The 111,809-nt window shown below is 64.7% G+C and carries 112 protein-coding genes, 1 tRNA gene, 2 pseudogenes and 1 riboswitch; of the genes and pseudogenes, 68 read left to right on the top strand and 47 right to left on the bottom strand.

Annotation, left to right across the window (positions count from 1 at the left end; translation table 11 throughout):
* The first annotated feature begins 231 nt into the window (after positions 1 to 231).
* Positions 232 to 1,098, top strand: a complete 867-nt coding sequence (locus NS365_RS04740; RefSeq protein WP_058599128.1) for an RNA polymerase factor sigma-32 — start codon at positions 232 to 234, stop codon at positions 1,096 to 1,098.
* Positions 1,099 to 1,202: 104 nt separating this feature from the next.
* Here the strand turns inward: NS365_RS04740 and NS365_RS04735 are convergent, their stop codons facing one another.
* From NS365_RS04735 to thiB, 4 genes are all read right to left on the bottom strand, one after another.
* Positions 1,203 to 2,675, bottom strand: coding sequence for a M48 family metalloprotease (locus tag NS365_RS04735; RefSeq protein ID WP_082684423.1), 1,473 nt, complete (start codon positions 2,673 to 2,675; stop codon positions 1,203 to 1,205).
* Positions 2,676 to 2,895: 220 nt separating this feature from the next.
* Positions 2,896 to 3,627 (bottom strand): ATP-binding cassette domain-containing protein, encoded by a 732-nt coding sequence (locus tag NS365_RS04730; protein WP_058599126.1) that lies wholly within the window; start codon positions 3,625 to 3,627, stop codon positions 2,896 to 2,898.
* Complete coding sequence (locus NS365_RS04725) at positions 3,624 to 5,258, bottom strand: ABC transporter permease subunit (protein WP_082684416.1); 1,635 nt, start codon at positions 5,256 to 5,258, stop codon at positions 3,624 to 3,626. Before NS365_RS04725 ends, NS365_RS04730 begins: the two co-directional genes overlap by 4 nt.
* A 67-nt stretch (positions 5,259 to 5,325) precedes the next feature.
* Positions 5,326 to 6,306, bottom strand: coding sequence for a thiamine ABC transporter substrate binding subunit (gene thiB / locus NS365_RS04720; RefSeq protein ID WP_058599141.1), 981 nt, complete (start codon positions 6,304 to 6,306; stop codon positions 5,326 to 5,328).
* Positions 6,307 to 6,548: 242 nt separating this feature from the next.
* Positions 6,549 to 6,649: riboswitch (TPP riboswitch) on the bottom strand.
* 89 nt (positions 6,650 to 6,738) lie between these two features.
* Here thiB and NS365_RS04715 point away from each other — a divergent pair.
* Positions 6,739 to 7,383 carry a thiamine diphosphokinase gene (locus tag NS365_RS04715; protein ID WP_058599140.1) on the top strand — a complete coding sequence of 215 codons (645 nt, stop codon included), beginning with the start codon at positions 6,739 to 6,741 and terminating at the stop codon, positions 7,381 to 7,383.
* Between the two features lie 53 nt (positions 7,384 to 7,436).
* A tRNA-Arg gene (locus NS365_RS04710) sits at positions 7,437 to 7,510 on the top strand.
* Between the two features lie 68 nt (positions 7,511 to 7,578).
* On the opposite strand, the gene NS365_RS04705 is transcribed toward NS365_RS04710, so the two are convergent.
* From NS365_RS04705 to NS365_RS04665, 9 genes are read right to left on the bottom strand one after another with little or no spacing between them, the layout of a single operon-like run.
* Positions 7,579 to 8,796, bottom strand: a complete 1,218-nt coding sequence (locus NS365_RS04705; protein ID WP_058599125.1) for a hypothetical protein — start codon at positions 8,794 to 8,796, stop codon at positions 7,579 to 7,581.
* Positions 8,793 to 9,047, bottom strand: coding sequence for a hypothetical protein (locus NS365_RS04700; protein WP_058599124.1), 255 nt, complete (start codon positions 9,045 to 9,047; stop codon positions 8,793 to 8,795). Before NS365_RS04700 ends, NS365_RS04705 begins: the two co-directional genes overlap by 4 nt.
* 2 nt (positions 9,048 to 9,049) lie before the next feature.
* Positions 9,050 to 10,156 carry a DNA polymerase III subunit beta gene (gene dnaN / locus NS365_RS04695; RefSeq protein ID WP_058599123.1) on the bottom strand — a complete coding sequence of 369 codons (1,107 nt, stop codon included), beginning with the start codon at positions 10,154 to 10,156 and terminating at the stop codon, positions 9,050 to 9,052.
* Entirely contained in the window at positions 10,153 to 10,311 is a 159-nt protein-coding gene (locus NS365_RS24400; RefSeq protein ID WP_193753388.1) for a hypothetical protein, read from the bottom strand. The genes dnaN and NS365_RS24400 overlap by 4 nt, the downstream gene beginning before the upstream one ends.
* Before the next feature lie 38 nt (positions 10,312 to 10,349).
* Entirely contained in the window at positions 10,350 to 10,622 is a 273-nt protein-coding gene (locus NS365_RS04685; RefSeq protein ID WP_058599121.1) for a hypothetical protein, read from the bottom strand.
* On the bottom strand, positions 10,619 to 11,224 hold the full coding sequence (locus NS365_RS04680) for a hypothetical protein (protein WP_058599120.1): 606 nt from the start codon (positions 11,222 to 11,224) through the stop codon (positions 10,619 to 10,621). The genes NS365_RS04685 and NS365_RS04680 overlap by 4 nt, the downstream gene beginning before the upstream one ends.
* A complete protein-coding gene (locus NS365_RS04675) occupies positions 11,221 to 11,418 on the bottom strand; it encodes a hypothetical protein (RefSeq protein WP_058599119.1) in 198 nt (65 codons plus the stop codon). Before NS365_RS04675 ends, NS365_RS04680 begins: the two co-directional genes overlap by 4 nt.
* Positions 11,418 to 11,630 carry a hypothetical protein gene (locus tag NS365_RS04670; protein ID WP_058599118.1) on the bottom strand — a complete coding sequence of 71 codons (213 nt, stop codon included), beginning with the start codon at positions 11,628 to 11,630 and terminating at the stop codon, positions 11,418 to 11,420. The genes NS365_RS04675 and NS365_RS04670 overlap by 1 nt, the downstream gene beginning before the upstream one ends.
* Positions 11,627 to 11,932, bottom strand: coding sequence for a hypothetical protein (locus tag NS365_RS04665; RefSeq protein WP_058599117.1), 306 nt, complete (start codon positions 11,930 to 11,932; stop codon positions 11,627 to 11,629). Before NS365_RS04665 ends, NS365_RS04670 begins: the two co-directional genes overlap by 4 nt.
* Positions 11,933 to 12,123: 191 nt before the next feature.
* On the opposite strand from NS365_RS04665, the gene NS365_RS04660 reads away from it, so the two are divergent.
* Positions 12,124 to 12,633 carry a YbjQ family protein gene (locus tag NS365_RS04660; protein ID WP_244498361.1) on the top strand — a complete coding sequence of 170 codons (510 nt, stop codon included), beginning with the start codon at positions 12,124 to 12,126 and terminating at the stop codon, positions 12,631 to 12,633.
* A 26-nt stretch (positions 12,634 to 12,659) separates the two neighbouring features.
* Here NS365_RS04660 and NS365_RS04655 read toward each other — a convergent pair whose 3' ends face one another.
* The gene (locus NS365_RS04655; RefSeq protein ID WP_058599116.1) at positions 12,660 to 13,577 is read right to left on the bottom strand and encodes a helix-turn-helix domain-containing protein; all 918 of its coding nucleotides are present in this window, start codon (positions 13,575 to 13,577) and stop codon (positions 12,660 to 12,662) included.
* Between the two features lie 107 nt (positions 13,578 to 13,684).
* Complete coding sequence (locus NS365_RS04650) at positions 13,685 to 13,945, bottom strand: hypothetical protein (RefSeq protein WP_058599115.1); 261 nt, start codon at positions 13,943 to 13,945, stop codon at positions 13,685 to 13,687.
* Between the two features lie 107 nt (positions 13,946 to 14,052).
* On the opposite strand from NS365_RS04650, the gene NS365_RS04645 reads away from it, so the two are divergent.
* The 8 genes from NS365_RS04645 to NS365_RS04610 all read left to right on the top strand — a co-directional run bounded on the left by NS365_RS04645 (position 14,053) and on the right by NS365_RS04610 (position 20,429).
* The gene (locus NS365_RS04645; RefSeq protein ID WP_082684421.1) at positions 14,053 to 14,499 is read left to right on the top strand and encodes a hypothetical protein; all 447 of its coding nucleotides are present in this window, start codon (positions 14,053 to 14,055) and stop codon (positions 14,497 to 14,499) included.
* Positions 14,496 to 14,786: a hypothetical protein gene (locus tag NS365_RS04640; protein ID WP_058599113.1), complete on the top strand. Its 291-nt coding sequence runs from the start codon at positions 14,496 to 14,498 to the stop codon at positions 14,784 to 14,786. Before NS365_RS04645 ends, NS365_RS04640 begins: the two co-directional genes overlap by 4 nt.
* A complete protein-coding gene (locus NS365_RS04635; RefSeq protein WP_058599112.1) occupies positions 14,783 to 15,121 on the top strand; it encodes a hypothetical protein in 339 nt (112 codons plus the stop codon). The genes NS365_RS04640 and NS365_RS04635 overlap by 4 nt, the downstream gene beginning before the upstream one ends.
* A 5-nt stretch (positions 15,122 to 15,126) precedes the next feature.
* Positions 15,127 to 15,540, top strand: a complete 414-nt coding sequence (locus NS365_RS04630) for a hypothetical protein (RefSeq protein WP_244498363.1) — start codon at positions 15,127 to 15,129, stop codon at positions 15,538 to 15,540.
* Positions 15,537 to 16,826, top strand: coding sequence for a DUF7146 domain-containing protein (locus tag NS365_RS04625; protein WP_244498360.1), 1,290 nt, complete (start codon positions 15,537 to 15,539; stop codon positions 16,824 to 16,826). Before NS365_RS04630 ends, NS365_RS04625 begins: the two co-directional genes overlap by 4 nt.
* A gap of 2 nt (positions 16,827 to 16,828) precedes the next feature.
* Positions 16,829 to 18,670 (top strand): DNA primase family protein, encoded by a 1,842-nt coding sequence (locus NS365_RS04620; RefSeq protein WP_058599109.1) that lies wholly within the window; start codon positions 16,829 to 16,831, stop codon positions 18,668 to 18,670.
* A 477-nt stretch (positions 18,671 to 19,147) separates the two neighbouring features.
* On the top strand, positions 19,148 to 19,996 hold the full coding sequence (locus tag NS365_RS04615; RefSeq protein WP_058599108.1) for a hypothetical protein: 849 nt from the start codon (positions 19,148 to 19,150) through the stop codon (positions 19,994 to 19,996).
* 130 nt (positions 19,997 to 20,126) lie between these two features.
* A complete protein-coding gene (locus NS365_RS04610; protein ID WP_058599107.1) occupies positions 20,127 to 20,429 on the top strand; it encodes a hypothetical protein in 303 nt (100 codons plus the stop codon).
* Positions 20,430 to 20,445: 16 nt separating this feature from the next.
* On the opposite strand, the gene NS365_RS24020 is transcribed toward NS365_RS04610, so the two are convergent.
* Positions 20,446 to 21,060: a hypothetical protein gene (locus NS365_RS24020; protein WP_153003655.1), complete on the bottom strand. Its 615-nt coding sequence runs from the start codon at positions 21,058 to 21,060 to the stop codon at positions 20,446 to 20,448.
* Positions 21,061 to 21,335: 275 nt separating this feature from the next.
* Between NS365_RS24020 and NS365_RS04605 the strand changes: the two genes are divergently transcribed.
* The 14 genes from NS365_RS04605 to NS365_RS24390 all read left to right on the top strand — a co-directional run bounded on the left by NS365_RS04605 (position 21,336) and on the right by NS365_RS24390 (position 30,561).
* Positions 21,336 to 21,950, top strand: coding sequence for a P27 family phage terminase small subunit (locus NS365_RS04605; protein ID WP_058599106.1), 615 nt, complete (start codon positions 21,336 to 21,338; stop codon positions 21,948 to 21,950).
* 4 nt (positions 21,951 to 21,954) lie between these two features.
* Positions 21,955 to 23,694, top strand: coding sequence for a terminase large subunit (locus NS365_RS04600; RefSeq protein ID WP_058599105.1), 1,740 nt, complete (start codon positions 21,955 to 21,957; stop codon positions 23,692 to 23,694).
* Positions 23,694 to 24,992, top strand: a complete 1,299-nt coding sequence (locus NS365_RS04595) for a phage portal protein (protein ID WP_058599104.1) — start codon at positions 23,694 to 23,696, stop codon at positions 24,990 to 24,992. The genes NS365_RS04600 and NS365_RS04595 overlap by 1 nt, the downstream gene beginning before the upstream one ends.
* A 5-nt stretch (positions 24,993 to 24,997) precedes the next feature.
* A complete protein-coding gene (locus NS365_RS04590) occupies positions 24,998 to 25,843 on the top strand; it encodes a head maturation protease, ClpP-related (RefSeq protein WP_058599138.1) in 846 nt (281 codons plus the stop codon).
* Between the two features lie 111 nt (positions 25,844 to 25,954).
* Positions 25,955 to 27,181, top strand: coding sequence for a phage major capsid protein (locus NS365_RS04585; RefSeq protein WP_244498359.1), 1,227 nt, complete (start codon positions 25,955 to 25,957; stop codon positions 27,179 to 27,181).
* Positions 27,182 to 27,247: 66 nt separating this feature from the next.
* Complete coding sequence (locus NS365_RS04580; RefSeq protein ID WP_058599102.1) at positions 27,248 to 27,541, top strand: Rho termination factor N-terminal domain-containing protein; 294 nt, start codon at positions 27,248 to 27,250, stop codon at positions 27,539 to 27,541.
* Between the two features lie 3 nt (positions 27,542 to 27,544).
* Positions 27,545 to 28,099, top strand: a complete 555-nt coding sequence (locus NS365_RS04575) for a head-tail connector protein (protein ID WP_058599101.1) — start codon at positions 27,545 to 27,547, stop codon at positions 28,097 to 28,099.
* Complete coding sequence (locus NS365_RS04570; protein WP_058599137.1) at positions 28,099 to 28,437, top strand: head-tail adaptor protein; 339 nt, start codon at positions 28,099 to 28,101, stop codon at positions 28,435 to 28,437. Before NS365_RS04575 ends, NS365_RS04570 begins: the two co-directional genes overlap by 1 nt.
* On the top strand, positions 28,437 to 28,604 hold the full coding sequence (locus NS365_RS24395) for a hypothetical protein (protein ID WP_193753387.1): 168 nt from the start codon (positions 28,437 to 28,439) through the stop codon (positions 28,602 to 28,604). Before NS365_RS04570 ends, NS365_RS24395 begins: the two co-directional genes overlap by 1 nt.
* Positions 28,597 to 29,118: an HK97 gp10 family phage protein gene (locus NS365_RS04565; RefSeq protein ID WP_058599100.1), complete on the top strand. Its 522-nt coding sequence runs from the start codon at positions 28,597 to 28,599 to the stop codon at positions 29,116 to 29,118. The genes NS365_RS24395 and NS365_RS04565 overlap by 8 nt, the downstream gene beginning before the upstream one ends.
* Positions 29,115 to 29,507 carry a DUF3168 domain-containing protein gene (locus NS365_RS04560; RefSeq protein WP_058599099.1) on the top strand — a complete coding sequence of 131 codons (393 nt, stop codon included), beginning with the start codon at positions 29,115 to 29,117 and terminating at the stop codon, positions 29,505 to 29,507. The genes NS365_RS04565 and NS365_RS04560 overlap by 4 nt, the downstream gene beginning before the upstream one ends.
* Before the next feature lie 60 nt (positions 29,508 to 29,567).
* Positions 29,568 to 30,005 (top strand): phage tail tube protein, encoded by a 438-nt coding sequence (locus NS365_RS04555; RefSeq protein WP_058599098.1) that lies wholly within the window; start codon positions 29,568 to 29,570, stop codon positions 30,003 to 30,005.
* Positions 30,002 to 30,406: a gene transfer agent family protein gene (locus tag NS365_RS04550; RefSeq protein ID WP_058599097.1), complete on the top strand. Its 405-nt coding sequence runs from the start codon at positions 30,002 to 30,004 to the stop codon at positions 30,404 to 30,406. The genes NS365_RS04555 and NS365_RS04550 overlap by 4 nt, the downstream gene beginning before the upstream one ends.
* A complete protein-coding gene (locus NS365_RS24390; RefSeq protein ID WP_193753386.1) occupies positions 30,406 to 30,561 on the top strand; it encodes a hypothetical protein in 156 nt (51 codons plus the stop codon). Before NS365_RS04550 ends, NS365_RS24390 begins: the two co-directional genes overlap by 1 nt.
* A 35-nt stretch (positions 30,562 to 30,596) precedes the next feature.
* On the opposite strand, the gene NS365_RS24910 is transcribed toward NS365_RS24390, so the two are convergent.
* Positions 30,597 to 30,848, bottom strand: a complete 252-nt coding sequence (locus tag NS365_RS24910; protein WP_244498358.1) for a hypothetical protein — start codon at positions 30,846 to 30,848, stop codon at positions 30,597 to 30,599.
* Between NS365_RS24910 and NS365_RS25315 the strand changes: the two are divergent.
* From NS365_RS25315 to NS365_RS04535, 4 genes and pseudogenes are all read left to right on the top strand, one after another.
* A pseudogene (locus NS365_RS25315) lies at positions 30,733 to 31,311 on the top strand (tape measure protein); the annotation flags it as partial. The gene NS365_RS24910 and the pseudogene NS365_RS25315 sit on opposite strands and share 116 nt — an antisense overlap.
* Before the next feature lie 912 nt (positions 31,312 to 32,223).
* Positions 32,224 to 33,942, top strand: a complete 1,719-nt coding sequence (locus NS365_RS24900; protein WP_244498356.1) for a hypothetical protein — start codon at positions 32,224 to 32,226, stop codon at positions 33,940 to 33,942.
* A gap of 3 nt (positions 33,943 to 33,945) precedes the next feature.
* Positions 33,946 to 34,302 (top strand): hypothetical protein, encoded by a 357-nt coding sequence (locus tag NS365_RS04540; RefSeq protein WP_058599095.1) that lies wholly within the window; start codon positions 33,946 to 33,948, stop codon positions 34,300 to 34,302.
* A 29-nt stretch (positions 34,303 to 34,331) separates the two neighbouring features.
* Positions 34,332 to 34,799 carry a DUF1833 family protein gene (locus NS365_RS04535; RefSeq protein WP_058599094.1) on the top strand — a complete coding sequence of 156 codons (468 nt, stop codon included), beginning with the start codon at positions 34,332 to 34,334 and terminating at the stop codon, positions 34,797 to 34,799.
* Between the two features lie 6 nt (positions 34,800 to 34,805).
* On the opposite strand, the gene NS365_RS04530 is transcribed toward NS365_RS04535, so the two are convergent.
* Entirely contained in the window at positions 34,806 to 35,039 is a 234-nt protein-coding gene (locus NS365_RS04530; protein WP_153003654.1) for a hypothetical protein, read from the bottom strand.
* Between the two features lie 109 nt (positions 35,040 to 35,148).
* Here NS365_RS04530 and NS365_RS04525 point away from each other — a divergent pair, with 109 nt between their 5' ends.
* The 10 genes from NS365_RS04525 (at position 35,149) to NS365_RS04480 (ending at position 44,879) form a co-directional block, all read left to right on the top strand.
* Complete coding sequence (locus NS365_RS04525; RefSeq protein WP_058599092.1) at positions 35,149 to 35,550, top strand: NlpC/P60 family protein; 402 nt, start codon at positions 35,149 to 35,151, stop codon at positions 35,548 to 35,550.
* Positions 35,547 to 39,242: a host specificity protein J gene (locus tag NS365_RS04520; protein WP_058599091.1), complete on the top strand. Its 3,696-nt coding sequence runs from the start codon at positions 35,547 to 35,549 to the stop codon at positions 39,240 to 39,242. Before NS365_RS04525 ends, NS365_RS04520 begins: the two co-directional genes overlap by 4 nt.
* Positions 39,239 to 40,021: a gp53-like domain-containing protein gene (locus NS365_RS04515; protein ID WP_058599090.1), complete on the top strand. Its 783-nt coding sequence runs from the start codon at positions 39,239 to 39,241 to the stop codon at positions 40,019 to 40,021. Before NS365_RS04520 ends, NS365_RS04515 begins: the two co-directional genes overlap by 4 nt.
* Before the next feature lie 2 nt (positions 40,022 to 40,023).
* Positions 40,024 to 40,539, top strand: coding sequence for a hypothetical protein (locus NS365_RS04510; RefSeq protein ID WP_058599089.1), 516 nt, complete (start codon positions 40,024 to 40,026; stop codon positions 40,537 to 40,539).
* 280 nt (positions 40,540 to 40,819) lie between these two features.
* A complete protein-coding gene (locus tag NS365_RS04505) occupies positions 40,820 to 42,439 on the top strand; it encodes an SGNH/GDSL hydrolase family protein (RefSeq protein ID WP_153003653.1) in 1,620 nt (539 codons plus the stop codon).
* Between the two features lie 50 nt (positions 42,440 to 42,489).
* Positions 42,490 to 43,266, top strand: coding sequence for an N-acetylmuramoyl-L-alanine amidase (locus NS365_RS04500; protein WP_082684413.1), 777 nt, complete (start codon positions 42,490 to 42,492; stop codon positions 43,264 to 43,266).
* Between the two features lie 11 nt (positions 43,267 to 43,277).
* Positions 43,278 to 43,667 carry a hypothetical protein gene (locus NS365_RS04495; RefSeq protein ID WP_058599087.1) on the top strand — a complete coding sequence of 130 codons (390 nt, stop codon included), beginning with the start codon at positions 43,278 to 43,280 and terminating at the stop codon, positions 43,665 to 43,667.
* 74 nt (positions 43,668 to 43,741) lie between these two features.
* Complete coding sequence (locus tag NS365_RS04490; protein WP_058599086.1) at positions 43,742 to 44,179, top strand: hypothetical protein; 438 nt, start codon at positions 43,742 to 43,744, stop codon at positions 44,177 to 44,179.
* Positions 44,180 to 44,279: 100 nt separating this feature from the next.
* Positions 44,280 to 44,531, top strand: coding sequence for a hypothetical protein (locus NS365_RS04485; protein ID WP_058599085.1), 252 nt, complete (start codon positions 44,280 to 44,282; stop codon positions 44,529 to 44,531).
* Between the two features lie 99 nt (positions 44,532 to 44,630).
* Positions 44,631 to 44,879 carry a hypothetical protein gene (locus NS365_RS04480; protein WP_153003652.1) on the top strand — a complete coding sequence of 83 codons (249 nt, stop codon included), beginning with the start codon at positions 44,631 to 44,633 and terminating at the stop codon, positions 44,877 to 44,879.
* 303 nt (positions 44,880 to 45,182) lie between these two features.
* Here the strand turns inward: NS365_RS04480 and NS365_RS04475 are convergent, their stop codons facing one another.
* Both NS365_RS04475 and NS365_RS25310 read right to left on the bottom strand, forming a co-directional pair.
* Positions 45,183 to 46,640 (bottom strand): hypothetical protein, encoded by a 1,458-nt coding sequence (locus NS365_RS04475; RefSeq protein ID WP_153003651.1) that lies wholly within the window; start codon positions 46,638 to 46,640, stop codon positions 45,183 to 45,185.
* 422 nt (positions 46,641 to 47,062) lie between these two features.
* Positions 47,063 to 47,356, bottom strand: coding sequence for a Pycsar system effector family protein (locus tag NS365_RS25310; protein WP_430515412.1), 294 nt, complete (start codon positions 47,354 to 47,356; stop codon positions 47,063 to 47,065).
* Positions 47,357 to 47,740: 384 nt separating this feature from the next.
* Between NS365_RS25310 and NS365_RS23455 the strand changes: the two genes are divergently transcribed.
* Both NS365_RS23455 and NS365_RS24015 read left to right on the top strand, forming a co-directional pair.
* The gene (locus tag NS365_RS23455) at positions 47,741 to 48,307 is read left to right on the top strand and encodes an ImmA/IrrE family metallo-endopeptidase (protein WP_082684412.1); all 567 of its coding nucleotides are present in this window, start codon (positions 47,741 to 47,743) and stop codon (positions 48,305 to 48,307) included.
* Between the two features lie 35 nt (positions 48,308 to 48,342).
* On the top strand, positions 48,343 to 49,449 hold the full coding sequence (locus NS365_RS24015) for a hypothetical protein (RefSeq protein WP_153003650.1): 1,107 nt from the start codon (positions 48,343 to 48,345) through the stop codon (positions 49,447 to 49,449).
* 207 nt (positions 49,450 to 49,656) lie between these two features.
* Here NS365_RS24015 and NS365_RS04465 read toward each other — a convergent pair whose 3' ends face one another.
* Positions 49,657 to 50,781: an acyltransferase family protein gene (locus NS365_RS04465; RefSeq protein WP_082684411.1), complete on the bottom strand. Its 1,125-nt coding sequence runs from the start codon at positions 50,779 to 50,781 to the stop codon at positions 49,657 to 49,659.
* A gap of 226 nt (positions 50,782 to 51,007) precedes the next feature.
* Positions 51,008 to 52,753 (bottom strand): family 16 glycosylhydrolase, encoded by a 1,746-nt coding sequence (locus NS365_RS04460; RefSeq protein WP_058599081.1) that lies wholly within the window; start codon positions 52,751 to 52,753, stop codon positions 51,008 to 51,010.
* A 221-nt stretch (positions 52,754 to 52,974) separates the two neighbouring features.
* On the opposite strand from NS365_RS04460, the gene NS365_RS04455 reads away from it, so the two are divergent.
* Positions 52,975 to 53,412 (top strand): c-type cytochrome, encoded by a 438-nt coding sequence (locus NS365_RS04455; RefSeq protein WP_058599080.1) that lies wholly within the window; start codon positions 52,975 to 52,977, stop codon positions 53,410 to 53,412.
* Positions 53,413 to 53,515: 103 nt separating this feature from the next.
* On the opposite strand, the gene NS365_RS04450 is transcribed toward NS365_RS04455, so the two are convergent.
* From NS365_RS04450 to NS365_RS04430, 5 genes are all read right to left on the bottom strand, one after another.
* Positions 53,516 to 54,079 carry a GNAT family N-acetyltransferase gene (locus tag NS365_RS04450; protein WP_058599079.1) on the bottom strand — a complete coding sequence of 188 codons (564 nt, stop codon included), beginning with the start codon at positions 54,077 to 54,079 and terminating at the stop codon, positions 53,516 to 53,518.
* 23 nt (positions 54,080 to 54,102) lie between these two features.
* On the bottom strand, positions 54,103 to 56,460 hold the full coding sequence (locus tag NS365_RS04445) for an Orn/Lys/Arg decarboxylase N-terminal domain-containing protein (RefSeq protein WP_058599078.1): 2,358 nt from the start codon (positions 56,458 to 56,460) through the stop codon (positions 54,103 to 54,105).
* A 178-nt stretch (positions 56,461 to 56,638) separates the two neighbouring features.
* The gene (locus NS365_RS04440; protein ID WP_058599077.1) at positions 56,639 to 57,469 is read right to left on the bottom strand and encodes an aspartyl/asparaginyl beta-hydroxylase domain-containing protein; all 831 of its coding nucleotides are present in this window, start codon (positions 57,467 to 57,469) and stop codon (positions 56,639 to 56,641) included.
* Between the two features lie 146 nt (positions 57,470 to 57,615).
* Positions 57,616 to 58,230: a hypothetical protein gene (locus NS365_RS04435; RefSeq protein WP_058599076.1), complete on the bottom strand. Its 615-nt coding sequence runs from the start codon at positions 58,228 to 58,230 to the stop codon at positions 57,616 to 57,618.
* Between the two features lie 240 nt (positions 58,231 to 58,470).
* Positions 58,471 to 59,370 carry a proline iminopeptidase-family hydrolase gene (locus tag NS365_RS04430; protein ID WP_058599075.1) on the bottom strand — a complete coding sequence of 300 codons (900 nt, stop codon included), beginning with the start codon at positions 59,368 to 59,370 and terminating at the stop codon, positions 58,471 to 58,473.
* A 160-nt stretch (positions 59,371 to 59,530) separates the two neighbouring features.
* Here NS365_RS04430 and NS365_RS04425 point away from each other — a divergent pair, with 160 nt between their 5' ends.
* The 7 genes from NS365_RS04425 (at position 59,531) to NS365_RS04395 (ending at position 67,792) form a co-directional block, all read left to right on the top strand.
* Positions 59,531 to 60,310: a helix-turn-helix transcriptional regulator gene (locus NS365_RS04425; protein WP_058599074.1), complete on the top strand. Its 780-nt coding sequence runs from the start codon at positions 59,531 to 59,533 to the stop codon at positions 60,308 to 60,310.
* 211 nt (positions 60,311 to 60,521) lie between these two features.
* The gene (locus NS365_RS04420; RefSeq protein ID WP_058599073.1) at positions 60,522 to 62,186 is read left to right on the top strand and encodes an ABC transporter substrate-binding protein; all 1,665 of its coding nucleotides are present in this window, start codon (positions 60,522 to 60,524) and stop codon (positions 62,184 to 62,186) included.
* A gap of 130 nt (positions 62,187 to 62,316) precedes the next feature.
* Positions 62,317 to 63,348, top strand: coding sequence for an ABC transporter permease (locus NS365_RS04415; RefSeq protein ID WP_058599072.1), 1,032 nt, complete (start codon positions 62,317 to 62,319; stop codon positions 63,346 to 63,348).
* Positions 63,348 to 64,322: an ABC transporter permease gene (locus NS365_RS04410; protein ID WP_058599071.1), complete on the top strand. Its 975-nt coding sequence runs from the start codon at positions 63,348 to 63,350 to the stop codon at positions 64,320 to 64,322. The genes NS365_RS04415 and NS365_RS04410 overlap by 1 nt, the downstream gene beginning before the upstream one ends.
* A complete protein-coding gene (locus NS365_RS04405) occupies positions 64,312 to 65,337 on the top strand; it encodes an ABC transporter ATP-binding protein (RefSeq protein WP_058599070.1) in 1,026 nt (341 codons plus the stop codon). Before NS365_RS04410 ends, NS365_RS04405 begins: the two co-directional genes overlap by 11 nt.
* Before the next feature lie 20 nt (positions 65,338 to 65,357).
* Complete coding sequence (locus NS365_RS04400; RefSeq protein ID WP_058599069.1) at positions 65,358 to 66,332, top strand: ABC transporter ATP-binding protein; 975 nt, start codon at positions 65,358 to 65,360, stop codon at positions 66,330 to 66,332.
* A gap of 347 nt (positions 66,333 to 66,679) precedes the next feature.
* Positions 66,680 to 67,792 carry an endo-1,4-beta-xylanase gene (locus NS365_RS04395; RefSeq protein ID WP_058599068.1) on the top strand — a complete coding sequence of 371 codons (1,113 nt, stop codon included), beginning with the start codon at positions 66,680 to 66,682 and terminating at the stop codon, positions 67,790 to 67,792.
* A 156-nt stretch (positions 67,793 to 67,948) separates the two neighbouring features.
* Here NS365_RS04395 and NS365_RS04390 read toward each other — a convergent pair whose 3' ends face one another.
* Complete coding sequence (locus NS365_RS04390; protein WP_193753384.1) at positions 67,949 to 72,331, bottom strand: family 16 glycosylhydrolase; 4,383 nt, start codon at positions 72,329 to 72,331, stop codon at positions 67,949 to 67,951.
* A 324-nt stretch (positions 72,332 to 72,655) separates the two neighbouring features.
* Here NS365_RS04390 and NS365_RS04385 point away from each other — a divergent pair, with 324 nt between their 5' ends.
* The 7 genes from NS365_RS04385 (at position 72,656) to NS365_RS04355 (ending at position 82,365) form a co-directional block, all read left to right on the top strand.
* Positions 72,656 to 73,999, top strand: a complete 1,344-nt coding sequence (locus NS365_RS04385; protein WP_058599066.1) for a UDP-glucose dehydrogenase family protein — start codon at positions 72,656 to 72,658, stop codon at positions 73,997 to 73,999.
* An 88-nt stretch (positions 74,000 to 74,087) separates the two neighbouring features.
* A complete protein-coding gene (locus tag NS365_RS04380) occupies positions 74,088 to 75,032 on the top strand; it encodes a UDP-glucuronic acid decarboxylase family protein (RefSeq protein ID WP_058599065.1) in 945 nt (314 codons plus the stop codon).
* Between the two features lie 12 nt (positions 75,033 to 75,044).
* Entirely contained in the window at positions 75,045 to 77,222 is a 2,178-nt protein-coding gene (locus tag NS365_RS04375; RefSeq protein WP_058599064.1) for a GumC family protein, read from the top strand.
* On the top strand, positions 77,215 to 78,573 hold the full coding sequence (locus NS365_RS04370) for an O-antigen ligase family protein (protein ID WP_058599063.1): 1,359 nt from the start codon (positions 77,215 to 77,217) through the stop codon (positions 78,571 to 78,573). The genes NS365_RS04375 and NS365_RS04370 overlap by 8 nt, the downstream gene beginning before the upstream one ends.
* Positions 78,570 to 80,012 (top strand): polysaccharide biosynthesis C-terminal domain-containing protein, encoded by a 1,443-nt coding sequence (locus NS365_RS04365; protein WP_058599062.1) that lies wholly within the window; start codon positions 78,570 to 78,572, stop codon positions 80,010 to 80,012. The genes NS365_RS04370 and NS365_RS04365 overlap by 4 nt, the downstream gene beginning before the upstream one ends.
* Positions 80,009 to 81,112, top strand: coding sequence for an acyltransferase family protein (locus tag NS365_RS04360; protein ID WP_058599061.1), 1,104 nt, complete (start codon positions 80,009 to 80,011; stop codon positions 81,110 to 81,112). The genes NS365_RS04365 and NS365_RS04360 overlap by 4 nt, the downstream gene beginning before the upstream one ends.
* 29 nt (positions 81,113 to 81,141) lie before the next feature.
* Entirely contained in the window at positions 81,142 to 82,365 is a 1,224-nt protein-coding gene (locus NS365_RS04355) for a hypothetical protein (RefSeq protein ID WP_153003647.1), read from the top strand.
* 20 nt (positions 82,366 to 82,385) lie between these two features.
* Here the strand turns inward: NS365_RS04355 and NS365_RS04350 are convergent, their stop codons facing one another.
* Entirely contained in the window at positions 82,386 to 83,390 is a 1,005-nt protein-coding gene (locus tag NS365_RS04350) for an NAD-dependent epimerase/dehydratase family protein (protein ID WP_058599059.1), read from the bottom strand.
* A 152-nt stretch (positions 83,391 to 83,542) separates the two neighbouring features.
* Here NS365_RS04350 and NS365_RS04345 point away from each other — a divergent pair, with 152 nt between their 5' ends.
* Positions 83,543 to 84,481, top strand: coding sequence for a glycosyltransferase family 2 protein (locus NS365_RS04345; RefSeq protein ID WP_058599058.1), 939 nt, complete (start codon positions 83,543 to 83,545; stop codon positions 84,479 to 84,481).
* A complete protein-coding gene (locus NS365_RS04340) occupies positions 84,471 to 85,415 on the top strand; it encodes a glycosyltransferase (RefSeq protein WP_058599057.1) in 945 nt (314 codons plus the stop codon). The genes NS365_RS04345 and NS365_RS04340 overlap by 11 nt, the downstream gene beginning before the upstream one ends.
* A 16-nt stretch (positions 85,416 to 85,431) precedes the next feature.
* Here NS365_RS04340 and NS365_RS04335 read toward each other — a convergent pair whose 3' ends face one another.
* The 7 genes from NS365_RS04335 to NS365_RS04305 form a co-directional block, all read right to left on the bottom strand.
* On the bottom strand, positions 85,432 to 86,907 hold the full coding sequence (locus tag NS365_RS04335) for a lipopolysaccharide biosynthesis protein (RefSeq protein ID WP_058599056.1): 1,476 nt from the start codon (positions 86,905 to 86,907) through the stop codon (positions 85,432 to 85,434).
* Positions 86,908 to 86,912: 5 nt separating this feature from the next.
* Positions 86,913 to 87,866, bottom strand: coding sequence for a glycosyltransferase family 2 protein (locus NS365_RS04330; protein WP_058599055.1), 954 nt, complete (start codon positions 87,864 to 87,866; stop codon positions 86,913 to 86,915).
* Positions 87,863 to 88,729 carry a hypothetical protein gene (locus NS365_RS04325; RefSeq protein ID WP_058599054.1) on the bottom strand — a complete coding sequence of 289 codons (867 nt, stop codon included), beginning with the start codon at positions 88,727 to 88,729 and terminating at the stop codon, positions 87,863 to 87,865. The genes NS365_RS04330 and NS365_RS04325 overlap by 4 nt, the downstream gene beginning before the upstream one ends.
* A gap of 58 nt (positions 88,730 to 88,787) precedes the next feature.
* On the bottom strand, positions 88,788 to 89,582 hold the full coding sequence (locus tag NS365_RS04320) for a WecB/TagA/CpsF family glycosyltransferase (protein ID WP_058599053.1): 795 nt from the start codon (positions 89,580 to 89,582) through the stop codon (positions 88,788 to 88,790).
* Positions 89,583 to 89,588: 6 nt separating this feature from the next.
* Positions 89,589 to 91,016: an exopolysaccharide biosynthesis polyprenyl glycosylphosphotransferase gene (locus tag NS365_RS04315; RefSeq protein WP_058599052.1), complete on the bottom strand. Its 1,428-nt coding sequence runs from the start codon at positions 91,014 to 91,016 to the stop codon at positions 89,589 to 89,591.
* A 416-nt stretch (positions 91,017 to 91,432) separates the two neighbouring features.
* The gene (locus tag NS365_RS04310; RefSeq protein ID WP_058599051.1) at positions 91,433 to 92,521 is read right to left on the bottom strand and encodes a helix-turn-helix domain-containing protein; all 1,089 of its coding nucleotides are present in this window, start codon (positions 92,519 to 92,521) and stop codon (positions 91,433 to 91,435) included.
* 347 nt (positions 92,522 to 92,868) lie between these two features.
* The gene (locus tag NS365_RS04305) at positions 92,869 to 93,126 is read right to left on the bottom strand and encodes a hypothetical protein (protein ID WP_058599050.1); all 258 of its coding nucleotides are present in this window, start codon (positions 93,124 to 93,126) and stop codon (positions 92,869 to 92,871) included.
* Positions 93,127 to 94,002: 876 nt separating this feature from the next.
* On the opposite strand from NS365_RS04305, the gene NS365_RS04300 reads away from it, so the two are divergent.
* Positions 94,003 to 94,479: a MarR family winged helix-turn-helix transcriptional regulator gene (locus NS365_RS04300; protein ID WP_058599049.1), complete on the top strand. Its 477-nt coding sequence runs from the start codon at positions 94,003 to 94,005 to the stop codon at positions 94,477 to 94,479.
* Between the two features lie 132 nt (positions 94,480 to 94,611).
* On the opposite strand, the gene NS365_RS04295 is transcribed toward NS365_RS04300, so the two are convergent.
* Both NS365_RS04295 and NS365_RS04290 read right to left on the bottom strand, forming a co-directional pair.
* Positions 94,612 to 94,986: a response regulator gene (locus tag NS365_RS04295; protein WP_058599048.1), complete on the bottom strand. Its 375-nt coding sequence runs from the start codon at positions 94,984 to 94,986 to the stop codon at positions 94,612 to 94,614.
* Between the two features lie 274 nt (positions 94,987 to 95,260).
* Positions 95,261 to 95,659 carry a MarR family winged helix-turn-helix transcriptional regulator gene (locus NS365_RS04290; RefSeq protein ID WP_244498354.1) on the bottom strand — a complete coding sequence of 133 codons (399 nt, stop codon included), beginning with the start codon at positions 95,657 to 95,659 and terminating at the stop codon, positions 95,261 to 95,263.
* Between the two features lie 361 nt (positions 95,660 to 96,020).
* On the opposite strand from NS365_RS04290, the pseudogene NS365_RS25305 reads away from it, so the two are divergent.
* The 4 genes and pseudogenes from NS365_RS25305 to NS365_RS04270 all read left to right on the top strand — a co-directional run.
* Positions 96,021 to 96,527 (top strand): annotated as a pseudogene (locus NS365_RS25305) (chloride channel protein); the annotation flags it as partial.
* Between the two features lie 9 nt (positions 96,528 to 96,536).
* Positions 96,537 to 96,815, top strand: coding sequence for a CBS domain-containing protein (locus tag NS365_RS25300; RefSeq protein ID WP_430515411.1), 279 nt, complete (start codon positions 96,537 to 96,539; stop codon positions 96,813 to 96,815).
* A gap of 341 nt (positions 96,816 to 97,156) precedes the next feature.
* Positions 97,157 to 98,053: a methylated-DNA--[protein]-cysteine S-methyltransferase gene (locus tag NS365_RS04275; RefSeq protein ID WP_058599045.1), complete on the top strand. Its 897-nt coding sequence runs from the start codon at positions 97,157 to 97,159 to the stop codon at positions 98,051 to 98,053.
* Between the two features lie 65 nt (positions 98,054 to 98,118).
* Entirely contained in the window at positions 98,119 to 98,913 is a 795-nt protein-coding gene (locus NS365_RS04270; protein ID WP_244498353.1) for an endonuclease III domain-containing protein, read from the top strand.
* Between the two features lie 9 nt (positions 98,914 to 98,922).
* Here the strand turns inward: NS365_RS04270 and ppk2 are convergent, their stop codons facing one another.
* Positions 98,923 to 99,864 (bottom strand): polyphosphate kinase 2, encoded by a 942-nt coding sequence (gene ppk2, locus NS365_RS04265; protein ID WP_058599044.1) that lies wholly within the window; start codon positions 99,862 to 99,864, stop codon positions 98,923 to 98,925.
* 99 nt (positions 99,865 to 99,963) lie between these two features.
* The gene (locus NS365_RS04260) at positions 99,964 to 100,869 is read right to left on the bottom strand and encodes an AraC family transcriptional regulator (protein WP_244498352.1); all 906 of its coding nucleotides are present in this window, start codon (positions 100,867 to 100,869) and stop codon (positions 99,964 to 99,966) included.
* Positions 100,870 to 101,001: 132 nt separating this feature from the next.
* On the opposite strand from NS365_RS04260, the gene NS365_RS04255 reads away from it, so the two are divergent.
* Positions 101,002 to 102,018: an aldo/keto reductase gene (locus NS365_RS04255; RefSeq protein ID WP_058599042.1), complete on the top strand. Its 1,017-nt coding sequence runs from the start codon at positions 101,002 to 101,004 to the stop codon at positions 102,016 to 102,018.
* A gap of 151 nt (positions 102,019 to 102,169) precedes the next feature.
* Here the strand turns inward: NS365_RS04255 and NS365_RS04250 are convergent, their stop codons facing one another.
* From NS365_RS04250 to NS365_RS04230, 5 genes are all read right to left on the bottom strand, one after another.
* Entirely contained in the window at positions 102,170 to 102,577 is a 408-nt protein-coding gene (locus NS365_RS04250; RefSeq protein ID WP_058599041.1) for a DUF4864 domain-containing protein, read from the bottom strand.
* 158 nt (positions 102,578 to 102,735) lie between these two features.
* Entirely contained in the window at positions 102,736 to 103,356 is a 621-nt protein-coding gene (locus NS365_RS04245; protein ID WP_058599040.1) for a 2,3-bisphosphoglycerate-dependent phosphoglycerate mutase, read from the bottom strand.
* Between the two features lie 61 nt (positions 103,357 to 103,417).
* Positions 103,418 to 104,221: a 4-hydroxy-tetrahydrodipicolinate reductase gene (gene dapB / locus NS365_RS04240; protein ID WP_058599135.1), complete on the bottom strand. Its 804-nt coding sequence runs from the start codon at positions 104,219 to 104,221 to the stop codon at positions 103,418 to 103,420.
* An 8-nt stretch (positions 104,222 to 104,229) separates the two neighbouring features.
* Positions 104,230 to 106,065 carry an ABC transporter ATP-binding protein gene (locus tag NS365_RS04235; protein WP_244498351.1) on the bottom strand — a complete coding sequence of 612 codons (1,836 nt, stop codon included), beginning with the start codon at positions 106,063 to 106,065 and terminating at the stop codon, positions 104,230 to 104,232.
* Positions 106,066 to 106,135: 70 nt separating this feature from the next.
* Entirely contained in the window at positions 106,136 to 107,158 is a 1,023-nt protein-coding gene (locus NS365_RS04230) for a glucokinase (protein ID WP_058599039.1), read from the bottom strand.
* Positions 107,159 to 107,299: 141 nt separating this feature from the next.
* On the opposite strand from NS365_RS04230, the gene NS365_RS04225 reads away from it, so the two are divergent.
* The 3 genes from NS365_RS04225 (at position 107,300) to bioB (ending at position 109,580) form a co-directional block, all read left to right on the top strand.
* Positions 107,300 to 107,938, top strand: coding sequence for a GntR family transcriptional regulator (locus NS365_RS04225; RefSeq protein ID WP_058599038.1), 639 nt, complete (start codon positions 107,300 to 107,302; stop codon positions 107,936 to 107,938).
* A gap of 104 nt (positions 107,939 to 108,042) precedes the next feature.
* Positions 108,043 to 108,603 (top strand): biotin transporter BioY, encoded by a 561-nt coding sequence (locus tag NS365_RS04220; protein WP_058599037.1) that lies wholly within the window; start codon positions 108,043 to 108,045, stop codon positions 108,601 to 108,603.
* Positions 108,600 to 109,580, top strand: coding sequence for a biotin synthase BioB (gene bioB, locus NS365_RS04215; RefSeq protein WP_058599036.1), 981 nt, complete (start codon positions 108,600 to 108,602; stop codon positions 109,578 to 109,580). The genes NS365_RS04220 and bioB overlap by 4 nt, the downstream gene beginning before the upstream one ends.
* A 16-nt stretch (positions 109,581 to 109,596) precedes the next feature.
* On the opposite strand, the gene mepA is transcribed toward bioB, so the two are convergent.
* Together mepA and NS365_RS04205 are read right to left on the bottom strand one after the other, a co-directional pair.
* On the bottom strand, positions 109,597 to 110,691 hold the full coding sequence (gene mepA / locus NS365_RS04210) for a penicillin-insensitive murein endopeptidase (protein ID WP_058599133.1): 1,095 nt from the start codon (positions 110,689 to 110,691) through the stop codon (positions 109,597 to 109,599).
* Between the two features lie 216 nt (positions 110,692 to 110,907).
* Positions 110,908 to 111,809 (bottom strand): Gfo/Idh/MocA family protein (locus NS365_RS04205; RefSeq protein ID WP_058599035.1); only part of this gene is annotated, 902 nt, incomplete at its 5' end.

Below are 111,809 nucleotides of genomic sequence, written 5' to 3'. Positions count from 1 at the left end.
TTTCTTTATCGTGGTGAATTTGCTAGAGACAAAGATATCGGAGTCGAGCCCCGCTCCTCCCTTTTTCCCTCGCTCTTGATCTCGAAAAAAAAGCGCTATCTCGCTCAAAAAAGTTTCCGGCTGCCGGAACCTTCGTCGGAACCGCGCGTTTCACAGTCAGAGAGCCCGTGGGAGAAGCATCCCATCCGGCTCGATGTGATTGTGTTATCGACGTTTTCGGAAGGTTCCATCATGAAGTCCCAGTCCTCGCGTCGCCACCTCATCCAAGCCGCCATGGCCGCCCCCTATCTGGCCCGGGAGGAAGAGTACGAGCTGGCTGTGCGTTGGAAGGAGCATCACGATCAGGAAGCCCTTCACAAGATCACCTCCGCCCATATGCGGTTGGTAATTTCCATGGCGTCGAAGTTCCGCCATTTCGGCCTCGCCATGAACGACCTGATCCAGGAAGGGCATGTCGGCCTTCTGGAAGCGGCGGCCCGCTTCGAGCCCGAGCGTGAGGTTCGTTTCTCCACCTACGCGACCTGGTGGATCCGGGCTTCGATTCAGGATTATATTCTGCGCAACTGGTCCATCGTGCGCGGCGGCACGTCCTCCGCCCAGAAGGCGCTCTTCTTCAACCTGCGTCGTTTGCGCGCCCGCCTCAGCCAAGGCAGCGAGAGCCTGTCGGGCACCGAGATGTACAAGGAAATCGCGACGGCGCTGAAAGTGTCCGAAGGCGATGTGGCCTTAATGGACTCGCGCCTGTCCGGCCCCGATTCCTCGCTCAACGCCCCGCTGATGGAAGACGAGTCCGGCTCGGCCGACCGTCAGGACTTCCTTGTCTCCAACGACCCGCTGCCGGACGAGATGGTCTCCGCCTCGATCGATGACGAGCGCCGCGTCATCTGGCTGCGCTCCGCGCTGGACGTGCTCAGCGAGCGCGAGTTGAAGATCATCCGCGAGCGCCGTTTGCAGGACGATGGCGCGACGCTGGAAGCCTTGGGCTCCAAGCTCGGCATTTCGAAGGAGCGCGTGCGCCAGATCGAAACCCGCGCTTTGGAAAAGCTGCGCATCGCTCTCCTGAAGGCCAACCCGGACGAAGCGGCGTTCATCAGCTGATCGGTTCGCAAAGGCACAAACGAAAAGGGCCACCTTCGGGTGGCCTTTTTCGTTGCGGCTTCGCCGGAGAGGGAAGGGGAGATCATCCGTTCGGATGGATAGATCTATTCCGCGATGATTTTGTAGCGCTCGCCTGCGTCGATCTCGCTGTGGGGCGTCAGATCGTTCAACAGACGGAACATATCGACCTTGCGATCGACGCCCTGGATGCGCTCAGCCAGCGAGTCTTCCGTGTCGCCCGCCTTGGCGGTGACGATGCGGATGCGCAGGGGCTTCAGATTGTTGCGCTCGGCCGGAGACAGGAGGCGGAAGGACTGCGCGATGCTGCCCGAAATGCCGGCGAGCTTGGCCGAGGAGTCGGCCGGAAGCGCGGTCAGGAAGCGATAGACCTGCCCGCCGATGCGGATCACCGTGACGTTGAAGACATAGGAGCCGCCCGCCGCCTGCGCCGACACGGCCGGCAGCCCGTTGACCTGAATGGTGCGGATGGAGGTCCGGTCGAGACCGCCGACCCAGCCGCTCTGGATATAGTCGGTGAGGCTCGTGGTTTCCGGCACGGCGATGCCGTCGAAGCGCACGGCCGTATCGCCCGGCCCGGTCGCCAGGACAGCCTCGGCCGTATTGTCGATCATGAAGCCTTCGGGCGCGGTGAAGGTGATGCCGAGGCCGGGATGGTAGAAGGTGCGCCCGCGCACATAGCCTTCGGACGCCGTGTCGCCGAACAGCATTCCGTCGATGCCGCTCAGATAGCGGTTGCGATCCGTCACGCCGACGCCTTCCGGCCCGAAGGCGGACGCGTGCCGGCGCGCCAGTTCCACGCGCTGCGGCGCGGCTGGATGCGAGGCCAGGAAGTCGAGCTGCGGATTGGTCGCCTGGAACGCGTTGCGGAAATTGGAGAACGTGTCCATCGTCTTCAGGAAGCGGGCGGCGGCATAGGGGTCGTAGCCCGCGTCCCCCGTCTGCTTGATGCCCATGGCATCGGCCTGAAGCTCCTGATTGCGCGAGAAGCTGGCAAGATTCAGCCGCCCGCGCGCCAGGGCCGCGCGCGCCGCCGTGTCGCTCGACAGGACTTCGGACACGACGCGCCCGGCCAGTTCCGCCGCTTCCTCGCGCTGCTGGCGCTCGATGCCGTGATTGGCGCGCACATGGCCCATCTCATGCGCCAGAACCGCCGCGACCTCGGCCGAATCGTTGGCAAGCGCCAGCAGACCGCGCGTCACATAGAGAAATCCGCCCGGCAGCGCGAAGGCGTTGATATTGGGCGAGTTCAGAACCGTAATGCGGTAGGCGCGGTTGGGATCTTCCGACACGGCGGCGAGCTTGCCGACGATGCCGGCCAGCATCAGCTCCAGCTTCGGGTCGGAATAGGCCCCACCATAGGCCGCGAGAATCTTGGGATGCTGCGACTTTCCGATGGTGGATTGCGGGTCGGAGGACTGCACCGCGTCGAAGGACACGGGCTGCCGGCTCTGCCCCGGCAGGTAGCCCGACTGAACGTCGGGGCTGATCGCGGCTTCCTCCAGCCCGGCGCCGAGCGTGGTACAGCCGGCGAGAAACGCGATCGGCCATGCGACCATCGCCCCCTTGAGCGCGCGACGAACCAGCGAGCTGGTTCGTGCGACGCCGAGCGGCGAAATCTCATGCACCATGGCCGACGATTCCCTACGGTAACTTCCCTGCGAGTCCGGCTTGATCTACCCGAAACCGACCGCGCTGCGAAAGGGTTGATGCGTCACACAGAATTTCAAAACGACATCGTTTCTTCGCTTTTGGCGATGCACGGGGAAAAGGACCAAATTACGATCCCGTGACCCGAGGCGCCTGCCCGAGATAGGCGCGAAGGCGGGGATCCTGCTCGTGGTCCAGGATATGCTCGACCGTTCCGGTGAGATGAATGCGCCCCGCGTCCAGAAAGGCGATGCGATCGGCAAAGCCGCGCGCGTCCTCCGGATGATGCGTCACCATGACGATGGTCGGTGGCGCGGCCGCGCGCTCACGCAGGGCTGCAACCAGCGCCAGCATGTCTTGGCGCAGGGCTGGGCCAAGTGCGGCGAAGGGCTCGTCCAGAAGCAGGATCGGGCGTTCGCGCAGGAAGAGGCGCGCGAGCGCGACGCGCTGCCGCTCGCCGCCCGACATCTCCGCCGGGCGACGGTTCGCGAGGTCTTCTAGCCCAATCGCAGCAAGGGCTTCGCGGGCTTGCAGGCGGGCCGCGTGGCTGAAGCGGGCGCGCGGCTCCAGCCCGATGGCGATATTCTCCTCCGCTGTCAGATGGGCGAAGAGATTGTTGTCCTGAAACATCATACCGATCGGCCGCTCTGCGGGCTCGGCTTTGGTATAGTCCTCACCCAGAAGCCGCAGCGTGCCCCCTTCGGGCAAGAGAAACCCGGCGACGAGATCGAGCAGCGTCGATTTGCCCGCGCCGGACGGGCCGATCAGCGCCAGCCATTCGCCCTCGGGCACATGGATATCGAAGCGCATCTCGGCGCCTTCATAGCGATGGGTCAGACCGGAGAGTTCGATCGCGTTCATTCCGGCGCCCTTTCACGCAAGCCCCGCGCGGCGAGCAGCTCGGCCGCGAGAATGAGGAGGAGGCAGAGCGCGCCCAGAAGAAGCGCGATGCCTTCCGCATCGGTCGAGCGATAGGAGCCCATGCGCTGGAGAAGCAGCGTCGGCAATGTCACGAAATCCTGGTTGCCGAACAGCGCGACCGCGCCGAGATCGCCCAGCGCCAAGGCCAGGCCGAAGGACGCCGAGAGCGCGAGCGGGCGGCCGAGCGAGGCCAGTTCCACATGGCGCAGCCGCGCCCAGCCGGATAGGCCGAGGCTGGCGGCGAGCCGCCCGCCGCGCCGCGCGGCGGCTTCCGCTTCGGGCGCGAGAATGCGCGTGGAAAAGGGCAGGATCGCCATGGCGTTGGCCAGCACCGCAACGGCGGGCGCAAGGCGCGCTACATCGCCGGTTAGGCGTAATGCCAGAAACCAGCCCGCGCCGACGAGGATGGGCGGCACGACGAGGCCAAGCGCCGGCACCAGCCTGATAACGAGGCGCGGCAGGCCGGACAAACCGGAAGAGAGAACCAATGCCAGCGACAGCGCGAGGCCGAGCGCGGTCGCCGCCACCGCGATGCCGAAGCTGGTCAACGCGGCGCGTTGCACCATCGGATCGGAAACGAGCTTGCCAAGATCGGCGGGCAAGCCGCTGTGGATAATGGCCGCGAAAGGCGAGAGTAGGAACAGAAGGCCGATTGCCAGCACCAGCGCATCGAAACCGGCGCGCCAGGGCGAACGCGGATCGAACCGGCGCTGCGGCGCGCCGAGGCTGAAGGCGCTGGAGGCCGCGGGAGAGCGGGCGAGAAGGGTCGGCAGCAGGAACAGGCTGACGAGCGTGATCTGCGCAAGCGTCAAGGCCAGCGCGCGATCGGGCGCGAAGTCATAGCGCAGCGACTGGTAGATCGCGACCTGAAGCGTCGTCGCGGCGGGCCCGCCACCGAGCACCAGAACCAACGTGAAGCTCGTGAAGCACAGCATGAAGACCAGCGCCGCCGCGCCGGGCAGGACGGCGCGCAGCGCCGGCGCTTCCAGTAGCCGAAACACCGCGAGCGGCGAAAGGGCGAGTTGGCCGGCGAGCTTCCAGCTTTCCGCCGGCACGGCCTGGAGCCCGCCCAATGCCACCCGCGCCACCAGCGGCATATTGAAGAAGACATGCGCGACTAGAATGCCGGTCAACCCATAGATGGACGGGCGGGGCAGGCCTAGAAACACGAAGGCGTCAGCCAGCGCGCCGTTGCGACCGAACACGGTGACGAGGCCGAGTGCCCCGACCAGCGTCGGCAGCGCCTGCGGCAGAAGAAACAGGCGCAGAACAAGGGCGCGCCCCGGCAGGCGGCTTCGATGCAGCGCCAGCGCCAGTGGAACGCCGAAGAGCAGCGACAGAAGCGTCGAGAGAAGGGCCTGAAACAGCGTGAAGCCGATGACGCCCAGAAGATAGGAATCCGTCAGGCTCGATAGTGCCGTTCCAGTGCTCTGCGAGGAGACGCCGAGCATTAGAAATGGTGCGAACAGAAACACCAAGACCAGCGCGAGCGCCGCCAAGGCTGCGCCGCGCCGCCGACCTTGCTCGGCTCGGGACAGAAAAAGTGCGCCGCTCGGTGTCGCGTCGCTCATGCCGGTCTCTTGCCCCGCGTGGCAACGCGAAGGACTTCGGGCACCATCGCGCCGGCGCTCGTTCGGCTCAGCGGCCGAGCGCGCGAAGCCATTCGCTCGTCCAGGTCTCGCGCTGCGCGGCCACCGTCTCGGCATCGATCGCGAGCGGCTTGGTGGGCTGCACCAGCGTCTCGAAAGCCGCCGGCAGAGGCTCGGCCGGTTTGGTGGCGGGCAGGGCCCAATTTCCGGTCGGGATCAGCTTCTGGAAGGCCGGCGTCAGCATGAAGGCGAGAAAGCGCTGGGCAAGTTCGGGATGCTTCGACGTGCGCAGCCGCCCGGCGAGTTCGACTTGAAGATAATGCCCTTCGGAAAAGCTCGCCGCCTTGTAGCGATCCGTGCCTTCCTCGATCTGATGATAGGCCGGGGACGTCGTGTAGGACAGGACGATCGGCACTTCGCCTTTGGTGAAAAGTCCATAGGCCTCGCTCCAGCCGGGCGTCACCGTCAGGATGCGGCGCGAGAGCGTGCGCCATTTCTCCTCGGCCTGATCGCCATAGACGGCTTTCATCCAGAGCAGAAACCCGAGGCCGGGCGTGGACGTGCGCGGGTCCTCGATCGCGATCTTCTGGTCGGGATCGCCATTCACCAGTTCGTCGAGGCTCGTCGGCGGCGTCTTCACGCTTTGCGTGTCATAGACGAAGGCGAGATAGGAATAGTCGAAGGGAACGAAGACATCGTCCGAAAAGCCGCCGGGAATGGCGAGCGGCGACAGATCGACATTCGACGGCGCGAACAGACCCGTCTTCTTGAATTCCGGCACGAGTTCAGCCGTGAGACCCAGCGCGACATCGGCCTGCGTCGTCTCGCCCTCGAGCTTCAGCCGGTTGAGAATGGCGACGCCATCCTCCAGCCCGACAAAGCGCAACTCGCAGCCGCACTCGGCCTCGAACGCGGTCTTGACCTTCGGCCCCGGCCCCCAATCCGGCACGAAGCTTTCGTAGGTATAGACGGTGAGAACGGGCTTGGCGCCATCCTGCGCGAAGGCGCTAGAGGCCGCCGACAGAGCCAGCGTGAGGCAGAGACCGGCTAAGAGCCGGGGCCAAAACCCTGCGGGTCGATCCGCCGGGTCCTTGCGCCCCCGACCATCGTTGCCGATGCTCGCCGATGCGCTGCATCGTCTGCGCTCGGCGCCTCGTCGGCAACGCAAGTCCCTCGCCGGCTTTCCGCCGCAAGGTTCTGTCCCCGGTTCTGAACTGAGGTGAGACATCCCGTTCTCCAAAAGTTCGAACGAACGGGACGGGCTGGGGCCGTGGCCCCGGCGCTCCCCATCCCTCCGCCGGTACGAGCCGGATCAGGTTCATCGGGTTGGCGCGTCGCCTCTCAGCCTTGGAAGGGCACCCCGTGTGAGCACATTTAATCTAGAGGTTGCGTGTGGAGGCGGCAAGGGAGCGCTCGATTCGTCCACTGGCATCCCGGCCGCTTGCGCCCTATGCAGACCCATATGAGTCGCTTTGCCATTCTTCTCGCCGGGCCGATCGCGCCGAACTCCGAGCTTCGCGAGGCCCTTGCGGGCCGGCGCGTCATCGCGGCCGATGGCGGCATCGAACATGTCGGCGCGCTGGGCCTCTGCCCCGAACTCTGGATCGGCGATTTCGATTCCGCTCCGTCCGAGCTGCCGTCCGCCCTACGTGGTCTTTCCATTCCCCGCGAGACCTTCCCGCGCGACAAGGACCGGACGGACGGGGAACTCGCCATCGACGCCGCCAAGGCAAGGGGAGGGCGCGATCTGCTTCTGGTCGGTGCGCTGGGCGGGCGCAGCGACCACGCCTTCTCGCATCTCGTGATCGCCCTGCGCGAGGCGGAGGCCGGCCTCACCATCGAACTCTTCGACGGTATCGAGCGCGCCCTGCCGCTGCGCCCCGGCTGGCAGGACGTGCCGGCAGCCCCCGGCGCTCAGTTCTCGCTTCTGAAATTCTCCGATCTCAAAGGTCTGTCGATCGAGGGCGCGCGCTTCCCGCTGACCCGCGTCGACGTGCCCTTCGCCTCGATCCTCACCCAGTCCAACGAAGCCACCGGCTCCATCCGCATCGGCGTAGAAGGAGGCCGCGCCGTCCTTCTCCTGCAGGCCGACCCGACCCGCCGCTGAAACCACCCCGCCACCCTTGGCCAACCGCTCCCCCTCCGCTATAACGCACGCAGGGTCCCATAGCTCAGCAGGATAGAGCACCAGATTCCTAATCTGGGGGTCGTTGGTTCGAATCCAACTGGGATCACTTTTGAATTCAGTGCTTTAGCCTGCTAGGCCTAGTGAGGCGTTCCTACGGTGTTCCCGGAGGCGTTCCTAAGCCTTGGTGGTGGGCTCGCGAGCGGCCACACGCGCAGAGGCGACGGTGCGGGTTTTGCTGAGCGTTTTCCGGCTGTAGCGAGCCGTCGTCGCGATCTGAGAATGATTCGCGTGGTGGCGCATGGCTTCGAGATCGACGCCCGCGTCTGTGCCTTCGGTGACGCCTCCGGCCCGACTGTCTCTGTTCCAGGTCGTCCCGGGAACTCCGGCCTTGGTCGCGACCCGTCGCCAGATGTTCGCGAAGTCTCGATAGCGATAGGGCAGGCCCGTCTTTTCCTTTGTGATGATGGGGCCGATCCGCTTCTCGGGCGGGATGAGCGCCAGCACTTGGGCCAAGAGCGGGTAAGCGTTGGTGTCATGGACGGCCTCCTGGCCGGTCTTGGTGGTCCGCTTGCGCAGGATGCCTTCCGCGTCGATCTCGTTCCATAGGAGGCCGCCCGACCAACGTCGGCCGAGATAGACGATGCCGGCCTTGCTGCCGTCCTCCACGATCGTCCAATAGCCGATCACGTCGATTTGCCGGAGGGTCAATTCGAACTGGAGCGCCTGGGCGATGGCGATGCTCGGCTTGCCCATCTCGATCGCCTTGGCGATGATGGCCGAGGACTGCGCGAAGGTCACGAAGGCTTCACGGGCTCGCGGCGCTTCGAAGCGCATGTTTTCGAGGATCGTCGCCAAGCGAACGCACTCGGGGATATTCTCGGTCACGCCAAACTTGATGACGATCCGAACGAGCTGCATCGCCTTAAATGCTCTACGGATGCGCTCGGGGCCGGGCAGCTCGCCGGGCTTCTTCGGCGGCGCGGGCTCGCGGAATTTCTTGTACCAGCGCCGGAAGTCGGCCCCGCTGAGGCGGGCGAGCTGCCGGGTGCCGACCGTCTTTTCCAAGAGGTCGAGCGACTCGTCGTACATGCCGCGCGAGTTGGCCTTGAGGTCTTGGTACGCGCTGTCAGGGCTCTTGCGATAGACCGTGATCAGCCCGCGCATCGTGCCGTCAAACCGCTTGGGCTTGGTGCCCTTGTCGTTGCTGATCCACTCCAGAAGCTCGGCCGTGTAGCGCTGGCAAAGCGATGCGATCTCGGCCGGGTCGGTCGCGTGGATGCGGATCGTCGGCGTGGGGTAGGAGGTTGCCTGCCGCGAGATCGCAGAGGCAACCCAATAAAGGGCTTCGCCGTCCTTTCGGCGGCGGCGTTTCAGCCCTGGCGTTCCTGTCATGACCAGTTTTCCTTTCCATCAGGATTGAGGGGCAAGGCCCCGTCGTCATCCTGACGGACGCCTTGACGGCGGTCGAGATAGGACCGGCAAGCCGGCCAATAGCGCTTGTCCTCGAACAGCGGGTCGCGGCGGGGAAAGCCGTCTTTCTCCAACACCTGTGCGATGCTGGGAAACATCGCAGCTCTCACGCCGAGGCGGGCGGCGATTTCCTTGTCGTCCAGAAAGAGCTTGTCTTGAGCGCGTTCCGCCATGCTCACACTCTCATCGGCATGAGAACGATTTCGCGGGTGTCGTCGCCTTCGTCGCGAATGAGCGGCGGGGCGCTGGCGTCGCCCATCTCCAGGCGCAGCTTAGGGCCGACCATGGTCTTGCACATGTCCTGGAGATATTTGCCGTTGAAGCCAACGGTCAGGTCGAAGTCGCAGGCGGCGTCAATCGTGTCCTCTGCCTCGCCGTTGTCACCTTTGGAAAACAGGGTGATCTGACCGGCCGTGAACTCCATCCGGTATCGCCGGGTGTCCTTCTCCGTCAGCACCAGCAATCGGTCGATCGCCGCCATGAGGGCATCCAGCTCCACGATCGCGACCTGATTGTTTCCGCGCGGAATGATGCGCTCGCTGTCGGGATAGTTGCCGTCCACGAGCTTGGAATAGATCGTCAGCTTGGGGCTGCGTAGGCGGATATAGCGCTCGGACAGGTCCACCTCGATCGGCAGGTCTTCCTTATCGCCCAACTCTCGGAACATGCTGACGGTGCGGTCGGGGATGATGATGCCGGGCATATCTTTGGCCCCGTCCGGCATGTCGAGTTCGAGGCGCGACAGACGGTGCCCGTCCGTCGCCGTCGCCACGAGCTTGCCGGCGATCGGACGCAGAAAGACGCCGCAGAGGAAGTAGCGGGTTTCCTCCTGCGAGATCGCGAAATCGCACTTCTCGTAGATCCTGCGCAGGTCGAAATGCGGGATCGTGAACGTGTGCGTGGGGTGCTTGTCCGAGATGTCAGGGAAGTCCTGCTCGGGGAAGGTCGGGAACGTGGTTCGAGCGCGCCCAGCCCGAACTGTCAGGGCCGTGTCGGTCGCGTCGATTTGGAGACGGCCGGTCGCCATCTTCGCGACGGTGGCCGCGAAGGCGGCAGCGGGAACGGTGGTCGCGCCCGCTGTCACCACGTCAATGTTCTCGACGTGAACGGTGGTCTCGATGTCGAGATCGGTGCCCTTGATCGTCAGCGTCCCGTTCGCGTCCAGGCGCAAGAGCAGGTTGCTGAGGATCGGGATCGTGTTGCGCGCGGCCACGATCCTGCGGGCGCGATCCAGCGCGGCCGACAGGGTGTCGCGCTGGCAAGCGAAGGCGAGGATGGTCATAGGTCCGTCCCCACTACGTCAGGCTGACGTAGGCGCAGGATCGTGACCGGCAGGGGCAGCTCGCCCGGCGCGGCTTCGTGCATCATCGTCAGCGCTTCCAGCGTCCGCTGTTCGGCCACGAGATCGTAGAGGCGGCGCAGGTCGGACAGCTTCACGCTGCTCGGGGCATCATCGTCGCAGCATTCGCAGGCCATCAGTGCGCTCCGATCGGTGGGAAGTCGGTGGGGTTCAAGCGCTCGCCGGGCGCGATGGCCCGATCGGCGCCTGCGCGCGTGAGGGCGTAGGTGGCGGGGCCGGTGTCGGCCGAGCCCGTGCGATGGACGGCCAGCCCGGCCGCCACCATGTCGTTCCAGTCCTCCTGTTCGGGCTCGCGCGGGGCGATCACGAACAGATTGCGGTAGGACTGGCGGCGCGGGTTGGGGAGGCCGAGGGCGGCGCGGGCGAGGGTGCGCTGTTCGCGGTTCATGCTGCCTCTCCTTCGGGCTCGGGCACGAGGCCGCCGTCTATCGTCACGTCGCAGAGCATCATCGCGTAATTCGCTAGGTCGGCCGTGTGGCGCTGGATCGCCTCGCGGTTGACGGCGAGGTTGCGCAGGCCGTCGCCCCGGAGCTGGTCGAGTGCCTTGCTGGCATCGCAGGCTTTGGCGAAACAGCGATCGGCCAGCCATTCGGGCTTCTCGTTGCTCCAGCCGCCCTTGTGATCGTTCTCGCGTAGGCGCTTCTCCATCCTCCCCGCGAACGCCGCGAGATGCTGGCGGATGGTCGGTTCGGGATGGCCCGACAACACCCGACTGCGGTGAGCTAGGGTCAGGGCCGCGATCTCGTCGGGGCCGTACCCTCTGGCCTCAAACATCCGTTCCGCGATGAAGATCATCGTCTCCGCGAAGAGGGCCGAGGTCGGGGCGAGCCGTTCGGGATCGTCCGCCCATCTCTCGATGTCGGTGGCCGCAAGGATCACGATGGCGGCGGAACAAACGACGGGCGATATGCCAGCCATCATGTCTTGAAAGCCCTTCACCAGTTCGAGGACGGCCTCGCACTGTTGGGCTTCGGTCGGGGCGGTGCTCAACGGTTGGCCTCCGCGATGACGATCTCGGCGCGCGGGGCGGGCGTCGTGCTGGCGATGGAAAAGAGGGTGACGGCGGCGATCATGCTGGCGACGGCGGCCAGCTCGGCGGCGAGGCGAAGCGCGCGGCCGAGGGGCAGATAGTGACTGATGATGCGGCCGATCTCGGCCGCCTCTAGGGCGAGGGCGGCGCGCATCAGGCGAGGCCCTTCGCTGCGTAGACGATCAGGACGACGACGACGAGGAAGGCCGCGCCGACGCAGGCGGTCCAGAACTGTTCTTCGTCCTGCACCATGGGCGCGCTCGTCTCGCTCGGCGGCAGGACGTAGGGGCGCGGGGCCGGGGCGGCGTCGTTGGCGATCTCGCGATAGATCGCCTTCGGATGATCGGGATGAAGGTTCGGGATCAACGTTCACCCTCCCGCTTGGCGCACGCGACCATGGCGGCGACCTCGTGGCCGAGGTCGGTCAGCTCGGCGCGGTCAAAGCTCCGGTTCCGACTGGCGGGGCGGACCTTGCACAGATTGCGCAAGGCGAGCTGCGAGACGTGATCGGCCGGGATCGGCTCGCCGTCCTTGGACGTCCAGCCGAGCGAGGCGCGATTGCCGCGACGATAGGCGCGTTCCGCGAGGCGGCGCAGAGAAGCTTGAAGGTGAAGGGGAATTTCGACGCGACCAGGATCGCCACGAAACAGGGGGGAATTCGCAAGCATCAGACAGCTCCATCCTTTGGGATGGGCTAAGACTTCCCCATAATGGGTAACACGTCAACCCCATATTGGGTAACATTCGATTGGTCCAGCGTCGTCATGTAACCTCACGCAAAGATTTGGCTGCAAGGTTTCGGTTGATGGCTGGTTCGCGCGTGTGTCCGTCTTGCAAGCAAAAGGTGTTATTCTTCGCTATGACACGTGAAGGTATCTGCGAAGACTGTCTCAAGAGGCACGGTTCCGATTGGACAGGAGCTGCGGCACAGGAACGGGCTGACCTTGAAGCTCTGGTTGATTCGCAGATCGCCGCCGGGTCTCGCGTGGATTGGGCATCGGTTCCTGACGAACTTATGCTGCAGCGCGCAAGCTCCGTCATTCTGACTACGGGACTGGATGTCCCTGGCCGTCAGATATTGGAGATTTTAGGCGTGATAGGAGCCGAAAGCGCGCTCGGGATGAATATATTCCGCGATGGTGCAAACGCGTGGCGAGATGTTATCGGCGGGCGCAGCCAGACGATCCAGAGCGCTTTGCGAACGAACCGCGAAAACTGCATGAGAGAACTACAGGTCGAAGCGCTAAAAGCCGGTGCCGAAGCGGTTATAGCGATCAATCTCAACTATTCAGAATTCACGAGCCAAACAGTCGGTGGCGGGATGCTTTTCACGGCGGTTACTGGAACGGCCGTCAAGCTCAGCCCTTGATCTGGGCTCACTCGAAAGCGAATGGTTTAAGTCTTGCCTAGCGCTTCCCGTTTGATGAGCTGCCTAGCTGGCTTTCTCGGGATAATGGATGTTACCAAGCAGGCCCAGCGCAGCGGTACATCGCGCATGACAGGAGCGTTGAAGCTTTCCAAGTCAAATAGACCCGGTCCTCTTCCTGGTTGGAGGACTTTGACCATAATGCGATCGTCTTCAAGGCCGACAACGCATAGCTCGCCGATCAGGTCCTCGGACGGAACGAGTTGTTCGTCCTCGAAATAAACAAGCCAACCGTCGCTTGCGATGCCTCGCATAGATTCTCCTCGCACCTCTAGCGCCTTTGTAAAGGCGGTCGAGTTCGGGGATGGCGGGCCATATCCGAGGCCGCCATCACCATGCGAGAAAAGCACGGTTCCGTCCGGTCCCGCGCCAGCCATGCCGACGATAGGAATCTTATCCACGCTATCCACAACCTCTGTGATTATATCCGCAGGGTTGAGGTCGAAGCCGCGTGCGATCTGCTCGATGTAATCGGACGTCAAACGGCGTTCGCCGCGCTCCAGTTTGATGAACTGGCTACGTGACATGCCGGTCTTTTCGGCAGCGGTTTCATGCGTCAAGCCGAGACGTTGACGATGCTCTTTGATGCGGTTCCCCATACTGGGAAGACTGCCGCAGTTTGATTTGCTGCGTCGTTCCCCATATCGGGGTTGACGATGTTCCCCATAATGGGGAATATTGGTCGCATGAACCTCGCCGATTTCATTGCCCAGCGCGAACTGACGCTTGAATGTGTCGCCGATGAAATCGGCGGCGTCTCTGTCTCCGGCTTGCGCAAATGGTTGGCCGGCGAGCGTGTCCCGCGCCCTGATCAAATGCGTCGCATCTTTGATTGGAGCTGCGGGATGGTCGCGCCCAACGATTTTGTCCTGTCCGGTAATCAGCATCACAGCGCTCGTCGTTCCAGTGATCCAATACCTGGAATCGACGCACGAGTTCGTCACGCGAAATCGACTCCCCGCGTTTCACGGAGCGCCGCGCTTTGATCGCGTTCTCAGCTCTCGATGCGTTTGATCACGTCGTCCAAGCAGGTTCTCACCGCTCGGCCAATGCGCATCGTGGTGATCCAAGCATCCATATCTCCGCTCTCCAAAGCGGCGTCGGCTTCCTGGCTCCAGTGCATATCCGCGTCCAGGGCGAAGTAGTGCGCATCGGCGGGCGGAAAGTCGCTCCGACGAAAGCTTCCCTCCAAAAGCTGCTTCACCAGCCATTCCAAGGCGAGCTGCCTTTCAAGGGGAGGCACCGTTTCGCGCATCGCGTTCTCCGTCGTGGGTTTGCGGTTGCGATGGTGCAGTGCGCAATCGGATTCGTCCACAACTTGGAATGGAATCGCTTCCCGTCTTTAACAATACGGGTGCGGCCATGACGGATCATATCGCGCCCGACCTCAAGGCCTTGAAATCTACCGGCCACGCGCTGGTAGAGGCCGTCGGCGGCTGCGTGGCGGCCAAGGTGATCCTCGGTCACAAGAGCCCGTCCACGATCAGCGCGCAAACCTCGATCTCGGAGCCGGATCGCTGGATGAACGTCCGCGATCTGATGGTGTTGGAGCGCCATGCGCAACGGCCGATCGTCTCCGAATGGCTGGTGGAGCGGCATAAGGCTGACCCGGATCGGGTGCGCCGCCCTTTGTCGATCGAAGACGTGGCGCGGCTCGCCAAGGAAAGCGCGGAAGCCAAGCTCGCCATTCTCGCCGCGCTGGCTGACGGCAAGGTGGACCAGCTCGATCGCACGACGGTGGCGCGCGAGATGCGCGAGCTTATCGCGGTGGCGAGCGAGGTTCTGGACGCGGTGGAGTTCGGGGCATGACGCATGGTCTCCGCGTCATTGCAGCCGATGGCATGAAAGACCCGAAGGGCAATGCCGGCGAGTTCATGGCGTCGATCGTCGCCGACGTGAACGATGCCTGGGCGCGCAAGGGCGTGGCTGGTTGCGACATTGTGGCGGCCGAGTGGAAGGGCGCAACCGGCTTCATTTTTCTCGACACGATCCCCGGCGCGCAATCGCTGACGGTGGGGCGTGTCAGCGCGTTTCTCAAGGCGGAACAGGGCAAGATAGCCAAGCGTACGGCGGACGGCATGGGGAAGCTCCTATGACGGCGCGTGTACTCGGCTGTCTGGAATGCGGTGCGCCGCTTCTGGTCTGCGTCCAGGTGCGGGGATTTTGCGATGGTCGCTGCCGTGCCGCCTGGAACAACCGCCGCAAGCTGCGCGGTGCCGAGCTGTACGACTTGTACATGGCGCACCGCTGGAATCGTGCCGAGGCCGTCAAGCTGGGCGTCTTCCAAGCCATCAATCGCCTTGCCTCGGAATACCGGGCCGAAGATCGCGAGCGCCGCGAGGGGCGGCGCTCCTGGCGTCCGCCGGGCGATGTCCTGGCCGAGCGCCCGTATCTGAAAAGCATCAAGTCGCATGTGAGGGGAGGCCGTTGAGCGTCGTGGGTAAGGCGAACACGGGCGGGCATCTGGATCGGTACGAGCGCGCCGCCCTGGACGGGGCGGGGTGCCTTGCGTTCCTGCTGGGGTCGCAGGTCGTGGATGCGGCCGAGACGATCGAAGACGGGACGATCGGGGCGGCCATCCGCTGCGCCGGCTTCGGGCATCCGGGGCAGCGGAGCTTGCGCGCCATGGGCGTGGTGGTGCGCCCTGCGCCGGCTTCGGTCTTTGTCGCCGTCGCGGCGGCGCATCCCGTCTTGTCGCGCCTGTTCGATAACAGCGACTGGTGCGACGGCTGGGCGGGCGCGCTGATGCGTCTGCCGGGGGCGCATGGCGGCGAGCGCATGAGCTTCGGGCGCGTCTATGCGCCGGCCATCCTCGTGCCGCGCGTCCTCATCTGTGGTGCGCCATCGTGACGGCGGTGCGGTCCAGCCTGCGTGATCTCTTCGTGGAAGAGGCGCGGGGTGTCGAGATGGCTGCGGCCCTTTCGAACCTGCCGCTCTCTCATCTAAATGACCGGATCGCGCGCGGCGAGCTGATCGGCGCTTGCCCCGCCTGCGGCGGCAAGGATCGGCTCGGGGTCAATCCCGGCAAGCCCGCCTGGGTGTGTCGTGGGTCGGACGGGGGCCGCGATGCGATCGGCCTCGCCGCGCATGTGCTCGGCCTCGATGTCAGCCGGTCTGGCGATTTTCTGGAAGCTTGCGCTGCCGTGCTTGGGCGGCCGGTGCCGGGCGACACGGAAGAGAATGACGCCGAGCGGCGCGATCGGGAAGCCCGGATCGCCGAGCGCAAGCGGCAGAACGAAGAGGCCGCCGCCAAGCGGGACCGCGAGGCGAACGACTTCCGCGCGGCCGAGCAAAGCCGAGCGCGGGGCAAATGGCTCCATGCCAAGCTTGACGGGCTGCATGTGACCTATCTCGCGCGGCGACTGGACTGTTACGCGCATGAGCTGCCGGTCGCGCCGCTTCTGCGCACAAGCCCGGCAGAAACCTACTGGTACGGGAAGGACGATCGCGATCCACGTTCGGTGCCTGTCGAGCTGTTCACTCGCCCTGCCATGGTCGCGCCCTTTGTTGCGCCGTCCGGCCATGTGATCGGCTGTCATCTGACATGGATCGATCTCGACCGGCGGCCGAAGTTCCGACCCGTGATCCTCGACGCGAAGGGCGAGCCGCTGCCGAGCAAGAAAATGCGCGGCACGAAGAAGGGCGGCATGATCCCGCTGATCGGCTTCTATGAGCTGGACGGCCTGATCCTGCCCGATCCGCACCGGCCGCGTTTTGTGGCGGGCGAGGGGATCGAAAACACGCTCGCCATCGCCCTCGCGGAAGGGCCGCGCGCGGACACGATCTATGCCGCTGCCGGCGATCTCGGCAACCTTGCCGGCCCGGCTGACGCCAAGAGGCGCTTTGCGCATCCGACGCTTAAGAAAGCCGACAAGAACGGGGTGATGCGCCCTGTCTGGATCGCGAGTTCCACGCCCAAGCTCGATCAGACCTTGGACGACGCCCTCCAGGCGCCAGCGGGCGTGACGGACATTCTCCTTCTCGCCGATGGCGACAGCGAAGTCCATGCCACGGCCTCGGCCATGGCGCGGGCGCGGACCCGGCTGGGAGCCGGCGGCGCGCGCGTGGACGTGCTGTGGCCGCCGCGCGGTTACGACTTCGCCGACCTTCTCGCCCTCTCATCCCTCGGACAATAAGAATGGCCAAGAAAGACAGCCCCGACGCCGCATACTTGCGGGAGTTGGTCGCGGCAACGCGCCTCCAGCACGGCCCCGCCATGGTGCCGGAGCCCGAAGCCGAAGAGGCTGATGATGTGGACGGCTCGGCCGCACCGGCGCGGCCGGGCGAAATCCCGCGCGCCGAGCGCACCGATCTGGCGGATGACGAGATCGTGGAATGGTGCGCTCATTGCGACCATTCGGACGCGGACAACGGCAAACGGCTCATCGCGCATTTCGGGATCGACCTGACGGTGATGCGTCAGGCCAAGAGCCGCGCGCCGGCCTATGGCGTCTGGAACGGCACGAATTGGGACATCGAAACCGGCAACACGGCGGCGCTCGCCCTGGCGCAGCTCCTCGGCGATCGGATCGCGGAGGAAGCCGATCACCTGATGATGACCGATGCCGAGATGAAGGTCATCTACAAGGCGCGGGATGCACGGGATAAGGACGAAGCCGACCGCACGCCGGAAGACACGCGGCGTATCCAGCTCGCGGAGAAGATCGAACAGCGCTTCATGGACCGGTGCGCCAGCCGCATCAAGTTCGGGGTGTCGTCCAAGAACCTCGGCAAGCTGAAAGCCATGCTCGAATGCGCCGCTCCGCTCCTGATGCGCGGGCCGGAGGAGTTCGACGCCAACCACTACAAGGTCGCTGTGAAAGGGCACACGCTGACCTTCCGCTATGGGCCGGAAAAGATCGTCAATCCCGATCTGGAGCGCGATGACGCGCCTGCCGATGCGCCTGACACGATCACGGTCAAGGTCGCGAAGGTGAAGGTGAAGGCGGGGCATTCCCGCGAGGACTATATCACCTCGACCATTCCCACGGCCTATAAGGCGGCGGCGACTTGCCCCTTGTGGCTGGCCTTCCTCGAAGAGTTCATGCCCAACCCGGCCAACCGCAGGCTTCTCCAGGTGGCCTTCGGGCTCGGACTGCTCGGGATCACAGTCCAGAAGCTGTTCTTCCACTACGGCCACGGGGCGAACGGCAAGTCCGTGGCGCTGGAGGTCATCTGCCGGGTGCTCGGCGGCAACGCCGTGACGCTGCCGGCGGAAAGCTTCACGGGCGGGGCCGGACAGAGCGGGCAGGCGTCCCCCGATCTCGCGCGGCTCTATGGTCGGCGCTTTCTGCGCGTCACGGAGCTGCCGGAGGGCGATCCGCTGCGCGAGGATCTGGTCAAGCGCCTGACGGGCGGCGAGGCGATCCCGGTTCGAGACCTGTTCTCGGGCTATTTCGACTTCCTGCCGATCTTCACGGCGCACATGTCGGGCAACGGCTATCCGAAGATCACGGGCACGGATAACGGCATCTGGCGGCGCATGACGGTGATCCGCTGGCCGGTGACGATCGCGGAAGGGCGGCAGCGCAACTTCGAAGAGGTCGTGGGCGAGTTCGCCCCGGAGCATTCCGGCATTCTCAACTGGCTGATCGAAGGCGCGCTGATCTACCTGCGCGAAGGGCTCGTCATCCCGGAGGATGTCGTCCAGGAGACGAAGAAGTATCGCGAAGAGATGGACTATCTGTCCGCCTTCGTGAACCGCTGCGTCGTTGTCGATCCGGCCTCCTTTGTGCGCGCCCGCGAGTTCTATGATGCCTATACCGCGTGGGCAATAGACTCGGCTGTGAAGCCAGTTTCGGGTGTCAATTTCGGCACGAAAATGGGCAAGAGGTTCACTCGCGTCGATGACAGCCAAGGCCGCCACTATGCCGGCATTCGGCTGGAGAATGTGCCGGCGCGTCCGGCGCGCACAACAGAGCCGGATGACGCAGACGACTATCCCGAGGGCTATGGCGGCCCGGACGAAGAGCGGGGCTGAGATGTTGCCCTATCGCTCCCGCACCCCTCCAGACCCCGCCTGTGCCGCTCTGACAGGCTCATGGAGACATTGACGATGCTACGACCGCCTTAGCCCCTCCGGGCGCATGGAAACGCAAATTCGGACCCGCCCGAACCTTCATTTGAGGGAACGGGAAAGCTCTGCCCGCAAGGCATTATGGAGGACATGGAGGATCATGGAGAAGTCTGGAGGACTGCCAAACAGCCACAAAGCCCTGCCGCACAAGGGTTCTGGATGGTCTGGAGGGTCTACGTCGCCCCTCGCGTATAGGCGCGTAGAGCGCATACAGGCGCTGCGTACGACAGGCGAGCGCGAAGCGCATTTCATCCACCAGCCTATCCATGACGGCGAGTAAGTCACTGTAAAATAACGCAAATCCATCCCCTTAGGCATCCTCCATAACCCTCCATTCTTCCTCCATAGTTCTCCATTGAACCTCCATAGGGAAACTCTTCCGTGATCCGTAAACCCATTGAAATCAGAACCTTGCTGGCTTGGGTCTACGGCGAGGAGATGCCGAAGCGCGAAGCTTTCGAGAACGACGTTCGCCTGTTTGGCGGCGTTTCCGTCCCCTCGACCTCGGCTTGGGACGCGATCTCGCGCCTCGCCATCTTGGGGGTTCGGGTGGATACGTCCGGGCCGGCCCCGGACAATCGGGCGCTGGTCTACCCGGACCCGGACGCCGTTCTGGTGGACGAGGCCGTCATGCGCCTGGAGATGGCGACGATCGCGATGCCGGACGGATGGGACGCGCTGGGCGATCTGGCCGAGATCACGGACCTAGAGCTGACTGAGGCCGAACGTGTGGACGCGCACCGCAACGGATGGGACATCGCCATTCCTAAGGGGGATCGCCTCTCCGCTCACGTGATCCGTCAGGCGTCGGTTGATCGGGTGCCGGCGTGGCGGGACCATGGACGTATCGAGCGGCGGCCGAAGCTCGGGGCCAACGGCAAGCCGGCATGGTTCCGGGTGGTGAATGAGGCGGGGCCGGGCGAGCCGGCGCGGCCTCGCGAGGTTGATGGGTACAATCGGTCTCGGCAACGGCCCTACAAGGGCGCGTATCGTCGGTATTACCTCGACCCTTGCCCCTCGCTCTTGGTCGCTGCGCGTATCGAATATCAGGCTTGGGCTCTCGCGCTTCATCAGATCACGAACGACGTGCAAGGGAAGCTCTCGCGCTTCGATGTGTCGTGCCGTGTTCCCTTGTGGCCATGGGAAGGCGAGGGGCGGGGTTCTTCGCCTCGGGTGCTCTCGGTGCGGTCATCCACAGATGCGCCTAGGGAGCCCTCCAAGGCCGCTTGACGCGCGGCTGGAATTTGACGTAGGTATCCATGCTAAGGAAGACTGACCCCGGAGCGGAAGCGCTCGCGGGGTTTTTGCGTATCTGGAGGGATGCATGGCAACTCGGCCACCATCGTTCCGACCCAAGCACATGCCCGCCCGTGCTGATCTGCGTCGCGAGTATGATCGCAAGCGCCGCCAGTCGCACCCGTGGCGGGCGCTCTACAAGACGCCCGAATGGCAGGCGATCCGCGCGCAGGTGCTCGCGGCCGAGCCCCTTTGCCGTCGCTGTCAGGCCGAAGGGCTGATCACAGCGGCGACTGTGGTCAACCATGTCGAGCGCCACCACGGCGATCCCGTCAAGTTCTTCGCCGGCCCGTTCGAGCCGCTGTGCAAGCCTTGCCATGACGGCGAGGTCCAGCGGCAGGAACGCGCCGGTGCAGGCAACGAATAATAACTGCCTGTCCTTACTAGAATTTAATTCGCAACATTCGGCCGCCGGGCAGAGACAAAAGCCCGACAGTAGCCTCGGGCGGCCCCCTCATGATTTGGTCATCGGAAATTGGATCTATGTCCCAATTCGGGTTCATTGAGCTAGCAACTGTGTATGCAGCTATAGCGATTTGCGAAATCCTGTAGGGCGATATGCCCTTCTCCCCATTTTTTTCGTATAGATAACGCCATTCAACAAACATATTCGAATAATTATTCAGATCAGAGTTGAAGGAGTTTCTATCGTGACCTGTTCTGATTTTGTACTCTGCAGCAACTTTAGATTTTATCGGCTCTGGGAGATCTCTGAAAAGTTTTTTAAGCTCGTGCCCGTGCGCCTTTAAGCTACTCTCTTTGAGCATGCATTTGAAGTATAGCTCTATTGCAAAAGCTATGTTGACAATTGATGGTACTACGAAGGATTGAATCGTTTCTTTTATTGCGATATCTTCTGAGGCTCTTAGTGCTGAGCCATGGAAGCTTACAGCCAAGTCATACATCCTATTGGCCTCCGACTTTGTCGCTGGCCCTACAGTCTTTGCAGCTTTTTCGAGACGTCGGATGTATTCCGCTTCCTGCTCTGGCGTGATCATGGCTTTGTAATCCGTGGTGATGTGAATTTCTGGCTGGAGTGGCATTCCTATCGCATGTGAAAGCTTTCGCCATCTGGAATTGCATCAGTCGGGGCCTTCTACCTCGAGGGGGGGGGGATCGAAAGTCGGCCGCCGTAGGGGCGGGACCGGCGAGGTAACAGCCAAAAAATCGGCGCGAAATTCTAAGCGCCAAACTTTTTTCTTTTGCGCGCAATGGGTTGCCGCCTTTTGCGCCGGAGGGTGGAACCGTGGGAAGACGCAAGGAAGACCCCGCCTTGCAGGCGGCGAAGGGATATCCCGGTCGGCGTAAGCCAAAGACGAACAAGGCGATCGAAGAGGCGGCGGCCTCGGCCGAGCGTGAAACTCAGTCCGATGATCCATTTGCGGTGCCCACCATCTTCCGGCGTTCGCCTGCCTACTATCGCCGGGCGACAGAGCTTTGGGTCTCGCTTGCTGACACGCTGCGCGCCTCCGGCCGCCGCCGTCCAGGCTATCGCGCCGCGCTGACCCGATACTGCATTTGGGTCCAGATGCACGAAGACGCTGTGGAGAGCTTGCGCCGCGATTGCCCGAAAGGTGGGACCACGTATGAGTTCACCCCCGTTGGCGGCACGTCTCGGATCGTCCAGCATCCTTCGCTGAAAACCATGAAGGATGCCGAGCCGATCCTCCGGCAGATCGAAGACGACTTTGGTTTCAGCCCGCGTGCCGACAGCGCGCTCGTGCGGGTCGAGAGCTTCAACCGGACGCAACAGGGCGACTTGTTCGGCCGGACTGGCGGCGGCGCTGGTGCGCCACGTGCCGATGCGCCTGACGAAGCGGGTGTGCCGGAGCATGATCCGCTCGATTTGATGACCAGCACGGATAGCACTCCGCCAACGTTGAACTGACGCTATGGCGGATGTGACCCACAAGCTGCCGCCGTGGCTGGAAGGCTCGGCGGCGCAGCCGGAATATGCCTGGGCGCTAACCGCATGGCGGAAGGCCACTGCCGTCGAAGGCGCATGGTTCGACCATGCCAAGGCCGACGCTGTGGTGAAGGCATGGCCGACGATCTTTCGTCTGACGGATGACCGCTTTCGGGGTGTCCCGTTCAAGCTTTTGCTGTGGCAGGAGATCACGGTTCGTCTCTTGGTCGGCTGGAAGAAGCCGATCGAGATCATCGATCCCGCTACTCATAAGTCGACGATCGCGCATGTTCGCCTGTTCCGTCGTCTAGACCTCTGGATACCCCGTAAAAACGGGAAAACAGAGTTCCTGGCGGCGCTCGGCGTGTTGTTCTTCGTTCTGGAGAGGGTGCCGGGCGGGCAGGCTTTCGTGTTCGGCCGAAACAAGGATCAGGGTAAAGTTCCGTTCCGCAAAATGCAGGCCATGATTACGGAAGGGAATGGCATCCGCGAGGATCGCGCCGGGAACGAACGTGTGCTTCTCAGCAAGGAAGCGATCTTTGTTCGCGAGACCGGCGCACTCTGCGAGCTTCTGACCGGGAAACCTGATGGCAAGCACGGCCGATCCCCGAATGTCATCGTGGGTGACGAAATCCACGAATGGCAGACGCGGGAGCTGGCCGATACGCTTAGGCAGGGGACAGGCGCTCGTCTCCAGCCGATACAGCTCTACGCCTCGACGGCCGGGCGAAAGTCGGGTCGTGTCGGATGGGAGTGGTATCAGGAAAGTCTCGCCATCATGTCGGGCGAGAAAGACGATCCGACGACACTGGTTGTTCATTTTGCGATCGGCGAGGAAGACGATTGGCAAGACGAGGCTGTGTGGCGCAAGGCGAACCCTTCGCTCGGCCTGACGCCGACGCTCGACTATCTGCGAGGCGAGTTCCGAGAAGCGAAGGGAAAGCCGGCGAAGGAAGCCGTCTTCCAATGCTACCACTTGAACAGATGGGTCGATCAGGTCGGCGGCTGGCTCCCCGTCTCGAAGTGGTCGGCATGCGCGTCCGACGCTGATGGATGGATGACAGCGGAGGCACGATTTCGAGGGCGGAAAGCCTACGGCGCATGCGACGTGTCTTCGACGCGAGACATCACGGCGCTGGTCTGGCTTTTCCCGCCTGAGAGTGAGGGCGATCCGTGGTCGCTATTGCCGTTCTTTTGGGTACCGGAGGGGACGTTAGAGGAACGGGCGATCGAAGATCGCCGCGTCAATTGGCGGGGCTGGATCAACCAGAAAGCCTTATTCGCTACGCCGGGAGATAGCGTCGATCAGAACTTCGTCGGGAATGCGATCCGAAGAGGTTTCGGCCAGTTCGACGTTCAAGGCTTTGGCTTTGACCCGTGGAACGCGCAAAAGCTGATGACCGATCTCGAAGAGGACGGGCTCGACATGACGCTTGTCCAAAAGATGCGGCAGGGCACCGCCACGCTCGGCGAAGCAACGAAAGAGTTCGAGCGGCTGGTCTTTGCTGGCCAACTCGATCACGGCGGCCATCCGGTCCTCGGGTGGATGGCAAAGCACTGTCAGGTCCGGTTCGACGATAACCTGAATTACGTCCCGGCGAAAAAGCAGAGCATCGACAAGATCGACGGCATCGTCGCGAGCGTCATGGCGACCGCACTCGCGATCAATGGAACGGAAGCCGACGATCTCGACGGCTTCACCTCTAACCCTGTGATGGTGATTTGATGGGCAAGAAACGGGAGCGGCAGGCGAAGGCCGCGCCGTCGAATGCGATCACGCCGATCGGGTCGAAAGATGAGCGGATCGGGCTCGCCGATGCTGGCGCCCTCGCGGCGGCGATCGGGCGCAAGAGCCATGCCGGCAAATCGGTGACGCTAAACGCGGCGATGCAGCTCGCCACGGTCTGGGCCTGCATCCGCCTGACGGCGCAAGCCGTGTCGGCGTTGCCGCTCGGCACCTTTCGGCGCGAGGCGGATGGCGGGCGAACGGCTGTGGACGATCACGCGCTCGCTGAAGTGCTGGAGGTCAGCCCGAACGCCGATCAGACCTCGCTGGAGTTCTGGGAGGCGACGGTGGCTTGGCTGATCTCGACCGGCAATTCCTATGCCGAGAAAGTCGAGTTCGGAAAGCGCCTGTCCTCACTCCAGCCCCTCGCCAGCACTCATTGCCGTCCGGTTCGCCTGCCCAGCGGCGAGTTGGTCTATCGCGTCACGGATCGCGGTAAGAGCGAGGATATGCCGCGTTCCAAGGTGTTCCACATCAAGGGTTTCGGGTTCGGCGGTGATCTCGGCCTCTCGGCTATCGCCAACGGGGCCGAAACCTTTGGCGCGGCCATGGCTACAGACGAGGCGGCGGGCAAGATTTTCGGCAACGGCTTGAGCGTCAGCGGTATTTTGTCCTCCGAGCAGGTTCTGAAGGCTGATCAGCGTAGAGACCTAAAGAACGCGATGCTCGCTTATGCCGGCTCGACCAATGCCGGCAAACTGATGATCCTCGAAGCCGGGCTCAAATATCAGCAGATGACGCTGAACCCGGAAGACGCCCAGATGCTGGAAACCCGGCGCTTTCACATCGAAGAGATGTGCCGGTGGTTCGGGATGCCGCCTATCATCATCGGTCACGCGGCCCAAGGCCAGACTATGTGGGGCTCTGGTGTCGAGCAAATCCTCCTGACGTGGCTGGCGCTCGGCATCAACCCGATTTGCCGGCGGATCGAAGCGCGGATCGTCAAAGACCTCGTTCCGGCAGGCGAAAAGCGTCGGCTCTATTGCGAGTTCAATCGCGAAGGGCTGCTCCAGATGGACAGCGCGGCGAAGGCCACGTTCCTTTCGCAGATGACGCAAAATGGCCTGATGGATCGCAACGAAGGCCGCGCCAAGCTCAATCTCCCGCGTCGGGAAGGTGCGGACGCCCTGACGGCCCAAACCAACCTCGCGCCCCTCGACCAGCTCGGCGCGACCGGCGGCGATGCGTCCGCCGCGCGCAATGCTCTGGCCGCTTGGCTCGGCCTTTCTGGGAACTGACGATCATGAGCAAGCGAACACTTCCCGCCGCCACGATCGTGGCGCGTCCCGGTATGCGCACGGAAACGACCCCGGCTGCGCTGGAGCGCTGGAACCCCGATGTGCAGGCCGCCAGCGACGGCGAAGCCGATAACACCATTTCCGTGCTCGATGTAATCGGGGCGGACTGGTACGGCGAGGGCGTCACGGCCAAGCGCGTCTCGGCCGCGCTTCGCGCGATCGGCAAGCGCGACGTGGTGGTCAACATCAACTCGCCGGGCGGATCGTTCTTTGAAGGGCTCGCGATCTACAATGCCCTGCGCGAGCATCCGGCGCATGTCACGGTCAAGGTGCTCGGGATCGCGGCGTCGGCCGCGTCTGTGATCGCCATGGCCGGCGATGAGATTCAGATTGCCCGATCCGGCTTCCTGATGATCCACAACACTTGGATCGTCGCCTCCGGGGATCGCCATGCGCTTCGCGACGTGGCGGACTGGCTGGAGCCCTTCGACGCGGCGGCGGTGGACATCTACGCCGCGCGCACCGGCATGGACGCCAAGGAACTGGCGAAGATGCTGGATCGCGAAGCGTGGATCGGCGGAAATGACGCCGTGTCCAAGGGTTTCGCCGATAGTCTTCTCTCGGCGGATGCGGTCGAAAACCGCGCCCGCAACTCGGCCGAGGGCCGCTCCACCGTGGCGGCCCATAAGCTCGATACCCTTCTCGCCCAGCTCAATGTCCCGCGCTCGGAGCGCCGGGAGATCGTCCAGGCGCTGAAAGGCGGCACGCACGACGCTGCCGCAACCGGTACGCAAGACGCTGCCGTGATCGCCGAGGTTTCCGACCTCCTCGCCAGCCTGAAATCCATCTGATCCCAAGGGGACACTCCCATGTTGACCAAAACGATGCCGCTGGCTCCGCTCGCGGCCCTCCTTGCCATGTCTCGTCCTGCGGCGGCTCTCTCGGACGTGCGCAATGACGCGATGGACGCCGGCAAGCTCGAACAGCTCCTGAAGGACGTGAAGAGCGAGCTGACCCGCGTCGGCGACGACGTGAAAAAGACGGCTGAAAACGCCCTCAAGCAGAGCGCCGACGCCGGCAAGGTGACGGCCGAAGTCGCCCAGAAAGCCGATCAGCTCCTGAGTGCGCAGGCGGCGCTGAAGGATGCTCACAGCAAGCTCGAAAACCGTCTGAGCGAGCTGTCCGATCGCAATCTCGACCTTGAACAGCGGCTTTCCAGCCGGCTCGGCGGCGCTGGCGGGCGCGAGGCTCCGAAGTCGTTGGGTGAGCAAGTGGTGGCGCTCGATAGCGTCAAGCAATTCGCTGCGAACGGCGGTTTGGGGACGCTGAAGATCGGCGTCCAGAATGCGATTACGTCGGCGAGCACCAGCGCCGGAACACTGATCGTTCCCGAGCGCGAAACTGAAGTTCTTGGCATCCCGCGCCGTCAGATGACGATCCGCCAGCTTCTCGATCAAGGCTCCACCGCTTCGAACCTTGTCCAGTATGCCAAGCAGACGGCGCGCACGAACGCGGCGGCTCCAGTCGCTGAAGGTGCGCTCAAGCCGGAGTCAAACTATACTTGGGCGCTTGCCGAGGCGGCGGTGCGAACGGTTGCGCATTGGATCCCTGTATCGCGTCAGGCGATGGACGACATTCCGCAGCTTCAAGGCGAGATCGACGGCGAGTTGCGTTATGGTCTGGACTTCGCCGAAGAGGCCCAAATCCTCAAGGGTTCGGGCGTCGGCGAAAATCTCAACGGCCTGATGACGCAGGCGACGGCCTATGCGGCGGCCTTCAACCCTGCCGCCAAAACGATGATCGATACGATCCGTTTGGCCTTGCTCCAGGCATCGCTGACGGAATTCCCCGCTGACGGTATCGTGCTGCATCCGACCGATTGGGCTCGCATCGAACTGACCAAGGATGCCGGCGGGAATTACATCTTCGCCAATATCGTCCAGCTCGCCGGGCCGCAGCTCTGGGGTCGCCCGGTGATCGCCACGCAGGCACAGGACGAGGATAACTTCCTGGTCGGTGCCTTCCGTTCGGCGGCGAAGATCTACGATCGCATGGACGTTGAAGTCGTGATCTCGTCCGAGGATCGCGACAACTTCGTCAGGAACATGCTGACGGTGCGCGCCGAAAAGCGCCTGGCGCTCGCGGTCAAGCGCCCGGCCGCCCTGATCAAGGGCCGCTTCTCGGTCTGATCCCGACCATTGGGCGGCGTTCTCGCCGCTCGTTTTTCTCCCTCTGACATCACTGGAGACAGGACCATGAGCGTGAAAGCGCGCGCCCTCTGGGGCTTCCAGCATGGCGCGGAAAGCGTCCGCGCTGGTGATACGATCGACGTGGAACCCGAGACCTTCGACAAGCTGAAGGAAAACGGGCTGGTCGAGAAGGACAATGGCTCGGGGGCTTCACATGGCTCGACCATCGATCTCGACGGCATGTCAGTTTCCGAGCTGCGCGAGTTTGCGGCGACGAAAGGGATCGATCTCGGCGACGCGACGAAGAAGGATGACATTCGTTCCGCGATCTTGAAAGCCATCGCGGAACAGGCCGCCTGATCCATGCGGACCGTCGTCATTGTTCCGCCTCTGGCGGCGGTCTCGCTGAACGAGGCCAAGCGTCATCTCCGGGTCGATTGGCCTGAGGATGACGCGTTTATCGCGAGCCTCATTGCGGCAGCGCAGGGGCATATCGACGGGCCGGAGGGCTGGCTGGGACGATCCATCGGCTTGCAGACACTGGAGGCACGGCTGGATGCGTTCTGCGACGCGATGCGGCTCCCTTATGAGCCGGTCGTTCGCATCGTTTCCGTTCGCTATCTCGACGCCGCCAACGTGGTGTCGGCTGTGCCAGTCGGCGACTATGAAGTTCGGGGCTCGCTGCTAGGTCCGTCCTTCGGTCATCGTTGGCCTGATGCCTTGGCGACCGAAGAAGCCGTGCGCGTCGAGTTTGTCGCCGGCTATGAGGTCGTTCCCGCACCGATCAGGGCGGCGATCCTGCTGATGGTCGGCGATCTCTACGCCAACCGGGAAAGCACGGCCGAGGGAACCAAGGCTCCGATCAACATGCCGACGACCGTCGAACGGTTGCTCTGGCCGTATCGGGTGTGGAGCTGATGAGTGCCGGGAAACTCTCCGACCGCGTTTCGTTCGGGGTGCGAGGTGGTGTGCCGGATGGCTACGGGAACACTCGCCCTGGACCGTTCGTGCCTGCGATCACGGTGTCGGCGCACATTCGCTACCTGAAGGGCTCCGAGACCGTGATCGCCTCGCGCTTGGCGGGGCGGCAACCCGTCGTCATCCGCGTTCGACGGACCGCGCAGACGCGCGACATCAAAACCGACTGGCGCGCCACCGATACGCGGACAGGGCAAGTCTACAATGTTCGCGCCATCGTCCCGAGCGCCGATCGCGCTTTCCTCGACATAACAGCCGAAAGCGGAGGGCCAGACTGATGCCGAAAGCGACATTTGCGAAGGATTTCGATTATCGCGTGCCGGGCAAGCCTTCGATCGTGGCTTACCCGGCCGGATGGTCCGGCAATGTGCCGAAATCGCACTATGACGCCGCCGTCGAGGCCGGCGCTCTGGAGGCCAAGCCGGAGGCGGACGCCGATGAGTGACGGGCAGAACTCCGGCCTTTCCAAAGGTCGCAGAGCGGCTATCACGCGCCAGAACAACGCCAAGACGCTGAAGGCGAAGGCGCGCATCGCGCAGACGCTCAAACGCATCCCGGCCGAGGCCAAAAAGGAAATTCGGCGCGAGTTGGCGGCGGCTGCGGAAGGGCTTTGTGTCGAGATGCGCGGGCGTGTTCCGGTCGAGTCCGGCGAGCTGCGCGATAGCATCACATGGCGATACGGCGATCAGGCTCGTGTCCTCTATTCCCAAGGCGGGGGTGGGGATCATGAGCTTTCCGTGCGGATTTCTGCCGGCAACTATGATGTGCGCTATGCGCATCTCGTAGAGTTCGGGGCCGCGCCGCACATTGCCGGCGGGCAGCATGAAGGAAAGCAACATCCGGGCGCGCCCGCGCAGCCCTTCTTCTATCCGACCATTCGGGGCAACAAACGCAAGATCGACCGCGCCGTGAGCAATGCGGTGATCCGCGCCATTCGCAGGGCGCGGTCCTCGCCATGACGAGCTACGCCCTTGCCCTGCAAAAGGCTGTCTTCGATCGCCTCCAAGGTACGATCGATGGCAGCCCTCCGGTCTATGACTCGGTGCCGATCGGCGCTTTGACGCCCTATGTTTCGTTCGGGCCGTGCGACGAGGCGGATGATGACGCCGATTGCATCCGCGCGGTCCTGATCGCGCAGCAAATCGACGTTTGGACAAGTGAGCCGGGTTTCGTCCAGTCGAAGCGGATCGCCGGGGCGATCCGGGCTCTTCTGCATCGTCAGATCATCCCCTTCGAAGGGGCGACGCTCACTGATTTGCGCGTCCACGCCATTCGATATCTTCGCGACGCGGACGGCATCACGTCCCACGCGGCGATCGACCTTCGCGCCTCTGTCGAGGCCGAATAAGCGGGCCTCTGGCCTTTCGTTTCAGCACCTGTCCCATCGCGACAATCAAGGGAGGCCAACGTGGCCCAACCACAAACCATGCGGTTCGGTAAGTTCCGCGTCCTGCTCGGCAATGGCGCGACCCCGGAAGTGTTCACCGCGCCTTGCGGTTTCACTTCGCGGTCTTTCAGCCGCTCGAAAGAGCTGACCGATGTCACCGTTCCCGACTGTGACGATCCCGACGCGCCGTCCCATGTCGCGCGTGACGTTCGCAGTCTGTCGTCCTCGATCAGCGGTTCGGGGATCCTCGCCAAGTCGGCGCTTCCTGTCTGGGAAAAGGCGTTCGAGAGCACGGAGTCGGTCAACTGCCGGGTGGAAATGGACTGGGGCGCGACGAAGATCACCTATGAACAGCGTTTCCACATCTCCTCCATGGAGCTGACGGCGGATGACGGAGCCCGCGTCCAGCTTTCGATCCAGATGGAAAGCGATGGTGCCTTCAAGAGGACGGAGGCTTGAGCCGGGGCGGCGAAATCGACCTCGATTGCTGGGATGGAACGTATTCGTTCCGTCTCCGCATCGGGGAGCTGCGCCAGCTTCAGGAGCGCTGCAACCACTCGGGGCCGCCCGTTATCGCCGGGCGCTTGCAGGCTGGCCAATGGCTCGTTGACGATGTGCGCGAGACGCTTCGCCTCGGCCTGATGGGCGCGGGGACAGCGCAGGACGAAGCCCGCAAGCTCGTGGATCGTCATGTCCACGACGGGGCTTTGGCTTCGAACGTCGTGCTCGCCTACTCGGTCGTGATGGCGGCGATCCACGGTGTCGAGGATGAACGCCTGGGAAAACGGGTGCCGGCGGAGAGCGTGCGCGACCCAATGGAGCACTCGCCTTCGCCGGCTTCTACGCAGCCGGAGCCGTGATGGGCTGGTCGCCCGATCAGGTCGATCGGTGCAGCCTCTGGCAGTTCCAGGCGGCGGCGGATGGGTATCGGCGCGCCCATCAGTCCGATGAAGAGGCCGCGCGCGAGCTATCGCTGGATGAGGTTGACGAGCTGGCTGCGTTCGTCGGTGCTTAGGATCGATCTATGTCCATTACTGCGGAAGAGCTTGTCTACCAGATCACAGCCAAGGTTGCGGGCTTTGACGACGAAATGGCCGTGGCTGCGTCGGCGTTTAATAAGGCGGCAGCGCGCATCGAAATGGGCATTCGCCGCACGGATGATAGTGTGGCGCAAAGCACGAAGCGGATGAACGTAAACATCCGCTCGATCGCCACCACGGCGGCCGGGGTGATCGGGACGCAGCAAATCATCCAATATGCCGACGCCTGGAAGCGGGCCGGGAATGCGCTGATCTCGGCCAAGGTGCCCGCCGACGCGCAGTCCGCCGTTTTGGAGCGGCTGTTCGATCAAGCGCAGAAGTACGGCGTGGAGCTGAATGCGCAGGTCTCGCTATACGGGCAAATCTCGCGCGCCAGCCAGCAATTGACGAACGACCAACAGGACGTGTTCCGGTTCACCGAAGCCGTGGCGGCAGGGCTTAAGGCGGATGGCCGAAGCGCCACCGAGTCCGCTGGCGCGTTGCTCCAGCTCGGGCAGGCGCTGCGTTCGCCGATCATCCAGGCGGAAGAGTTCAACTCGCTGATCGACGGCGCGCCAGCGCTCTTGGAGGCTGCGGCGAACGGGATCAAGCGCTTCAACGGCGATCTCGGGGCGCTGATCAAGGCCGCCAAAAACAGTGAGCTTTCGAGCAAAGAGTTCTTTGACGGGGTGATCGCGGGCAGCAAGGAATTGCAGGCCCGCGTCGGCAAGTCCGCCGACACGTTCGAAGGTGCGTTTCAGAAGATCGAAAACGCCCTGGTTCGTTATATTGGCCAGACGGATGACAGCCTTGGGGCATCGCAGCGCTTCATTGTGGCGCTCAACGCCTTCGCGGACGACTTTGACGACATAGCCGATACTGTCCTGAAGTTCGGCGCGATCCTGTCCGGCGCGCTGGTCGGGCGCGCGATCGGCGGTGCGATCCTGAGCGTCGGGCAGCTCATTATCGTCACGCGCCTTCTGATCGGGGCCTATGCCGGCGTGTCGCCCGTGATCAATCTGGCGTCTGCTTCGATTGCTCGCTACACGGGCGGCGTTGTTTCGGCTGCTGCTTCCACGGCTCTGTTTCGCCGCGCCCTGTTGGCTCTGGCCTTGGGGCCGATCGTTGGGACGATCGGGGCAATCGCCGCCGCCTTCGCGGTGATGGGCGGATCGGCTGACAAATCGGCGGACAGTCTCGACGGTCTGGACGGCATGCTCGCGAAAGTGGGCACGGGCGCGAAAAGGGCGGCGTCCGATGTCAAAGAGCTTGAAGACTCGCTCGATCGGCTGAGCGCGGGGCAGATCGCGCGGGGCCTCCGCGATATTGAGCGGCGTATCCGGGCGCTGACCGCCACGGGTGGCAACATCGCTGGCGATCTCTTGTCCGGCCTCGGTCTGACGGAGGGGCGGGCCGAGATCGAACGCCTTCTCGATCTGACAAAAACGCTTCGGGGCGGGTTCTCCGACATGTTCCGGAGTCAGTCCGACCTGTCGGCGCTCGACAACATCGAGCGGCTGGGTCGCTTGCTTCAAACGACGCCGGACAAAGCTGGCGATGTCCTGCGCGAACTCGACAAGATCGCCGAGACAGACATTTCGGGCGAGACCGATCAGCTCGTGAAAGCCTTGGAGGCCGCCGCTCGAAAGCTGGTGCAGTTGATCAATCTGCAAGGGCAATTCAATGCCAAGGCGGCGGGGGGCGCGAATGCTGCGCCTTCATTTCGGTCTGCGCAGGATGCGGGAATGGACCAAATCCGCAAGGCGGATGGCGTCTTGGGCGAGCGGGATCGGATCGCGGCTTTGGATGCGCGCGAACTGGAGATCGAAAAGCGCGCGAAGGAAATCGCTGATGAGGTCGAAAAGGCGGGCGGTTACATCGCCGCTGCCGGCGCTCGATTGAAGGCTCGGCAGGAGTTGGAGCAAGCCGATCAAAAGGCGCTGATCGACGGTAACAGTAAGGCGGCTACGTCTTCCTACGTCGAACGGACGGTCAAGGCCGAAAGCGGCGGAGATCGGACGGCCAAGAACCCCAATTCGTCGGCAACGGGCGTTGGTCAGTTCATCGAAAGCACCTGGCTCGACTTGTTTCGCCGTTACTACCCGGAGCGGGCCGCCAGCTTGGGCCGGGATGCGATCCTTTCATTGCGAACGGATGCCGATGTCTCGCGGCGTCTGATTGAAGCCTATGCGCAGGAAAACGCTTCCGTCCTCCAGAAGGCGGGCTTGGCGGTGACGGAAAGCAACCTGCATCTGTCGCACTTCCTCGGCGTGAACGACGCCAAGAAAGTGCTTCAGGCCGCGCCGGGAACGCCGCTGGCTGGCCTGATCCGCCCCGAGGCCATCAAGAACAATGCTAGCATCCTCGGCGGCGGGAAGACGGTTGACGATGTGATCGCCTATGCCGATCGCCGGGCTGCCGATACGCGACGCGCCGCCGGCGATCTAACGCCTTCCGAAGCTGCGCTTGAGGCGCAAGCGGAGAAGCGCAAGGAACTGAAAAAAACAATCGATGACATGCTCGGCTCGGTTGACGAGGAAACCAAGCGGATCGTCCTTCAAACCTCGCTCATGAGCGCGTCCACCACTGAGCGCGAAAAGGCGATGACGATCGCGCGGCTCGAAAACGAGCTTAAGCGCGAGGGGATACCGATCACGGATGAACTCCGAGCGGCCATCCTGGAGCTGGCCAACGCGCGGGGCATCGCTGCCGCCTCCGAAGAGGTGGCGGCGCAAAGTCTGCGAGACTTGGAAGATGCGCAGCAATCCGCGATCGACCGCATGGATGATTTCCGCGACGGCGCGCGCGACGTGCTGGGCTCGTTCATTTCCGACCTTCGCGAGGGCAAGTCTGCGTCCGAGGCGTTGGGAAACGCTCTGGCTCGGATCGGTGATCGGCTCCTCGAAAGCGGGATCGACTCGATCATTGACGATCTGTTTGGCGCGCGCGGCACAAAAGGGAGCGGGCTCTTGGGCAGCTTGTTCGGTGGGCTCTTTGGTGGCGGCTCGGGCGCTGCATCCGTTCCTGGTCGAGCCAACGGCGGCGCGGTACGGGGCGGCAGTCTCTATCAGGTTGGTGAGCGTGGGCCTGAGTTGTTCGTGCCGGGGCGATCCGGCACGATCATTCCGAACCACAATCTGCCAAGCCTGCAAGCGCCCAACCTGTCCGGGACGTCGGCTGGTATGCCGCAGGTCAAGCTCAATGTCGTCAACAATACCGGCGTTGAAGCGGATGCCCGTGTGGAGCGGCAAAGCGACGGATCGATGTCGGTCGTTCTCGATAAAGCGATTGCCGAGAAGATCGGCACTCGTGGCACCCTGTCAAATTCCACCCTTCGCAGCGGCTTCGGCGCTCGACCAGCTTTGAAAAGGGTTTAGCCAATGGCGGTTTCCGTCTGGCCGGCATCGCTGCCGCAGTGCTTTCTCTTGGGCACAACCAACGAGGCGATCGGTGACGGTCGCATCGTTTCGTCTATGGATGTCGGCCCCGCAAAGCTTCGGCGGCGATCGTCGGCTATGCCGGGCGCGCTCTCGGGGCGTTTTCGCTTCACTCGCGCGCAATTGGCGGTGGCGCGGGATTTCTTAGAGGTCACGCTTTTGGGTGGAGTGCTGCCGTTCCGTTTCCCGGCGCAATCCAAGGATGGGACGGTGCTTGTGCGTCTCAAGGAAATGCCGAATTGGATGCGTGAGACGGGTCAGACCTATAGCTGCGAATTGACGCTGGAAGTGCTGCCTTGAGGACGGTATCGCTCTCGTTGCGCGGGGCGATGTTCGGCCAGCAAACGGGGGAAGTGCCGGTCGTCTTGCTGACGATCTCGCACCCCATGCTCTCGGCCCCGATCCGCTTGTCGGGCGATCCGACTGCGCGCCTTTCGGAACAACCGCTGCGCTACGGGACGGCGAGTCGTGGCGCGCTTTATGATTTCCTGCCGTTCGCGATCTCACTGCCGGATGATGTCAGCGAGCGCGCGCCCGTCGCACAAATTGTCCTCGACAATGTGGATCGCACCTTGGTCTCCATGGTGCGATCCATTCCGACGCCGTCGACAGTGCGGATCGAAATTGTGTTGGCATCTTCCCCAGACGCGGTGGAGATCGATTTCCCGGCCTTTCAGGTCCAAGGCGTTACGTTCGATGCCTCGTCCATGACGCTCCAGCTCGGGCTGGACGATCTCACCGACAAGCCGTTCCCGGCGGGTAACTTTGATCCCTCCGGCTTTCCGGGGCTGTTCTGACGGGGCCTATTTCTGGCGGTCAACGCAGCGGAAGCTGGAGGTGCCCGTCTGGCCTCCATCGTTCACGATCTCGGCGTCCCTTTGCCATTGCTGGCAGTGCACCTGCGCCTTGAGGGTGGCGTCGGCGATAAAGGCTTGGCCGCCACCCTGGAAGGCGATCGAACGTGGGGTTGATGCCATTGGCACGGCTTGGCAGCCGGCGAGGGCGAGAAGGGCAGAGACGACGACGGCGGTTTTCATGGCGGTGCTCCGAATATTGACCATGAAGCACATACACGCTCGGGGCGAACCCTTTAAGCGCCATGACACGATTTCGCCATTTTTGTTGTAGGCTAACTATGGTCTGCCCATGAGCTTAGGTGACTATGTTGGCCTGCCCTTTGCCGATCACGGCCGGGATCGCGCCGGCCTCGATTGCTGGGGCCTCCTGCGCCTCGTCTATGCCGAGCGGTTCGGGTTGGTGCTGCCGTCCTATGGCGACGGCTACAACACCGTCGAGGACGGCGAGGCGCTGGCGGGGCTGATCGCCGGTCATCTCGGCCCTTGGCGCGAGGTGGATGCCTCGGCCGCTCGGCTCGGCGATGGCGTCCTGATGAGCCTCGGCGGCCAGCCCCGGCACGTCGGCCTTTGGGCTGGCCGGGGCATGGTCCTGCACATTGAACGCGGCACGGGCTCCCTGATGGAGCCCGCCCAATCCCCGCGCCTGCGTCGGCGCATCCTCGGCATCTTCCGGCACGAAAGACTGTCATGACCGCATTGCCCGCGAAGGCGGCCTTGCTCGGCGATGTGCTGGGCGAGGGCGATACCGTGCGCGTTCTCGTGGCGCGCCATCCGTTCCGCGCCACGCGTCAGGAACACAAGGCTCCGGCCGGTTTGTCGGTGACCGAGATCGTCGCCCATGTCCAAGCCGAAGAGGGGCTGACGGCGGCGGCAAGCGGCATGGTCGCTTCGATCGACGGCCACGCCATCGCGCGGGATCGCTGGTCGCGGGTGCGGCCCAAGACCGGCGCGACGCTGGTATTGCGGGCAGCTCCCGCCGATCCGATCTCGGCGGCCCTCGCCAGTCTCGTCGCCACGATCTCGTCGGCCGCCGCAGGCGTCTCGGCCTTCCTGGGCGGCCTCGGCATCGCCGGTAAAATCATCGGCCTCGGCCTGTCGCTCGCGGCCAATTTCGTGCTCAACGCGCTGTTCGCGGCCCGCCCGGCCGAGCTGGAAAAACAGCCGGACAAAAAGCCGAGCTATTCGCTCACCGGCAGTCGCAACCAAGGCGCGCCGTGGGAGGCTATCCCGGTCGTCTACGGCCAGCACCGCATGACGCCGTTCTTTGCGGCACCGCCCTACACGGAGACGGTCGGCGAGGATCAGTATCTGCGTTGCCTGTTCTGCCTCGGCTACGGGCCGCGCGAGATCACGGACATCAAGATCGGCGAGACGCCGCTTTCGTCGTTTCAGGATTACGATCTGGAGGTTCGGCAGGGCTTTCCGGGCGAGCCGCCGATCACGCTCTATCCGTCGCAGGTCATCGAAGAGGCCCTATCGGTCGATCTGTCCTCGGACAGCGATTGGCAGCGCCGCGTGACCGCAACGGACGTGACCGGCATCAGCTTCGACGTGGTGTTTCCCAACGGCGTCTACTGGCTCCAGAAAGAGGGCAAGCGCCAGCCCCTGCCGATCCATATCGAGGCGCGCTACCGGGTCGTGGGAACGCAGGACTGGAGCCCCGCGCCCGCGATCCTCGAATACATCAAGTCGAGCGATACGGTGCGCCGGTCGATCTATATCGCCGTCGCGCAGGGTCAGTACGAATTCGAGATCAAGCGCATCGACCCCGACGAAATCCCTGGTCTGGAAAAGGAAACCATCGTCAAGACGGCCGTGTGGACGACGCTCCGGGGCCTGCGCCCCGGCCAGCCCGTCACCTACGGCAAGCCGCTCGCCCTGATCGCGGTCCGCATCCGCGCGACCTCGCAGCTCAACGGCCAGCTCGACACGCTCAACGCGCTGGTGACGGCGATCCTGCCTTCGGTCAACACCGACGCGCTGGTTCACACTCGCAGCCCTGCCGATGCGTTTCTGGACGTCCTGCGCGGTCCCGCCAACGCGCGGCCCGTGCCGCTCGAACTGATCGACCGGGAACGGCTCCAGCAATGGGACGCCTACTGCGCCGCGCAGGGGTTTCGGTATGACCATGTGCGGCTCTCGGCCGTGTCGGTCTGGGACGCGCTCTTGGATATCTGCGCGGCCGGGCGCGCCATGCCGCTGTGGCGGGACGGGCGCTGGTCGGTGATCTGGGACGATCTCGCCTCCGATGTTGTCCAGATGTTCACCCCGGCGAATAGCTGGGGCTTTGAAGCCCGCGTCGAGTATCGCGAGCCCGTCCACGCTTGGCGGGTTCGGTTCGTCAACCGTGAGAAGGGGTACGTGGAAGACGAGCGGATCGTCTATGACGACGGCTACGGCCCGGCGAACGCGACCCTGTTCGAGGGGATCGAATTTCCCGGTGTCACTGACCCCGCCACGATCTGGCGCCATGGGCGGTTTCATATCGCGCAGCTTCGCCTGCGACCCGCCACCTACACGCTGAACGTCGATTTCGAGCACCTGGTCTGCACGCGTGGCGACCGGGTGCGGGTCGGCCATGACGTGCTCCAGCTCGGGCTGGCCTGGGGCCGCGTCACGGCGGTGGATGGTGCACGCAACAGGGTGACGCTGAGCGAAAGCATCGTGCTCGGCTCGGCCTCCTATCGCCTGCGGTTTCGCCTGCGTGACGGCGCGCAGCGCATCCGCGACGTGGACAGCATTGTCGGCGGCGAGGGGCGCGTGGTGCAGCTCGCCGCCGATGGCGGGGCCATGCCGGAGGTCGGCGACCTCTTTGCCCTCGGCGAGCTGACGACTGAGACGGCGGTCTACCGCATCTTGTCGATTGAAGCGCAGGGCGATCTCTCGGCCCGCGTGACGCTCGTGGATGATGCCCCGGCGATCGGTCAGGCGGATCGGGGTGCAATCCCTGCGTTTTCGAGCCCGGTGCAAGCGCCGATCGACCTCTACCATTTGCCGCCACGCTCGGTCGTGTGGCAGGAGGTTTTCCTCCCGCAAGAGGGGGGCGAGTTGACGGCGGCCTTGCGTCTGTCCTGGCTTCCGCCGGCTCGTGGCGACGTGGAACGCCATGAGGTCGAGTTCATCAGCCATTCGCTGGCTGATGGGCGGTGGCGGCCGGGTCCAACGGCGATCACCCCGATCAACACGGTGACGATCCCAGGACTTGAGCCCAACGTCTATGGCGCACGAGTGCGCGCCATTTTCGCGGACGGGCGCATCTCGCGATGGGAAGAAACGGAGGCGATCGACCTCCGCAGCCTCTTTCTGCCGCCTCCCGACGTGACCGATCTGAGGATCGACGCGCTCGGCCCGGCCTCGACGCTCCGGTGGACGCCGGTCGCCGATCCGAGCGTCACGTTCTACGAGGTTCGGTTCTCGGCATCGGGTGATGACCGCTGGAATCTGGCTGTGCCACTCAACGAGCGCGCGCAACCGGGTGTGCAGGTGCCGACTAGGGCCGGCACCTACCTCGTTAAAGCGGGGCGAGCGAACGGATCGCGATCTGCAAACTCTTCGGCGGTTCGATCTAGCATCTCCGCGCTGGACAATCTCAACGTGGTGGAGGTCATCGAAGACACCACGTGGGCGGGCACGGCGGATCGTGTCGAGGTTATGGACGGTGCCCTGCGGCTCGCTCGCCGCGCGCTCATGTCCACGTGGGAAACGCTCGATGCCGTCGTAAACCTTCAGGACGGCGACGGTGACGCAGACACGATCGGCGTCGAGACATCGGGCTACTACTATGTCCCGCGTCTCATCGATCTGGGGTCGATGGCGACAAGCCGGGTGTCGGCACAGATCGAAGCCTTTGGCGAAAGCCTGACCGACACGATGGAGCAATGGCTGCTTCTGTCGGATGTGGCCTCGCTCGACGCCACGGTTCCCGAAGAGTGGGGCGTCGAGCTGGAGGTTTCCACGACCGACGTTGCGCCTTCACTGGCGCAATGGAGCGACTGGCGGCCGGTCACGGTCGGCGATCTGACGGCGCGAGCGATGCAGTTCCGGCTCCGGCTCAAGGCGGCGCAAGTCGGCTCGATCGGCGATGCCTATGCTGTCACGACGCCTGCGGTAACGGCCCTGCGGCTGGTGATCGACATGCCCGACCGTGTGGTCGGGCTTCAGGATGTGCCGGTGCCGGCGGGCGGGCGACGGATCGTCTTCGACCCGCCGTTTCGCGCCACGCCAGCCGTCGCCACAGCGGATCAAGACCTCCAGCCGGGCGATACGTCAACCATCACGAACAAAGGGCCTGACGGCTTCACGATCGCTTTCCGCAACGCTTCCGGTCAGCCGGTGGCGCGGACGGTGGATGTGGTCGCCAAGGGCTATGGGAGCATGACATGACGCAGGCCGATTTCGGCACCATCATACCGAGTCAGACGAGCGGGCCGGCTCTGGCGTCCAAGCTCAACGCCCGCCGGGATGCGGAGGACACCTCGCATTCCGGCTCCACTCGGCCGAGCTACGTCAAGCCGGGCATGGTCTGGCTCGATACGAGCGCGACCCCGTGGGTTTATAAGATGTGGGATGGGCAGCACGACGCCCTTCTGCGCATCATCGACCCATCGACCGGGATCGCCAAGCTGCCCGGTCGCCAGCGGTTCGAGAGTTTCGGGTTCATGGGCCATCCCGACCCGGATCGCTCGGCGCTGGAGGTCTACGGGACGCAGGCCAATGGCGGCATGGCCGCGATCATGCTGCACCGTGAGGGCAGCTTTGCGACCTATTTTGGCCTCAACACGAGCAATGTCCTGGCTTGGGGCGGCTACAGCCAAGGCAACAATCAATATCGCATCTGGGAGGACAAGGCGGCCCCCAAGAGCCTCGCCAGCATCGGCTATCAGGTGCTGCCGTCCGGGCTGATCGTCCAGTGGGGCTCTGTCTCGCTGGCCTCCAGCAACGGTGTGGATCACACGGGTTCGGCGACGTTCCCGACCACGTTCCCGACCGAATGCGCTCAAGTCGTGCTTGGCGGCACGACTGAAACGTCAGCGGGCGACGACCGTCTGTTGGGCAACATGGGCCTGTCCAAGACGCGCAGCACGGTGACGGTCCAGTGCCGCAACAATGTGAGCGCCGGCGCGATCTTCACCAAGGTTCCATATATCGCCGTGGGGTATTGAGCATGATGCAGCGTTTTGCGTGTTTCGACGCAGACGGCCTTCCGGCCTCGTTCTTTTCCTCGGACCTGCACGGCTCCCGCACACGTCCCGTCTACGGCGAGGCGGCCGAGCCGACGCCTGATGATCCCTATCCGCTGCCGCCCGTGATCGGCGAAGAACCCAACCCGGACTGCACTGTGCCTGCGGATGCTGTCGAGATCACGGATGATCAGTGGGCCGAATTCCTGAGCAATCCCGGCTGTCGTCGTTGGGAGAATGGCGCTGTGGTCGCAATCGATCTGCCGCCGCCGACCCTCGTCACTGTGGTGGACGCCATGGTGTTCTGGGAGCGCCTGACGGCGGCGGAAGCGGAGACTGTCGAAGCGACCATGAGCGAACAAGGTGCGCGCAGCCGCAACCTGTTCCAAAAGGCCAAGACCTTCCGCAGCGATCATGAACTCTGGCCGCTGCTGACACAGCTTGCCACCGAACTGTTCGGCGCGGATCGTGCGGCCGAGTTGCTGGCGCCCTCGCGCTGATCTGACCGCGCCACCCGTGAGTCGGGGAATGGTGGCGCGGTCAGATAACGACCGCTGACGGGTCGCCTCGGCGACCATCGTTCGCAAGACTTGCGAAGTCCAGCCCGCGCGGCTGATGCGCATCTCACTCACCCAAAATCATAGGAGGCCAGCCATGGCCGTTTCTCGGGCGCGTCAGAGCGCCAATCGTCGTTCGCTGGCCGGTGCGATCGGGGCGGGCATCATTGCGCCGGGCGGGGGCAGGGCCGGTCGCTACATGATCGCGTCCAGCCGCCACGTCATGGCCGGCGATTGGGGCACGGGCAGCAATGGCTTCACGACCAACAACGACGTGGCCAAATGGGACGGCGGCACCGCTACCGTAAGCTCCAAATATCAATATCGCCGGGTCAAGGTCCGCACATCTCCCTGGGGCGTCCCCCTTACGGAGGCCCGTCACCTCTTCGATAACAGTGCGATGTCGATCTACGGCGTTCGCCCTAGCAAGTTCGCGATTACCATTCAGCGCGCCGAATACCGCGACATGTCGGACAACCTCGTTGAGGTCTGCAAGTTCAACGGCGCGGGAAGCTACACCCTTCAGCCGCTGATCTACGACTTCATCTGGCACGATCCGCTCGCAGGTGCGCTCCTGCCCGATACCGATTATTGGCTGGACCTTTACGATAACTCGCCCGATGGGTCCGCCTTCCCGGTCATGCTCACGCGCTACCTCGCAGGTGAGTGCTCGACCACCGGCAACAGCGACCTTTCGCTGACGACGCCCAACAAGACGCAGGTCTTTACGCCGATCGGCGGCATGTTCGGGCCGAGCTGCTTCCTCGCCAAGGGTTGTCCAGCCGGGCGCGCGGTTGCTCTTCTCATCGGCACGTCAATCGCGGACTACACGACCGACGGCGTGCCCTTCATCAACGATCGCGGCGTGTCCGGCTTCATCCAGAAAGGTCTGAACGCCAACTCGCAGGGCGCGAGGATCGATGTCTTCTCGGCCGCACGCTTCTCGACCAACATGTCAACCGTCTACCAGGACAATCTTGGTGACGGACAGTCCGGCGTGAACGGGCCAACACGCTCCCTGGTGACGCACCTGAAGGCCATCTTCGGCGCGCTCGGCCAGAGTAAGCCGCCCTTCAACGTCGTTGTCAGCGAGCATGGGCGGAACGACGTTAATCGCGGCTTCGCGGCGATGAAGATCGTTGCGACCGCCATGTACAACGCCATCCGGCAGGCATGGCCCGGCATCCCGATCGCCCAGACGACGACCCCGCCGTCCACCAACTTCGGGGGAGCCCCGTCGAACAACACGGCCTGGACGACAGAGGCCGACCAGACAGCCGACGCCAATAACGGCACGACTGGTTCTTGGGCCGACTGGACCGCTTGGGTGCTGGCGGGCGGCGATGGCCTGATCAACGTGTCGATCGATAGCGCAGCGCCGATCCGCAACGGCAGCAAGTGGAAGGAGCAGTCGTTCTCGGCAACGTTCCTAGATGCGGCGGCTCAGAGCCTCGATCTGCGCACGGCAACCGTCCGGCTTTCCGCGCAGGCTCCCGTTGGGGCCACTCTGGTCTTCGAACCGGGCACGGCCAACACCGGCTCTTCGGGGCTCGATTTCCAGCGGAGCTACAACGTACTGACCACGGCGGCCAACGCCAACGGAGGCTTCGACACCACGCTTCGTCCTGCCTCCCGAAGCCCCAGCTTCGCCGACTTCACGAAATCCGGGGGGCCGAGCTATCAGCTCCAGTACGGGCACGCTGCCGGCGCCACCGTCAAGTTGTCGCTCACGAATGACGGCATCCACCCCAATGAGATGGCGCAAGGTTTGATGGCCGCTCAGGTGACGGCGGCAAAGCCCGCCATCGCGTCTCTCGCGGCAGCCTACGAAGCCGCCGCCTGACCCAACCAGCCCGGCCATAGCGCCGGGCTCTTTTGTTTCTGGAGATCCTTATGAGCATACCCAAATCGTGGCTTCCCGCCGCGACGATGGCGCGCGTCATCCTGCATTGGACGGGCGGGGCGCATGTGGCGTCCACCCTCGACCGCCAGCACTATCACCTGATCGTCGAGGGTGACGGCAACCTCGTGCGCGGCGATCTGCCGATCTCGGCCAACCAAGCGCCGATCCGGGGCAACTATGCCGCTCACACGCTCGGCTGCAACTCGGGCTCGATCGGCCTGTCACTGTGCTCCATGGCAGGCGCGACGGAAAGCCCGTTCAATCCCGGCCAGCAACCGACCACGGCCGAGCAATGGAAAGCTGGTGTCGAGATCATCGCGGAGCTGTGCCGGACCTACTCCATCCCGGTCACGCCCGAAACCGTGCTCACCCATGCCGAGGTGCAAGGCAATCTCGGGATCAAACAGCGCGGCAAATGGGACATCGCGCGGCTGGCCTTCGACCCGGCCGTGTTCGGCGCTCGCGTCGTCGGCGATCGGCTCCGGCGCGAGGTTCAAGCGGTGCTGGACGGCAAGCGCGCCGCGCCGGCTGTCTTGGAGCCTGCGGGGCAGCCAAGCGCGCCAGCGGCCAAGGAAATGGAGCTGACGGCTACCGTCACCGCGCCGCGTCTCAACCTGCGCCGCGCACCTGACGGCGAGATCGTCGGATCGCTGCCGCGCGGAGCGCGCCTCGCCGTGCTCGACCACGATCGCGGCTGGAGCGAGGTGCGCACGCCCGCCGGCCATCTCGGCTTCGTCGCCTCCCAATACCTCACCCTCGACGCCTGAAAGGACACGTCATGCCGTTGCCTAAAGATGCCAGCCAGCGCCTCGCGGCCGAAGACCTGGTTGCGCCGCCGATCGCCGCGATCCTCATGGACGCGGCCAAGAACCCAAGCATTTCGCTCGACAGCAAGGACGTGTCTCGCGTCGCTGCCGGCGTCGTGGAAGCCGTCGCGCCGATCGTGCTCAACGCGACCAACAATGAGCCCTGGTATCAGAGCCGCGTCACCTGGGGCGTGATCGTGGCCGGCGTCTGCACGATCGCCAAGCCGCTGATCGGCGAATTGCCCGTCACGGCCGAGCAAACAGCGGACATCGTGTCGGCGCTCACGACGGCCGGGCAGGCGATCGGCTTCGGTCTGACGCTCTACGGCCGGTGGCGAGCGAGACGGCCGATCGGCCAGTGATCGCCGGCAACTCCTGACGAGCCAATGAGCACATCTGGCGAGCGCTCGCATCGCCATCGCATGAGGCGATGAGAATGGAATGGGTTTTGGACTGGGATCGCATCGCCAATCTGTTCGTGGTTCTGACGCCGTTCTTCCTGGCGGTTGGCGCGGGCTGCAAATACCTTTTGGACCGGGCCGAAAGGCGGGACGCAGCTCGCCGGGCGGCCGAGGACGAGCGCCGCTCGGATGAGCGCGACGAAATGAAAGAAGAGCGCGAACGGCTTTACGAGGTCGTTCGTGTGGAGGCCGAACGATCGGCCGCGAATGCGCAGCGGATGCGCGAACTCTACGAAGCCGAACTGGACCGCGCCATCACGCTGCGCTTGGCGCTCGCCGAGGCGGCCCAGCGCGAGGCGCATTTGCAGGAGATCATCATCAACCTGAACGCCAAGGTCGATCGGCTCCAGTCCGAAATCTCGGCTCTCCGGCGCGAGCTGGACGAAGCTTCGCACGTTCGATCCGAAACATAAGAAAGCCCCGCTCTCGGCCAGCAAGCCGGGAGCGGGGCTTTTTGCGTTTCGGGGGTCTGATCATCAGGCGTGTTTAAGGCCTGCCGCCCATAGTGTCGGCATGGAACGCACGATTACCATTCTCCGGCGCTATGCGGACTGGATACGCGCGATCGGGCGCACGGATCGGCGTAACGAGCTGGACGCTGTGCGCGAGCATGTCGAGCGACTGGAGGCGAGGGTGGTTGCCCTTCGGGGTGCGCGTCGCCCGCTTGCGGACCGCGCCGCCCATGCGGCTTGGGTGGCCGCGTCCAAGGGGCAGTCGCCCGATGAAATCGCCTCGGCCGTGCGCAAATCCTTGGAAACTGACTGACGGTCGCACTTGCCGAATCAACTGACGCGTTCTCTATCCGTTCTTATGCCGCGCAGGGACAACATCGGACTGACCCTCAAACAGACCCACGATCTGGGAATGCTGATCCGTGTCCGCTGCAACATGTGCCGGCGGACACGCCACTACCATTCGGCGGACATGATGATGCTCCTCGGCAATATCGAAGTCGACAGCATGATGGGTCGCCTCAAGTGCGAGGGCTGCGGACTCAAGGATGCGACGGAGGTCTACGCCGTCGATCCACCGGCATCCGAGCGCCAGAGTCTCAGAGTGCGGACGTTGACGGCCATCAAGATCATTCGGCGGCCGGTCTGGCGCGAGGACTGAGATCGCTTTCAGAACGCGGCGGAAAACGTTTTTCAGAATGAAGGGTGAGGGCTCTTGCGCAAAGCCACTCACACAGTATCGAAAACAGAGCGCATTCTGAAATTCAGCTGTTTCTGATACTCATTACGCCAGTTCACGCCTTTTGTTTTTTCATGGTTTTTCGGCTTTTTCAGAACGCTCTCAAGATGCGTTCTGGCTTCCCGTATATCATGCGGTCCCGCGGCACTTGACGTTGTGTCGAACGGAGGGGGCAGGCGTTCTCAGCATTATAGCAAGGCAGCCAGCGCCCGAAGCAGACGGGAGCTAGTAGCGAATGTTTTGGTCGTTTTTCGAGCACAAAACCTCCCAGAACTGCAATATATACCCTTGGCAGGGCGCATAGCCTGTCTTGATCGTCTGGTTCATCGGGGCGTAGGAATTACCATAGGCGGTGAACATCAACTCACGCCCTAACCGCCGAATGATCAGAGGGATTGTCCCTGATTGTATTTGGACGATCAGGTCAGCCGGCACGTGATCGCCGGCCGCCATATGCTCCTCAAATGCACCCCTGTCATAGCGCGTGCTTAGCCCTCGATAGGTTGCGCCGACTGTTAGGCCAAGTCCACTTTCACTGTCTAGAAACAGAGCCTGTTGCGGTGGGATATTCGCAACGAAAGTAGCTAGTTCTTGGCCGGCGAGTTGGTCTTCTGCGGTAGCTGGGACCGGACCCCCAAACCCTTGAAAATATCCAGCAATCAGCAACGCAAGAAGTGATCCAATAGTTGTCAAAGCTAGCGCCCTGTCACGGATGGCAAGCGACTCACTTGTTCGACCAAGCAGCCAGAGCCAGGCGAGGCTTGGGAAAAGGAAGTGGTGCCAGTGCCCGCCGGCTTTAGCTGCAAAGATAATATAGGGCAGGCTGAAGACGTGAAGCGCGATAACGGGAACGCGGAATTTGTAGCCTCCCGAGGATTTCAGCAAAGCTATTGTCGGTAGGGCCGTCAGGGCGGCGGAGATCATTGAGTAATACGTTATATTGGTGGCTGGGATTGGGTGATCACGACCAATCGAGAAGATTGCGATCATGTCCCTCAGACTGTCTTGGGTGGCAGCTGCGTAAAGTGCGAGGAGTACGGCAAAGACAGCAACAGAAGACCCCACAATGCTGATGCTGCGTCGGATAGCCCGCCAATCGCTCCGGCCGTCATAGCAGCCCAGAAATGCGGCCAGGATAATCGCTGGCAATGATGTCTGCTTGAAGAACAAGGACAACCCGAACAGCAGCACCGCGATGCTCGCAGCCCGCTTCTCAAGTAAGACGACGAACCCAATGCCCAGCAATAGAACAGCATAAAGGTCCGCGCGTGGCCAGAGCACCGGAAAGAGGCAAGCGAGAAGAGAGGCAGGCACGAGTGGGGTAATGAGCGGAGCCCGTCGCCAAAAGTATGCCGACAAGGTGAGCGCATAAGTAATGCTGCCTAGAGAGCCTATAAAAATCCACAGGTGCGGGACATAGCCGAACACCCGGAAAAAGAGCGCCTGGAGTACGAGGAAGCCCGGTGTGTACTGCATTGCGAGCGCGGGTGCGGAATAAACAGGTTCCCCACGGGTTAGCGCGACTGCCCCAGTCGCCAAGGTTCGTCCAATGATGTCGATCTGATAAGGATGTGCGACTACATAGGCCACATGCACGAGCAATAGGCCGGCTAGCAGGACCGCTAAAAGCCTTAGGATAAGCACGGCAGGAGAAACAGCCCACCGTTGCAGCATGTCTTTCAATCAAGAAATCCTTTGAATGACGAGGACCTACAATTCTGCGCTACCTGACTTGCCGCACAGCTGCAACCGTATGGGAGTCGGCGCGCAGGACTTAGAAGTTACCCCGTGCGACCTCGCTGAGGATGCGCAATCGGGCTCGAACTTGCTGCATCGAGTTCCCCAGATGCGGTTGATGTAGATCCAAGAGACAATCTGACCGACGAACTTTGAGTGAATTCTCTCACTCCCAATTTGGGGACCATGCTGGGACCACGAAAAGCAAAAGGGGCCAGCGGTCGAGCGCTAACCCCTTGTATTTGCTGGTGCCGGCTGCAGGGCTCGAACCCGCGACCCCCTGATTACAAATCATAAGACTTAACGGACGAGCCGTGACCCATCAAAATGTCTAGTTGTTGAATGGAATATTTCTATTCTATACCTGATCAACCCATCGAAAGAAGTATAGCGTGCGTTATACATGCAAAAATCAGCAGTGAAAACGAATATCTAAGGTTTTTGAACTTACTACGGCAGATTTTAGCCAATACTATATTGCTATCTAAATACTCGTTTATCGATGAATATGATTCTGAATTAAGTTGCCGCTGCAATCTTTCTCCCGCGTCTGGCCACGCGCCCCAATAGAAAGCGCTGCCTCCGCTTCTAAATCTAGGGAAGATGACGACAAGTGCGAATATTAGGGTCAAGATAATGGAGATTACGTGTGAAGCACTCACCAGATATTCGAAGTGTGTTTTGTTCGCGTATTGAGATATCTGGAATGCTTTCCGGGCTACCTCTGATGTTACGGTGAGAGCAAGTGCTACCGTAAGAACGTAAGCTGCCTTCTGATCGGCGCTTTTGATTTGATCAAAGAAAATTTTGTTGGCGGTCTCTAAAACCTCAGAAACCGATTGTTCGCTAGTTGCCACTGATGATTCCCTTGTGTGACCCGCTCATGTGATGTATGTCACCAAGATGCTGCGACGGCTAGTTGCACTACACCCCATGCAAATCACCTTCAGAGCGCAAAGTTCTGGCGGTGTTCTCGTTCGCGCGTGGGATTGATTTCCTGAGAAGATGGCGTATATCCAGCGTGGATAACACGGTTGGGTTCCCTCATGTCAAACGTCACGACTGAGCATGTGGGGCAGGTCAGGAAGCCTATTCCTAGCAGCCTATCAAAGGCTGCGGTGCAGGAGTTTGCGGAAAACGCTGCTCGTAACCTGGGCTTTAAGCCGGGCGATGCCATTGAGCCTCTGATAGAGAAGCTCGGTGGGCGCATTGTGTTCTACACCCCCGTGGATGAATTGACTGGTATTCCAGAGTCCATTTCTGTTGAGCCGTCCGGTAAGTTTACGATATATCTAACTAGCCTGACGTCAGCCAAGCGTGACCGGTTTACTATTGCTCACGAGCTAGGGCATTACCTACTGCATTACCCACTCGTTGCTAATAGGTGGCATGGCTCTAGAATGGTCGCTACCCGTTGGGTAGATGAGTCGGATGATCAGCAACGGCGTGGCGAATGGGAGGCGAATTGGTTTGCTGCTTCTTTTTTGATGCCTGCAAAGGCTTTCCAGGATGCTGTTAGGATCTACGAAGGAAACTTATCAGTTGTTGCGTTAATGTTTGGTGTTAGTGAGAAGGCTGCGGAGGTTCGCGCTAGAAGCTTAGAGCTTGCATAGTGATTACATGTCCTCACTATAGGTTGCGTTTATTCATGTCTGTCGATCTTGTTGGGTCGACCGCCTATAAAGCTGGTCCAGGTAGCAACCGCGACGAAACCTCGATGCGGCAAGCTTGGGTGGAGGAGATTAGAAACTTTTATTCCGAGTTCCCTGATCTTCTGCATCGCTTTTGTTTGGATAATGCTCCTCGTATGGGTGTCGCCATAACGGATGAGCGGATCATTCCAGCTGTTTGGAAGACTATTGGTGACGAGCTTGTTTTTTGTTGTGCGGTGACAAGCTTGGAGCATTTAGCGCTGTGTGTCGTCTCGTTTACTGCCGCTTTGAGTGAGTACGGCTCGACCTTAGATTCCCGCGGCCGGTATCTCGATGTCAAAGGTGGAGCTTGGATCGCGACTTTTCCAACCGACAATGTTATTGTAGCTGTTTCGCCTAGAAAAATTGGTGACGTAAGATACGAAGAGCTACCTTCTGAAGAAGAGGAAGAAGATGCAGATCGTCTTCCATCGTCTTATGACTTTTTAGGCAAAGGTATAGACACAGGATTCCGACTTACTAGGTTTGCCACTTCAGATCAATGCGTAGTGTCGATTGAGCTTGCGTGGTTGCTGGCGGAATCCGAGATATCGCACAAGACATCAATAAAGTTCTCCTATCATAATCGTGAAATACTCAAGGGGGTGCATGGTGGGCGCCCTTACCCGATAATTTCAATCAATACAGAACGGAACGCTCTTCGCCGTGAACTTAGAGATCGGGAGCGACAATTAACAGGCGGTGGTGGCACAACGCCTTTAAATATAAGAGATTTTCTAACATCTTTTATGAATGTCGAAAATATAGATACCCCTTGCTTGCCTAGTTTGAGTAAGAAAGAATTTTCTCTTCCAAAAGCTTATCAGGACTATGCTTCGAAATGGGAAATCGCATTCAAAGAGGTTGAGAAACGTAGTGCGAACGAGGCGTCTGCTGCCACCGTGCCGATTCAGGGCGACACACCTTCAAGCCAAGAAGATAGCGATGAGAATCTGAACGCTATTACCAGTTCTTGGGAAAAAATACTCAACAACATAGTTTCCACGAAAGATGTTCGGACTTTCAATCTATTATTTGAGCCTCCGAAAAAGACAGACTCCTAGGGTAGAATGCCCGCTGTTCTATTAGGGGTATCGAACATGCAACGGCCCTATCGGACCGGGCTCAAGCAGAATGCCTAACGAAGGAAAACGACCCCCATTGAACTCAATGGTTTATCCAAGATTCCTAATCTGGGGGTCGTTGGTTCGAATCCAACTGGGATCACCAAGCTTCTTTCATGCGCTTCGCAATCGGCCGGAGGCCGAGCCTTAGGTGGCTTCTGCCCGAACGGGACGGGCGGATACGTTGGCCTCGCGGCGAAGTTTGCTGCGGATGAAATGCGTCAGGTCGCGCTCCAGCCAGCGTTGGCTGGCATGGGAAACAACAATCGACGGTGGCAAGGCAGCCACGAAGAGAAGAAGCTGCGATAAGCTTCCCGCGATGGCGAGGAGTCCTGTCCCCTTCAGACCGGCCTTGACGAGGGCCATGACCACGGGATGCCAGAGGTAGAAGCTGTAGCTGATCGTGCCGAAATACAACGCTACCTGCGAGCGCAGAAACGTCGACTCCCATCCCGCGCCTCGTACAAGTGCATCCAGAAACAAAGTGGCGGACGCGAAAGCTATGACGACGTAGAGGATATGAGGATCGGCCATCCAACCGACCAAAGTATAGGAGGGGGGCTCCAAAGCTTCGATGTAGTAGGTCCAGGCGGAACTCCAGCTCCACAAGAAGACGAGCAGCGCGAGAGCCGGCATCTTCTCGATCCCGGGAATGCGCAGGAAGCGCCCATATCTGGTCGCCACCAGAATTCCGCTCAAGAAAAACAGCGTCCGAGGATGCGTGTTGATGATGGGCAAGCTGAGAATCAGAAGAAGTGGGAACAGATTCATCGCCCATCTTCGACGCGCCACCAGATAGATCGAACCCAGGATGTAGAAGCAGAGCTCGTAGCTCAGCGTCCAAGCCGGGGCCAGAAACAGGGGGACGGGGATGAGATTGGGCAGGCCCGCCATGTTTGCGAGCGTATAGAGAGCCAGCGTCCAGCCTTGATAAGTGGCCGGCGCTTCGCGGCCGCTGAGAAGCGATAGGGCCACAACGGTCAGGACGCCCACCCAAAGCACGGGGTAGATGCGCGTCAGCCGATCGATCAGGAAGAACCAAGGACGACTGGCCCGCGCAAGCGTGCCAACAATGACGAAGCCGCTCAAAGCGAAGAAGAGCTCGACGCCGAAGACCAGCGGCGCAAGCAAAGACGAGAGACGTTCCGAACCGAAAAGCGGCGTCAGACCTGAATTCTGGACGTGAAACACGAAGACGAGAAAGGCAAACAAGCCTCTCGCCCCATGAAGTTCGCGGCTGAACGATGCCGCTCCGGCCGTTCCATCTTGCATAAGGAATACCCGGCCGTCAGACGTTGGACTCGATCAATTCTCCATCAAATAAACATTATATGTTTTGCTCTGCAACATAAAACCAATGCGTCTGGTTATGAGCTGGAAGGGCGCGATTGTGGTGTCGCGATCGTTCAGTCGACTCCGACACAACGCGATCGGTCTCAACGGGACTCCAGAGGAACATCTGGGTATTTCTCTGGGGCCTTCGGCCGATGGACGATCCTCAACCGATCAGAAAGAAGTCGTCTGCCGTGAGGGCGAGGCCGGGCTGTGTTTGGGCGAAGCGAATGGCGGCGTCGGGGCCGGTGCCGTCGGCGTCGTAGAAGAGATCGCCCGTCTTGGAATTGTAGATGATGCGGTCTGAGGCCGCGTGCGCCGTGTTGCCTGTGCCGGCGTAGAAGGCGGACGGGTCGAGCGCGCCGGGGGCGGCGCCGGCCTTGCCGAAGGCAGCGAGCGAGAGGGCGATCCGGTCGTCCACCACATTGAAATCGGTGATCACGTCGTATTCGCCCGCGCGCGGGGCGGTGGAGAAGACGAACGTGTCGCGGCCCGCGCCCCCCGTCAGGCGATCCGAACCCGCGTCGCCGGACAGCCAGTCGTCGCCCTTGCCGCCGACCAGGACGTCACGCCCGAGGCCGCCATAGAGCTTGGTCGCGCTCTCGTTGGCGTAGAGGTAATTGTCGATCTCGTTGCCGGTCAGCGTCAGACTGCCGCAGCCTTCGGCGCTGCGCAGGGTCTCGATTTCCTGGCCCGCAGCCAGTTTGTAACTCGTCGTGGTGATGACGAGATCGTTGCCGCCCTTGGCCGCCTCGATCACGATGTCCCAGGTGTTCTCGACGAAATAGACATCGTTGCCCCCGCCGCCGATCATGCGGTCGGCGCCTTTGCCACCGTTCAGGATATTGTCGCCGGCATCGCCTTCCAGCGTGTCGTTGTAGTCGCTGCCGATCAGGCGTTCGATCGAGGAATAGGTGTCGCCCGCCGCGTCGCCCGTGTTCTTGGAGGGGTCGAGAAGGCTCGCGGTAACGCCCTGCTGCGCGTTGGCATAGGAGGCCGTGTCCTGCCCATCGCCGCCGATCAGCTCGTCGGCGCCCTTGCCGCCGATCAGCGTATCGGAACCCTCACCGCCGATCAGCCGGTCGCGGCCGCTCGTGCCGCGCAACACATCGTTTCCGGCCGTGCCGGTGACGATGTTGATCGGCTCGGGTGGAGGGGTGACGACCGCAGGCTTCTCGGCATAGGCGCGGATATAGTCAATCTTCATTTCGGCGGGCGGGGCGGAAGGATCGGCGCCATTTTCCATGGCGAGATTGGCCAGAATGAACATCGGCCCGTGCATATCGCTCGGGGTCGCCTTGGTGCCGACGAGCTGCCCGTCGAAATAGAAGCTGATCGTGTCGGCCTGCCAGTCCATCCCGTAGGTGTGGAAGCCCGTCGTGATGCCGGCGTGCTCGCTATAGACCTGAAGATCGGCGTTGGGGTCGGCATGGGCGTCGGTCGTATGGAGCCAGCGATAAACGCCGTTCGGGTTGTTGCCGTAGTGCTCGACGATGTCGAGCTCTTGCCACCCGCCATTCTTGCCCTGGTTGATCTGCTGCGTCGGCAGGAGCCAGAACGCGTCCCATGCGCCCTTGGCGTCGGAGAAGTCCGCCCGCATCTCGAAATAGCCATAGGTCTGCTGGAACGAGCCGCGCGTGTGGATAAGGCCGGACTCCCAGCTTCCGGGCATTCCATAGGGCGTGCGGTCGGGGACGGCGGTGATGGTGAGGACACCGTCCTGCACCTTGAACGGGTCGTAGCCCGACGCGGCGTCCACGAAGGACGAGCGGCCGAAGCCGATGTCGGAATTGGCGTCGAGGCGCCATTCGGGGCGAATGTCGGCCCAGGTCGTTCCGCCGCCGTTCTGCGAGATGCTGCGGCTGTCGAACTCGTCGCTGAAGGTCAGCGTATAGTTGGACAAATCTTTCATCGAGCATCTCCATCAATCTCGACGATCAGGCTCTGTGATGCGCTTTAATTTAAGCTTGCGAAAGATGCGTCAAACTTAACTGTTCGGCGTCGAAGCCTATGTTTTTTCTCAAGCCGGCTGATCTACAACAACAGTCGCAAAGTCTTGTCTGAGGATATGCAAGCCATGAGCGGAGGCAATTTGTGACGGCGATCAGGGAGCTATGGCGCGCATGCGGGGGGATGTCGCGGCGGCTCGGCCTCCTTGCATGGCTGCTACCAGCGCTCGGGGCCTGCGGCGACGGCAACCGCGAGGCGCGGCGCAGCCAGCTTGGTCCCGATCCGACGCTGGAGCAGCGCATGGCCATAGCCGACCCGGCTGCCGGCGCTTCGCTCTATGGCCCTTGTTCCGCCTGCCACACGATCGGACGTGGCGGGCCGGACCTGGCCGGTCCCAATCTTCACGGTGTGATGGGCGCGCCGATCGGCCATCGGCTGCAACGCTATGGCTATACGGCGGCCCTGCGCTCGGTCGGCGGCGACTGGACCGACGCGGCCATGGATGCCTGGCTCGCCAGCCCGAGCCGCTTCGCGCCGGGCACCAAGATGAACTATCCGGGCATGGCGGACCCGTTGGAGCGGGCCGATCTCATCGCCTATCTGAAGAGCCAGTCGCGCTGAGGCCGGGCGGGCACGCGGAGCCCTCAGTCCGGATGTGCCTTCCCGGCTCTCAAGCTCTCAAGCTCTCAAGCTCTCAGGCTCTTTGGTCTCAGCCCTGCCTTCCCTATCGGCGCGTCGAAAGCGGCAGGGGCGGCGGAGGCGTGGTGGAGCCCGTGCCGAGCGAGCGCTGCACCATCACGCTGTCGGCCCAGCGCCCGTAGCGATAGGCGACCGCCGGCAGATGGCCGACGCGCTGGAAGTCGAAGCTCGTATGAAGCGCCAGCGAGGCCGTGTTGTCGGAGTCGATATAGCCGATCATCTGCCGGAAGCCCGCCGCCGCGCAGGCGTCGATCAGCCCGCGCATGAGAAGCCGCCCGATGCCGCGGCCGAGCTGCTGATGATGCACATAGATCGAGTGCTTCACCGTGTAGCGATAGGCCGGGCGCTTGCGAAAGGGCACCACATAGGCATAGCCCACCACCTCGTCGGCCCTGGTCGCCACGAGATGGGGAAGCCGGCGGCTTTTGAGGTTCTTGCGGCGGTCGCGCAGGTCGTCGGGCTCCGGCGTGTCGCCATCCTCCAGACCCGCCTCGACACCGCGATGGATATGCCGGCGATAGATCGCCAGCATGGCTTCCACGTCACCATCACGCGAGGGGCGGATGGTGACGTCGTTTTCTCCGGTCATCAACGAACTCGAAACCCCACGCTCTACTCGGCCACGACGTAGGTATAGAGCCGGACGCGGCCCGATTCATCCACTTCGCGATAGACGCCCTGGATTTCGACTTCGAAGCCGGGGAACGTGTTGAACGAGGCCTCGAACATCTTGAGATAGTCGATCATCGGGCGCGAGCGCTCGTTGAGACGCTCGCCGGGCACGATCGTGGCGATGCCGGGCGGATAGACCACGAAGGGGGTCGTGGCGATGCGCCCTTCGATCTCGCCGATCGGCAGATAATCCACGTCGTTGCGCACGAGGCAGCGCGCGGCATCGTGCGGCGACATGGCGATGTCGGGCAGGTGGCCCGCCGAGAACTGCAGCGCCTGAAGCGCGCTGACATTGGCCGTGCGGAAGAAGCGATGCATGGCCGCGCAGAGATCGCGCACCCGCACGCCCGCATAGCGCGCCGCGCGGCGGCGGGCGAATTCGGGGATCACCTCTTCCAGGGGCGCGTTCTCGTCGTGCAGCCGCTTGAAGGCGACGAGGCCCGAAATCAGCGTGCCGGCCTTGGAGGCTTCGACGCCCGGCGTCAGCAGGAAGAGAAGCGAGTTGAGATCGTTCTTCTCCGCCACGATGCGGTTTTCGCGCAAATATTGCGCGACGATGGGCGCGGGAATGCCGTGCTCGCTATAGGTGCCGTTGGACCCGTCGAAGCCGGGCGTCAAGAGCACCAGCTTGTTGGGATCGGTCATGGCGAAGCCCGGCTCCATGCCCTCAAAGCCGTGCCAGCGCGCATCCGGCGTCAGGTGCCAGAAGGCCGGGTTGGTGGCGAGCTGGTCGGTCGAGACGCTTTCCCAGGGCACGTTATGCACCGCGCCGGGGCGCGCGGCATCGGGGATCGCCACCGTGTCGGGCACGAAGGGCTCGAAGAACCAGCGCCGGTCGGGCCGCTGTTCCTTCTCTTCGAACTCGCGGCGCACGGCGCGGATCTTCTTGCGCAGCTCGATGCCCAAGCGGATCGTGTCGTCCCAGAGCACTTCGCCCGAGCGGCCCTTCATCATCTGCGCGCCGACATCGAGCGAGGCGAAGAGCGGATAGAAGGGCGAGGTGGAGGCGTGCTGCATGAAGCTTTCGTTGAAGCGACGATGCTCCACGCGGCGCTTCTGGCCCTTGATGTGCCGGTCCTTGATATGAATTTGCGAGGCCTGGCTGAAGCTCGCCAGCTGCTTGTGGGTGGACTGGGTGGCGATGATGCCCGGTGCGTCCGGTCCGAGTTCGCCCAAGCCCATGGCGAAGCGCCCGGCATAAAGCGGGTGAAACTTCATGAAGCCCGCCCAGGCCTCGTCGAAGAGAATGTATTCGCACAGATGCCCGATCGACTTCAGGATCATCTCGGCATTGTGGATCGTGCCGTCATAGGTGCACTGTTCCACCACGGCGACGCGGAAGGGGCGGGGCTTCTTCCAGGCCTCGGGGTCCTTGACGAGGGGATGGGTGCGGATGCGCTCACGCAGCGCCGCCTCATCCAGCGAGGCATAGTCCATCGGGCCGATCAGCCCGTAGGAGTTGCGCGCGGTCGGGATATAGACGGGAATGCCGCCCGAGATCAGAAGCGCGCCGTGATGGGCCGCCTTGTGATTGTTGCGGTCGAACAGGACGAGATCGCCGTCCGTGACCAGCGCGGCGAGCGCCACCTTGTTGGAGGTGGAGGTGCCGTTCAGCACGAAATAGGTCTTCTCGGCGCCGAAGATCTTCGCCGCTTCCTTCTGCGCGGCGAGCGCCGGCCCCTCGTGGGTCAGGAGGTCGCCGAGATCGAGCACCGAATTGTCGAGATCGTCGCGGAACACGGCTTCGCCGAGATGCTCCATGAAGACGCGCCCTATCGGCGAGCGGCTGTAGAAGACGCCGCCATTATGGCCCGGACAGGTCCAGAGCTGGTTGCCCTCTTCGGCATAGTCCACCAGCGCGCCGAAGAAGGGCGTCTTCAGCGTCTCGGCATATTGCTTCAGGCGGCTGATAAGGTTCTTGGCGATGAAGGCCGGGGTTTCCTCCGACAGGAAAACATAGCCGTCGATGAAATCGAGAACCTCGACCGGCACGTCCTCGAAGCGCTTGCGGCGGATCAGGAGGATGATCGGGAAGTCGAGCCCGCGCCGGCGCATCAGGTTGATCAGGGCGGCGGTCTTGCCTTCCAGCCCCTTCTTGCCCCAATCGACGATCATGCAGCCGATGGCGGCATCGGTCTGCACCGAGATTTCGGCATCTTCCAGACTGCGCGCCCGCACCACCTCGAAACCGGAATGCTCGATTTCCGCCACGATCTGATTGAAGCGGGCCCCTTCGAGGTCGTTGGCGTCGAAGGAAGGCGTGGCGAAAAGGAAGGTAAAGCGTCGGAAATAGTCCATGAGGCACCCGGTTCGTCGTGGCGCGGAATGTCGGCGCGTTTCATGACAGGACCAAGACAATCCCGGCCGATCGCGGAGCGGCGATATCAGGCGGGCTGGAGATGCCCGGTTCGCGGACAAAAGGAAACCCGCGCGCAGGCAATGCGCACGGGTTTCGGCCGTCTCGATGAAGCTGAGGTCAGCCTTTGGCGTTGGCGGCAGGGCGGTTTCCGATCATGCGCCAGTTCTTGTAGAACATGGACTTCATCTGGTCGGCGATCATCGACACGCCGGACAGGAGCGCGCCGAGGAAGCCCGGCACCGGGCTCGGGCGGATCACGTCCATGAAGACATTGTAGCGCCGCGCGTCCACCTCATTCACCGAGCGATGGAACAGCGTGTCGTCGAAGATATAGAGCGGGTTGTCGCGCCAGAGATGGCGCTGGCCGTTACACTCGATGAAGACGCGATCGCTGTCGGCCGGCTTGAGGTTGAGAAGCACGCGCAGCGTCAGGCGCAGCGGGCCGTAGTGCCAGGTGGTGGATTCTTTGCCCGAAAACACCGAAACCGCGATCGTCTTGACGTATTTGAACTCGCGATTGAATTCGGGAACCGTGTCGATATTCTTCTTGCCGTACCAGCGATAGACATACATGCCGCGCCGCCCGTCATGGAACTTGGCGTCGATCTCGCCGGTGATCTCGTCGCGCCGGGTGCGGAACGTGTTCAGCACGGTCTCGATCTCCTCGCGCCATTCGGCCGGGAAATCCTCCAGCGTGTAGATGCCGGGGTTGCGGTGGCTGATGAGGTCCACGAAGAGGTTGAAGGGCGAGAGCAGCCAGGTCAGAATGCCGTTGCCCATGAAGTAGCGGCTGATCAGAAGCTGGTTCTTGCCCTTGTTGCGCGCCACGTCGATCACGCCGCAGACGAGCCAGAACAGCGTCAGCCAAGGAATGAACCACAGGAGCAGCGCCACCACGGGCAAGGCGATGGCGATGCGGCGCAGCGCCTTCTTCTGGTTTTTGGTCATGGATTGGCTCCGCCATCCGATCTGAAAAGTTGAGCGGCATAACGGACATTTGATTTCGTCACGCGCAAGGCCCTCGCGGCCTCTCCGCGAGGAATTTTCGTAAGGGTGTCCGGCGACCGTTCAAGGACGCTCCGCCGGATGAGGCGTCAGGCGCGCAGCGTTGGATGCAGCACGGGCGCGTAGCCATGGCGGAGGGCGGCGAGGGTCGGCGCGGGTGTGAGAACCGTCACCTCGCCTTCGTCCAACGGCGCGCTGTCGCCATAGCCTTCGAAGCGCCAGAGATGGCGGCGGCCTTGCCAGATCAGCCAGGGCGCGCCGGACTGCTCGATCATCACGCCGTCCGGCAGGGTGGCGGGAGCGGCTCGGGTTCTCACCTGTTGCCGGTCGCGCGTCACCCGCGCGGCATGAAGCGCAGCGTCCATCGCCTTGGCGGACGGAGGCTGGCCGCCATGACCCTGCGCCCAAGACGCGGCAAACTGCCGAAAGGCGTCCGGTCGGCACAGTGCGCAGGGGCGGTGGCCCGCCGCCAGTGCCGTCGCCTCGTCCAGAAAGAAGAGTTCGGTATAGGCGCCGGGCGACATCAAGGGGCGCTTCGTCCCGCGATAATCGAGCCGGCAGATGATCCAATTGGGATGCTTCCAGCGGCTGCGGCCGAGTTGCCTCGCCTCGTCATGCAGGATGCCGCGATTGCCCATGAAGAGCCCACGCGCTGGGTCGGCGACGATCTCACCGAAGGGCGTCACGCGATTTTGCAGCGGCATGGTCGGGTCTCCGGCTTAGAACCTGTTTGACAACCCGGCCGGGTTGGCCCGGCGGGTCCTTTTCGCCCCTGTTTCGTTGCCAATGTCAGACGATGCCGCCGGCATCGACTGCGTTTGGCGCCTCACAGGGACAAAAATTCCCTCGCCGGTCCTCCGCCGGCGAGTTGTCAAACAGGCTCTTGGAGGCCAGTGAAGCATGGGCGGGCGCAGCCACCAAGCCGCGCCCCTGCCTTTGTCCTGTCAGTCGTGCTTTTCGAGGAAGCGTTCGACGCGGGCGAGACAGGCTTCCTTTTCCTCCACATGGGGCATGTGGCTGGAATCGGCGAAGACTTCGCTTTCCACGTTCGGAATCCGGTCGATGAAGGGCTGCACGCATTCGGGCGTCGCTTCGTCATGGGCGCCGCGGAACACCAGCGTCGGCGCTTCGATCTGCGACAGGCGGTCCACCACCGTCCAGTTCTTCATCGTGCCGACAACGTGGAATTCGTTCGGCCCGTTCATCGTGTGATAAACGGTCGGATCGCTTTCCACCGCCGCGAAGGTGCGCGCCACTTCCTCCGGCCAGGGCGTGACGCGGCAGACATGCCGGTCGTAAAATTCGCGCGTGGCGGCGAGATATTCGGGGTCGGTGACGGTGCCGGCCGCCTCGTGCCGGTCCAGCGCCTCGCGCACATCGTCCGGCAGGGCGGCGCGGAGCTTCGCCGCGCCCGCGATCCAGAGCGGCATGGCGGCCAGCGAATTGGCAAGGATCAGCGCCTTCAGCCCGCTCGGCCGGCGCACGGCATGTTCCGACCCCAGCATCCCGCCCCAGGATTGGCCGAGAAGCGCGTAGCGGTCCTGAATGCCGAGATGGGCGAGGAGATTGTCGAGTTCGCCAAGGAAGAAGTCGACGGTCCAGAAGTCGCCGCCCTTGTCCGGCAGATGTGTCGAGCGGCCATTGCCGATCTGGTCGTAATGGATCACCGCGCGCCCATGGGCGGCGAGTTCCTTGAAACTGTCGACATAGTCATGCGTGCAGCCCGGCCCGCCATGGGCGATCACCAGCGGCAGGCGCGAGGAGGCGAGATCGCCTGATACACGGTACCAGGTCTGGTAGTCCTTGTGAGGGGCGAAACCCTCGATGGTGGAAATGGCGGACATATGGTGGCTCCCTGTCTCGAATGAGCCGAGCTTACGGCGCGGGAAAAGACGCCGACAGCTATCGAAAAGAAGAGGGGGCGGGCGGATTTTTGCGCGCTACTGCCCATCTCGTGGGCGCGCACAATTGACGGGCAGAAGTCTATAATGCTTCCATCCTGTCATGACGCTTCTGACCGATCTCACCCAGCGACTTCGCCCCGGCACCGCCCTCGACCCGGCGCTCGACGCCGCGCTCGCTCTCGTGCAGCGCGTCGGCTTCACTTCGGTGATCTACGATTACACGCCCGTTCCCCGCACGCATGAGGGCGTTCTCATCACGCCCAATATCCTCGAAGGGCGCGAGGTGCCCGAGGATATGATGCGTCTGTGGCGCTCGGGCTTCTACCAGCTCGACCCCGTGCAGGACGCCGCGCTCGCCTCGGCCGCGCCCTTCGTCTGGTCGGCCTGCGGGCGGCAGAGCCGGGTCATGGAAACGGTCCTGTGCCAGCGGCACGATCCGGTGCTCGACTATATGCGCGACATGCATTTCTCCTGCGGCGTCACCGTGCCGATCCATCATCCGGGCGGGGATCTCGCGACTTTCACTGCCATCTGCGTGGACGCCAAGGAGGGGTTCGGCGCACAGGCGGCGGAGTTGGCGCCGGCCATCGGCATTCTCGGCCAGACGTTTCATGACGTGGTGCAGGCGGGCTTCGCACCCGAGACGCGCCGCTCGCGCCACATGCGTCTGTCGCCGCGCGAGGTGCAGTGCCTCAGCCTCTGCGCCGAAGGGCTGACCGCCAAGGAAATCGCCCGGCGTCTCGACCGCTCGGTGCCGACCGTGACGCTCCATCTCAACAGCGCGGGCCGCAAGCTCGGCGCGCGCAACCGCTTCCAGGCCGTCGCCCGCGCGGCGCATTACCGTCTGCTCGACCTCGAGAGCGAGGGCCAAGCGGCTTGAGGCCCGACCCTATGTGTTTTGATAGCTAGTCCCGGCCCGGACGCCGGTTCACACTTCGAAACACGCAAGCTCGTTGGGGTGGTGCGGTTCGGGCGGAGAGGGTTTTCCTCCCCGCCAGCCAAGCCCTTCGTGAGCGAAGGTTCATCCGTTTTCGAGCGGAGCGGCGGGCGAGCCGCGAGGCCCGCGCGACCTGGTTTGGAAGGAGATCGTCATGCCGTCTTTGAGACTACGAGCCCTATCCGCGGCGCTGGCCGGCACGGCCCTCGCCTGCGCGCTGGCGGCAAGCCCCGCCTCCGCCCAGGAAAAGGGCGGCAGCCTGCGGCTTCTGGCCCGCGCGGCGGCCGGGACGATCGACCCGCAGATCAACTACACGCTGCAATATTGGCAGCTGTTCTACATCACCTATGATGGGCTCGTAACGTTCCGCAAGGCCGGCGACAAGACTGGCTTCGAGGTCGTGCCCGATCTCGCCGAAGCGCTGCCGACCCCGGAAAACGACGGCAAGAGCTACACGTTCAAGCTGCGCAAGGGCATCAAGTTTTCCAACGGCCAAGATTTGACGACCGACGACGTGGTCGCCTCCTTCCAGCGCATCTTCAAAATTTCCGGCCCGACGGCCGGCACCTTCTACAACGGCATTGTCGGGGCCGACAAATGCATCGCGAGCCCCGCCGACTGCACGCTGGAAGGCGGCGTCGTGGCCGACAAGGCGGCCGGCACGGTGACGATCAACCTGACCGCGCCGGACGGCGAATTCCTTCAGAAGATCGCGGTGCCGCACGCCTATATCATGCCGGCCAGCACCCCGGCGAGCGACCAGGGCACGACGCCGATCCCCGGCACCGGGCCTTACGCGATCCAATCCTACGATCCGAACGCTGCGATCAAGTTCGTGCGCAATCCGAATTTCAAGGAATGGAGCGCCGAGGCGCAGCCCGATGGCCTCGCGGACGACATTTCCTATGATTTCGGCCTGACCGAGGAAGCCGCCGTCACCGCCATTCAGAACGGCGACGCCGACTGGATGTTCGATCAGCCGCCGCCCGATCGCCTGTCCGAGATCGGCACGCAATATGCCAATCAGGTGTCCCTGCATCCGCTGACGGCGATGTGGTACGCGCCGATGAACACCAATCTCGCGCCCTTCGACAATATCAAGGCGCGTCAGGCCGTGAACTTCGCGATCGACCGCAACGCCATCGTCAAGCTCTTCGGCGGTGCGAACCTCGCCCAGCCGGCCTGTCAGATCCTGCCGCCGGACTTCCCCGGCCACGTGCCCTACTGCCCCTACACGCTGAACCCTGGCACCACCTGGTCGGCGCCCGACATGGAGAAGGCGAAGGCTCTCGTCGCCGAATCCGGCACGGCGGGTCAGGAGGTCAAGATCATCGCCGAGGATACGGTGGTCTCCCGCGCGATCGGCGTCTATCTCCAGGATATCTTGAGCGAACTCGGCTACAAGGCGAGCGTCCAGCCGATCTCGCAGAACCTCCAGTTCACCTACATCCAGAACACCAACAACAAGGTGCAGATCTCGATCTCGCAGTGGTTCCAGGACTATCCCTCGCCCTCGAACTTCCTGAACGTGCTCTTCTCCTGCGCCTCGTTCCATCCGGGCTCCGACGCCTCGGTCAACATCGCGGGCTTCTGCGATAAGGCCGTGGACGCCAAGATGGCGGAAGCTTTCGCCGCCGGCGTGAAGGACCCCAAGGCCGCCCTGCCGATCTGGTCGGAAGTGGACAAAATGGTGACGGACGCCGCGCCCGCCGCCGTGCTCTTCACGCCCAAGCGCGTCGATTTCGTCTCCTCGCGGGTCCAGAACTTCACCTTCAGCCCGCAATTCTACGCCATCTTCTCCAAGATCGCGGTGCAGTGACCCGGTTCGTCTGATCCTCCGGCCGGCTCTGGCAGTCCTGCCCGGAGCCGGCCGTTCCTTTTCCCTTGAGAGGCATCCGGCCAGCCACGGGCGCTCACCGCCCGTCGCGCCGGACGACGGCAGACCCATCGTGACCGACAGTCTTTCCCCTTCAGCCTCCGTAGCGTCCGCGCGCGACGTATCGCCCGGCCCCTGGGCCACCGCCTGGCGACGGCTGCGGCGCGACCGCGCGGCCATGCTGGCGCTCGGCCTTCTCGTGCTCGTCGCGCTCGCCTGTCTCGCCGCGCCGCTCTACGCCTCGCACGTATCGGGCACGAACCCGTTCGCCACCAATCTCAACGGCCAGATTACCGTCGATGGGCAGGTGCGCTCGGTTCTGGAGCCCTCCACCACGGGCCTCGGCCTTGGCGTCACGCCCATCGGCCCGACCTGGGAATTCGGCCCTTATATGCTGGGCGCGGACAATCAGGGGCGGGACGTCGCGGCGCGGCTTCTCTATGGCGGGCGCAATTCGCTTCTGATCTCGGGTGCGGCGACGGTGCTGACGCTCAGCCTCGCCGTCGTCGTGGGTCTCGCCTGCGGCTTCTTCGGCGGACTGGTGGACGGCGTGCTCAACCGGATTCTGGATGTGCTCTGGGCCTTCCCGATCTATCTTCTCGCCATCTCGCTTTCGATCGTCCTGATCAGCCAGGGCGTGTCGATCGGGCCGATCGAGCTGCGCTCGGGAAGCCTCTGGCTACCGGTCTTCATCATCGGCATCGTCTACGTGCCCTATGTCGCGCGGCCGATCCGGGGCCAGACGCTCTCGCTCATGCGCTCGGAATTCATCACGGCGGCCAAGGCCCTCGGCGTTCCCGCCCATCGCATCTTCTTCAAGGATCTGCTGCCCAACATCCTGCCGCGCGTCATCGTGCTGGTGCCGATCCTGATCGCGCTCAACATGATCACCGAATCCTCGCTCTCCTTCCTGTCGATCGGCGTCCAGCCGCCGGACGCCTCCTGGGGCACGATCATTCAGGACGGGCAGGGGCTCCTCTATTCGCGGCCCGTCGTCGCGCTCGCGCCCGGCATCGCCATCGCGCTCACCGTTCTGGCGCTCAACATCCTGGGCGACGGGGTGCGGGATGCGTTCGATCCGCGCGCCAAGGTGAGGATCGCCTGATGCTGTTCGCGATCCTCTCCCGCCTGATCAGGCTCGTGTCGGTCATGTTCGGCATCAGCGTCATCGTGTTCCTGATCTTCTTCGCGACGCCCGGCGCGGACCCCGCCGCGCGCATCGCGGGGCGCAACGCGTCGCCCGAAACGCTGCAGCAGGTGCGCGCGAGCTTCGGCCTCGACCAGCCGCTGCCGGTGCAATACGCCGTGATGATGAAGCGCCTCTTCATCACGCAGGACCTCACCTCCTTCGTGAACCGGGGGCAGAAGGTCGTGCCGGCCGTCACCAAGGCCATTCCCGTCACGCTTTCGCTCGTCTTCGGCGCGGCCGTGCTCTGGATCGTCGGCGGGCTCCTGGTCGGCGTCGTCGCGGCCGCCATGCGCGGCTCGATCACCGACAAGGCGCTGATGGCGCTGAGCCTCATCGGCGTGTCCATGCCCGTCTTCTGGGTGGGCGAGGTCATGAACCTCCTCAGCCAGAGCCGGATGCACGACACGTTCCTCTTCTCCTGGGTGCCGCCGCTCGGCTACAAGCCGCTTCTGACCGATCCCGTCGGCTGGTTCCGCGCCCTCGTCATTCCCTGGATCACGCTCGCGATCCTCTATATCGGCCTTTACGGGCGTATCCTGCGCGCCGATCTGATCGAGACGCTGCAGGAAGATTTCGTGCGCACCGCGCGCGCCAAGGGCCTGTCGGAGCGGCGCATTCTCCTGCGCCACGGCGTGCGCTCCTCGCTCATCGCCTTCGTCACCATGTTCGGCCTCGATTTCGGGGCGCTGATCGGCGGCGGTGCGCTGCTCACCGAGGTCGTGTTCGGCCTGCGCGGCGTCGGCAAGCTGACCTACGACGCGCTCCAGACGCTGGACCTGCCGGTGATCCTCACCACCGTTCTCTATGCCTCGTTCTTCGTCGTCGCCGCCAATGCGCTGGTGGACATGCTCTATGCCGTGATCGATCCAAGGGTGCGCGATGCCCGTTGAGCCCGTGCGTGAACCGCTTCTGTCGATCCGCGATCTGTGCGTGGCCTTCCGCACCGAGCGGGGCCTCGTACGCGCCGTCGAAGGCGTGTCGCTGGAAGTCTCGGCCGGCGAAGTCCTGGGGCTCGTCGGCGAGTCCGGCTCAGGCAAGACGCAGACATTGCTCTCCGTCCTCGGCCTGATCCTCGACCCGAACGCCGAGATTTCCGGCTCGGTGCGGCTGGAGGGCGAAGAACTCGTCGGTATGTCGCAAAAGCGTCTGCGCCGCATTCGCGGCAAGCAGGCGGCCATGATCTTCCAGGACCCGATGACGGCGCTGACACCCGTTCATACGGTCGGCGCGCAGATCGTCGAGCAGATCCGCGCTCATACGAAGCTTTCCGCAAGGGCCGCGCGCGAAAAGGCCGAAGGGCTTCTGGCCGAGGTCGGCATTCCCGACCCCAAGCGCGTGTTCGATCGCTATCCGCACCAGCTCTCGGGCGGCATGCGCCAGCGCATCGTCATCGCCATGGCGGTCTCCTGCGAACCCAAGCTCATCGTCGCCGACGAGCCGACCACGGCGCTCGACGTCACCGTGCAGGCGCAGATCCTCGATCTGATCGACCGGCTGCGCCGCGACCATGGCACGGCGGTGGTTTTCGTCACGCATGATCTCGGCGTCGTGTCGGAGATCGCCGACAAGGTGGCCGTCATGTATGCTGGGCGCATCGTGGAAAGCGGGCCGGTGGGCGCGCTGTTTTCCGCGCCACGTCACCCCTATACGCATGGGCTTTTCAACTCGATCCCGCCGCTGCGGGGTGCAAGGCCCGAGCGGCTGACGGGCATTCCCGGCCTGCCGCCATCCTCCGGCGCGCCGATGCAAGGCTGCGCCTTCGCGCCGCGCTGCCGCTATCGGTTCGAGCCTTGCGCCGGGCGCCCGCCGCTCGTGCCCGATGGCGCACAAGAGGTCGCCTGCTTCCTGCCGGACGAGGTGAAGCGCGGCTTCCGCCGGGCGGGCGAAGGCGGGATCGCCGCATGAGCGCCGTGAAAGACAGGTCCATGACCCAACCCCTTCTCAGCGCCAATGGCGTCACCAAGCGCTTCAACGCCAGCCGCTCCTGGCTCGCCGCGCGGCGGCAGGTGCTGACGGCGGTGGACAACGTGTCCTTCGACGTCATGCCCGGCGAGACGCTAGGGCTCGTGGGGGAATCGGGCTGCGGCAAGTCCACGCTCGGGCGCTGCATCACGCGGCTGCACGATCTCTCCGACGGAAGCCTGCGTTTCGACGGGCAGGAGATTTCAGGGCTGACCATGAAGCAGCTGCGCCCCTTGCGCGCCGGGCTTCAGATGGTGTTCCAGGACCCCTATGCCTCGCTCAATCCGCGTCGGCGGATCGGCGATCTTCTGGCCGAGCCGCTGCGCGTCCACAAGCTCGCCGCCCCGGCCGAGATTGAGGCGCGGGTGGCGGACCTGCTGACCAGCGTCGAACTCCCCGAAAGCTTCGCGCGGCGCTATCCGCACGAGCTGTCGGGCGGCCAGCGCCAGCGCATCGGCATTGCCCGCGCGCTGGCGCTCAAGCCCAAGCTGATCGTCGCCGACGAGCCGGTGTCGGCGCTGGACGTTTCGGTACAGGCGCAGATCGTCAATCTCTTCTGCGACCTGCGCGATCGGTTCGGCCTGACCTATATCTTCATCGCGCATGATCTGGCTGTCGTCCGGCAGATTTCCGACCGGGTCGCCGTGATGTATCTCGGGGGCATCGTCGAGATCGGCGCGGTGGACGACATCTTCTCGCGGCCCAAGCACCCCTACACGGCGACGCTCTTGGAGGCGATCCCCGAGCCGCACGCCCATGGGCGCAAGACGCGCGGCGCGCGCCTGCCCGCGCGCGAGACGCCGAGTCCCGTAAGCCCGCCCACCGGCTGCCGCTTCGAGCCGCGCTGCCCGCGCGCTCGGGACCGCTGCCGCACCGAGCGCCCGATCTTAACCGCACGGGATGGCGGCTCGCTCGCGGCCTGCCATTTTCCGCTTTGAACGGAAAGGGCGGCGTCAGGCCGCTCCTCTCCTGTCCTCGCATGAGGCGTGGTCGGACAGCGCGATGACGGCGAGCGCCGAGACCAGATGGACGATGGCCCAGAGCAGCATGTCGGTTCTCCCTGCGTTCTTGTTTGGGGTGACCTTAGGTCGACGCGCCCTGCGGCTTCGTTGAGAGATATAGTTATCGCCGGAATTTCGATCCATCTATACTATAGAGGATTTGTGAGGACTGAGGTCTCCAGGCTTTTTCTGGATCTGGACTTCATTCGGACGATATGACTCGTTAAGAATGCCATCGCGGCGGGCAGGGCCTGCTTTCCTCTTCTTGCGGACGGGATGGTGCGATGCTCGATCGGCGGCAGTTCATCGGCGGCGGCGTCGCGCTTCTGGGCGCGGCGACGGCCGGCGGCCCGGCAAGGGCGGCCGAGAGCGGAGCGGCACTCTCGTCGCATCCGAGCCTGCGCGAAACCGGGCAGAAGGCGGGCATTCCCTTCGGCCTTTGCGAGCCGGCGAGCCGATTTCCCGCCAATCGCGCCTATATGGACCAGCTCTTCGCCGAATGCTCGCTCTGCGTACCGGGCAACGAGTTCCACTGGCGCGCTGTCCAGCCGGGCCCGAAGGTCTTCAACACCACCAAGCTCGATCTTTTCGCGCGTTACCTTGCGGAGAAGAAGGTCGGCCTCGTCGGCCATACGCTGATCTGGTTCCAGACGGTGCCCGACTGGCTGAAGTCCGTGAACGATCCCGCCGCCTTCGAGCAGGCGATGGCGACCTATATCGACCATACCGTCTCGCGCTTTCGCGGGCAGGTCGTGCGCTGGGACGTGATCAACGAGCAGGTGGACCCCAAAAGCCCGCGCGAGGACGGGTTGCGCGACACGCTCTATCTTCAGCGCCTCGGCCCCGACTACATGACCCGCGCCTTTGCGCAGGCGCGGCAGGCCGACCCGAAGGCGTTGCTCTGCTACAATGAATACGGGTTCGAATATGCCAAGGCGGAGGACCGGCGAAAGCGCGACAGTCTGTTGAAGCTTCTGCGGCACCTGCGGGACCAGAAGGCCGAGGTCGATTGCGTCGGGTTCCAATCGCATCTCGACGGAACCGGGCGGCTCGATCTCGACGGGCTGTCGGCCTTCACGCGGGAGGTGGTGAGCCTTGGCTACAAGATCGCCATCACCGAGCTCGACGTGAAGGACACGGCCATGCCGGCCGACGAGGCGGAACGCGACCGGCTCGCCGCCGACCATGCCAAGACCTATCTCGACTGCGTCATGGCCGAGGCCAAGCCCGTCACGATCACGACCTGGGGCTATACGGACGACAAGAGCTGGTACCAGTATTACGACTGGAGCCGGCGGCGGGACGGGCGTCCGCTGCGCCCGCTCGCCTTCGACGCCCAATTCCAGCGAAAGCCGCTCTGGGGCGTGATCGAAACCGCGATCCGCGCGGCGGGATAGAGACTTCCCGCGATCCCGGGCCGGCGGCTTGCGCGCCTTCCCTCGGTCGGCCGCCTGCTCGCCCATGCTGTCCGGTGGGCGGACGAGATGGCTCGCGGCGGTGAGACGATCACCGTGCGGAGGCCCGGACGTTCACCCCGAGCCTCCCCGAGCCGATCAGGCCCAGACCACGTCGCTGGCGTCGAGCGCTTCGACGCCGAGCGTGCGGAACGAGTCTGTGCCCCCAGTGTGATGCACGGTCCAGACATCGCCCTCATGGGTCAGCGTCGCGCCGCTGCCGAAGCCGACCAGCCGGATCGTGTCGTGCTCCTTGCCCGTGCCGGCCGCGTGGAAATCGGTGATCGTGTCGAAGCCCGAGCCCTTTTCGAAGACGAAGATGTCGTTGCCGCCGCCGCCCGTCAGCCAGTCGTCGCCGCCCTTGCCGTTGAGAATTTCCGCGCCGCCATGGCCGGTGATGCGGTTGGCCATGGCATTGCCCGTCAGCGAGACGTTCCAGGTCATGGCCGTCAGGTTCTCGACATTGTCGGGCAGCGTGAAGGAGGCGTAGGTCTCCACCGTGTCGACGCCCTCGCCGGGCTTCTCGATGATCGTCACCTTGTCGCCGGCATAGACGCGGTACGTGTCGTCGCCGCGTCCGCCGATCAGCGTGTCGTTGCCGCCCTTGCCGTCCATGAGATTGTTGGAGCCCGAGCCGACAAGGCGGTCCGCGCCGCTCGTGCCCGTCACGTTCAGGCTGTAGCCGGCGCTGACGGGCGGGGCGGCGGGCAGCTGGAAGTCGTCGGCGGCGAAATCCGCGATCTTGTGATTGCGGAACACCAGCGTCTCGTAGGGCGACAGGGCGAGGTGAACGTCGGCACCGACCTCCGTCATCGCGCCCTTCACGTCCGCGAAGCTCGAAAAGGGCGAGGCGTCGAGCCGGACCACATCGCCCGCGCCTTTCCCGGCCTCGAAATCGGTGATGATGTCGGAGCCCGCATCCTTGCCGATCACGAACGTGTCGCGACCGGCGCCCCCGGTCAGGATATCGTTGCCGCCCATGCCGTTGAGGACATTGTCGCCGGCATTGCCGATCAGGATATTGGACTGGGAATTGCCGGTCGCCGATATGTTGGCGGAGCCGGTCAGCGTCAGGTTCTCCACGAAAGCGGAAAGCGTGAAGGAGACCTCGGAGCGCACCGTGTCGATGCCACCGCCGCTCGCCTCCACGATCTTGGTGGAGCCATTGCGCACGATATAGGTGTCGTCGCCCAGCCCGCCGACCAGCGTGTCCACGCCCGCGCCGCCGTCGATCCGGTCGGCCCCGGCCGTGCCATTGAGCGTTTCGCTGGCGCTCGTGCCGGTGATGGTCGTGGTTGGCGTTGCCGATGTCTTCAGCGTGTAATGGGCGAGCGTATAGTCGCTGAGCTGATAGGCGGAGATCGAGTCGATCTTCATCTGCGCCAGGAAATCCTTCCCCGGCTCGCCGGCCAGCCCGCCGACCGCGATATTGGCGAGCATGTACATGGCGCTGTTCATGTCGGACGGCGTGTCCACCGTCAGCATTTCGTGCCCGTCCACGAAATAGGTCAGCGTGTAGGGCGTCCAGGTGACGCCGAACGTGTGCGAGCCCGAAAGGTCGCCCACGAGGCCGTAATTGCCCTTGTTCATGCCGTCGCTGGCCGAATGGGCGTCGAAATGCACCGCGCCCGGCTGGTCGCCGAAAATTTCCATCACGTCGAGTTCGGGCGGCCAGGTGTTGTTGACCGGCAGCAGCCAGAAGGCCGGCCAGGCGCCCGCGCCCTGCGGCAGGGTCGCCTTCATCTCGAAATGCCCGTAGGTCTGGGCGAAGGTGGCCTCCGAGGTCATGAGGCCGGACATGTATTGGAAGTTTCCGGTCGACCCCGACACGGAGGCGGGGAGGGCCTTGGCCGTGATGGTCAGCTCGCCGTTCTGGACCGAGAACGGGTTGAGGCCGAGGGGAGCGGCCGCTTCCTTGCCGGGCAGGCCCTTGAACGTATTGTCGACATAGAGCTGCCCCTCGCCGTTGGAGCTCAGCGTATAGGCGTTGACGCCGCCCCATTCGAACTGGGTGCGCCAGGTGCCACCCGTGCCGTCGAAGCGCGAGAAGCTGTTGAAATCGTCGCGGAAGGTCTGAACCATCCCGCTCTTGTCGAGGTCGAAGACGAAGTCCTTGGCCGAAAGCGAACTCGCCACCGTGTTCTGCAACGTCAGCGTCTGCCCCTCGCCGAGCGCGATGAAGCTGTTGGTGCCGACCTGGCTGATCGCGCCCTTCAGTTCCGCGAAGCTCTTGAAGCGCGAGCCGTCGAGACGGATGCGATCGCCCTCCGTGGAGGAGAAGTCGGTAATCAGGTCCGAGCCTTCGCCGCGCGCGACGACGAACGTGTCGGCCCCGCCCTTGCCGGAGAGGACGTCGTTTCCGCCCTTGCCGTTCAGGACATTGTTGCCGTCATTGCCGGTGACGAGATTAGCGAGTTCGTTGCCGATGGCCGAAGAGTTCGCCTTGCCCATCAGGGTCACGTTCTCGACGGACTGGCCGCTCGGCAGGGCGAAGCCGATGTCGTTCCAACTGAGCACCGTGTCGATGCCCCCGCCCGCCTTCTCCACGATCTTGATGGTGGTGTCGGAGGCCACATAGGTGTCGTCGCCGGAGCCGCCAATGAGCGTCACGTTCCTGGCCGTGGCGATCATGTAGTCGTTGCCGGCCGACCCGTTGACGCTGGCGCCAGCGGTGCTGGACGAAAAGGTGGCGCCCGACGAGCCGGTGAGGGGCAGCGCGTTCTCGAACAGGACGTTTTCGGCCACCAGCTTGGAGGCGGTGACGCCCTTCAGAGTCAGCGTCTCGCCCCCACCCAGCGCGATCACCGTGTCCGCGCCGACCTGCGTCGCCCCGGCGCGGAAGGCCTCGAAGCTCTCGAAGGCGAAGCCCTTCAGATCGAGAAAGTCGCCCTGCGACCCGGCCGCGAAATCGGTGATCGTGTCGGACCCGTTGCCCTTGGCGATCACGAAGGCGTCGCGCCCGGCGCCGCCCGTCAACGTGTCGTTGCCGTCGCCCCCGTCCAGCGTGTCGACGCCGGCCGTGCCGATGATCGTATCGGCGACGTTGACGAGGCGGATATTGGCGGCCGAGAGACTGCCGATCGCCACGCCCTTGAGGATGACGCCCTCGCGCCCGCCGAGGTCGATATGCGTGTCCGCGCCGACCTGCACCATGCGCTGCTTGAGGGCCGCGAAACTGCCGAACGACGCGCCGTCGATGCGCAGTGTGTCGGCGGCCGGACCGCTGACGGTGAAGTCGGTGATGGTCTTGGTGCCGGTGCCCTGGATGACGACGAACGTGTCGCTGCCGCCCCGGCCGGTCAACGTGTCCGCACCCCGGCCGCCTTCCAGCACGTTGCTGGCGTCGTTGCCGGTGATGATGTTGTCGAGATCGTTGCCCGTGCCGTCGATCGCGCCCGAGCCCATCAACGTGAGGTTCTCGATCGACTGGTCACCGGGGAGTTTGTAGCTGTACCAGCTCTGCGCCGTGTCGATGCCTTCGCCGGCCTTCTCGACGATGCGCGTCGTCGGGTTGACGATATAGGTGTCGTCGCCCGCCCCGCCGATGAGCGTCACGGAGGCGGCCTGGGCCGACAGCTGGTCGTTGCCCGCGCCGCCCTGAAGGCTGCCATTGGCGGTCTTGGCGCTGAGCCATGCGCCCGGCCCGCCGGACACCGCCAGGAGCTTTTCCGTGAGGGCCGAGGGGGCGATCACGACGGTCTGGGGAGCAGGGGTCTCGACAGGGGCAGCATCCTTCTGGACGGGGGAGGAGGTCGTGGCGCTGGGCTTGAAGGCGAAGTTCGCCTCCGTCAGGTCGCCCGAGTTCACGCCCTTGAGGAGAACGGCGTCGCCTTCCTCCAGCAGCACCAGCGTGTCGGCGCCGACCTGTACGATCCGCTCCTTCAACTGCGCGAAGCTTGCGAAACCCGTGTTCTCGATCAGCAGCTTGTCGGCCGAGGCACCCGATGCGGCGAAGTCGCGCACCACATCCTGGCCGCCGCCCTTCTGCATCACGAACGTGTCGCGCCCGCCGCCGCCGATCAGCACATCGTTGCCGCGCCCGCCGTTCAGGATATTGTCGCCGCTGTTGCCGGTGAGCACATTGTCGAGATCGTTGCCCGTGCCAGACGAGTTGGCCGTGCCGGCCAGCACGAGATTTTCGATCGACTGCGTGTTGTCGAGCGTGAAGGACGAGGCCCAGGTCTTGACCGTGTCGATGCCTTCGCCGGCCTTTTCGATGATGCGCGTCGTCTGGTTCCAGGCAATATAGACATCATCGCCTTCGCCGCCGGACAGGACCGTGTTGGCACCGCCGCGGATTTCGTCGGCGCGCGCGGTGCCCGATACGGCCGTGCCCGCCGTGTCGGCATAGCGCCAGGCGACGGGACGCCCGGTCGCCTCCGCCGCCTGGGAGCGCGCCAGGTTGGCGAGCGCCGCCGCGATCTCGGCTGTCAGACTGTTGGCGGGTGTGCCGGTGTTCGTCGGATCGGTCTGCGTTGGCAAGGCCTTGTCTCCCGCAGCGATCGAGCGCCGGGGGGCGCGGTCGATCGTTCCATTCGTGATGATGGCTCCGATCCTCGCAGCGATGTCGGTAGAGATTACCAAGCTGCGCGTATCAATTTTAAACAAGCAATCCTACATCATGTATATGAATTCCTATATAGAAGTATATATTACGAAAAATACAATAATATTGCTGCACCGCACTTGACCATGGATTGGGTGATGTAGGAAAAGAACCATCTAGAGTGGCGTTTAGGAAGTACGGAGCCGGCCGAAGCGGCAGGCACGTCTAATCTTTATTTCCCTGTCGTAGTGAGCCCCTTCATGAAGATCGCGATTGTCGGTTCCGGCTATGTCGGACTCGTGTCTGGCGCTTGCCTTGCCGATTTCGGCCACGCCGTGCGCTGTGTGGATAAAGACGCCAACAAGATTTCGGCCCTGCGCGAGGGGCGCATTCCGATCTTCGAGCCGGGCCTGGACGGGCTGGTGGCCTCCAACATGGCGGCGGGGCGTCTGTCCTTCGACACCGATCTGTCGGCTGCCGTCGCCGAGGCCGAGGTCGTGTTCATCGCGGTCGGCACGCCCTCACGGCGCGGCGACGGGTTCGCCGATCTGACCTATGTCTATGCCGCCGCGCGCGACATCGCCCATGCGCTGCGGGGCCATACCGTGCTCGTCACCAAGTCCACCGTTCCGGTCGGCACGGGCGACGAGGTGGAGCGCATCGTGCGCGAGTTGCGCCCAGACGCCGATTTCCAGGTCGTCTCCAATCCCGAATTCCTGCGCGAAGGCGCGGCGATCGACGATTTCAAGCGGCCGGACCGCATCGTGGTCGGCTCCGACGACGCGCGGGCGCGCGAGGTGATGAACGAGGTTTATCGCCCGCTTTATCTCAACAGCGCGCCGATCCTGCACACCAGCCGGCGCACGGCGGAGCTCACCAAATACGCCGCCAACGCCTTTCTGGCGACCAAGATCACCTTCATCAACGAGATGGCCGATCTCTGCGAGAAGGTCGGTGCCAACGTGCAGGACGTGGCGCGCGGCATGGGTCTCGACAATCGCATCGGCGCGAAATTCCTTCATGCCGGGCCGGGCTATGGCGGCTCCTGCTTCCCCAAGGACACGCTCGCCCTGATCAAGACGGCGCAGGATTTCGGCGCGCCCTCGCGCATCGTGGAAACGGTGGCCGCCGTCAACGACCAGCGCAAGCGCTCCATGGCGCGGCGCGTGATCGAGGCGCTCGGCGGCAGCGTGCGCGGGCGCACGGTGGCCCTGCTGGGCCTCACCTTCAAGCCCAACACGGACGACATGCGCGACGCGCCCTCGCTCGCCATCGTCACCGCGCTCCAAGACGGCGGCGCGAACGTGCGCGCCTTCGACCCCGAGGGCATGGGGCAGGCCGCGCTGGTGCTGAACGACGTGGCCTACGCGAGCGACGCCTATGACTGCGCGGCCGGGGCGGATGCCGTGGTTCTGGTGACGGAATGGAACACGTTCCGCGCGCTCGATCTGGAGCGGATCGGTGCGGCCATGACGGGCCGGGTCTTTCTCGACCTGCGCAATGTCTACAAGCGCGAGATCATGGAGGCCAAGGGCTTCCAGTATCACGATGTCGGCCGGGGCGGCGACGCGCCGATGCGCGCGCGCACCGAGGCGGCGGCCTGATCGCGCGACCGGCCGGCCCGAAGGCGGGCAGGCCCCAAGGGCGCGCCATGAGGGCGGCGCCTTTTCCGACTGTGGTGGGAGCCTCGGGATGAACCCCTATACGCAAACCGCGCTCGTCACGGGCGGCGCCGGATTCATCGGCTCGCATCTGTGCGAGCGGTTGATCGGGCGCGGGACGAATGTCGTCTGCGTCGACAATTACTATACGGGCACGCGCGCCAATATCGCGGGTCTGATCGGGCATCCCGGCTTCGAGGTGCTGCGCCACGACGTCACCTTTCCGCTCTATGTGCAGGTGTCGCAGGTCTTCAATCTGGCGTGCCCGGCCTCGCCGATCCATTACCAGCGCGACCCCGTGCAGACCACCAAGGTCAGCGTGCATGGCGCAATCAACATGCTCGGCCTCGCCAAGCGGCTGAACGTGCCCATCCTTCAGGCCTCGACCTCGGAGGTCTATGGCGACCCGCTCGTCCATCCGCAGGTGGAGGATTACTGGGGCCATGTGAACCCGATCGGGATGCGCTCCTGCTATGACGAGGGCAAGCGCTGCGCCGAGACGCTGTTCTTCGATTATTGGCGCCAGCATGCGCTGCGCATCAAGGTCGTGCGCATCTTCAACACCTATGGCCCGCGCATGCACCCCAATGACGGGCGCGTCGTGTCCAACTTCATCGTGCAGGCGCTGAAGGGCGAGCCCATCACCATCTACGGCACGGGCGAGCAAACGCGCTCCTTCTGCTATGTGGACGATCTGGTGGATGCCATGCTCGCGGCCATGGATACGCCCGACGGCTTCACCGGCCCGGTCAATATCGGCAATCCCGGCGAATTCTCCATGCTGGAACTGGCCGAACTCGTCCTGAAGGTGACGGGCTCATCGTCGCGCATCGAGTTCCGCTCGCTGCCCTCGGACGATCCGCGCCAGCGCCGCCCCGACATCTCGCGCGCCAAGGCCGATCTCGGCTGGGAGCCGAAGGTGGCGCTCGCCGACGGGATCGAGCGCACCGTCCATTACTTCCGGTCCCTGGTCTAGGCGGGTTCGCTCATGCTCCATCGCGCCCCTTCACCTGTCGAGCGGGAACCGGCCTCCGCGATCCTGTCGCCCACGGAACTCCTGTTCCAGATCTGGGGTACGGCGCGGCGCCATCTGGTGCTGATCGGCGCGGTGACGGGCGCTTTTCTGGCGCTGGCCATCCTCTATCTGATGACAGCGGCGCCGCAGTTCACGGCCACGGCCGTCATGGTCATGGACGCGCGCAAGTCCACCACGATGATGAACCCGTCGGCCGCCAACCAGACCGAGACGCCGCTGGACAATCCGACCGTGGAAAGCCAGCTGGAAATCCTGCGCTCGGAGAACATCGCGTTCGCCGTCGTACGCAAGCTGAAGCTGGACGAAGACCCCGATCTGACGCGCCCGAGCGGGTTTGGCGCGCTCAAGGGCGCGCTCCGCTCGTGGATCTCGGCGCCCACGCCGCCGACCCCCGAGCAGAAGCTGCGCGCGGCCGCAGCGCTGGTCGATAACAATCTGTCGGTGCGCCGCGTCGGCGTCACCTTCGTGTTCGAGATCACCTTCACCGCGAACGATCCGGTGCGTGCGGCCGAGATCGCCAATGCGGTGGCGGACGCCTATGTCACCGACCAGCTCGACGCCAAGTACCAGTCTACCCGGCGCGCCGGCGTCTGGATGCAGGAGCGCCTGGCCGAGCTCGGCGCGCAGGCGACCGACGCCGAGCGCGCCGTGGTGGACTTCCGCGCCCGCAACAACATCGTCGATGCCGGCGGCGGGCGGCTCTTGTCGGAGCAGCAGCTGACCGAACTCAGCACCCAGCTTTCGGGCGCGCGGGGCACGGCCAGCGAGGCGCGCGCGCGCCTCGACCGCGTGGAGCAGGTGCTCGCCTCCGACCTGTCCGACTGGACGCTGACCGACGCCCTGCGCAACGAGGTCATCATCAAGCTGCGCAACCAATATTCGGAGGTGACCAAGCGCGAGGCCGATCTGATCAAGCGGCTCGGCAGCCAGCATCAGGCGGTCACCAACGTGCGCAACGAGTTGTCCGAGGTGAAGCGCTCGATCGACGAGGAGCTGAAGCGCATCGGCGAGGGCTATCGCAGCGATTACGAGATCGCGCGCGCGCGCGTCGAGACCATCGAGACCAATCTGAAGGAGGCGGTGGCCGAGGCGCAATTGTCGGGTCAAGCGCAGGTGCAGCTCCGCGCTTTGGAAAGCTCGGCCCAGAGCTACCGCGCGCTTTATGACAGCTTCCTCCAGCGCTACCGCGAAACGGTGCAGCAGCAGTCCTTCCCGCTGACGGAAGCGCGGCTCATCACCAGCGCCTCGCCGCCCAGTCAGAAGAGCAAGCCGCGCGCCTCGATGACGCTGGCCGGCGCGCTGGTCATGGGGGCGCTTTGCGGCTTCGGCCTCGCCTTCCTGCGCGATGCCACGGACAAGACGCTGCGCCGCCCGGCTGATGTGGAGCGCCAGCTGGGCTTCGCCTGCCTTGCCAATGTTCCCAGCCTGGAGGGGCCGGAAGCGGGGATGCTGCGCGAGGTCGTGGCCCATCCCATCTCGCGCTTTGCCGAGGCCATCCGCGCGATCAAGCTGGCGGTGGACGATCATCCGCCCGAGCGCGGGCCGCAGATCGTCGGCTTCCTGTCGGCGTTGCCGGGCGAGGGCAAATCGACATTGGCGGCCAATTTCGCCGAACTCGCCGCCCAGTCGGGCGCGCGTGCCCTTCTGGTGGACGGGGATTTCCGCAATCCCTCGCTGACGCGGCGTTTGGCCGGCACGGCCCGCCTGCCGTTCTCCGATCTTATCGGCGGCCGGGCCGCCCAGGCCCTCGTCAAGACGCGCGACCGCCGCCTCGACTTCCTGCCCGCCGTCCGGCTGGAGGAGGGCACGAGTTCCAACGACGTTCTCTCGTCCCCGGCCATGGCCGGCCTGCTGGCCGAACTCAAGCGCCATTACGATTATGTCGTGGTGGACCTGCCGCCGCTTCTGCCGATCATCGACGCGCGCGCCTCGGCCGAGATGATCGACAGTTTCGTCTTCACCGTGGAATGGGGCGGGACGCTCGCCGACAATGCGCGCCGGGCTCTCGAACTCTCCGACCGGATCCAGAGGAAAACCGTCGGCATTGTCCTCAACAAGGTCGATGGCCGCGCGGCCAAACGCTATTTCGAATATGAATACGCCCCCGGCAAGAGCGCCTATTATGGCTAGGCTTGCCGCCGGCCGCGTGCCGCCTCGCGCCTCCCATGGCTTTCGCCTCGAATGGGATCACCTGCGCATGGCGTCCTTCATCGGGTTCTTCCTGATGATCTGGTTCTTCCCGAACCCGAACGCCGTCAGCTTCCGCGAGGACCCGGGCGCGGGCCGCGAGGGCACGCTGATCGTGCAGCTTCTCTGGTTCGGATCGCTGGCCTTCGCGCTTCTCAACGTGCAGGACCGCTGGTCGGACGTGCGCCAGCAGTTCGACCTGTCCTTGATCCTCCTGATGGGCTGGTGTGCCGCCAGCGTGCCGATCGCCATCCTGCCCGACGTGTCGATGCGCCGTTACATCTTCACGCTGGTTGCCCTGCTCGCGACCATTCTCTGCGTGGCCTCGCCCCGGCGCATGGTGACGATCCTCTGGCTGTTCCTCGCCATCATCCTGGCCGAGACGGTGACGAAATATGTCTTCGTCTTCGCCCTGCCGGGCCTTGGCCGCCATGGCTTCCTCGGGGCCGAGCCGCAGCTGAACGGTTTGTGGAAGGGGCAGTTCGCGCACAAGAACATCGCCGGCCCGGTCTGCGTCTTCGAACTCTTCATCCTGTATGCGGCGCGGGGGCGGGTGCCGGCGGCCTGGCTCATGCTCCTCGCCATTCCGCAGGTGATTTTCCTCGTCATGTCGGGCTCCAAGACCAGTCTCGCGCTGCTCGTCGCGGTCTTCTGCCTCACCACCGCGATCCTGCGCACGCGGTCGCTCTTCGCCATTCTGGGTATCGCCAGCGGCGCGGTCTTCGCCATCAACGCCTTGACGATCCTCTCCACCATGAGCGACTTTTTCCATGATCTCGCGCGGGTGGTGATCGGTGACGCCAGCTTCACCGGGCGCACGGATGTCTGGGCCATGCTCGTGCGCTATATCGGCGAGCATCCGTTCATGGGCGCGGGCATGTTGTCCTTCTGGCAGATCGGCGCGGCCTCGCCCGCCGCGACGGACGGCAACACCTGGGTTTCCGTCGCCTCCTACGGGCATCAGGGCTATCTCGACACGGCCGCGACGATCGGCCTGCCGGGGCTGGCGCTGGCTCTCCTGTTCATCCTCGTGCGGCCCGTTCTGGACCTCGCCACCATTCCGCGAAACGACACGCGGCTTCTGGGCATGTTCGTGTCCTTCTGGCTCTTCGGCCTCCTGCACAATGGCACGGAGTCCAACATGCTGGGGCGCGCCGACAATGCCTGGCTGTTCCTGATCATCGGTGTCGCGGGCATTCGCCGCTGCCGTGTGGAAAGCGCCAAAAGGGCCTTCGTGCCCGAGCCCGCGACGCGCCGGCTGCCGCGCCCGCCCTCTCTGGCGCGGCGCGTATGACCCGGCACGCGCTGATCTATCTCATGGCCTTCGCCACGCCCGGCATCATGGGCTTCGTGTCTTTCGGCATCTATACGCGCGTCCTGAGCCCGGCCGACTATGCCGTGTATTCGGTCGGCGTCAGCCTCGCCTACCTGATCGGTAACGTGCTCTATGGCTGGTTGCGCTTCGCGTTGGGACGCTATCAGTCCGAAGCGCCGCAGACCGACTTCCTGCCGTTCACGCTGGCCTCGTTCGCGGTGCTCTCCGGTCTGGCCGTTCCCGCGCTGGCCCTCGGTGCCGTCCAGTTCCTGCCGGAGTTTTCGATCCTCGCGGTGTTCGCCGTCCTCGCCATGACGGTGGCGCAGGCGCTGTTCGACATCACGCAGGAGGTGCGCCGCGCGCGCCACCATTCCGCCGCCTTCGCTCGGCTCAGCATCGCGCGCAGTCTGACGAGCTTCACGCTCGGCACCGGCGCGGCCTTTCTGTTCGTCTCCGGCTCGGCCGTGGTGGCAGGCATCGCGGCGGGCTTTGCGGCGCTGTCCATCCTCTCACTCGTCGCTCTTCTGCGCGCCGCCCCGAGCGAGCGGGCAGGGGACGCTGTGATCCGGCGTTTCTGGCGCTACGGCCTGCCGCTCTCGCTTTCGGGCCTCGTCTTCTCCGGCAATGCGACGCTGGCGCGCCTCATCGTCGGCTGGTTGCTGGGTGCCGAGGCGGCCGGGCATTTCGGTGCGGCGCTCGATGTCACCAGTCAGTTGACCGGCATCGTCGCCGCCTCGGTCGCGGCCATTGTCGGACCGATGGCGATCCGCGCCCATGTGACATCAGGCCGACGCGGATCGAGCGAGCATCTGGCCGATGGCGCTGAGCTGTTTCTGGCCGCCATGGTGCCGGTGGTCGTGGGCCTGATCCTCGTTGCGCCCTTGTTCGGCGAGGTCGTGGCGGGCCGGGCGTTCGAGGCCGAAGTCGGACTTCTCATGCCGCTTCTGGCGCTCTCGCGCGGGCTCAACGCCTTCGCCCAGTTCTATCTCCATATCGGCTTCCAGATCGTGGAGCGCCCGCTGCGGCAGGTCGTCTGCGGCGCGGTCACGCTTCTGGTCAATGTGGGGGCGTCGATCCTGCTGATCGGTCCGTTCGGCGTCCTCGGCGCGGCCTATGGCATCGTCTTGGGGGACATCGTGGGCGTTCTGGTGTCGATCCTGCTTCTGCGGTCGGTGTTCCCCATGCCAGTGCCGCTCCCGAGCCTCGGCCGGGTCGGTCTGGCCGCGCTGGCCATGACGGCAACCTGCCTCGCCGTCCTGCATGGGGCGGAGATGTCGCCCACTGTTCTTCTGGCACTCACGGTGCTGGCCGGGGCTGGGACCTATGGGCTCGCGGCTGTTCTGCTCGATGTCGCGAACCTGCGGCGGGACGTCCTGCCCCAGGCACTCCACTGGCTGAAGGGAGGCCGCCGCGCATGACCTCGCCCGTCGCACGCTCCGCCTATTTCGAAAGTCTCGACCTCATTCGCGGCCTCGCCGCGCTGGTCGTGCTGGTTTACCACGTCGATTTCATGTTCGGCCTGCGCGGCCATCTCCTGCCGGGCGGCTATCTCGCGGTCGATCTCTTCTTCCTTCTGAGCGGCTTCGTCCTGTCGCTGACCTATGGCGAGCGCGTGGCGAGCGGCGCGGTCGGCTTCGGGCGCTTCCTCACGCTGCGCCTGGCGCGTCTTTATCCGCTGTTTCTGGCGACGACCGTCTTCGGCTTCTTCGTGATGACGGCGCGTTTCCACGCCAACGAAGGCTGGATCGACGCCGCGCGACTCGGGCCGACCGGGGCCGTCAACCTCGCGATGCTGCCGAGCTTCTTCGAGCCCTATGGCAAGGAGACCCTGTTCCCCTTCAATGGCGCGACCTGGTCCATCTTCTTCGAGATGATCGCGAGCTTGTCTTTCTTCATCGCCTTTGCGCGACTTGGCACAGGCCCGCTTCTCCTTGTCACGCTGGCCGCCGGAGCGGGTCTGCTGGCCGCCATCCTGTTCTACGGCAGTGCCGATATCGGCTGGGCCACGTCGAACATCTGGGGCGGCTTCCCACGCGTCTTCTTCTCCTTCGGCCTCGGAATGCTGCTGCATCGGGCCTACCGACGCCGCCCATGGACATGCCCCGCCATCGGGCTCGGCGCGCTTCTGGTCGCGTGGCTGGCGATCGTCCAATGGAAGCCCGCGCTCGGCCCTGCGCCTTGGGTCGATCTCCTGACGATCGGCCTTTTCATGCCCCTCCTGGTCGCCGCCGGCATCGGCGCTTCGCTGAGGCCCGTCCCGGCCTGGGTCGCTCGTTGGCTGGGAGACATGTCCTATGGCGTCTATCTCAATCAAGGCGCGCTGATCATCGTCGCGGCGGGCCTGTGCAAGGCGCTTCTGGGGCGCGGGATCGAGACCCTGACACCGCTCGCCGGCTTTCTCTTCGTGCCCGCCGTCATGCTCGTTTCGCTGGTCACGTTCCATGGTCTGGAGCGGCCGGCGCGCGAGGCCTGGCGCGCGGGATGGCGGCGTGGCTTCCGCCGGAAGGCGGACGCGTGATGCGGCGCCCGAGATATCAGCAGATGAGCATGACCCGCATGTCCCCCGCCCCGTCCGTCACGCTGCCCGAACGACAGGAGGCGGTCGAGACGGTCCGCTCCCTCGTGCTTCCCGAGGACGCGCCGGTGCGCCGCATTCCGAGCCGCCCCGAGGAGTTTCGCGGCGCGGATTTCGACGCGCGCTTCGACTTCCACACGCTCGTCTTCGATGCGGTGGGCAGCGAGGATGGGCGCCACGTGCGCCTTCTCTGCCCGGCGCTTTTGAACCTGCGCGAGCCCGTGCTGGCCGCCGGTATCACCGCGCTGCCCTCCGGCCGGCCCTGCCGCGCCCATCACCGCCTGCTCGACCGGCACGAGGAGTTTCTGGTCGAGGTCGAGCCGGGCACGCAGGCGCTGGAGATCGACGGGCCGCTCGGTCGCTTCCGCGTCGAGGTGAGCCCGCCGCGCTTCGATGCGTTCGAGGGCGAGCGCGTCGTCCTCACCCTGTCCAAGAACAACGAACTCGTCTGGCTTCAGGACTGGGCGCGCTTCTACCGCGATGTCCATGGCGCGACGGCGCTTCTGATCTATGACAACGGCTCCACGCGCTACGGGCCGGAGGAACTTCTGGCGGCGCTTCGCGAGGTCGAGGGGTTCAGGCGCGTGACCGTCGTCCAATGGCCCTTCCGCCACGGGCCGCCCGGATATGGCTCCAAGCGCTATTGGGACTCCAATTTCTCGCAGCTCGGCATGTTCGCCGATGCGCGCTGGCGCTTTCTTCAGCGCGCGCGCTCGGTGCTCAATTGCGATCTGGACGAGCTGGTCCTGTCGCGCTCGGGCCGCTCGGTCTTCGAGGCGACGGAAGCCTCCCCCGCCGGCGTCACCTCTTTTTATGGGGACTGGGTTTTCGGGATCGAGGGCGTGACGCGTCCGCTGGACGAGGCCGCGCCCGCGCGCTTCACCGATTATCGCCACAAGCTCGCGCCCGTCGTGACCTATCGCTATGGGCTGATCCCGCGCTATCCCATGCGCTGCAACCCGAAATGGGCCGTCGTGCCCGCCCGCTGCCCGCCGGAAGCGCAGTGGCACACGCACACGATCAACGGCTGGTGGCGGGCACGCCTCGTCAGCCGCGACTTCCGCTTCCGCCATTTCCGCGAGATCAGCACCAACTGGAAATATGACCGTTCCGAGCGCGAAAGCTTCGACCCGGCGCGCCATGCGGAGGACGAGCTGATGGCCCGGAGCTTCGCGCGGGTCGATTGGGCGCGATGATGGGAGGCGGGGAAAAGGGCTCAAGGCGCGCTCACGCCGCCGGGATAGCGCGCGCGAAACCAGCGCACGAAGCGCCGGACCCCCTCTTCGACGGGCACTTGCGGCTGGTAGCCATAGTCGCGCGCGATCGCGCCGATATCGGCGAACGTGCCCTCCACGTCGCCCGGCTGCATCGGCAGAGCCTGACGGATCGCCGGCCGGCCGATGGCCTGTTCCAAAAGGTCGATAAAGGCGGACAGGCGCACCGGCCGTCCGCAACCGAGATTGTAGATCGCGTGCGGGCGCTCGGCCGGAAGGGTGAGCGGCGTCAAGGCGACCGACAGGATCCCGGACACGATGTCGTCGACATAGGTGAAGTCGCGCCAGTGCGCCCCACCGCCATAGACCTCGATCGGCTCGCCCTTCAGGATCTTGTCGGTGAAGCGCCAGCAGGCCATGTCGGGCCGCCCGAACGGACCATAGACCGTGAAGAAGCGCAGCCCGACTTGCTCCAGCCCGAACAATCCGGCATAGGTCTCGCTCATCAACTCGTCCGCCCGCTTGGTCGCGGCATAGAGCGAGGAGGGCCTGTCGGACACGTCCGTCTCGGCCGAAGCCGTGAGCCCGGTGCCGCGATAGACCGAGGACGACGAGGCATAGACGAGGCGCGGCGGCCGGCTCATGCGTCGGCAGGCTTCGAGCACGCTGAGATGGCCTGTGACGTTGGCGCTTGCATAAGCGAAGGGCTCGTCCAGCGAGCGCCGCACACCCGCGCGCGCGGCCAGATGCACCACGAGATCGGGCGTCTGCGCCCGCATCAGCGCCGCCAGTGGTTCGGGCTCGGCAATGTCGAGCGGGCGAAAGGCGAAGCCGGCATGGCGCGACAGGAGCGCCAGACGCTCACGCTTGAGGCTGACGTCATAGCTATCGTCCAGACAATCGAGGCCGAGAACCACGACTGGCCCGTCGCTCGGCGAGGACAGCAGCCGATCTGCCAGATGGAACCCGATAAAGCCCGCCGCGCCGGTGATGACGATCTTGCGCACGCGGTTTTCTTTCGACAGCGGTCCCGACCTTCCAATCCCGTGCGGACGGAAATGCCCTTATAGGTAGAGTTTAGCGGAAGCATAATTTACATCAGGTTGCATCACCCAAGGGCGTTGGGTCGGGCAAACAGGTGCGGAGCGTACAGGCGAATATGGCTGGACAGGACAATATCGTGGTCGCGATCCCGACCTGTCGCCGGCCACGCGCGTTGCGGCGCTGCCTAGAGGCCGTGGGGCGGCTCGACCACGCGGGGCCGCTGCGCGTCATCGTGGCGGAAAACGATATGGAGCGGCGCGAGGGGGAGGCGGTCTGCGCGGCGCTTGTCGCCGAGGGCTATCGCTGGCCGCTGCAACTCGTGCCGGCGCAGGAGCGCGGCGTGGCGGCGGCGCGCAACGTGCTGGTGCGCGCCGCGCTGGAGGACCCCGCCGTGTCGCACATCGCGATGATCGACGATGACGAATGGCCGCAACCGGATTGGCTGACGCAGCTTCTCGCCGTCCAGCGCCGCGAGGGCGCCGATGTCGTGGGCGGCCCGGTGGATCGCTCCTATGAGCGCCCGCCGGCGGCCCATGTCCTGCGCGCGTCGGAAGGGGCCTATGGCGCGCTGCGCACGGGGCGGGTCGATCTGGTGGATGCGACCAGCAACATCCTGTTCGACGCGGCCCTGTTTCGCGCGCGCTCCGAGCCCTGGTTCGACCCGGCCTATTCGCTGCTCGGCGGCGAGGATCGCGACTTCCTGATCGGGCTGCAACTGGCCGGCGCGCGCTTTGCCTGGTCGCGCGAGGCGGCGGTGCGGGAGGATTATCCCGCCAGCCGCTGCACGCTCGGCTGGATGCTGCGCCGCGCCTATCGCAGCGGCAACACGGACATTCTCATCAATCTCAAGCACCGCCCGCCGAGTTTCACGCCGCTGCGCGAGACCTCCAAGATCGCCGGCGCGCTGGGTGTCGGGCTCGTGTCCGCGACGCTTCTGGCCTGGAAGCCGCAGCGGCGGGTGGCCGGCCTTCTGCTTCTGGCACGGGCCGGCGGCAAGCTCGCGGGGCTGATGGGCCTGCGCTACCAGGAATATCGGACCATCCATGGCGGCTGATCTTTCGTCTTCCCCGGCCACCCCCCTCGTCGCCGTCGTGATCGCGGTGCGCAATGGCGCGGCGTTCATCGAGGAGGCGGTGCGGAGCGTGCTCAAGCAAGGCGCGTGTCTGGCCGGTGTTGTCGTTGTCGATGACGGGTCGACGGACGATACACGCGAGCGCGTCGCCGCGATGCGCGACCCGCGCATCCAGCTTCTCTCGAATCCCGGTCACGGCGTCTCGTCCGCGCGCAATGCCGGGGCCGCGCTTGTGCCGGAGGCCGGCTGGCTCCTGTTTCTGGATGCGGACGACCGGCTGGCGCCCGGCGCGCTGGACCATCTCCTGCGGCTGGCGGTCCAGGGCGGTGAGCCGCCTGTCGCCGTCTATGGCGATTACGAGCGCATCGCGGCGGACGGGCGCGTCACCGGCCGTCGCCATCTCCTGCGCCGTCGCCGCGCCAAGCCGAGCGGTCTGATCCTCGAACGGCTGCTGTCGGGCAATTTCCTGATCAATGGCGGCGTGGTGCTCGTGTCCCGTTCAGGGTTTGCGGCCAGCGGCGGTTTCGATCCCGCGCTTTCGCTTTGCGAGGACTGGCATCTCTGGTGCCGTCTCGCGGCACTGGGGCCGATTCTCTATACGCCGCGCCATGTTCTGGACTACCGCGTCCACGGGGCCAGCGTGATGATGGGCGGCCATCGCCGCTTCGCCGATTTTCGTCCCGCGCTGGAGCGCATCTATGCGGACGCCGCCGCCCGCCCCGGCGCGGGCGACATGCCGCTGGCGCGTCTCAGGCGCGAGGCGGAAGTGGCGTTGATGACCTATTGCGCCGCGCAGGCCTTTCGCAATGGCGGGCGCTGGACGGGCGTTCGTCTTGCGCTGGGCGCGCTCAAGCATCACCCGCGCCGCGCGCCCTATGTGGCGGCGCGCTTCGGCGGGGCGATGGCCGGGCTCTGACGCCGCTCCGCGCCTGTCAGGGCGCGCTGGCCCCGCCTTTCGCGGGGCGCCTGATGAAGCGCAGGAGATCGGCGAGGAGCCCCGGCCACAAGAGAACCGGGATCGCATAGGCCGTCAGGCCCCCGACGACCAGCACCGCGATGCGCAGCGGGTCGGGGAAGCTTTCGACCAGCGCCGTCTGACGCAGACCCAGCAGCGTCACGACCATGATCAGAGTGCACGCGGCCGAGGGAAGCAGCGTGCGCAGCACCTCGCCGGGGCGCAGCCCGGTGGAGCGGCGGAGCAGCAGCAGCGCCAGAGGCACGGAGGCGATGTTGCGGCAGACATAGCCGATCGCCACTGCCCCGACGCCCCAGCCCGCCGCGCAGAAGGCCACCGCGAGGCTCAAGGAGAGATCGAACAGGCTGAGGGCTAGAATGCTCCGGCCTTGCCCCAGCGCGGTCAGGATGGTCGGGTTGTGGAAGGTGATGGGTAGCGGCAGCGCCGACAGGGCGAGGATCTGCGCGATCGGAATGCTGGCGGTCCATTGCGGGCCGAACAGGGCGGGAAGAGCCTCCGGGGCGATCAGCGCCGCACCCGCGAAGGCGGGATAGATGACGAGAGAGGTCAGCTGGAGAACACGCAGATAGGCGCGGTTGCGCGCCAGAGCATCCGACTGGAGCGCCGAGAAGGAGGACAGCGCCACCGAGGAAAGCGGGCGGATCGTCACGTCGAGGATCAGGTCGAGATAGCGCGCGCCGATCCGGTAGAGGCCGAGCGCGGCGGTGCCCAGAACCGAGCCGACAATGAGATCGAAGGTCTTGGGGATCGCCATGTTGACGAAGGACGAACCGGCGAGCCAGGCCCCTGCCGCCATCTGGCGGCGCGCGATCGCGAAGGAGAACTGGAAGGCGGGGCGATAGCCGTTCCACATCCACAAAAGGCCGCTGTTCAGGATCGAGAAGGTCAGCCGCTGGAAGACCAGCGCGTAGACACCGAAATCCAACGCGATGAGCGCGACGGCCACGAGGCCGGAGGAGACGGTCGCCAGCATGGTGCGCTTGGTCAGAAGGGCGAACTGGAACTCCTTGCGCATCAGCGCCTCGGGATTGACGCCGATCGCGTAGATGAAGGTCGAGAGCGCCAGGATTTGGACGATCGGCTCCAACTCGGGCGTGTCGAAGAGCGCGGCGGCCGAGCCCGCCCCGACATACAGGAGCGCCATGGCCAGAAGACCGAGAGCGACGCTCAGCCAGAACGAGGTGTGGAGTTCGAGCGCTGTAAGATCCTTGCGGTAGATCAGGACGTCGGTCAGCCCGGAGCGGCCGAAAATGTTCAGGAAGTCGATGAGAATGGTGGCGATCGCCACCGTGCCGAACTCCGCCGGGCTCAGATTGCGGGCGAGGATGGCGAAGACGACGAAGCCGAACAACTGCTGGCCGAGCGAGCCGCCGAGGCTCCACAGCGTGCCGGCCATCATCTTGGATTTCAGGTTGCGCTCAGGGCTGGGCATGAGACCTATCGCTTCCAGCGCCGCGCGAGCGCGCGAAATCCCTGCCGCAGGACGGAAGGGTGGCGCGCGGCCCGAACCAGCGCCGAGGGGGACTTGCGGCGCAGGAGGCGAAGGAATTCGCCATAGGCGGCGCGGCCTTCGAAACTGGCGATCCGCTGCTCGAGGAGGGCGGCCTCCGCGGGCGTGAGCCGCGCGCGATAGGTTACCAGAAGCGCGCGATTGGCGCCAAGCGCCGCGCCGAAATCCGGCTGGGTCTGCGACATGTCCGAGGCTTTGCGGGAGACCGGCCCGTGACGGGGCGTGTAGACGTAGCCCGCCTCCGGCACGAGCTGGAAGCGCGCGCCTTCCAGTAGACAGCGGAACAGGAGGTCGAAATCCTCGGCATATCGCTGCTCTTCGGCATAGGCGAGTTGGCGGCGGGTCAGGAACTCGCGGCGCCACACGGGCTTGAGCCAGCCATAGGGCGTGCGATCGGGCGAGAGATCGTGGCGCAGAAGCTCCGCCAGCGACAGAAGAAGCGGCTCGCGCAGCTCCGGATAGGCCGTTCCCACGACGGCATCGCAGCCCCGGTCGTAGATCGCCAGATCGTCCGCCACCATGTCGCACCCCTGCTCGGCAGCAAAGCGCGTGAGGGTTTCCAGACGTGTCGGCTCGAACCGATCGTCGGCATCCAGAATCGCGATCCACTCGCCGCGAGCCTCGCTCAGGCCGCGATTGCGCGCGACCGATGGTCCGCCATTGCGGGGCAGGGCGATGACGCGAAGGCGGGGGTCCTCACCGGCCAGCCCCCGTGCGATCGACAGGCTGTCATCGGTGGAGGCGTCGTCCACGAGGATGATTTCGAGATCGCCAAGCGTCTGCGCCAGCACCGACCGCACCCCCGTTTCGAGGCAGGCGCGGGCGTTGAAGACGGGAATGACGACGGAGACGCGAGGGGCGTTCGCAGAGACTGATGTCATGCCGTTTCCCAGACGCGGCCGAATTCTCGGGTCAGCGCGGCGAACTGCGCGTCGTTGGCCGAGCCGCTGGCGTCGTTTTCGATATAAAGCGCGCTGCCCTGGCTGCCGGTCCAGTTCCGAAAGCGAACCTTCGGGCCGACCTTGCGAAACTGAAGGCCCGCGCGGCGCGCCATCACATAAAGCCACATGTCGTCGGCGGTCGGCGCCAGACGGCGCGCGGCGTCAAGGTCGAGCACATCGGGATGCAGGAGCGAGGGCACATAGACCACGCCGCCAAGCCCCGTCGGAAAGAGGGTCGGGGCCGTCCTGCGCTCGCTTGTGTTCTGCCGCCACGCGCCATAGAGCAGGGGCGCCCCATGGGCATCGAGCGTGATCTCGTGCGCGCGAAAGGACGGAATAGCCCTCTCGTTGGCAACGGTCAGGCCGGAGGTCAGGTCCGCCAGCCAGCTTGGCCAATAATAGGCATCGTCATCGGTGGTGACGACATAGGCGTCCGGGTGCTCGGCGAAGCTCCAGGCATATTTCTTGTAGGATCGCACGTCTTCGCAGAGGCCGATCCGAAGGCCATCGTCCTGAAGATCCAGAACCTCTCGCGGCAGGCCGGCATGGTCGCGATGCGCGATCCACAGAACGGTCTCATCGGCCCTGACGCTCTGCGCCAGAAGACTTTTGAGTGTATAGGCCAGCGTGGCAAAGCGCGGCGGGTAGGAGGTGAGGGAGACGACGAGCGGCCGGGTGAGGCCGTGGGCGCAAGACCGGGCTCTCTGTTGTCTCCAGCACGTATCGACCCACCAGCGGACCGCCGGGTCCGACGCCGTGAAGGCGTGGCCCTTCATCGTCTGCAGCGCATTACGCAACGCCATGGAGGTTACACTTCACGTTCGAAACATCGGGGGCGGGCGGTATGGTCGCGGGCCGCAATCAGGGGCTTTGCGGGCGCTGCGTCCAGGCGCGGCGCGCCAGATGGCCGGCCAGAAGAGGCGGTTCCAGAAGATAGCGGTGCGCCATTCGGCGCGGATCGGCAGCCAGGCGATGCAGCCATTCCAGCCCCCAGCGCCCCATCCAGCGCGGCGGCGTCGGCTCGAAGCCGGCGAAATAGGCAAAGGCCGCCCCGCCCAGCCCGACGACGGGAACCGCGAGGCGCTCGCGATAGGCGTCCACGAAGCGCTCCTGACGCGGCATTCCCATGCCGACCACGAGGAAGTGCGGCTCGGCTGCCGCGATCCTGGCCAGAACCGCCTCCAGTTCGGCGGACCCTCCCGTCATGTCGAAGAAGCCGTGATGCCCGTCGATCCGAAGACTCGGCCAGCGAGCCCGCGCGAGCGCGAGGCCGGTTTCCAGAACCTCCGGCGTGTGGCCGAGCACGAAAACGCCTTTGCCCTCCCGCGCGGCGCGCTCGAAACTGTCCGTCAGCCAGTCCACCCAGGTCGTGCGATGCGCCCGCTCCACCTTGTGCCCGCGCGCCCGCAGCATCCAGACGAGAGGCATCCCGTCGAGGATCACCAGCGTGTCGGGCCGCGCCAAGAGCCGATCATAGGCAGGATCGACATGGGTGACGTAGAGCCCGTGCAGATTGGCGCCGCCGAGCACGATCCGCGTGCCCGGCGGACGCGGCCGGAAAATCTCGTCCAGCAGCTCGGCCTTGGTGAGCGGGTGGAAGCGCAGGCCCAGTTCCACGATCTCGCGCGGAAAGGTCGGAGAGGTCGCGTCCAGCACCGAGGCTCAGCCCGCGTTCCGATAGGCCGCCCGCGAGAAGGCGGTCATCAGGATGATCTTGAGATCGAGCAGGAAGGACCAGTGATCGACATACCAGAGATCGTGCTCGATCCGGTCCGCCATCTTCTTCAGCGTATCGGTTTCGCCCCGGTGCCCGTTGATCTGCGCCCAGCCGGTGATCCCAGGCCGAATGTTGTGGCGGCGATGGAAGAGCTTGATTTCCTTGGCGAAGGTCTCGTTGAGGGCGATCGGATGCGGGCGCGGGCCGACGATCGACATTTCGCCGAAGAGAACGTTCAGGATCTGAGGCAACTCGTCCAGATTGGTGCGTCGCAAAACCGCCCCGACGCGGGTGATGCGCGGGTCGTTGCGGGTCGCCTGACGGAAGGCCGCGCCGTCCTCCATCACGCGCATGGAGCGGAACTTGAAGACGCGGATCGGCTGGTTGCCGTAGCCATGCCGCGTCTGGCGGAAGAAGACGGGACCCTTGGAGTCCAGGCGGATCGCCGCCGCAATGGCCAGAAGAAGCGGGGCGAGGAAGATCAGCGCGCCCAGCGCAACCGCGAAGTCGAACACGCGCTTGAGCAGCAGTTGCAGCCGCGACAGGGGGCGGTTGCGCACGACGGCCGCCGGCAAGCCGGCCAGCCCGTCGCCCTTGGCCCTCCAGAGCGGGCTGTTGCGGTGCGGCAGAACTTCCACCGTCACCGGCGTCTCGCTGAGATCGTGCAGGAGCCGGTCCACGAGATCGCCCAATTCGGCCGAGGTGTGGACGAGAACACGCTCGACGCCGCTCTCGCGGCAGGTGTTCACGATGGCGCGCAGCGTTTCGGCCTCGTCGGCGCGCGCCGTGTCCGCCAGCGACAGGCGGGCCACGACATGGCAGCCCCGCGCCGACAGGCGCGCCTGAAGCTGGGGATCGAGCTGGGCGTCGCCCACGATCATCAGGCGCTGGCGCTCGACCCGCCCCTTGGCGAGGCGCTCGCGCAGAAGGCGCTGGAAGACGCTGCGCAGGGTGAGAACCACGAGCCCGCTCGTGACGAATTGCGAGAAGAAGGTTCCTCGCGAATAGCCCTCGTCGAACCGCGTGACGAAGAGGACGGCCAGAAGCGCGGTGAAGATCCGCAGCGTCGTCACCAGCCCGGACCAGAGAAAGCCCGGCCCCGGTTCGATCGCGCGCTCGTAGCTGCCGCGCAGCAGCGACAGTCCGGCGACGCCGAGCCCCAGCGCCGCGCCGACCGCCATGGTCACGGAGCGGTCCGGGTGCCATTCTAGCGCGTAGGACCAGTAGAGATCGGCCGTCGCCACCGCGACCAGCGAGACCGCCAGCGTTTCGCAAAGGGCGAAGCCGTGGCTCAACCGCTCGAAACGGAGAATCCCCTCCAGACGGGCGTGCCCTTGCGACACATCGTTTCCGACCCATTGATCCGTCGACATGCTTCCCCCGCATCGTCCACGAAGCCGGCAATCCGCACTTCGTTAAGAGACTATTAAAATACGGGAGCACAATGGATTGTCTTATGATGATCTTGGATAGGGTGTCATGCAGAGATGGGTGAAGACAATATTTCGATTCTATGCAAAATAGTACGCACGGAATTGAGTCCTCTATACTATATAAAACAGGGAATTCTTGGGAAGTGGGGCGCGAACGCCCTTGTGCGGCCGGCTCGATCGCCAGGCAAAGCCGCAAGGCACCTGTTGCCCCGTATCCTGGGGTTTCACGGTGGTGCATGAGGGCGAGCTTTTTCTGGGGATGATATCAGCTCCAGCGCGCCTGCAACAACGCAGCGGCAAGGTTGGCCAGGCCGCGCGGGTGTGTCGGGCGCATGATGCCCGACGCGCCGTCCGCCTCAGCCCTCGGCTGGCGGAAGGGCGCTCGACGCGCCATCGCGCGGCGGCGGCAGGATGGCGGGCTGAAGCTGAAGCCAGGCTTCGAACATCGTGCGCGTGTTGCCCAGCGTCGGCAGGCCCTTGCTGCGGGCCTCGCGCGGGGAGCAGCCGAAGCGGCGCCGGAACGCCTTGCTGAAGGAGGCCGTGCTGTCGAAGCCGAGCGCTTCGGCCAGTTCCCCCATGCTGCGGTGTTCTTCCGGATGGCGCAGGAGTGCGCAGGCCGTGTCCAGCCGGCGCGTCTGGATATAGCTGGAAATGCCGCCGAGCGGCGCGAAGGCGCGATACAGCGAGGAGCGGGGGATTTGCAGATCGCGCGCGATCGCCTCCGGCGTCAGCGCGTTCGAGGACAGGTTCTGCTCGATATGCCGCTCCACGCGGATGCGCAGCGTCGGGGTCATGGGCTCGCGCTCACGCTCCGGCAGGTGCCGGTCCTCGATCTCGCGCAGGGCGGCGGACACGAGGGCGAGCGTGCCGCGCCCCATGCTCGTCGCTTCGTCCTGCCCGAGCGAAGGCGCGTGGCGAGATAGGGCGCTCAGATGCGCCGCCAGAACATACGCGCTCGGGGAGGTCAATCGCTCTCCATGCAGCGGCGGGATCCGGCTCATGAGGCTCGACAGCGCTTCGCGCGGGACCACGAGGACGACAAACCGGCTCCACGAATGGGACAGGCGAAAGCCTTGTGACGATTCGAGGCAAAACAAATCGCCCGCACCGAGCGAGACGGGCTGGCCGCCGATCTCGCCCTCCCATTCGCCGCTCACGATATGGAACAGGCTGACATGGCCTTGAGGACCAGGGATCAACTGCTCTGCGGCCCGCGACAGGCAGGCGGGCGAGACATGGTTCGTGCAAAGAATGGACGAACCGATCAGCCAGGCGGAGACGTCGACAAAGATGTCATCGCACGCGTCGACGGTCAGTTCGGCTCGCAATTGCGCGATGGCCCCGCTCCACAAACGCAACGCCTCCTGCGCGGGGAGCCCCCGGCTGCTGATGCGAAGCGCCGGCAAAGCGTGGTTCATTGCCAGAGCGGTCTTGTTCTCCGACATCCTCTGCCTGACCCACCCGTTGCCCGACAACCCGATCGGCGAACCGACCCGTTGGGCAAGCCTGTTGCACTCTCCAGAGCCGGAGCGAATCCTCGCTGGGTCGGCCGATCGGATTTTCTTCGCTCGCCCGATGCGATCCTCGCGGCTCGCCCGGCCGCGAGGACTGTCGCGAATGCCCGACGATGCGCCCTCGCACCGACGGCGCTTCGCTTCCTGTCGTCGAACGAAAATCTCTCGACCATTCTCCGCTCGCAGGGGGCCCCGACCATTCGTCTGAGATCATGTTTCGCCCCTCGCGTGCAATCTGTCGAGAGCCGCCCGCGAGATGGATGAGGTCGACCGGCTTGTTACCTCGCGTGAAACGGACCATCGAGCGGAGCCTTGCCATCAACGATCTTTTGGCGCGCCTCCTCGTGCCGGTCCCGCAAGCTGGTGAAGCGCGGGTCGTGGCTCAAATCCTCACCGCTCTCGTTGCGGCGCGTCAGCCGGAGGAACTCCACGCTTTCATCGGCCGAGAGGCCCACGAAAACCTGCTCGCCCCGCTCGTTGATCGTGATGGCCCGCATGGCGCGCAGAAACTGTTCTTCGTCGGGTGTGAGGTCCATGTCGTTCCTTTCCGATCCTTCGCGCTGGGAAGATGGGGCCGTGGATTGCCCTGTCGCTCGAACGACGCGGGAGGAACCTCGTTCCGAATGGCCAAGCAGCGGCAGCCAAATGGCGCGATTCGTTTGGCCGGTCCAAAGGCGCTGCAGCCGGGGCGGCGTGATCGTGTTCGACCTTCGAAATGAAGCCCGACGCCTCGGCCGGGGGCTGAACCGACGCGCCATCCGGCACATGCAAGCCGCAAGTCCGCGCTATGGCGAGGGGCCGATCTTTCTGCGCAGTCCGATCCACCCGCGAACGCCTGCGCCGGGGGCGCAGCACGCAGTTTCACTGCGGGAGCGCGCTGACGCGGCTGTGGGTCATCCAGACGTCGCGTGGGTCGAAAGCGGGCGGCCGACAGGCCGAGGCCCGAGTCGATGCCCGAGGACGAAGACTATGGCCGCGACCCGATCGAACGCGCGTTGCCCCACGGGTACGCATCACCGACCATACCGGCTCACTTGGCTGCGACGGCGTGCAAGGAGCGATCTCGCTGCCGCTCGGCGCTTCGACACTAGAGGTCACCAGTCGTCCGTCGCATGAGATCCTGTCCTATTGTGATGGAACCCATCTGGTCGCCAACGCTTGGAAACATGCGGCAACAGCAACCGGAACGGTTTTGCAGCCCGCTTTGGCGCATGTTCGGCTCCTGAAAGCCGGCTCGGCGCGCACGCTCCGCTCGGATCAGAGCGGCTATCGTCACGACAGTCGAACTCACGAAGGCGTGAGTTAAATTTTCGCGTGACTGCAATGATTTCGAATATCGTCCCAATGCAGTCGACAGCTGTGTGGTGATTGCGGAATATTTCGGTCAAGACCCAGAATGGATGGCAATTGATATGGCAGAGTCCAATAGGAATACCATTCCCGACAATGATGTTGCCGGCGTCGATCTGCTTCAGCCTTTGATCGCCCTGTCCAAGTCGACCCGGCAACTCGTCTCGCTGAAGCTGGCGGAAACCGGCGTTATGGCCGGGCAGGATCAGCTTCTCGACGCGCTCGACCCGCGCGAGCAGCGAAGCATCTGCATGGTGGCCAACCACCTGTCCGTACGGCCATCGACGGTCTCCAAAATGCTGGACATTCTGGAGCGCCGGGGTTGGTGCCAGCGCGAGGCCGACGATGTCGACTTGCGCCGCACCTTCGTGCGTCTCACGCCGGAGGGCGAGCGGATTCGCCTCCATGTGCGTCGCGTCTGGGGCGAGGTGAACGCCGACCTGATGCGCCAATTGCCGTCCGACATGGTGTCGGACATGTCGGCGGCTCTGCATCAGGTGGAAGACGTGCTGATGACCCGTCTGTCCCGCCTGCGATAGCGAGAAGGGGCGGGCGTCTTTTTCCTGAACGGCCAGACGCCGTCGAGGCCGGCGGCAAAGCCGGATTGATCAGCAAGCGGGCCGGAAAAGACCGGACCCATCCGATCCGATTGTTCGAAAGGCTTCGAAGCATCAAATCCGGCTGAACAGCAGCTGGACCACATTGTCGGCTTCGGCCGGTTTGCGCAGCACCGGCGTGTCCTCGTATTCCTGCGGAATCATCCAATCGTCGTAGCCAGTGACGAAGATGATCGGGATGCCGATGGCCTTCAGGGCCTCGGCCACGGGAAAGACCTTCTCGCCCCCGAGATTGATGTCGAGAATGGCGGCGTCCACCACTTCGCCTCGCTCCACCAGCGCCAGCGCTGCGTCCACGGTCGGAACGGGGCCGACCACGATCCCATTGGAGGCTCGGATGGTCGCGCTCAATTCCTCGGCGGCATGATACTCGTCTTCGACGATCAGCACACGGCGCCCGGACAATTCGACGGTATTCGAAGCAAACATGCCTTGAGCTTGCGACCGTAGCCTCCCCCCTGTCAACGGAGGGTGAGGGGCTCGTTCGTGTGCCTCCTAGCGAAAATTCGAGCCGGTCGTCGCATCCATCCAGCACCGATCCGATCGGTCGCCCGCCTTGAATCTGGACCGCAGGGCAGGGGGGCGATCGCCCGTCTTCGCCTCGCCCAAAGGGGGAGCCGATGCAGCACAAGGCCAAGCCTCGACAACGACGCCCCTGGCGCAAAGCGCCCGCGCGCCAACCCGCGAGGGGCCTGCCCCGCTTCTAAAGCTTGCCCAGCATTTCGATCAGCAAAGGGCGAAGGCGCCGCAGTTCGTGGCGATGAGCGGCGGACAGGGTCTCGATCTTGTCCAGCCCATTCTGGGTGAGCGCGACACGGATGCGGCCTCGGTCGCTATCCTCGGCCTGGCGTTCCACCAGCCCTAGCCGCACCAGTCGATTCACCAGCCCCGTGGCGCTGTGCGGGCGAAGATCAAGCTGATCCGCCAGTTCCCCGACCGGCAGCGAGCGTTCGGCGGCGGCGCGAATGGCGAGAAGCGCCTGATGCGGCTGTGCCGTCAGCCCTGCCTCTGCGGCGGCTCCTTCGCTGAAACTCAGGAAGCTTCGCAAACTGCCGGCGGAACAGCGCCAGCGCGCGATAGTCCTCGTCGTCGATCGGATCACTCGAGCTCGCTCCATGCCACCGATCGCATTCTTGAGAAGTATCGTAGTGCGATAATTGGCCGCCTATGATCCCCTTCGCCCCGCTCCGCTTCTCATCCCCAACGGCCTTTCCGGCCCGGTCTCATTGCCGCGACTGGCCGATCACAGCGCCGACTGGCGAATGCTCGCTCTCTCCCTGATGGCGCTCGTCATCGGGACGGACGGCGCGGGTGCCGCATGGCTGCTCCTGAAGCTCATCGCGCTCGCCACCCATCTCGCCTGGTAGGGCGAATGGTCCTTTGCCGTGCAGGGCATCGTGCCGGCGACGGGTGGCCTTGCCACGGTGCTGGTGCCGGGCGCGGGCAGTCTGATCATCGGCCTCATGGCGCGTTTCGGGTCGGACAAGATTCGCGGGCACGGCATTCCCGAAGCCATCGAGGCCATTCTGTTCGGCCAAAGCCGTATGTCGCCCAAGGTCGCAGTGCTCAAGCCCCTGTCCTCGGCCGTCTCGATCGGCTCCGGCGGGCCGTTCGGCGCGGAAGGGCCGATCATCCTGACCGGGGGTGCGATCGGCTCGCTCTTTGCCCAATGCTTTCATCTCAGCGGCGCGGCGGCGGGCATGACGGCGATCTTCGGCACGCCCGTCGCGGCCATGCTCCTGGCAGTCGAGGTGCTGCTTTTCGAGTGGAAGCCGCGCAGCTTCGTGCCGGTGTCGGTCGCCGCCTTGACGGCCATCGCCTGGCGGCCTGCATGGATCGGCGCGGGGCCGATGTTCGTGCTCACCGCGCCCCTTGCGGGCGATGCCGCGATGCTGGCGGGCGTTGCCGCCGCCTTCTTCGCCAAGGTCGCGCATCGCGCCTATCCGGTGGTGGATGGCGAGGGGCGCGTTCTGGGGCTGGTGTCCCGCACTGACGCTTTGCGCTGGTCCCAAACGCCGCCTGAGGCCGACACGACCATTTGCGAACTCGTCGCCGACCATTCGCTTCACCGGGTTTCCCCCTTGCTGCCCGTCGACCGCGCCGCCGAGCTGATGCTCGCCGAAGAGATCGGTCGCCTGCTTGTGGTGGACGACGAAGGCCGCCTCATCGGCCTCCTGGCCCGCCGCGACCTCCTACGCGCCCGCGCCGACTACCGCCGCGACGAACGCGACAGATCCCGTTTCGCAGGGATGGCGTGACGGCAAGGGGCAGGCGGTTGGAAGGGAGGGAGGGCGGTGCCGAGCGGAAGTCGGGGAAGGCACGCAATAGAGACTGGGACTCCTGCAAGGAATTGTGACGAGGTCGACGCTGTGCTTCCCGGTCGTGACAGGAATGCAGGGTGCCGGTGGCTCGTGTCCTGTTCCGGCCAGTAGAGTATCGCCCGCGAAACGATGTCCAGCGCGGGGTCGCCTGCGCTTGTCGATCCGAAGCGCGATCGGTCTCTGTGCAACAGACGCTGCGGTGGGCCGATCTCTGGGAAAAACGGGTGGTCTCGCGGGGCGGGGCGGGCCATGCTGCGGCCTCGAAAGGAGCCCGACCCATGACCCTCCATGCGCCAATCGCGCCGCGTCCCGCCTTCGAGGAGGTTCCGCCCCCCGGCGATTATGCGCTCGTACGGCGCACGATCGAGTTCATCTCGCGGGAATATCGCTCGCAGCCGAGCCTGTGCGAAGTGGCCGAAGGTGTGGGCGCGCCGGAGGCCGAGCTGGAGGCCGCGCTGCGGCGCTGGGCGGGGCTCAGCCCCAAGGCCTTTCTTCAGGCGGTCACGCTGGATCACGCGCGTCGGCTTCTGGCCGAAGGGCTTCCGCTTCTGGACGCCGCAATCGAGGTCGGGCTCAGTGGGCCGTCCAGGCTGCATGATCTGTTCGTCAAGCATGAGGCCATGAGCCCAGGCGCTCATAAGGCCAAGGGCGAAGGACTGGCGCTGCGCTACGGCTTTGCCGACGGGCCGTTCGGGCGCACGCTGGCTGTCTGGACCGAGCGAGGGCTGGCCGGGCTCGCCTTCAGCGACGAGGAGCGGGGCGGGGACGCGCACGCGCTGGCCGATATGCTCGGCCGCTGGCCGAAGGCGCAGGCCGAGCGGGACGATGCGGGCGCGGCCGATCATGTCGCGCGCGTCTTCTCGCCGGCGCGCTGGCGGGGCGACCAGCCGCTGCGCATCGTCTTGATCGGTACGGATTTCGAAGTGCGTGTCTGGCAGCGCCTTCTCGACATTCCGCTGGGATGCGCCGACACCTATTCCAGCGTCGCGCGGGACATCGGCGCGCCGCAGGCCTCGCGCGCGGTGGGCGCGGCTGTCGGGCGCAATCCCCTGTCCTTCGTGGTGCCGTGCCACCGCGTGGTCGGCAAGTCGGGCGCGCTGACGGGCTACCATTGGGGGCTGACGCGCAAGCGCGCCATGCTGGGCTGGGAGTTCGGCCTGCGCCACCCCGACTGATCGCCGCAGCGCGGAACTCATTGGCTGACCAAGCGTCCCTTCTGCCAGGTGAAGGGAGCGATGCGATGGGCAAGGCGGCGGGCGACACACGGGCGGACATGCCGAAAGCGCGCGGCGACGCGCGGACATCCTCCGCGCCGAAGGGCAAGCCGCAGCGCGCCGTATCGGAGACTCGCGAACTGCGCGCGCCCATGGACGCAGCCGAGCGCGAGGAGACATTTCGTCGCCTCGCCGCGCACATGCCCGGTCGCACGCCGACCGCCAAGGGGCCGAAGGATCAGCCCGACCCGTTCCGGTCCGTCGTGTCCTGTCTTCTTTCGGCGCAGAGCCGGGATGTGAACACGGCCGCCGCCGTGACCGCGCTGTTCCAACTCGCCCGGACGCCGGACGACATGCTTCGTCTGAGCGAGGCCGAGATCGCGGCGGCCATCAAGCCCTGCGGCCTCTACAACATGAAAGCCCGCAGCATCCGCCGGCTCTGCCATGCCTTGATCGAGGAGCATGATCGCGTGGTGCCGCAAACGCGCGAAGGGCTCATGGGCCTGCCCGGCATCGGGCGCAAATGTGCCGACATCGTCATGAGCTTCACCTTCGACGAGGACGTGATCGCCGTCGATACGCATGTCTTCCGCGTCTGCAACCGCACCGGCATCACGCAGGAGCGCACCGCCGACAAGACGGCCGCCGCGCTGGAGCGCGACGTGCCGGACTGGGCGCGCCGCGACGGCCATTTCTGGCTGATCCAGTTCGGCAAGAGCGTCTGCCTCTCGCGCCGCCCGCGCTGCGAGAGCTGCTTCCTGAACGATCTCTGCCGGGCGTTCTCCGCGACGGGCGGGGTGGTGCCCCCACCCTCCGCATGAGGCGCAGCGTCAAAAGCGCTGCGGCACGTAAAGCTCGCTCGGCAGGGTCTGGCGCTCGTATTCGGGATTGAACACGCGCTCGGGCAGCGTGATCTCGTCGTAGGGCACGCCCTCATAGGGGATCAGGCTGAGGAGGTGGTTGATGCAGTTGAGGCGGGCGCGCTTCTTGTCGTTGCCTTCCACGATGTACCAGGGCGCTTCGGGAATGCTCGTGCGCGCGAACATTTCTTCCTTGGCCTTGGTATATTGCTCCCAGCGCACGCGGGATTGAAGGTCCATCGGCGAGAGCTTCCACTGCTTGAGCGGATCGTGGACGCGCATCATGAAGCGCATCTGCTGCTCTTCGTCGGTGATCGAGAACCAGTATTTGACGAGACGGATGCCCGAGCGGGCCAGCATCCGCTCGAATTCCGGCACGTCATGGAAGAACTGCTCGACCTCGTTGGGCTTGGCAAAGCCCATGACGCGCTCGACGCCGGCCCGGTTGTACCAGGAGCGGTCGAACAGGACGATCTCGCCGCCCGCCGGCAGATGCGGCACATAGCGTTGGAAATACCATTGCGTCTTTTCGCGGTCGCTCGGCGCGGGCAGCGCGACGACGCGCACGATGCGCGGGTTGAGCCGCTGTGAAATGCGCTTGATGACGCCGCCCTTGCCGGCCGCGTCGCGCCCTTCGAACAGGACGACGACCTTTTCCTTGTGGTGGGCGACCCAGTTCTGGAGCTTGATCAACTCGGACTGAAGACGCAGCAGCTCGCGGAAATACACGAGACGGTCGAGCGCGTTCGGGTGGGACTTCTTGTAGATCTTGGTGAGTTCGTCGCTGAGAGACGGCGGCGAGAGTTCCAGTTCGAAATCTTCGTCCAGCACATCCTCGATTTCGGCGCGCAGCCAATCGTCCGCGCCATTGCGCGCGGCGAAACCGTCGAGAGTCCTGTCTTCGTTGCTCATGCGGCCGGTCGCTTTCGTCTGGGCTGTTCGCTGAGGACGCACCATGCCGCAATTCGATGACAGCTGTTTGGCGGGTAAAATCGTTAGCCGGCAAGAGGTTCAGGGGAGCGCGGGCTCCGGCGCGAAGCGCGCGCGGATGGCCGCGCCGTCGCGCGCCGGCGGATTGCCGAACAGGCGGCGATAGTCGCGGCTGAACTGCGAGGGACTCTCGTAGCCGATGGCATAGCCGACGCTCGCGACCTCCTCCGCTCTCATCAGCCGCCGACGCGCCTCCTGAAGGCGCACGAGCTTCTGAAACTGGACCGGCGTCATGGTCGTCACCGCCTTGAAATGCCGATGGAAGCTGGGAACGCTCATGCCGGCCAGCCGGGCGAGATCCTGAACCCGAAGGCTCTGCGCATAATGCGCGCGGATATGGGCGCAGGCCCGGCCGACCCGCGCGCCGTGGCTGTCGCGCGCGCCCATCTGAGCGAGCGCCGCGCCGAGCGGGCTATGAAGCAAGCGCCAGACGAGCTCGCGCCGGATCAGCGGTACGAGAACCGGCGCATCTCGCGGTTGGTCCAGGCATTCCAGAAGCCGCCTGATCGGATCGCACAGGGACGGGTCCACCCGGCCCGCCGCCAGCGCCGCGAAGGGCGCGGCCGGCGCGGGCGCGATTTCGGCCTCGGCGACCAGTGCGGTCACGTCCTCCGGCGGAAGGGCGAAGCTCAGCGCGAGATAGGGCTCGGCCGGGCTCGCCGCCACGATGCGGGCGGAGACCGGAACGTCCACCGAGGCGATCAGGCCTTCGCCCGCGCGGTAGCGATAGGTGTCGGGGCCGAGCGTCGAGAGCTTGGCCCCCTGCACGACGAGGCAGAAGGAGGGGCCGTAGACCGAGCGGATGATACCGCTCGGGCCCTCCGCACGGTTGAGAAGCAGGCCTTTGATCGACGTTTCGCGCCCATGGCGCAGAAACTGGCGTTCGAGAAGCGGCGCGAGGTCGGTCATGCCCGTGAGTGTACGCACGAGGCCGCAAAACGCCATCGCCCCCGAGCGGGTTTGAGAGGATCGGGCAAGAGGCTGAGAGGATCGGCCGGAGGCAAAGGCGACCCCGCGCCTTAGGTTCGGCCCATCGCCACGCTTTCAAGGAGATGATCCATGCGGATGCGACAGCTCGGCCATAGCGGCCTCTTCGTTTCGGAACTGTGCCTGGGCACCATGACCTTCGGCGGCAACGAGGGCATGTGGAGCCAGATCGGCCGGCTCGGGCAGGACGAGGCCGACGCGCTGGTGAAGACGGCGCTGGATGCCGGCATCAATTTCATCGACACGGCCAATGTCTATGCGGGCGGCGAAAGCGAGCGCATTCTCGGCCGCTCCCTGTCCAATCTCGGTGTCGCGCGGGACGATGTCGTGGTGGCGACCAAGGTGCTGGGGCCGATGGGTGCGGGGCCGAACGCGCGCGGCGCCTCGCGCTCGCATATCCTCTCCCAATGCAAGCAGAGCCTCCAGCGGCTGGGGCTCGACCATATCGACCTCTACCAGATCCATGGTTTCGACAAAGCGGTGCCGATTGACGAGACCCTGGAAGCGCTGGATACGCTCGTGCGCCACGGGCATGTGCGCTATCTCGGCTTGTCCAACTGGGCAGCCTGGCAGGTGATGAAGGCGGTCGGCATCGCCGAGATGCGCCGGCTCGCGCCCATTCTCTCCCTTCAAGCCTATTACACGCTGGTCGGGCGCGATCTCGAACGCGACATTGCGCCCATGCTTCAGTCCGAGGGCATCGGTCTCATGGTCTGGAGCCCGCTGGCCGGTGGCTATCTCTCGGGCAAATATGACGGCGAGGGCACCGGCGCGGACGGGCGGCGCGCCACGTTCGACTTCCCGCCCGTAGACCGCACGCGCGGCAGCGCCGTAATTTCGGCGATGCGCGAGGTGGCCGACGCCCGGGGCTGCACAGTGGCGCAGGTGGCGCTCAGCTGGCTGCTGCACCAGAGCGTGGTGACCAGCGTCATCATCGGAGCCCGGCGGCCGGAGCAGCTCTCCGACAATATCGGCGCGACGAAAGTTGAATTGAGCGCGGACGATCTCGCCAAGCTCGACGCCGTGTCGCGCCTGCCGGCCGAATATCCCGGCTGGATGCTGGAGCGCCAAGGGGCCTATCGCGACTGAGGTCGAAGCGGAGGGGCGTGTTGCGCCCCTTCTCGCTTTCCGAAGGCGCTGCGGTCTGTCGAGGGGGCGAAAGGTTCTTCGGCCGAGCCTATATCGCATGCCGCGCCGACGCGGGACACGAGGGGGAAAGGCGTTGCCGACCGGAGGGTCGTCAGGCTCCGATGTCGTTGCCCTTGCGCATCTGGCAGCCGGTGATCTTCAGCGAGCCGTCCGGCTGGCGCTCCAGCGTGTAGCTGGCGATCCAGCTCTGCCCCTTGGCATCCGACAGGTAGACCTCCTGCCGCAGCCCGGCCCCCTCGGCCTTCAGCGCGCCGAAGGTGACGTTGCCGGCGCGGTGAACGGCGGGATAGGCCTGCGCCACCATGCTCAGGAAAATCTCGGGCGAGGGAAAGAGGCGCTGGATATTGGGCGCGGCGAAGGAATAGGCCCGCGCTCCATCGTCGGCGCGAAAGGCTTCGAGCTGCCCGCCGATCGTGGCGCGGGCATCGCTGCCATCATCCGCCAGCGCCGGATGAGCGAGGGCGACCAAGGCAAGTAAACCGAGGAGAACGCGGCGCATGCGATGCCTCCTTCCAAGGGAAGGCATCAGCATCCGTTCAGAATGTCGATCCCGCAAGCGCCAAGTTGACGCGGCGGAGAAGAAGGGCGGCACCGAGGCGCCACCCCACTGTCTGTTCGTGATGCCCACCCCGCTGAAGCGGGCGAGCTTCGTGACGGTCAGCCCGCCAGAACTTCCTTGGAAGCGACGGTGGAATCGGCGTTCAGCTTGTAGACGATGGGCACGCCCGTCGCGAGTTCCTGCGCCACGATCTCCTCGCCCGTCAGGCCGTCCAGCGCCATGATGAGGGCGCGCAGCGAGTTGCCATGGGCCGCGACGATCACCGTGCCGCCGGACAGGACATGCGGCTGAATGCGGTGGATGTAGTAGGGCCAGACGCGCGCGCCCGTGTCCTTCAGCGACTCGCCGCCCGGAGGCGGCACGTCATAGGAGCGGCGCCAGACATGGACCTGATCCTCGCCCCACTTGGCGCGGGCGTCGTCCTTGTTGAGGCCCGACAGGTCGCCATAGTCGCGCTCGTTCAGAGCCTGATCGCGGATCGTCTCCAAACCCTCCTGGCCGAGTTCGCCCTGGATGAGCTTCAGCGTGCGCTGGGCGCGGGAGAGGGCGCTGGTGAAGGCGATGTCGAACTGGAGTCCGGCCGCCTTGAGGCGCTGGCCGGCGGCCTTGGCCTCTTCCACGCCGAGCTCCGTCAGGTCCGGGTCGCGCCAGCCGGTGAAGAGGTTCTTGAGGTTCCAGTCGCTCTGGCCGTGGCGGACGAGCACGAGGGTGCGGGACATGAAGGCGAACTCCCTTGGGTGAACGTATGATGTGGACGAGAGGTGGAAAACCTGTGGAGCGTCAGAAGCCGAGCACCTGACGCATCGAATAAAGACCCGGCGACTGACCCCTGGCCCAGAGTGCGGCGCGCACGGCCCCGCGCGCGAAGATGGCGCGATCCTCCGCCCGGTGGCTCAGCTCGATGCGCTCGCCCTCGCCGGCGAGGATCACCTGATGATCGCCCACCACCGAGCCGCCGCGCAGCGTGGCAAAGCCGATCGTGCCGGCCTCGCGCGGGCCGGTATGGCCATCGCGCACCCGCACGGACTGTTCCTTCAAGGCGATCTCACGCCCCGCCGCCGCAGCCTCGCCCAGAAGCAGCGCCGTGCCGGACGGTGCGTCCACCTTGTGGCGGTGGTGCATTTCGAGGATTTCGACGTCGAACGCGTCGGGCCCCAAGGCGCGCGCCGCCTGCTCGGCCAGAACGGCGAGAAGATTGACGCCGAGACTCATATTGCCGGACTTGACGATCCGCGCGCCGGCCTGCGCCGCTCGCGCGATCGCGGCATCGTCGCTTTCCGAGCAGCCGGTCGTGCCGATGATATGGACCAGCCCGCGCCGGGCGGCGTCGTGGGCCACCGCAACGCTGGAGGCCGGGGCGGTGAAGTCGATCACGCCGTCCGCTGCGTCCAAGGCGGCCGCCAGGTCGCTGGAGACGGGAATGCCGAGATGGCCTGCCCCGGCGAGTTCCCCGGCGTCGTTGCCAAGCGCCAGCGAGCCCTCGCGCTCGATCGCGGCGGAAAGCTTCGCGCCTTCGGTTTCCTTGACGACGCGCACCAGCGTGCGGCCCATGCGCCCGGCGGCGCCCAGGATCACCAGCTTCATCGGCTCGCTCATGGCAAGGTCTCCGTTTCGATGGTTTGCGATGCGTCCGCCCCGCCCTGGAACCCGTGCAGACGGGCATAGAGGCCGTTCGGCCGGGTCAGAAGCTCCTGATGCGTCCCGCTTTCGGCGATCCGGCCGCGATCCACGACAAGGATCTGGTCCGCGCCGACGATGGTGGACAGGCGATGGGCGACGACGATGACGGTGCGGTCGCGCATCGCGGTTTCCAGCGCGCGCTGCACCAGGACTTCCGAGCGCGTGTCGAGCGCCGAGGTCGCCTCATCGAGAAGCAGGATCGGCGCGTCGCGCAGGAGGGCGCGGGCGATCGACAGGCGCTGGCGCTGGCCGCCCGAAAGCGTCACGCCGTTTTCGCCGACGGGCGTCTCGTAGCCGAGCGGCTGGGTGAGGATGAACTCCTCGGCCTGCGCCTTGCGCGCGGCGTCCTCCACCTCGGCGTCGGAGGCTTCCGGCCGGCCGAAGCGGATATTGTCGCGGATCGAGCCCTCGAACAGGACGGGGCTCTGGGGCACATAGGCGATGGCCGAGCGCAGCGAATGCTTGGTGACGGTGGCGATATCCGTGCCGTCGATCAGGATGCGGCCCGAGGCGGTGTCGTAGAAGCGCTCGATCAGCGCGATGATCGTGGACTTGCCGCCGCCCGATGCGCCGACCAGCGCCGTGGTTCGGCCGGGGGGCGCGGTGAAGGAGAGTTCGCGCAAGACCGGCTCCTCGGCGTGATAGCCGAAGGTCACGGCGTCGAAGCGGATTTCGCCGCCCGCGACGGAAAGGGGCTTGGCATCCGGCGCGTCGGCCTGTCGCGGCGCCTCGTCCAGAATCTCGTAGATCATCTTGGCGTTCACGAGCGCCCGCTCCATCTGCACCTGAAGCTTGGCGAGGCGGCGCGCGGGGTCGTAGGCCAGAAGCAGCGCCGTGATGAAGGCGAACATCGAGCCCGGCGAATAGCCGTAGACGATGGAGCGATAGCCCGACCACGCGATCACGGCCGCCACCGCGATGCCGGCCACCGTCTCGGTGATCGGGCCGGAGCGCTCGGTGATGATGGCGATGCGGTTGGAGCGCTCTTCCGCCTTTTCGATCAGATCGTCGGTGCGCGCACGCAGGAGCTTTTCCATGGTGAAGGCCTTCACCACCTGAATGCCCTGCGCCGCTTCCTGCATGGAGCCGAGAACCCGGCTGTTGAGGTCGATCGACTGGCGCGTCGCCTTGCGCAGCTTGCGCGACAGGCGCGAGATCATGATAGCGATGGGCGGCCCGGCGGTCAGCGCGATCAGCGACAGCGCCCAGTCCTGCCAGATCATGGCGAAGATCAGGAAGATCAGTGTCAGGAGATCGCGCGCCAGAGACGTGACGGTCAGGTTCAGCGTGTCGCGAATGCCCGAAACGTTCTGATTGATGCGCGCGGCGAGCTGCGCCGAGCGCGTTTCGCCGAAGAAATCCACCGACAGTTCGGTGAGATGGGCAAACAGGCGGCGCTGGTAGCGCGCCACGACATCATTGCCGATCCGGGCCAGGATGACGCCCTGCCCATAGGAGGCGATGCCGCGCAGAAAGAAGGCGAAGAAGATCGCGAAGGGCAGCGTGAACAGCATGGCCCGATTGCCGGCGACGAAAATCTCGTCGATCACGTCGCGCATCACCCAGGCCATGAAGGCCGTGGTGAGCGCCACCACGACGAGGCACAGGGCCGCCACCGCGTAGCCGGCGAGATGCTCGCGCCCGTTTTCCGCGATCACGCGGCGAAGCAGATGGAGCGCCTCGCCCCGCTGACGGGGTTCGCTCAAGGAGAGAGTGGTCTTCGTCAAGGATCGGGCCGGCCGGTTCATCGTCGGCTCGCTCTATAGCCGCTGCCGCCGCTCCTGCCTACAGGCGCGGCGGTGCGGGGGATAAAGAGCGTCAGCGCGTCCAGCGCCGGTTGGTGGTCTCGAGCCCGTAGGAACGCGGGGCGCGGGCGAATGTGGCGAGCCCCGCCAGCGCCGCCAGCGGCAGCGTGATGGCATAGAGTGGCATGTCGCGTAAGAGCGCTTCGTGGGGCGCCTTGTCCTCGAAGGCGGCGCGCATGGCGGCGCGGTCGATATAGGGTGCGATGTGGCCGAAGATTCCGCCCGCGATGAAGACGCCGCCGCGCGCCATGAAGACGAGCGCCAGATCGCCGGCCACGCGCCCGAGATAGATGCCGAAGAGGCGGATGGCTTCGCGGGCCGTTTCGTCGCCCGCGCCGGCCGCCGCCGTGATCGATGCGGGGGAATGCGGCTGCACCTCGCGCCCGTCGGCGCGCCCGATGGCGTTGTAGAGATTGACGAGGCCGCGTCCGCACAGGATCTGCTCGGCCGAAACGCGCCCGCCGATCGTCTCCAGATAGGGCCAGATGGCGAGATCGCGCGCGCTGCGGGGGCCGAGGTCGATATGCCCGCCTTCGCCCGCTACGGGAATCCACATGCGCCGCGCCTTGACGAGTCCGGCGACGCCGAGGCCCGTGCCGGGGCCGACCACGACGCGCGCGCCGTCATGCGGTGTGCCGGCGGGGCCGATCGCCTCGCGGCCGGCGTCCGGCAGAGCCGAAACGGCGAGCGCCTGCGCTTCGAAATCGTTGACGAGCAGCACGTCCTCGAAGCCGAGATCCTCGATCAACCGGCGCGGGCGCACCACCCAATGGCAATTGGTCAGCTCGATTTCGTCGCCGCTGATCGGGCCGGCAATGGCGAGCACGGCCGAGCGCGGCTGGATCGAGGTCTTGTCGAGAACGGTCGCCTGGATCGCGTCGTCGATATTGGGGAAATCGGCGGTCTGGACGATCGGGAAGTTCTTCGGCTCGGCGAAGGCGTCCACCAGAAGGGCGAACCGGGCATTGGTGCCTCCGATGTCGCCGATCAGGATCGGAAACTTCAGGTTTTCGGCGGAATCGTGCGTCGGAGTCATGCCGGTCCGGTTTCAATCGTTTGAAGACGGGCCAGCCATAGCACCGCAGCGTTGCGGGAAAAAGGCGCTGTGTCGCAGCCCCGCGCGATGCGTCGCGGAGGGCGCATCGACGGGCCTGCTTTTATAGATTATCGCGCACGCATGAGCATTGCCAAAGACGACCCGCTGGCGGTCAGAATCAGTCGCGCGCTGGCCGAGCGCATCATTTCAGGCGCGATCGCGCCGGGCGTGAAGCTGCGGCAGGATCATGTGGCGCTGGAGTTCAACGCCAGCCATGTGCCGGTGCGCGAGGCCTTTCGACGGCTGGAGGCCCAGGGGCTTGTCGTCAGCGAGCCGCGCCGGGGCGTGCGTGTGGCCGGGTTCAGCCCAGCCGAAGTGCGGGAGGTCGCCGAGATGCGCGCGGCGCTGGAAAGCCTCGCGCTCCGCCACGCCTTTCCGCATCTGACGCGCTCGATCCTGGATGAGGCCGATAAGGCGGTGGAGGCGGGCGACCGGGCCGCGAATGTGCAGGCCTGGGAAGAGGCGAACCGCGCCTTTCACCGCACCATTCTCGCCCCCTGCGCCATGCCCCGTCTCCTGCAGACGATCGACGATCTTCAGGCCGCGAGCGCGCGCTTTCTGTTTTCCGGCTGGCGGGCGGAATGGGATGCGCCGACCGATCGCGATCACCGGGCCATTCTCCTCGCGCTCCGGGCCGGGGATGCCGAAAGCGCGGCCTCGACGCTGGCGCGGCATGTGCAGCGGATCGGGCAGGTGACGCACTCCAGAGGGCACACGTAGTACAACATATTTTATCTATTATTTTTAGAATGATTGAGCGAATCAGGGAATTCGTCTCATGATCGGGAGGCGACCCGCTAAAAATAATAGATAAAGAGGTTTCGATGGCGACCCCAGTCTCGTCCACGCATCCATCCCGGTTTGGCATCCTTCCCCAGCTTGTTGTGATTCCCGCAGGCGTCATCCTCATGACGCTGGCCGCGAAGGCGCAGATTCCCTTCTGGCCTGTGCCCATGACCTTGCACACGATGGCCGTGATGGGCTTTGCGCTGTTTCTAGGCCCTCGCTTGGCGGTCTCGATCTTTCTGGCCTATCTCGCGGCCGGTGCGGCGGGGCTGCCCGTCTTCTCCGGTACGCCCGAGCGCGGCATCGGCTTGGCCTATATGATGGGACCGACAGCGGGCTATCTCCTGGGCTTCCTTCTCGCTTCGGCCTTGGTCGGCCACTGGGCGGCGGGGCGCAAGTTCCTCGGGCGCTTTGGCGCCATGCTGGCCGGCCTCGCCCTCGTCTATGCCTGCGGCGCGGCTTGGCTCTCGCTTTTGGTGCCAGCGGACAAGATCCTGAGCGTCGGCGTCTGGCCGTTCGTGCCGGGCGATCTCCTCAAGATCGCGATCCTGGCGGTGGCAAGCCTTGCCCTGCCGCGCCGCGCGGACGTCCGTCGATGAGCGCCGATGGTGTGATCCGCCATGATTGGAGCGTGGAGGAGATCACCGTGCTTCTCGAAGCGCCGCTGCTCGATCTCGTCGGCCGGGCGCAGGCCGTGCACCGCGCCCATCACGATCCCGATCATGTCCAGCGCGCCAGTCTCCTGTCGATCAAGACGGGTGGCTGCCCGGAGGATTGTGCCTATTGCCCGCAATCGGCCCATCACCGCGAGGTCGAGCTGACGCGCGACCGTTTGATGGAGCCGGACAAGGTCATCGCCCTGGCGCAGACCGCCAAGGCGGCCGGAGCCTCGCGCTTCTGCATGGGCGCGGCCTGGCGCGAGGTGCGGGACGGGCGCGAGTTCGACGCGGTGGTGGAGATGGTGGAGGGCGTGCGCGCCCTCGGCATGGAAGCCTGCGTCACGCTCGGCATGTTGAAGCTCCATCAGGCCGAGCGCCTCGCGCGCGCCGGGCTCACCGCCTATAACCACAATCTCGACACCTCGCCCGAATTCTACGAGCGCATCATCTCGACGCGGACCTACCGCGACCGACTGGAGACCCTTGGCCTCGTTCGCAGAGCGGGGATCGAGCTGTGCTGCGGCGGCATCGTCGGCATGGGCGAGAGCGTGATGGATCGCGCCAGCCTGTTGCAGGTTCTGTCCGGCTTCGACCCGCACCCCGAAAGCGTGCCGATCAACGCGCTGGTGCCTGTGGAGGGAACGCCGCTGGCGGGTCGCGAGCGGATCGACGCGCTGGATCTCGTGCGCATGGTCGCAACGGCGCGGCTCGTCATGCCGAAGGCGCGGGTGCGCCTGTCGGCCGGCCGCTCGCAGCTCACCCGCGAGGCGCAGATCCTCTGCTTCCTCGCGGGGGCGAATTCCATCTTCTATGGCGAAACGCTGCTGACGACGCCCAATGCGGGTATCGGCGAGGACGCGGCGCTCTTCGCCGCGATCGGCCCTCAGGGGAGCGGCGCGGAGGCTGGAAGGCTCTGAACGGCTTTCGCCCGGCTCAACGGGCCGGGCGGAAACGGGGCATGGGCAATCCGCCGGGGGGCTCCCGCGCATAGGCCGGGGCGCTGGCGGAGGGGGCCAGAGGCGGCGGTGCCGGGCTCGCGATGGGCGCGGGCTGCGCGCCGTCGTCGAAATCGTCCGACATGGCGGCGGCGACGGGCGGCGGCTGTGGCAAGCTCGGGGCGGGCGAGGAGGCCATCACCGCGCCGCCCTTGGCCGCCGGCTGATTGAGCACGGCCGCGCAGGCCTTCGGGAGGGCCGCCATGAAGATCGGGGGCGGCTTCTTGTAGGGCTTGGCGTTGGGCGGGGGCGGGCGCAGCGCGACGTTGAACCACCAGTCGAGCTTATCGCAGCCATCGCCCTTGCCGGTCGATTCCTGTGACTGGCAATTGGGCGAGCCCGGCTGGCACGAGATGCGCACATGGAAATGATAATCGTGCCCGAACATCGGGCGCACCTTGTTGAGCCAGGCCCGGTCGCGCCCCGCCGTCTTGCAGAGCTGCTCCTTGATGCCGGGATGCACGAAGATGCGCTCCACCTCCGGCTCGCGCGCGGCGGTGCGGATGAGCTTCAGCATCTCGGGCCGCCAGCGCGACAGGTCGATCCGGTTGGTGCGCTTGTCGATCACCGAGGGCAGGGGCATCGTGTCGCGCTCGTGCGGCGAGAGGCGGCGCGTCGGCATCTCGGTCAGGTAGATGTCGGCGTCGAGGCCGATCTGGTGCGAGGCGTGGCCATCCTTCATCGGGCCGCCGCGCGGCTGCGCCATGTCCCCGAACAGAAGCCCGCGCCAATGCGCCTCGCGCGCGGCGTCGCCCGACAGGCGCTGGAGAAAGCGGATCATGGTCGGATGGGCGAAGGCGCGGTTGCGCGAAGGCTTCATGACCTGCCAGGTCGGCCCGTCCTTGGGCATTTCCATCGCGCCCGACAGGCAGCCCTTGGAATAGAAGCCGATGCTCTGCGGCGGGCCGGCGCTGGGGGTCGCTTCCGAGCCGAACAGTTCCTTGGCGGGCGTCTGCGCGCCGGCGGGGCCGGACAGGGCGGCAACCAGCCCGAGCGTTGCGAGCGACAGGCGCGAGCGAGAACCTGACAGCATGGGGCGTTCCTCCGGACGGCCGGCATCGGCCATGCCGGCTGGCAGAGCCAAGCCGGACGGATCGGCCGAAACTAAGGCAGATGAATGGACCGAAGCTGGAGCGCTCTGCTTGGTGCGGGGCAGGGCATGTCCGCCTAACGAAGGTCCGCCGCACAGCTCAAAGGTCTTGTTTCCCCGCCTTGTGCCTGCGGGGAAACCGCCTTTCGCAGGAAGAACTCAAACCCGGACGGCGGCGCCACCCGCTTCGCCGGAGCGGTAGAAGGCGTCGATTACGCGCTGGTTGAGGATGGATTCCTCCAGCGAGAACAGAGGCTCAGTGCCGCCTGCGACTTTCCGCGCGAAGGCTTCGGCCTGGAGGCGGTACTGATCCGCGGCGCCAAAGCGCGCCGTCTCCGAGCGCCCATGCGAGCGGTCGTGCCAATGCACGGCGGCCTGCGCGTAGAGCCCGGCATTGAAGGCCCCGTCTACCTCGATGAAACCCTCCGTGCCGTGGAACACCATGGTCTGGCGCGCGGCCATCTGGGTCGCGACATAGAAGGAGAGGCGGAAATCGGCAAAGTCCACCGAACAATCGGCGAAGCGATCCGTGCCGAAGGTCGGATCGCGCTCGATCGTGGCGCGGGCCGACACGGCCTCCGCGCCCGTCGAAAGTCGCGTGGTGACGACGGGGTAGACGCCGATGTCGGGAAGCGCGCCACCGCCGAGTTCCGGCTGATTGCGCATATTGGCGGGGTCGACATTGTAATAGGAGAAGGCCCCCTGCACATGGCAGAGGCGGCCGATGCGCCCGTCCGCGATCCATTCGCGCACCAGGGCCCATTGCGGGTGGTAACGCACCATGAAGGCTTCCGCCACCTCGACGCCCGCCTTGTCGCGCGCGGCGATCAGCGGTTCGATGGATTCGGCCTTCAGCGCCAGCGGCTTTTCCACCAGAACATGCTTGCCGGCCTCGATGGCGCGGCGCGCCCATTCCACATGCTGGCTGGTCGGGAGCGGAATATAGACCGCGTCCACCTCCGCGCTCTCCAGAAGCGCCTCGTAGGAGCCGAAGGCGTGGCGCGCGCCAAAATGCTCGGCCAGCGCTTGCGCCCGCGACAGGTCGCGGCTGGCGATGGCCG

It is taken from the genome of Aureimonas ureilytica, assembly GCF_001475935.1.
In the GTDB taxonomy this organism is placed as follows: domain Bacteria; phylum Pseudomonadota; class Alphaproteobacteria; order Rhizobiales; family Rhizobiaceae; genus Aureimonas; species Aureimonas ureilytica_A.
Note: the sequence above shows the minus strand (reverse complement) of the source record. Positions and strands in the feature narration are given on the sequence as shown.

Bases quoted from the DNA above. Each gene is read 5' to 3' on its own strand.
- NS365_RS04740 (WP_058599128.1), top strand. From the start codon at position 232: ATGAAGTCCCAGTCCTCGCGTCGCCACCTCATCCAAGCCGCCATGGCC.
- NS365_RS04735 (WP_082684423.1), bottom strand. From the start codon at position 2,675: ATGGTCGCATGGCCGATCGCGTTTCTCGCCGGCTGTACCACGCTCGGC.
- NS365_RS04730 (WP_058599126.1), bottom strand. From the start codon at position 3,627: ATGAACGCGATCGAACTCTCCGGTCTGACCCATCGCTATGAAGGCGCC.
- NS365_RS04725 (WP_082684416.1), bottom strand. From the start codon at position 5,258: ATGAGCGACGCGACACCGAGCGGCGCACTTTTTCTGTCCCGAGCCGAG.
- NS365_RS04715 (WP_058599140.1), top strand. From the start codon at position 6,739: ATGAGTCGCTTTGCCATTCTTCTCGCCGGGCCGATCGCGCCGAACTCC.
- NS365_RS04705 (WP_058599125.1), bottom strand. From the start codon at position 8,796: ATGACAGGAACGCCAGGGCTGAAACGCCGCCGCCGAAAGGACGGCGAA.
- NS365_RS04700 (WP_058599124.1), bottom strand. From the start codon at position 9,047: ATGGCGGAACGCGCTCAAGACAAGCTCTTTCTGGACGACAAGGAAATC.
- dnaN (WP_058599123.1), bottom strand. From the start codon at position 10,156: ATGACCATCCTCGCCTTCGCTTGCCAGCGCGACACCCTGTCGGCCGCG.
- NS365_RS04685 (WP_058599121.1), bottom strand. From the start codon at position 10,622: ATGAACCGCGAACAGCGCACCCTCGCCCGCGCCGCCCTCGGCCTCCCC.
- NS365_RS04675 (WP_058599119.1), bottom strand. From the start codon at position 11,418: ATGCGCGCCGCCCTCGCCCTAGAGGCGGCCGAGATCGGCCGCATCATC.
- NS365_RS04665 (WP_058599117.1), bottom strand. From the start codon at position 11,932: ATGCTTGCGAATTCCCCCCTGTTTCGTGGCGATCCTGGTCGCGTCGAA.
- NS365_RS04660 (WP_244498361.1), top strand. From the start codon at position 12,124: ATGACACGTGAAGGTATCTGCGAAGACTGTCTCAAGAGGCACGGTTCC.
- NS365_RS04655 (WP_058599116.1), bottom strand. From the start codon at position 13,577: ATGCTGATTACCGGACAGGACAAAATCGTTGGGCGCGACCATCCCGCA.
- NS365_RS04650 (WP_058599115.1), bottom strand. From the start codon at position 13,945: ATGCGCGAAACGGTGCCTCCCCTTGAAAGGCAGCTCGCCTTGGAATGG.
- NS365_RS04645 (WP_082684421.1), top strand. From the start codon at position 14,053: ATGACGGATCATATCGCGCCCGACCTCAAGGCCTTGAAATCTACCGGC.
- NS365_RS04640 (WP_058599113.1), top strand. From the start codon at position 14,496: ATGACGCATGGTCTCCGCGTCATTGCAGCCGATGGCATGAAAGACCCG.
- NS365_RS04635 (WP_058599112.1), top strand. From the start codon at position 14,783: ATGACGGCGCGTGTACTCGGCTGTCTGGAATGCGGTGCGCCGCTTCTG.
- NS365_RS04620 (WP_058599109.1), top strand. From the start codon at position 16,829: ATGGCCAAGAAAGACAGCCCCGACGCCGCATACTTGCGGGAGTTGGTC.
- NS365_RS04610 (WP_058599107.1), top strand. From the start codon at position 20,127: ATGCCCGCCCGTGCTGATCTGCGTCGCGAGTATGATCGCAAGCGCCGC.
- NS365_RS24020 (WP_153003655.1), bottom strand. From the start codon at position 21,060: ATGATCACGCCAGAGCAGGAAGCGGAATACATCCGACGTCTCGAAAAA.
- NS365_RS04600 (WP_058599105.1), top strand. From the start codon at position 21,955: ATGGCGGATGTGACCCACAAGCTGCCGCCGTGGCTGGAAGGCTCGGCG.
- NS365_RS04595 (WP_058599104.1), top strand. From the start codon at position 23,694: ATGGGCAAGAAACGGGAGCGGCAGGCGAAGGCCGCGCCGTCGAATGCG.
- NS365_RS04590 (WP_058599138.1), top strand. From the start codon at position 24,998: ATGAGCAAGCGAACACTTCCCGCCGCCACGATCGTGGCGCGTCCCGGT.
- NS365_RS04585 (WP_244498359.1), top strand. From the start codon at position 25,955: ATGGACGCCGGCAAGCTCGAACAGCTCCTGAAGGACGTGAAGAGCGAG.
- NS365_RS04580 (WP_058599102.1), top strand. From the start codon at position 27,248: ATGAGCGTGAAAGCGCGCGCCCTCTGGGGCTTCCAGCATGGCGCGGAA.
- NS365_RS04575 (WP_058599101.1), top strand. From the start codon at position 27,545: ATGCGGACCGTCGTCATTGTTCCGCCTCTGGCGGCGGTCTCGCTGAAC.
- NS365_RS04570 (WP_058599137.1), top strand. From the start codon at position 28,099: ATGAGTGCCGGGAAACTCTCCGACCGCGTTTCGTTCGGGGTGCGAGGT.
- NS365_RS24395 (WP_193753387.1), top strand. From the start codon at position 28,437: ATGCCGAAAGCGACATTTGCGAAGGATTTCGATTATCGCGTGCCGGGC.
- NS365_RS04565 (WP_058599100.1), top strand. From the start codon at position 28,597: ATGAGTGACGGGCAGAACTCCGGCCTTTCCAAAGGTCGCAGAGCGGCT.
- NS365_RS04560 (WP_058599099.1), top strand. From the start codon at position 29,115: ATGACGAGCTACGCCCTTGCCCTGCAAAAGGCTGTCTTCGATCGCCTC.
- NS365_RS24390 (WP_193753386.1), top strand. From the start codon at position 30,406: ATGGGCTGGTCGCCCGATCAGGTCGATCGGTGCAGCCTCTGGCAGTTC.
- NS365_RS04540 (WP_058599095.1), top strand. From the start codon at position 33,946: ATGGCGGTTTCCGTCTGGCCGGCATCGCTGCCGCAGTGCTTTCTCTTG.
- NS365_RS04535 (WP_058599094.1), top strand. From the start codon at position 34,332: ATGTTCGGCCAGCAAACGGGGGAAGTGCCGGTCGTCTTGCTGACGATC.
- NS365_RS04530 (WP_153003654.1), bottom strand. From the start codon at position 35,039: ATGAAAACCGCCGTCGTCGTCTCTGCCCTTCTCGCCCTCGCCGGCTGC.
- NS365_RS04525 (WP_058599092.1), top strand. From the start codon at position 35,149: ATGAGCTTAGGTGACTATGTTGGCCTGCCCTTTGCCGATCACGGCCGG.
- NS365_RS04520 (WP_058599091.1), top strand. From the start codon at position 35,547: ATGACCGCATTGCCCGCGAAGGCGGCCTTGCTCGGCGATGTGCTGGGC.
- NS365_RS04515 (WP_058599090.1), top strand. From the start codon at position 39,239: ATGACGCAGGCCGATTTCGGCACCATCATACCGAGTCAGACGAGCGGG.
- NS365_RS04510 (WP_058599089.1), top strand. From the start codon at position 40,024: ATGATGCAGCGTTTTGCGTGTTTCGACGCAGACGGCCTTCCGGCCTCG.
- NS365_RS04505 (WP_153003653.1), top strand. From the start codon at position 40,820: ATGGCCGGCGATTGGGGCACGGGCAGCAATGGCTTCACGACCAACAAC.
- NS365_RS04500 (WP_082684413.1), top strand. From the start codon at position 42,490: ATGAGCATACCCAAATCGTGGCTTCCCGCCGCGACGATGGCGCGCGTC.
- NS365_RS04495 (WP_058599087.1), top strand. From the start codon at position 43,278: ATGCCGTTGCCTAAAGATGCCAGCCAGCGCCTCGCGGCCGAAGACCTG.
- NS365_RS04490 (WP_058599086.1), top strand. From the start codon at position 43,742: ATGGAATGGGTTTTGGACTGGGATCGCATCGCCAATCTGTTCGTGGTT.
- NS365_RS04485 (WP_058599085.1), top strand. From the start codon at position 44,280: ATGGAACGCACGATTACCATTCTCCGGCGCTATGCGGACTGGATACGC.
- NS365_RS04480 (WP_153003652.1), top strand. From the start codon at position 44,631: ATGCTGATCCGTGTCCGCTGCAACATGTGCCGGCGGACACGCCACTAC.
- NS365_RS23455 (WP_082684412.1), top strand. From the start codon at position 47,741: ATGTCAAACGTCACGACTGAGCATGTGGGGCAGGTCAGGAAGCCTATT.
- NS365_RS24015 (WP_153003650.1), top strand. From the start codon at position 48,343: ATGTCTGTCGATCTTGTTGGGTCGACCGCCTATAAAGCTGGTCCAGGT.
- NS365_RS04465 (WP_082684411.1), bottom strand. From the start codon at position 50,781: ATGCAAGATGGAACGGCCGGAGCGGCATCGTTCAGCCGCGAACTTCAT.
- NS365_RS04460 (WP_058599081.1), bottom strand. From the start codon at position 52,753: ATGAAAGATTTGTCCAACTATACGCTGACCTTCAGCGACGAGTTCGAC.
- NS365_RS04455 (WP_058599080.1), top strand. From the start codon at position 52,975: ATGTCGCGGCGGCTCGGCCTCCTTGCATGGCTGCTACCAGCGCTCGGG.
- NS365_RS04450 (WP_058599079.1), bottom strand. From the start codon at position 54,079: ATGACCGGAGAAAACGACGTCACCATCCGCCCCTCGCGTGATGGTGAC.
- NS365_RS04445 (WP_058599078.1), bottom strand. From the start codon at position 56,460: ATGGACTATTTCCGACGCTTTACCTTCCTTTTCGCCACGCCTTCCTTC.
- NS365_RS04440 (WP_058599077.1), bottom strand. From the start codon at position 57,469: ATGACCAAAAACCAGAAGAAGGCGCTGCGCCGCATCGCCATCGCCTTG.
- NS365_RS04435 (WP_058599076.1), bottom strand. From the start codon at position 58,230: ATGCCGCTGCAAAATCGCGTGACGCCCTTCGGTGAGATCGTCGCCGAC.
- NS365_RS04430 (WP_058599075.1), bottom strand. From the start codon at position 59,370: ATGTCCGCCATTTCCACCATCGAGGGTTTCGCCCCTCACAAGGACTAC.
- NS365_RS04425 (WP_058599074.1), top strand. From the start codon at position 59,531: ATGACGCTTCTGACCGATCTCACCCAGCGACTTCGCCCCGGCACCGCC.
- NS365_RS04420 (WP_058599073.1), top strand. From the start codon at position 60,522: ATGCCGTCTTTGAGACTACGAGCCCTATCCGCGGCGCTGGCCGGCACG.
- NS365_RS04410 (WP_058599071.1), top strand. From the start codon at position 63,348: ATGCTGTTCGCGATCCTCTCCCGCCTGATCAGGCTCGTGTCGGTCATG.
- NS365_RS04405 (WP_058599070.1), top strand. From the start codon at position 64,312: ATGCCCGTTGAGCCCGTGCGTGAACCGCTTCTGTCGATCCGCGATCTG.
- NS365_RS04400 (WP_058599069.1), top strand. From the start codon at position 65,358: ATGACCCAACCCCTTCTCAGCGCCAATGGCGTCACCAAGCGCTTCAAC.
- NS365_RS04395 (WP_058599068.1), top strand. From the start codon at position 66,680: ATGCTCGATCGGCGGCAGTTCATCGGCGGCGGCGTCGCGCTTCTGGGC.
- NS365_RS04385 (WP_058599066.1), top strand. From the start codon at position 72,656: ATGAAGATCGCGATTGTCGGTTCCGGCTATGTCGGACTCGTGTCTGGC.
- NS365_RS04380 (WP_058599065.1), top strand. From the start codon at position 74,088: ATGAACCCCTATACGCAAACCGCGCTCGTCACGGGCGGCGCCGGATTC.
- NS365_RS04375 (WP_058599064.1), top strand. From the start codon at position 75,045: ATGCTCCATCGCGCCCCTTCACCTGTCGAGCGGGAACCGGCCTCCGCG.
- NS365_RS04370 (WP_058599063.1), top strand. From the start codon at position 77,215: ATGGCTAGGCTTGCCGCCGGCCGCGTGCCGCCTCGCGCCTCCCATGGC.
- NS365_RS04365 (WP_058599062.1), top strand. From the start codon at position 78,570: ATGACCCGGCACGCGCTGATCTATCTCATGGCCTTCGCCACGCCCGGC.
- NS365_RS04360 (WP_058599061.1), top strand. From the start codon at position 80,009: ATGACCTCGCCCGTCGCACGCTCCGCCTATTTCGAAAGTCTCGACCTC.
- NS365_RS04355 (WP_153003647.1), top strand. From the start codon at position 81,142: ATGACCCGCATGTCCCCCGCCCCGTCCGTCACGCTGCCCGAACGACAG.
- NS365_RS04345 (WP_058599058.1), top strand. From the start codon at position 83,543: ATGGCTGGACAGGACAATATCGTGGTCGCGATCCCGACCTGTCGCCGG.
- NS365_RS04340 (WP_058599057.1), top strand. From the start codon at position 84,471: ATGGCGGCTGATCTTTCGTCTTCCCCGGCCACCCCCCTCGTCGCCGTC.
- NS365_RS04335 (WP_058599056.1), bottom strand. From the start codon at position 86,907: ATGCCCAGCCCTGAGCGCAACCTGAAATCCAAGATGATGGCCGGCACG.
- NS365_RS04330 (WP_058599055.1), bottom strand. From the start codon at position 87,866: ATGACATCAGTCTCTGCGAACGCCCCTCGCGTCTCCGTCGTCATTCCC.
- NS365_RS04325 (WP_058599054.1), bottom strand. From the start codon at position 88,729: ATGGCGTTGCGTAATGCGCTGCAGACGATGAAGGGCCACGCCTTCACG.
- NS365_RS04315 (WP_058599052.1), bottom strand. From the start codon at position 91,016: ATGTCGACGGATCAATGGGTCGGAAACGATGTGTCGCAAGGGCACGCC.
- NS365_RS04310 (WP_058599051.1), bottom strand. From the start codon at position 92,521: ATGTCGGAGAACAAGACCGCTCTGGCAATGAACCACGCTTTGCCGGCG.
- NS365_RS04305 (WP_058599050.1), bottom strand. From the start codon at position 93,126: ATGGACCTCACACCCGACGAAGAACAGTTTCTGCGCGCCATGCGGGCC.
- NS365_RS04300 (WP_058599049.1), top strand. From the start codon at position 94,003: ATGGCAGAGTCCAATAGGAATACCATTCCCGACAATGATGTTGCCGGC.
- NS365_RS04295 (WP_058599048.1), bottom strand. From the start codon at position 94,986: ATGTTTGCTTCGAATACCGTCGAATTGTCCGGGCGCCGTGTGCTGATC.
- NS365_RS04275 (WP_058599045.1), top strand. From the start codon at position 97,157: ATGACCCTCCATGCGCCAATCGCGCCGCGTCCCGCCTTCGAGGAGGTT.
- NS365_RS04270 (WP_244498353.1), top strand. From the start codon at position 98,119: ATGGGCAAGGCGGCGGGCGACACACGGGCGGACATGCCGAAAGCGCGC.
- ppk2 (WP_058599044.1), bottom strand. From the start codon at position 99,864: ATGAGCAACGAAGACAGGACTCTCGACGGTTTCGCCGCGCGCAATGGC.
- NS365_RS04255 (WP_058599042.1), top strand. From the start codon at position 101,002: ATGCGGATGCGACAGCTCGGCCATAGCGGCCTCTTCGTTTCGGAACTG.
- NS365_RS04250 (WP_058599041.1), bottom strand. From the start codon at position 102,577: ATGCGCCGCGTTCTCCTCGGTTTACTTGCCTTGGTCGCCCTCGCTCAT.
- NS365_RS04245 (WP_058599040.1), bottom strand. From the start codon at position 103,356: ATGTCCCGCACCCTCGTGCTCGTCCGCCACGGCCAGAGCGACTGGAAC.
- dapB (WP_058599135.1), bottom strand. From the start codon at position 104,221: ATGAAGCTGGTGATCCTGGGCGCCGCCGGGCGCATGGGCCGCACGCTG.
- NS365_RS04235 (WP_244498351.1), bottom strand. From the start codon at position 106,065: ATGAACCGGCCGGCCCGATCCTTGACGAAGACCACTCTCTCCTTGAGC.
- NS365_RS04230 (WP_058599039.1), bottom strand. From the start codon at position 107,158: ATGACTCCGACGCACGATTCCGCCGAAAACCTGAAGTTTCCGATCCTG.
- NS365_RS04225 (WP_058599038.1), top strand. From the start codon at position 107,300: ATGAGCATTGCCAAAGACGACCCGCTGGCGGTCAGAATCAGTCGCGCG.
- NS365_RS04220 (WP_058599037.1), top strand. From the start codon at position 108,043: ATGGCGACCCCAGTCTCGTCCACGCATCCATCCCGGTTTGGCATCCTT.
- bioB (WP_058599036.1), top strand. From the start codon at position 108,600: ATGAGCGCCGATGGTGTGATCCGCCATGATTGGAGCGTGGAGGAGATC.
- mepA (WP_058599133.1), bottom strand. From the start codon at position 110,691: ATGCTGTCAGGTTCTCGCTCGCGCCTGTCGCTCGCAACGCTCGGGCTG.